Origin of the sequence: Methylobacterium sp. E-065, assembly GCF_022829605.1 — a bacterium.
In the GTDB taxonomy this organism is placed as follows: domain Bacteria; phylum Pseudomonadota; class Alphaproteobacteria; order Rhizobiales; family Beijerinckiaceae; genus Methylobacterium.
In genome coordinates this window covers 1-110780 of sequence record NZ_JAKSYD010000106.1, presented here as the reverse complement: position 1 = coordinate 110780, position 110780 = coordinate 1, and the positions used below count along the sequence as shown (strand labels likewise).

The window sequence follows — 110780 nt, the reverse complement described above, 5'->3', positions numbered from 1 at the left end:
ATAGGTGGCCGAAAATGGCTGCGCCCAGGGCCGAGGCGAGCGCAAGCCCGATCCCGGTCATCGCCGTGATGGATGCCGAGTTCGCGCCCGCCATCGCGTCATTCGCGTCCCGCCCGGCCATCTCCTCGTCATGTGCGACGAGACGCGTAAGGGTCTTTCGGGCGTCGTCGTAGAGGGCGACGACATCGGCTTTGACCAGCAGCGCCATGGCGTCTTGGGTTTGTCCGGCCGCTACGAGGCGGCGCGCATCACCATCCACCCCCTCGAACTTGCTCCAGGCCGCCGCGAAGGCGTCGTAGAACGTGCGCTCGTCGGGGGTGGTGATCAGGGACTCATAGACGTTGCGCGCCTCGCGCAGGCGCGCATGCGTGGCTGCGAGGTTAGCCTCATTCTCAGTGCGCTTATCCGGCGTGTTCGACAGCAGGATCAGGCGGTATTGCTTGATCCGCACTTCGGAAACCGCGATCTCGATCGTACTGATCTTCTCGACGGAGGGAAGCCAGTTGATCGCCAGTGCCGTCGTGGATCGGCGTACCGCGGCCGCATTACGGAGCGACAGCCCGCCCTGTCCTGTCGAGATCAGCGCGAGCACACCGAACAGGATCGTCAGAGTCGCTTTGATGGAGAGATTGAGCTGCATGGCGCGTTCGGTTCTGCCTGCTTCAGGGGTGCTGGTCGGAAGAAAAAAATGCGAAGCCCGACTTAGGCCTGCCTGCGCGAACAGCAAGCCGAGGACATCGTTGCGGCGAAGAATGAAATTCTGATAATTATGCAATATTGCATTACTATATAGTAATAAGATCAGTATTATCCGATACTGCCTGTCTCATAAGTTAGAATTAAATTGATATAGACGTTCGAGTGAGCGACTAGAATTTTCTTCAAACGATTAAAAATTTGAACCTCCCATGCCTGCGGGATAAAAGATCCAATTTTGCCCTGACATGCTATTTTTCTGCCCCGCAAAAGGCTAAGCCAGGGTATTAATATTTGCACAACCATCAGGATCTCTCCAAGTGAGAGGCGAATGTTTTTAATCTGCCCATGATAGGGCTCGACGCTGTCCCGTAGTTGCGCCTTGCGCGATCGGAGCCTTCAGGTCCGAGAGAAAAGTCGCCCTTGGACGGACAGACGCCCCAGGTCGAAGCGGCGCGCCGAGTCGCCCAGTCTTCCAAGTTGCACCCCCGCCCGGGGTCCTGCATGTCTCGGTGGACGAGGCTGAGGGGAGGGCTATGCCGATGGGCCGGGTCACCGTGGTGGATCACCCACTCGTGCAGCACAAGCTTACGTACCTGCGCGACAAGAACCGCTCGACCAAGGGCTTTCGCCAGATCCTGAATGAGATCGGCATGCTCCTCGCCTACGAAGTCACGCGCGACCTGCCGCTGGAAGCCGTGACGATCGAGACACCGTTGCAGCCGATGGAGGGCCGCCAGATCCAGGGCAAGAAGCTGGTCCTGGCGCCGATCCTGCGCGCGGGGGTCGGGTTTCTGGATGGGATGCTATCGCTGGTTCCCTCGGCCAGGGTCGCGCATGTCGGTCTCTACCGGGACCCGGATACCCTCCAGGCGGTCGAGTATTACTTCAAAGCGCCGTCGGACCTCGCCGACCGGACGGTGCTCGTCCTCGATCCGATGCTGGCAACCGCCAATTCGGCGATCGCAGCGCTGGATCTGCTGAAGGCCCGTGGCGCGTCCGATCTGCGTTTCGTCTGTCTCCTGGCCGCTCCGGAGGGGCTGGCCAAGTTCCAGGAGGCTCATCCCGACGTGCCGGTCTGGACCGCAGCGATCGACAGCCACCTGAACGATCACGGCTACATCGTTCCGGGTCTCGGCGACGCCGGCGATCGGATGTACGGCACCCGGTAACCGGTGAAGCCCCCGCGGGCCGGTCCGCGCGATCATTTCGATCACGATCGCATCCGGCCGGGTTGGGTCCCGGTCGCGGCGCATCGGGGTGACGTGAGTTTCGAGACCATCGCGGTTCAGCCTTTCGCGGGCGGCCTGCGGTTGAAGTCCGTGCGTTATCGGCGATTCTGGAGATGGTGATCATGCTGGATTGGGAGGTCGATCGGGATGCCCTCACGGCGCCCGCCGTCGCGCGCAATCGTGACGCGATCCTCGCGGTCCTGCGGCGGGTGCTTCCGGCGGATGGGTCCGTTCTCGAGATCGCCAGCGGATCCGGTGAGCACGCGATCCACATCGCTGCGGCGCTGCCCGGCCTGACCTGGCTTCCGAGCGATCCCGAGCCCGAAGCGCGGCGCAGCATCGCGGCTCATACCCGCTTGGCCGGGCTCACCAATATCCGGCCGCCGCTCGCGCTCGACGCGCATGCGAGCGCCTGGCCGACCGGCCGTGTCGACGCGGTCGTCTGCATCAACATGATCCATATCGCCCCATGGTCCGCAACGGAGGGGCTGATGGCCGGGGCCGCCCGCGTCCTGACCGGGACCGGGCTCCTGTTCCTCTACGGACCGTTCCGCGAGGACGGGCAGCACAGCGCGGAAAGCAACGCTGCCTTCGACGTGTCCTTGCGCGCCCGGGATCCGGAATGGGGTGTCCGCGATCTTGAGGCCGTGGCCGCTTTGGCGGCGCGGCATGGGTTCGTGTTGGCTGAGCGCGTGGCCATGCCGGCCAACAACACAAGCCTGATCTTCCGCCGCGCGGAAAGCTGACGCGCTCTTCGTCATGCATTCGCAAATGTGTACATTGAATTCAGGCCAATGGGTGTTGCACACTCCTGCCCCGAACCCGATGCGGCGGCAAAAGCCGCACGGGCCGCAGGAGGAAGCCCATGCCGATGGAACGCAGTGTTTCGAACCGGGCCCTGGCCCTGCTCGCAGTGGCCGGACTGGTGGGTGCGGGGCCGGCGCGGGCCGCCGACCCGATCAGAATCGGCGTGATCGCCGAGGCACAGTCGGTGGTCGGGGCCTCGATCCCGCAGGCGGTGCAACTCGCCGCCGATGAGATCAACGCCAAGGGCGGCGTCGATGGCCGCCAGATCCAGGTCGTCACCTACGACGATAAGAGTTCCGCCTCCGATGCGGTCCGCGCCTTCCAGCGAGCCGTGTCCGAGGACAAGGTCAATCTCGTTATCGCCAGCTACATCTCCGAAGTTGTGCTGGCGCTGATGCCCTGGGCGGCCCGGCTCAAGACGCCCATGATCACGCCGGGCGCGGCCTCCAACGAGATCAGCCTCGCCGTCCACAAGGATTACGCCCGCAACAAGTATACCTTCCACGGCTACCTGACCTCGGCGGCGCTGGCGCAGTCGATCTGCGACTCGACCAAGGACATGCTGATCGACCTGATGAAGGTTAAGACCGCCGCGATCATGAGCGAGGACGCGGCCTGGACCCGCCCGCTCGACGTCGCCTACGAGAAGTGCCTACCCGAGATCGGCGTGAAGGTGGTCGATCACATCCGCTTCTCGCCGGACACCGGCGATTTCACGCCGATCTACAACAAGATCGAGGCGGCAAAGCCGGATCTGATCGTCACCGGCATCTCGCATGTCGGCGTGCAGCCGACCGTGCAGTGGCAGAACCAGCAGGTGCCGCTCGCCATGACCGGCATGAACTCGCAGGCGACCTCCTCGACCTTCTGGTCGAACACCAACGGTGCGACGCAAGGGGTGATCTTCCAGAGCATCGCGGTGCCGGGTGCCGCGATCACCGGAAAGTCGCTCGCCTTCAGCGAGGCGTTCAAGAAGCGGTTCAACAGCGACCCGTCCTACGCGGGCTACATGGCCTACGATCAGGTCTACTACGCCGCCGACGCCGTGAAGCGTGCCGGTTCCACGGAGGCCGACAAGCTGGTCGACGCCCTGGAGAAGACCGATTGGGAAGGGACGGTCGGGCGCACGCAGTTCTACGGCAAGGACGATCCCTTCACGCACTCGATCAAGTACGGGCAGGGTTTCGTGACCGGGTTGATGGCGCAGTGGCAGGACGGCAAGCAGGTCGCGGTCTGGCCGAGGAGCCTGGCCCAGGATCAGATCGTGCTCCCGCCCGCCGTGAAAGCCGCGGCCCGTTAGGCAGCCGCCGCCAAAGGCCGCGCTTGCCAAGCGCGGTGGTTGCCGCAATCAAGACGGACCGCGCCCAAAAGGCGCGGCCCGGAAGCGCATGCGTTGAGGACGCCTTGATGGCCAGCACTGCCCTGCCCGACACCATGCGCCAGATCCGCTTCACGGGTGCGGGTGGCCCGGAGGTGATCGCGGTCGAGACCGTGTCGCTGCCGTCGCCAGGACCGGGTCAGGTGCTGATCGAAGTCGTCGCTGCGGGCGTGAACCGCCCCGACATGATGCAGCGGGCGGGTTTGTATCCGCCGCCGCCCGGAGCGACCGAGGTCCCGGGCCTGGAGATTGCCGGTCGGGTCGCAGAGCTCGGCGCAGGTGTCGAGACCCTGTCGGTCGGCGACGAGGTATGTGCCCTCGTGATCAGCGGCGGCTACGCCGAATTCGCGGTGGCCGAGGCCAGCCATTGCCTGCCGCGTCCGCAGGCCGTCTCGCTCGTGGATGCCGGCGGCCTGCCTGAGACGTTCTTCACCGTCTATTCGAACGTGGTCCAGCGCGGTCGGCTCGCCCCGGGTGAGAGCTTCCTCGTCCACGGCGGGTCGAGCGGCATCGGCGCCACCGCGATCCAGATCGCCAAGCATGTCGGCGCGCGGGTATTCGCCACCGCGGGCTCGGCCGAGAAGTGCCGGTTCTGTGAGGACCTCGGCGCCGAGGCGGCGATCGACTACAAGCAAGCGGATTTCGCCGAGGAGGTGAAACGCCTCACCGACAGCCGCGGGGTCGATGTCATCCTCGACATGATCGGCGCGAGCTATCTTCCCCGGAACCTGAAATCCCTGGCGCCGGATGGGCGGCTGGTGATGATCGCCCTCATGGGCGGCTACAAGGTCGATGGGCTGAACATCACGCCGATCATGCGCAACCGCCTGACCTTCACCGGCTCGACGCTACGCCCCCGCCCGAAGGCCGATAAGGCTGCGATCGCCGAGGGCCTGCGTCGGGATGTCTGGCCCGAACTCGATGCCGGCCGCATCCGCACCGTCACGCACGCGACCTTCCCGTTGGAGAAGGCCCAGGAAGCGCACGCACTGATGGAATCGAGCGCGCATCTCGGCAAGATCCTGCTGACCACCGGCCGCTGACCGACCCCGCGGCAGGAACTTGCTTCACCGGGCCCGCGTTGGCCGCCGGTAACGGGATCGTGTCGCAGACCGCGCTGCCGCGTGTTGCGTCCCGCAGGCGAGGATGTGTGCAGATGGCCGAGAGATTGAACCCGCAGGACAGCCGTCAGGGCGAGCGCGGCAAGCCCGTGCTCTGGGTTCTGGTGGCGAGCCTCGTGCTCCTGGCCATCGCGACGGTGGGGCTGCTGACGTGGAACAGTGCGAATTCGCCGAAGGATTACGCCAGCCAGAGCCAGGATGCCTCGCGGAAAGAGGTAACGGGCTCGGTCAACGGTCAGTCCGGGGCAGCGTCGTCCTCGAACAGCACCGCGGTGCCGGGCGGCAACCCGTCCTATCCGCAGCCGGCCCAGCCCGGCGCGAATGGCGCAGCGAAGTAAGGAATGACGGGGCGGCCGCGCGGCCGCCCCTCAAGCTCGATCAGCGTGTCGGGACCGGGGTCGGTCCGCGGTAATCGTAGAAGCCGCGCTTCGCCTTCCGGCCGAGCCAGCCGGCCTCGACATATTTCACGAGCAGCGGGCAGGGGCGGTACTTCGAATCCGCCAGCCCCTCGTAGAGCACCTGCATCACCGAGAGGCAGGTATCCAGGCCAATGAAGTCGGCGAGCTGGAGCGGGCCCATCGGATGGTTCGCGCCGAGCCGCATCGCCGTATCGATCGACTCAACCGAGCCGACACCCTCATAAAGCGTGTAGATCGCCTCGTTGATCATCGGCAGCAGGATGCGGTTGACGATGAACGCCGGAAAATCCTCCGACATCGTCGAAGTCTTACCCAGCTTGGCGATGAACGCCTTGGAGGTCTCGTAGGTCGCGTCCTCGGTGGCGATGCCGCGGATCAGCTCGACGAGCTGCATCACCGGCACCGGGTTCATGAAGTGGATGCCGATGAACCGCTCCGGCCGATCCGTCGCGGCGGCGAGCCGGGTGATCGAAATCGACGACGTGTTGGTGGCGACCAGCGTCTCCGGCTTGAGCGACGGGCACAGGGACGTGAAGATCTCACGCTTCGTGGCCTCGTTCTCGGTCGCAGCCTCGATCACGAGGTCGCAGGGGCCCAGCGCGTCGAAGTCCCGCGCCGGATTGATGCGCGACCGGGCCTCGCGGCTATCCTCGTCGGTGATGGTGCCCTTGGAGACGAGGCGGCCCAGGTTGCCCTCGATCAGGCTCAAGCCATTCTCCAGGCGGACCGGATCGCGGTCGTTGAGCAGGACGTCGAGACCGGCCGAAGCGCAGACCTGCGCGATGCCGCTGCCCATCTGGCCCGCGCCGATGATGCCGACCCGCTTGATCTCCATGCCCATTGACCGACCTGTGCCCCTGATGCCGTTGCCGCTGCACGGCCGCCGGACCCGACGGACTGCGCGAAGACGACGGCCTGCACTCACGCCGTCGCCGCCTTCTAGACCAATCACCGATGCCGAAGGAACCCGCGGGCGCGCGTGGGCCTGGAAATACCCGCGCGCGCGACCGGCAAGTAATCCGGCCGGTTACTGGCCCTTCGCCTTGCCGAGCTCCGATTGCAGCTCCGGAACGACCTGAAACAGGTCACCGACGAGGCCGTAATCCGCAACCTGGAAGATCGGTGCGTCCTCGTCCTTGTTGATGGCGACGATGACCTTCGAGTCCTTCATGCCGGCAAGATGCTGGATCGCGCCGGAGATGCCGACCGCCACGTAGAGATCGGGCGCCACCACCTTGCCGGTCTGGCCGACCTGCCAGTCGTTCGGCGCGTAGCCCGCGTCCACTGCCGCGCGGGAGGCGCCCACAGCGGCGCCGAGCGTATCGGCGAGCGGCTCGATCAGCTCGTGGAACTTGTCCGAGGAGCCAAGCGACCGGCCGCCAGAGACGATGATCCGTGCCGCAGCCAGTTCCGGCCGGTCGGACTTGGCGATCTCCTCGCCCTTGAAGCTCGAACCGGCGGCCTCGGGCGTGGAGGCGGAGACCGGCTCGACCGCGGCCGAGGAACCGCCCTCGCCGGCGGCCTTGAAGGCTGCGGTCCGCACGGTGATGACCCGCTTGCCGGCCGCCGTCTGGACGGTCTGGATCGCGTTGCCGGCGTAGATCGGCCGCTCGAACGTGTCGGGCGCGACGACCTTGATGATGTCGGAGACCTGCGCCACGTCGAGCAGGGCGGCGACGCGCGGCAGCACGTTCTTGCCCGTGGTCGAGGCCGAGGCGATGATCGTGTCGTAGGGCTCGGCAATCGACGCGATCAGCGCCGAGACCGGCTCGGCCAGATCATGGTCGTAGGCGGCGTCCTCGGCGACCAGCACCTTGTCGACCCCGTCGAGCTTGGCCGCCGCATCGGCGACCGACTTGGATCCGGCGCCGAGCACGAGGGCGTGGATCGGCGCCCCGATATCCTTGGCGGCGGTCAACGCCTTGAGCGTCCCGTCCTTGATCTGGCCGTTGCCGTGCTCGACGAAGAGGAGTGTCGTCATGGTCGTCTCGAATCCCCGAATGTGGTGATGCGAGGCTCGACCCCGGACGGGGAGCCTCGCCCGCAGATCAGATCACGCCGGCTTCGACCTTGAGCTTCTGGACCAGCTCGGCCGCAGAACCCACCTTCACGCCGGCCGAGCGCCCCGGAGGCTCCGCGGTCTTGAGGACCTTGAGCTTCGGGGTGACGTCGACGCCCAGAGCGTCGGGTGCCAGCTCTTCGAGCGGCTTCTTCTTGGCCTTCATGATGTTGGGCAAGCTCGCATAGCGCGGCTCGTTGAGGCGCAGGTCGGTCGTGACGATCGCCGGCAGCTGCAGCGCCACCGTCTGCAGGCCGCCATCGACCTCGCGGGTGACGTCGAGGCTGCCCTCGCCGACCTCGACCTTGAAGGCGAAGGTTCCCTGCGGCCAGCCGAGCAGCGCGCCGAGCATCTGGCCGGTCTGGTTCGAATCGTCGTCGATCGCCTGCTTGCCCAGGATGACAAGCTGCGGGCCTTCCTTGTCGACCACGGCCTTCAGGAGCTTGGCCACCGCCAGCGGCTCGCAATTGACATCGGTCTTGATCAGGATCGCCCGGTCGGCGCCCATGGCCAGCGCGGTGCGGAGCGTCTCCTGCGCCTGCTGCGGGCCGATCGAGACGGCGACGATCTCGGTGACCTTGCCCTTCTCCTTCAGCCGGATCGCCTCCTCGACGGCGATCTCGTCGAAGGGATTCATCGACATCTTGACGTTGGCGAGCTCGACCCCGGAGCCATCGGCCTTCACGCGGATCTTGACGTTGTAGTCCACAACCCGCTTGACGGGCACCAGCACCTTCATGGCGGTTACGATCCTTCCCAGGAGGATTCTTATCATCGTGCAGGCCGGTCCCGTCGGCGCCACGGAGGCGCCGTCGCGGGGGGCGTGCAGGGCGGCCGGACCGTAGCGGCCACATTTCCGCCTTGTCAACGCGGCGCAGTGGAGGCTGCGGGAAATGGGTTCGGCGACTCAGCGGTTGGCGCCGGGCACCCAGAGCACGTCGTCGGCGCCGTCGGCATTGGCTGCGCGGCCGGCCACGAACAGAAAATCCGACAGGCGGTTGAGATAACGCAGCGCCTCCGGCGAGACGATTTCGTTCTCGTCCGCAGCGAGCGCGACCGCCAGACGCTCGGCTCGGCGGCAGACCGTGCGGGCGAGGTGCAGGGCGGCAGAGGCCGGCGAGCCGCCGGGCAGCACGAAGGATTTGAGCGGCGGGATCGCGGCGTTCACGGCGTCGATGTCGCGCTCGAGCCGCTCGACCTGGCTGGCCACGATCCGCAGCGGTTCGTAGGGCAGGGGCTCCGGGCTCGGCGGTGTCGCGAGATCCGCGCCGAGATCGAACAGATCGTTCTGGATCGCGCCGAGCATCCCATCGAGCGCGCCCGTCGTGTGCAGGCGAACGAGGCCGAGACAGGCATTGGTCTCGTCGACGGTCCCGTAGGTCTCGACCCGCAGATCCGCCTTCGAGCGCCGCTGCCCGTCCGCCAGAGCGGTCGTACCGTTATCGCCGGTGCGCGTATAAATCTTGTTGAGCTTGACCACGCAGCGGGACGCCTCAGAAGGTGTAGCCGATCTTGCCGCCGAAATTGGTCAAACCGCGGTTGTTCGCACAGAGGCCCGCGTTCGACATATGCTCGACGGTGGCCATGATGCTCCAATGCTCGGTCAGACGGAAGCCCAAGGCCGCGGCTTCGCGGAACATCGGCGAGCACCCGAGGGTGTTGAAGCCGTAGGGGGTCAGCGCTTTCGGGCCGGTATAACCGTTATGGGCAACGCCACCGAAGAACCCGTCCAGGAAGACGCGACGGTTGAAGGTCTCCGGGAAGATCTCGAGGGTCCAGGTCGCGCCGAGATAAGCGTAGCTCGTCCGGCCGCCGGTGTTGTAGCTGCCGCCCACCGTGGGCCGCGGCACGAAGGCCTGCCAGAACGGATCCGCGCTGATCACCGGCTTCGCGAACAGGATATCGCCGTTGACATTCCCCTTGCTGAAACCGGGCAGCTTGCCCTCGGCGCTGCCCGGATCCTGCACCGAACCACCGATGCGGACCTCGGAGACGATGCTGAGCGGCTGGGCCGGCGGCGCGTAGTAGGTCGCCGGGGCAGGCGGCAGATCCGCAGCCGAGACGGGCAGGATCGCCGCGGCGGAGATCAGGCCCATGAGACAGGTGCGGAAAGGGGCGGTCATAGACACTCGGCCGAAGCGACGTGACGGTTCGATACTACCGAGCGTAGCACGGCCTCCTCACGCCCAGGCCGCCAATTCATCCCCCCGCGCCGCGAAAGACCACGGGTGCGGCAGGCCGGTCACACCGGCGCTGCCGGGCTCAGGCCGAGCGCCACCAGACCACGCCCATGATGATCACGATGGCGACGAACTGCAGCAGGACGCGCAGACGCATCAATTTCTGCGATAGGTTTGCGCTGCCACCGCGCATCATGTTGGCGAGGCCGAAAAACAGCACGAAGACCACGGCCAGGCAGGCGAGAAGGACGAGGGTGTTGGACGACATGGCAGCGACGATCCGGGCCTGACGGGAACCGGCGCCCGGTTCCGCATCGCGGGTTGAGAAGAGAGAGGCTTAGTTGCGGCGGAGCAGGCGCTCGAAATAGTCGAGCTCCTCGCGTGGGCGTGTCGGATCGCCGAGCTTGCGCCGCAGCTCCTCCATGATGCGCCGGGCGCGCTGGACGGCGGATTCATCGGCCGTGGGTACGCGGACGCGTCCGTCGCTCATGTCGCGACCGCGGTTGGGGCGGCCGAGCGGGTCGTCGTCACGGGCGCCGGCCTGACCCTGTTGCCCCGGCTGCTGCCCGCCCTCCTGCTGGCCCTCACCCTGGCCTTGGCCCTGGCCCTCGGCCATCTCCTGCATCTGCTGCGCCATACCCTCGGCACCGCGCTTCAGACCGTCGAGAGCGCGACCCTGCGCATCCACCGCCTCGTCGGAATCGCCCTGCTTCAGGGCGTTCTCGGCCTCGCGCATGGCATTCTCGGCATCCGCCAGGCCCTGCTCGCCGCGCATGCCGTTCTCCTTCATGCGCTGCTCGAGCTGCTCGAGCCGCTGCCGAAGCGCCTGCTGCTGCTCGCCGGCGTCACCCTGCTGCCCCTGGCCCTTCTGACCCTGGCCTTTCTGCCCTTGCTGGCTCTGGCCCTGCTGGCCTTGCTGCTTCTGTCCCTGCTGGCCGCGCTGGCCCTGCTGCGGCTGGCCGCTCTTCGGCTGGCGCTGGCCGCCTTGCTGGTCCTGCCCGTCCTTGAAGGTCTGATCGCGCAGGCCTTGCTGCTCGCGCGCCATCGCGTCGAGATCGCGCATCTGCTTCTGCATCTCGCGCGACGTCTGATCGGACTGGCCACGTTCGGCGGTCTGGAGATTCTCAAGGATGTTGCGCAACTGGTCCATCAGGCGCTGCGCCTCGGCGGTGTCGCCGCGCTTCATCGCCTCGGCCATGTCGTGGATCATCTTGTCGAGATCCTCGGGCGTGACGCTTTTCGATTGCTGGTTGTTCTGTTGGCGCTCGCCGGACTTGTTCGGATCGCGACCCTGCTTCTGCGCCATTTCGGACAGGAACTTGTCGAGCGCCTGCTTCAGGTCCTGGGTGAGGCGCTTGACCTCGTCGTCGGGCGCATTGCGCTCGATCGCTTCCTTCAGCCGGTCCTGAGCCTGACGCAGTTGCTTCTCGGCGTCCGACAGGTCGCCATCCTCGATCTTCAGGGCCATTTCCCAGAGCAGGTCGGCGACGTCAACGAGGTCGGAATCCGCGCGGGCCCGGCGCAGGCGTGTCGTGGCCGTGCGCAGGCCGAGGTAGATCGCCGGCTGCGGCGTGAACATGTCGGGGGCAACCAACAGCGCGTCGAGCGCGGACTGAACCCAGAGCCTGTCCGTATCGGGCGCGGTCACGAGCCGACGCCGTTCTTCCGCCAGCGCGCGCGCCAGCGGATCGCGGAACGGGCGGGCCGGCAGCGTGATCTCGGTCTCGGTCGTGCGACCTTCCTGCCCGGCCTCGTCCTTGACGACGATCTGGTAGCGCACGCGGGCACCTGACCACGGATTGTCGGTCAGATCGACAAGTGTCTTGGTCTCGGTGTCGCCGGAGGCGTCGCTGGGCAGCGCGAGGCTGATGTTCGGGATCGGAACGAGGGAGCGGCCGGGTTTGACCGGTGCGATCACGGCCTCAGCCGAGCTAAGCCCGTAATCGTCCTTTGCGCGGTAGGTCAAATTGAAGGTCCCGCGCCCGTTCACCTCGGGGCCGCCGATGGCCGTCACCTCCGGCGGGCGATCGGGGATCGCGTCCACGGTCAAACGTTGCCGGCCGGCCGGCGTCACGATCGTCAGTTCCGCATTGCCGGCGATCCGGTAGCGCTCCTCGCGCAGGTCCGGACGCGGCTCCTGGCCGGGCACAGTCACGAGCCCGGCATTGGCCGTCAGCGTGGTGTTGGCCGCAGCCTTCCCCTGTCCGGCAATGCGCACGATGAGTTGGGCGTTGACCGGGGCCCGCAGGTGTTGGTCGCTGCCGTCCATGGCGATCAGCAGCGGCGGCATGCGGGTGTAGAGCGGCGGATCGATCCACCCGTCGACGCGGAAGTTCGGGCCGGGGGTCGCCGGCTCGTGCCAATCGAAGGCGGCACCGATCCGGTCGCGCCATTCAGGGCCGGCCACGAACAGGCTGGCGGCGGTCGCCACGATCAGGCCGGCGCGCAGTGCGAAGGGGTCGCGCCGGACCATGCCGGGCCGCGGCAGGCCAATGCGAAGCCCCGCCACATCCCGCGCCGCACGACGCTGATGCAAATCCCAGAGGGCCCGGCTGCCCGCGTCGGCGGCGCCGACGGCGAGGGAATCCTGCGCGGTCGAAGCCGGGCCGTGGCGGAGGGACGGATCGCGCAGCGCCGCTTCCCGGTCCAGCCGGGTCAGGGCCGAGCGCCGCTCGATCCGCCTGAGATGGATGAGGGGTTGAAGGGCGACGACAAGCAGGACAGCCAGGATACTCAGGCCGACCTGCCGCCCGAGCGGCGAGAGATCGAGCCACAGACCCGACCACGACACGATCAGGAACAGCAGCGCGACGGCGAGCCCGCGCCAGAGGATCGGCCAGACCTGCTCCCACAGGTCGGCGACGCGTGCCCGGGCGACCAAACGGTCGAGCTGCGTGGACGCCGTCGCGGTTTGCGGCGTCGAACCGATCTCGCCGCCGCTTTCGGATCCGTTGTTGCCGATCACGCCGATCGTTCCGCCTTGCGCCCGTGGCGCCGGGTGTGGTCCCGGCTCCGATCGTCCAAGGCTAACATGGTGGGCCGCGGCGGTCGGCGGGTCAAATCGGCGCGACGGTTCGGTTTAGTTGTGCGCCTGGATGAAGTTGCGCACCTGCGGGTAGATCTGCGTCTCCCAGCGCCGCCCGGCGAAGACCCCGTAATGGCCGACACCCGCCTGCAGGTGGTGGGTCCGCATGTACGGGGCGAGACCGGTGCAGAGGTCGTGGGCCGCCATGGTTTGGCCCACGGCGCAGATATCGTCCCGCTCGCCCTCGACGGTCATCAGGGCCGTCCGGCGGATGGATCGCAGATCGATCGGCTCGCCGCGATAGGTGACGGCATTGCGGGCCAGGGCATGATCCTGGAACACGGTCTTGACGGTCTCGATATAGAATTCGGCCGCGAGGTCGAGGACGGCGAAGTACTCGTCGTAGAACGTCTCGATCGCTTCGGCCTTTGCCTGCTCGCCATTGGCCATATGCCAGAACAGATCGGAATGGCCCTGGACGTGGCGTTTCGCGTTCATCGACATGAAGGCGGAGACCTGCATGAAGCCCGGATAGACCCGGCGACCGGCGCCCTTGTGCCGGTTCGGAACCGTCGCGATCAGGTTCTGCTCGAACCACGTGATCGGCTTCGAGTTGGCGAGCTCGTTGACGCCCGTCGGGTTGATCCGGCAGTCCACCGGGCCGGCCATGAGGGTCATGCTGCGCGGTGCAGCCGCGTCCTTGGCCTGCGCCATCGCGGCGGCGGCCACCAACGCCTGCACCGCGGGCTGGCAGACCGCCACCATGTGGGCGCCTTCACCGATCGTCTGCAGGAAGTGGACGAGGTGAGCGACGTAGTCGTCGAAGGCGAACGGGCCTTCCGACAGCGGAACGTCGCGGGCGTTGTGCCAGTCGGTGATGTAGACGTCGTGGTCCGGCAGCATGGTGCGCACGGTTGCCCGCAGCAGCGTCGCGAAGTGGCCGGACATTGGCGCCACCATCAGCACCTTGGGCTGCTCGGTGTGGATGTCCTTCTTGAAGTGCAGCAGGGTCGCGAACGGCGTCACCACCACGGCCTCCTCGGAGACCGGGACGCTCCGGTTGCCCACGTCCACGGCTGCGATGCCGTAGGGCGGCCGCGTGAAGGTCAGTCCGGCGCGCATCATCATCCGGGCGCCCGCCGACATCCACGTGATCGGCTCGCCGAGGCCGACCCAGGGCGACCACACGTCGTTGAGGAGTTTCCCCCACGACCGCGTCTGGGCCGCGATGTCGGTCTGCAGGTCGAACGCTTCGTACAGCATCAGGCAGGCACTCGCTGAGCCCTGCCCGGCACGCGGGCTAACGGGTCGACAATGGAGGCGGATGCCAGATTAGAATTGCATCAGCTTGGCCGTGCAGAATGGTCGCCCTCCCGAGGGTCGGCAACCGTCCAGAGGTCCAGGGTCGCGAAGAAGACTACCGACGTGACTTTGGTGCATCATCCGGGTTTCTGAGACGCCCTCGACGTGGTCAACACGCGACCGTCGGAAATCCGTGCGCCGTCGATGCCGTAAAGTCCTCACCGATCCCTGCGATCAGGATGCTCGGCGGATGGCCACGTCGATCGCCGTCCGCCGGTGCTCGCAGGCGATCTTGAGATAGCGATCGCCGCCCCCGGGCAACCCGGCCTGCGCGGCCATGGTTTGCGCGTGCATCAGGCACTCCATCGGGGTGTGGGCCGGCGCGATGATGACGTCGAGCGCGGTATCGCGGGAGCAGTCCTGGGCCAGCAGCGTGCCGGCGCAGACCAGAGCAACGGAGAGCAGTTCAGACATGACGGACCTCGGTTTCGAGTGATCGAAAGGTCCGCGGGGTGCTCTGGCGTGCGAGCCGCCGCGTTGTCGTTGCCTGGGTGTTTCCTCAATGATGTTGACCTGCGGTTGCAGGTCTCATGCCAGCTATCCAACGACCTACCACCGTCGAGGGGTCAGTCGCGTGCCGGCAACCAGCGTGTCTCGGGCTCATTGGCCGGCAGGAGGGCCGCGACGGCGTCGAGGTCGACAACATAGTGATCGGTGAGCATCCGCCACACTTGATCGGGCGAGGCCGCCTTCGGCCTGAAGCCTTCAAGGGCGCGGGCGACCCGCGCCTTGTTCAGCAGCTTCGGGCGCCGCAACAATGGATCGGCATTCAGCATCTGCGATAACTCCCACCCGATGAGCCCGATCATCTGCGATCGTGGTTAACGTTCGGTTACCCCTCGATCTGACATCTTGCTCTTAACTTGCAGGAGCATTGTTACGCCTGTGAATCTCGGATTTGGCGACTCGACAGAGCGGCGCCGGAGCATGGCGCTTCGTCGGACGTGCGAGGTCTGCGCTCTGGTTCACAAGGCAACACCCATCGCTTATCAGGCAGGGGAATGAGGCCGGACCGGCGGGGTAGGGCGCCGCGACCGGCCTGCGCCGCGCTCCGCCGGTCGTGCGAACGGAACATCATGGACGCCATACCAGACGCGATCGGCTCGGCGCAGCGACCGACGGCTCGGCTCGTGCTCGCCTCGGCCTCGCCGCGCCGCCTGGCGCTGCTCCAGCAGATCGGGATCGAGCCTGACGCCCTCCTGCCTGCCGACATCGACGAGACGCCGCGCCAGGCTGAACCGCCGCGCGACCTCGCCCGCCGTCTGGCGCGCACGAAGCTCGCCGCCGCGGAGGCTGCCCTGCATCTCGGCGACAAGACCGCGCCGACGTGGCTTCTGTCGGCCGACACGGTCGTGGCCGTGGGCCGGCGCGTGCTGCCCAAGGCCGAGGTCCCGGATGAGGCGGCGGATTGCCTGCGGCTCCTGTCGGGTCGCCAGCACCGCGTCTTCACGGCCGTCTGCCTGCTTTCGCCGCGGGGCCGCCGCGAGCGGATCGTCGAGACACGGGTTCGGTTCAAGCGCCTTTCGAGCCGGGATATCCAAGGCTATGTGGCCTCCGGCGAATGGCGGGGGAAGGCGGGCGGCTACGCGATCCAGGGGCTGGCCGGCGCCTTCGTGGTCAAGCTGATCGGATCCTACAGTTCGGTGGTCGGGCTGCCGCTCTACGAGACGCAGAGCCTGCTCGACGGCGAAGGCTATCCCGTCCGCGCCGGCTGGGGTGGCCTCGCATGAGCCGCGAGCGCCGCCCGGCCTGCCCGATCTGCCGCAAGCCCGCCGAGCCGGAGTACCAGCCCTTCTGCTCGCAGCGCTGTGCCGATGTCGATCTCGGCCGATGGCTCAATGAGCGCTACGCCATCCCCGAGGAAATCGACTCGGACCGGCCGCCACCCGATCCGGATCCGGAGGCGTGAAATTTTTACGCCGTTTCGATGCCGCCGGTATGACAGCATGACTGGACAGGCCGCGACGCACTGACTATACCCCGCGGCGTCCGAGGCCGGCACGGCCACGGGCGATGCCCAGGTAGCTCAGTTGGTAGAGCATGCGACTGAAAATCGCAGTGTCGGCGGTTCGACTCCGTCCCTGGGCACCATCCTCCCGCTATATTCGGGAGCGACGTTTCTACGTAAAGTCTCGACGACAAATATACGCATGCGACGAACGCGTTGATCCGCGGACGGCGTCGAGCGTTCGTTTGAACGACGTGACGCGTCCGATCTGCTAGCCACCTTTATTTTCTTTTGGCATCAGATCGTATTGCGATCTGTCACTTAGACGCACGCGACTTGATCACGCCCACCCTATGACTGCTCGGCTTCGCATCAGCTTCGCTCGAAGCGGCTGTAATATCATTACTTATCGACAATGGCGCTAATTCAGTCTCCACAATGGCTTGATGTTGTCGAAAATCGATCTAACATGGGTTAGGGTGACGACGAGACGTTGACTGCGCTATGCCAAAACTCAAGCTTCTCGCTGGCCGAAGGCCGCGGGAAAAATCCAAACTTGTTTTGGGTGGACCGGATGCGCTTGGGTTCTGGACATGGGACGCCGAGCGCGATTGCGTATGGGCTGATACGTTCGTCGCGCTGCTGTTCGACATCGATCCCGAGGACGCCGAAGCCGGCGTGCCGCTCTCGGTTTTCGCGGCACAGATCCACCCCCCGGATCAATCGCGTGTCCTGGCCAGCTTTCGCGCGGAGGCACGCCAGGATGGGCACATGGCCCTTGAGTACCGCGTGCGAGCGTCTGGCGGGGGCCTGCGTCTGGTCCTGTCACGCGGCCGCTTCTCCTACGATCACCGCGGTCGCCCGCTATCGGGCCACGGGATCATAGTGGACATCAGCGACCTGCAGTCGCGAGATGGGGACCGGGCCCCGGCCGGGCCGTTGTCCGAAGACCCACCCGAAACATCGCTGGACCGTGCCGCGGCCGCAGCGATCGCGGCTTTCCAGGCCATCGGTCCCTTGAACGATCCGGGCCTGACAGCGCGCGCCGAAGCACTCCTGTTCGAGATCGGCCGCAGGCTCGCGACTCAGGAAGCCGAAGACGACCGCCAGCGCCTGAACTAGCGCTGGTCCTGTCCCCTCAGATGGAGGTAGGTCGGGTCGAACTCGGCTGCCGCGACCAGACCATCCCAGTCGTGCACGACCAAGTGACGGCTGCGCAGCGAGATCAATCCTGCGGCCTTCAGATCCCGGATCGTGCGATTGACGTGAACCGGCGTGATTCCGAGGGCATCGGCCAGTTCCGGTTGGGTCATGGGCAGATCGCAACTGAAGTCCGGCGCGAGTCCGACCGCGCCGAGGCGCGTGATCAATTCGCAGAACAGATGGGCCATCCGGGCGTAGGCGTCGCGCCGGCCGGTGTTGAGCGTCCATTCCCGCACGATGGCCGCGTCGATGAGCGTCGCCCGCCAGAAGACCTCGCCGAGCCGCGGCTGCGCGCGCAGTAAGGCGCGCACCGCATCGTGCTGGACGAACCCGATGCGGCAGGGGGTGACCGTCGCGATGCTGATATCGAGCGTCTGGAGATGGAGGCTCTGGAAATCCGGCACGTCGCCGGCAACGTGGTAGCTCATGACCTGCCGTTTGCCAGCCCGGGTCGACTTATAGGTGCTCGCCATGCCCGATAAGATGGCGAAGCTCCGGCCGGGGCGGTCCCCCTCGCGTACGATGTCCTGATAGGCATCGATCAGCGCAGGCTGCATCGGCATGGCTTCGATTGCGGCGCGCTCCTCGGCTGTGAGCTCGAAGAGCGCGATGCCTTCGAGCTTGCGCAGCAACGGATGCCGATCCGCGTGTTGGCTTGTTCCGCTCATCTTACCTCATTCGGCCACAGGCAGATCCGGCTGGGGACGCCTGCACCGGGTGGACACGGGGTATTCAGATGCTTCGGCACCATCAACTGACTGGGGCGAAGCGCGAGGATCGGGATCGATACATAGAGTTCGAGCGCGATCGAGCGAGCAGAGACAGAAACTCGGATTTTAGCAAGGTCAAGCTCGTTCGGATCGTATCGGAGCAGCCGAGCTGGTGCATTCACCAGGGTAGTGAGGCGCGCCGGGTTGGTGATGGGGCTGGAAATCTCCGACCCGTCCGCGCACACAGGTGGCGCGGCGGCGTCGCCGCCCAGCCTGACGGAACGCTCGGATGAACACGACCGATCTCGCCCCGCACGCGCATCAGGTCCTGGCCGAAGCGACGCTGCCCGAACTGCCGAACCATTACCGCGGCAAGGTCCGGGAGAATTACGATCTGGCGGACGGCCGCCGCATCCTGATCACCACCGACCGGATCAGCGCCTTTGATCGGGCGCTCGCCGCGATTCCGTTCAAGGGGCAGGTTCTGACGCAGACCGCCCGCTTCTGGTTCGAACGGACGGGCGATCTCTGCCCGAACCACGTCCTGGCTTATCCCGACCCGAACGTCGTCGTCGGGCAGCGGCTGGAAATTCTGCCCGTGGAAGTGGTGGTCCGCGGCTATCTCGCGGGCACGACGTCGACCTCCGTGCTGACCCGATACAGGGCCGGCGAGCGAGAGATGTACGGTCATCGCTTCCCCGACGGGATGCGCCCGAACGAGCGCCTGCCGGCGCCCATCATCACGCCGACCACGAAGGCTTTCGACGGCGGTCATGATGAGCCGCTCACCGAGGCCGAGATTCTGGGCCGCGGCCTGCTCACGAACCAGCAATGGCGCACCGTCTCGGAGGCGGCCCTGGCGTTGTTCGCCCGCGGGCAGGCTCTGGCGGCTGAGCGTGGGCTGATCCTCGCGGACACCAAGTACGAGTTCGGTACGGACCCCGAGGGCAGGATCGTCCTGGCGGACGAGATCCACACGCCGGACAGCAGCCGCTACTGGTTCGCACAGAGCTACCCGGAGCGGTTCGCCAGCGAGACGGCGCCCGAGAGCTTCGACAAGGACTTCGTGCGCAACTGGGTCGTGGCCCGCTGCGATCCCTATCGGGATCCGATCCCCGAGATCCCCGCCGACGTCATTCTCGAAACGGCCGCGGTCTACATCAAAGCCTATGAGACGATCACCGGTGCGCGATTCACGCTGCCGGATTCGGCCGAGGTGCCGCTCGACCGTGTGCGCCGCAACCTCGAATCCTATGTGGCGACGAATCCGGATCGCTGAAGGGCGGCGCGCTGCGCCGCCCCAGACCGGTCCCGGCGATGGCTCAGGCCGCCGCTGCCAGCGGGGCCGGGGCAGGGGCATCCATCGCGCGCAGGTAGACGTCGAGCAGCGTCTCGTGCTCGTCGCGCTCGTCCTTGTCCTGCTTGCGGATCTTCAGGATCTCCTTGAGGATCTTGACGTCCAGGCCCTCGCCCTTAGCCTCGGCGAACACCTCCTTCTTGGCCTCCATGAGGTCCTTGATCTCTTCCTCAAGCCGTTCCACCCGCTCGATGATCGAGCGGATCCGGTCGCCCGCAACGCCCACGGTATCGGTCAAATCGGTCATGCAATCCCTCGTCGGATGACGGGGGCATCCTCGCCGGCACAAGGTAAGCGACGGGTTAAGGCCGCGCCGGGGTCTGGGTGCTGCCTGCGATCCAGCCGATGATCGCGTCCGCCACGGCGTCGCTGTTGGCCTCCAGCATCATCATGTGGCCGTTGCCATGGATGCCGTGGTCGGCGAGCACGAGACGGTCCGGCTTGGCACCGGCCTGCGTGAGGAACGCCGCGGTGCAATCATCCATCGTGGCGCGGAACGACGCCTCGGCGGTGACGATCACGGCGGGCACCCGGGCGAGGTTCGGTAAGGTGTGCACAGGCTCGGCCTGGAGCCAGCAGCGGATCTTGTCGGGCGCCACGGCCGTCTCGGCCTGAACCACGGTGATATCGGTCGGAGCGCTCACCGGCGGCTCGAAATGGAGCGGCACCCGCGTGATGCCGTAGGGCCGGGCGCGCGCATCGCCGACGCGCTCGTACCAGTCGGCGCCGCCCTTGACGCGAATGTCGTAGAAGGTCGGCCCATTGGGTTCCACGGCGATGTGCGCCTTGACGAGGTCCGGCCGCTGGTCCGAGACCGCCCAGCCGAAGACACCCGCTTGCGAATGCGTCAGGAGGATCGCGGGGCCGATCTTCTCCAGAAGGGCGATCAGCGCCGGATCGACCAGCTCCTCGCTCTTCAGCGCGCTGGCGATGTAGGGGACCTGGGACAGGTAGAACTGGTCGAAGGCGGCGTTCCCCCGCACGCCCGGGCCATCCGGCCACTGGCTGTGAAGATTCGCCTGCGGATTCAGCGAGAACCGTTCCTGCCCGGTGAAGACCGTTTCCAGATCCTCGACCGGGAGGCGGGCATAGGGCCCATAGGTCTCCGGGTCGCCGCCCGAACGGCCACGCCCGACCTGATCCACGACATACACCGCGAAGCCCTTCGCGGCGAAGCGGTCCGCCCAGCCGGGCCGGCCGTCCGGCGTGCCGAGGAAGTTGGTCCCGGTCTGCGCGGTGCCGTGCACCATGACAACCGGGTAGGGCTGCGTGATCCGCTTCGGTGCGCGATACTCCACGAACATCTGCCCGAGCGCCGTGGTCTTGTCGCCTACACGCGTGTAGCGGCCGCCGACGAAGAAGTAGCCGCTGGTCTGCTGCGGCTTGAACGGCGCGGAGCCCGATCCCGGTTCGGCGGCGCGCGGCGCCGGTCCAGTCGCAAGGCAGAGCAGGGTCAGTACCCCTGCGGCCGTCTTCCTCAGCATGGCGTCCTCCCGCCGGGCATCTGGTGCGCCCGGAGGGCGGTATATCGGCGTGGCCACACGGCCGGGTCCAGCGGCCACGCCGATTTCAATCAGGCGTGCGCGAAGCGCGGCTTCTTGCCAAGCGCCTCCTCGACGGTGCCGGCACCGTCGAGATAGCCGTGGACCTTCGGGTTCGGCATGATCAGCGAGGCCACGAAGGCAATCGCCATCAGCACCGTGACGTACCAGAAGAACGTGCTCTCCGCGCCGGCATCCTTGAACCACAAGGCGACGAATTCGGCGGTGCCGCCGAACATGGCGTTGGCCAGCGCGTAGGACAGGCCGACGCCCAGCGCGCGCACGTTGGTGGGGAACAGCTCGGCTTTCACGATGCCGCTGATGCCGGTGTAGAACGACACGACGGACAGCCCCAGGGTGATCAGCGCGAAGGCCAGGTAAGGATCCTTGTTGGTCCCCAAGGCCGTCATCAGCGGCACCACCATCAGCGTCCCAAGGCCGCTGTAGAGCAGCATGTTGGCCTTGCGGCCGATCTTGTCGGAGAGTGCGCCGAACAGCGGCTGAATCACCATGTAGACGAACAGGACGCAGGTCATGATCTGCGAGGCCGACGTCTTGGGGAGGCCGGCGGTGTTGACCAGATATTTCTGCATGTACGTGGTGAAGGTGTAGAAGCTCAGGCTGCCGCCGGCCGTGTAGGCCAGGACGACACAGAACGCCCGCCAATGCTTGAACAGCTCGGCGAAGGTACCGGCATTCTCCTTGTCGCCGGCTTCCTTGGTCTCGGCCAGGGAGCGCCGGAGATACAGAGCCACGACCGCGAGCCCGGCGCCGATGAAGAACGGGATGCGCCAGCCCCAGGCGGTGAGCTCCGGCGCGGTCATCACGGTCTGGAGCAGAACCAGGACCAGCGAGGCCAGGAGCTGGCCGCCGATCAGCGTCACGTACTGGAACGACGCGAAGAAGCCGCGTTTTCCCTTGATCGCCACCTCGCTCATGTAGGTCGCCGAGGTGCCGTACTCGCCGCCCACCGACAGGCCCTGGAGCATGCGGGCGAGGAGCAGCAGCACCGGCGCCAGGGTGCCGACATGCTCGTAGGTCGGCAGGATGCCGATCAGCAGCGAGCCGAAGCACATCATCAGGACGGAGACGACCATCGAGGTCCGCCGCCCGACCCGGTCGGCGATGCGTCCGAACAGCCAGCCACCGACCGGGCGCATGAAGAAGCCCACCGCGAAGATGCCGGCCGTTTGAAGGAGCTGGGTGGTGGAATCACCCTTCGGAAAGAAGGCTGGCGCAAAGTAGAGCGCGAAGAAGGCGTAGCAGTAGAAGTCGTACCACTCGACCAGATTGCCCGAGGACGAGCCGACGATCGCCCAGATGCGCCGCTTCCGGTCCGCAGCGTCGTCGTGCGTGCCCGGTGCGATGCCGATCGTGTCGTTTCGCAATGCGGACATGGCGTCTCCCTCAAGCTCTTATAGGGGCGGCGATTGCCAGCCTCTTCTTCATGTGACGCGACGTTACAGGTGATGACCGTGATCGCAAGTCCGTGATGAGTCTTTCCACGGGAGGCGCCCGGCGCCTGTCACGTGCGTCGCCGCCGCAGCCAAAACCGGAACGGTTTGCCATGGGGGTCCGTTGCGGCCCGGCGCGGGCGCCGATGGCGCTCCCGAGGCGAGAGAGGCGTGGCCATGAAGCGGATTCTCAGAGACACCGTGGCGGTTGCCATCGTGATTGCGGGGGCGACAACCGCCTTCGCGCAGGGCGGACCCGGTGGGCCGGGCGGCGCGGGTCCCGGTGCAGGCGGCGGTGCTCCAGGTGCCGGCGCTGGACCAAGTGGCGGCGCGGGTCCGGGCGGTGGTCCCGGCGGTGCAGGCGGCGGCATGCGGAGCGGAGCCGAGGGTGGCGCCATGCGCGGTCCCGGTGGCGAAGGTGGCCCGCGTGGTGCCGAGCCGGGCGGACCCGGGGGCCGCGGTGCCGAAGGGCCCGGCCGCGCCGGCGGTGCCAACGAGCGCGGTGGACCGGCCGAGCGGGGCGCGCCGGGCGCGAATCCCGGTCCCGGCGAGCGCGGTCCCAAGGAGCGCGGTGCGCGGGAGCCCGGCCCGGGTGGCGAGCGGGGCAACCGTGATGCGGCTGGGCCCAACCAGGGTGGTCGTGGCTCAGCCGGCGATCGCGAACGCGGCCCCGGGGGTGAGCGTGGCGGCCGTGCAGGCGCCCGTGATGGCGGTTCGGTCCGCGGTGCGGTCGGCCGTCTCGACACGCGGCAGCGCACCGAGTTCCGGTCATCGATCACCCGCCTGGGCGTCTCGCCGCTCCGGGATGTCGCCTTCGGTCTGGCCGTCGGCACGGCGATCCCGCGTTCGGTGTCCCTGCACCGGCTGCCGCCGGCCATCGTCGAGATCGTGCCGGAATACGAGGGCTACGACTTCGTCTTGGTGCGCGACGACATCGTGATCATCGATCCCGACACCTACGAGATCGTGGATGTGATCCCGGGCTGACCCGCTCTGCCGTCGTGCAGCACGCCCGGCAGGGCGAATTTTTGACGCGTTTGGCCAACTTTTGCGAAGAAAGCGAAAGAAAAATCTCGTACAGATGCGACTGCGTGGATCCGGAGACACCCGGATCCACGCAAGAAAGACGCCGCTGAAAATATAAATCTCCATTCTGTTGAATGATACGTCTGAAAATACAATAATACTAAGCGCCACGGACCGTGAATTTCAGATACGAGATAGGGCTGTTCACGCGTCGTCTCCGTTTGGAAAGTGGTATGTCGATTGATAATTCTGGTTCGCGAGTATCCGTGCGGGCCACGCGCCTGCGCCTCGGGATAGCGGGTCGGGCAACGCTCCTGACCCTGGCGATCGCGTTCACCGCCTTCCTCACGTGCTCGGTTTACATCCACACATCGCAGACGGCGCTGCTGCGCAAGGACATCAACGCCAGCATGTCCAGCCTGAGTGGTGCCGCCGCGCGGAGCATCGGTAATTGGCTGCGCGGAAAGCTCGATCTCATGCAATTGGTGGCCGAGGAAATTGCAGGCACCGGGATCGGTCCGGAGGCTGACCGCGTGCTCGACGCATCGATCGTCCGCCAGGGATTCTACGTCGGCTACTTCGGGCGCATCGACGGCTTCTACACGAAGATGCCCAAGGCGCCGATCCCGCCGGGCTACGATCCGCGGCAGCGGCCGTGGTTCAAGGAGGTCGCGGCGACGAAGGGCGCGATTCTGACCGAACCCTACACATCCGCCAGCCGGGGCAGCATGGTTTTGACGGCGGCCGCACCGGTCGAGGACGCGCAGCATAAGCTCTCCGGCGTGGCCGCCGGCGATTTCGATGTCGGGACCCTGGCCCGAATGATCGCCGACGTTGTGCCGGGCGGCGCCGGCTACGCCTATCTCGTCTCCGGCGCCGGCAAGATCCTGATCCATCCCAAAGGTGATCTCGTCGGGAAACCTCTCTCGGACCTGATCGGCGATGCGAAGCTGGACAGCGCCGCGGGCCGCGAGATCGAGACCAGCGAAGCCGATCGCGCAACCCTCACGGTGTTCGCCCGCGTCCCGGATCTACCGTCGACCCTCGACTGGTACGTGGCGCTGTCCTTCGACCGCTCAGCGGCCGTCGCGCCAATCGACCACCTCACGCGGGACATGGCGGTCGCAACCGTCATCATGCTTTTGGCGCTGGCGGTCGCGGTCAGCCAGACCATGGTGACTACGGTCGCGCGGCCCCTCAATCGACTCGTCGGCGTCCTTCAGCGGATGAACCAGGGCGAGTTGGATACCGAGATCGCGGAGGCCCGCCGACGGGACGAGATCGGCATGGTCGGCCGGGCCGTCGAGGGCATCACGGCCCTCGTGGCGGACAAGGCGCGCGAGCAGGCCGAGGTGCGCCGCCAGGCCGACGCGGCCGCCGCAGCCGAGCGCAGCCGTACGATGACCGAACTGGCCGATGGGTTCGAGCGGGTCGTCGGCACGATCGTGGGTTCGGTGTCGTCCGCGGCCGCGGACCTTCACACCACCGCGGAGACGCTGACGGTCGCGGCCACGCAGGCGGCGGCGCAGTCCAGCGGCGTAGCGGCTGCCGCCGAAGAGGCATCCGCCAATGTCCGCACTGTCGCGGCGGCGGCCGAGCAACTCGGCGCGAGCGTGCAGGAGGTGGCCGGGCAGGTCGCTGCCTCGTCGCGGCTCGCCCAAACGGCGGTCGATGAGGCCGACGAGACCGGGCGCCGGGTGGAGGACCTCTCCGAGGCCGTATCGAAGATCGGCGCCGCCGCCGGGCTGATCTCCTCGATCGCGGCACAGACGAATCTCCTCGCGCTGAATGCCACGATCGAGGCGGCGCGTGCGGGCGAGGCGGGGCGTGGTTTCGCCGTCGTGGCCGCCGAGGTGAAGGAGCTGGCCGCCCAGACCGCCCGGGCGACTGAGGAGATCACGGACCATATCGCGCGCGTCCAGGGCTCGACCGGCGCGGCCGCCCGGGCGCTCGACGGGATCGTGGCACGCGTCCGCGACATCAACGACGTGGCGAGTGCGGTCGCCGCCTCGGTGAGCCAGCAGGAATCTGCTACGCAGGAGATCGCGCGCAACGTCAGTCAGGCCTCGGCCGGGACCGCCGAGGTCACGACGAACATTGCCGGCGTGGCCGGAGCCGCGGCGCAGACCGGCCAGGCCGCGCATAAGGTTCTAGATTCCGCGACGGAGCTGTCCCGACAATCCGACCATCTGGGTGTCGAGGTCGCGCGTTTCCTGGAGTCGGTCAGAGCCGCCTGACGATGCAATCCCGTGCCGAGGCGATCAGCGATGCGCCTCGGCCGCCATGCGGATCGCGAGCGCCGCCAGCACCGTCCCCATCAGCCACCGCTGAACGGCGCTCCAGAGCGGTCGCCGGGTGAAAAAGCCGGCGATCGTAGCAGCTAAGACGATGGAGACAAAAATCGTCATCACGTTGACGACAAGCAGCGTAACGCAAAAACAGCGCTTGCCACGGCACACTTCTACATTCCGGTTCGGTGAACCGAGGAAGCCGCGACAGGTACACGACCGCTCTTTTCAGATTGAGCAAATTGATCGGCAGTCCCATCACGAAAAGCTTGCGCAGGCGCTCATGCGCCAGCTCGCGGACTTGTAATGGCGATCGCCCGTTCGGCCGTATCATCGACCCGTGAGTTTAACCGACTCACCCGCGAGGGCATACGTAATCGGCGGTGGCCGGGAGTTCAGAGGATGGTCGTTTCTCTGGCATGATCCGGAGAAGCGAATGGCGAGTGAAGAGTCACGCTGCACCTCGCAATTCCGCTCCGAATTCGGCAATACCGGAAACGGTGAATGCCAGTGAACGGCGGAATGCCGACGCACATCTCACTCCCGAAATGAAGCTCCGTGCTTGGTGCTGCAACGACTGTATCACCGCCCACCATCCAACAGCTTCGAGACCACCCGGGCGGTGTAGTCGACCATTGGCACGATGCGGGCATAATTCAGGCGCGTCGGCCCGATCACCCCGACCACGCCGACGATCTTCTGGGCTCCGTCGCGGAACGGCGCGGCGATCAGCGATGAGCCGGAGAGCGAAAACAGCTTGTTCTCCGAGCCGATGAAGATCCGCACTCCGTCGCCGCCTTCGGCCCGGGCGAGCAGGTCGATCACGTCCTTCTGGCTCTCCAGATCGTTGAACAGCAGGCGGATGCGCTCCAGATCCTCGACGGCCTTCAGATCGTCGAGCAGGTTGGCCTGACCGCGCACGATCAGCTGGCGCGCTTCGGATGGGCCGACCGGCGTCGCGAGCCCGGCATCCACGAGGCGCTCGGTCAGGGCGTCGAGTTCCCGCTTCATCGCCTGGCGGCTGGCCTCGATCTCGGCCCGCAGGGAGCCCAGGGTCCGGCCCCGAAGCCGGGCGTTCAGGAAGTTCGTGGCTTCCTGCAGTGCGCCGGTGGGCAGGCCTGGCGGCAGATCGACCAGGCGGTTTTCCACCGAGCCGTCGTCCGAGACCAGCACGACGAGCGCCCGGGCCGGGTCGAGGCGCACGAACTCGATATGCTTCAAGTTCACGTTCGCCTTGGTGGTTAGAACCACGCCGGCGCCGCGCGAGACACCCGACAGCATGGTCGAGGCCTCGGCCAACGCCGAGTCGAAGGTGTGGCCCGAGGCCGCGGCTCGCATCTGCGCCTCGATCCGGGCCTGCTCGTCCTGGCTGACGTCGCCGAGTTCCAGCATGGCGTCGACGAAAAAGCGCAGGCCGAGCTCGGTCGGGAGCCGGCCCGCCGATGTATGCGGCGCAAAGATCAGGCCGGAATGCTCCAGATCCGCCATGACGTTGCGGATCGAGGCCGGCGACAGGGCCATCGGGAGAATCCGCGCAAGATTGCGCGATCCGACCGGTTCGCCGGTGGTGAGGTAGCTCTCGACGATCTGCCGGAAGATCTCCCGGGCGCGTTCGTTGAGCGCGGCAAGCGCCTGCATCGATGGGCCGTCGAGAAATCGTGGGTTCGGGTCTGTCACGCGCTGATCCTGTGGGCCGATCATGTCCAACCGTCCAGTCTGGATCAATCCGTACATTGCGGCTTCGCTGCGCCGCTTGCCCGCGCCGACATGGCGGCCTAAGAGCCCGGCCCTCGACTTTCCTCACAGAAGGGGTCCGCAATGCGGCCTTCCAAGCGTGCCGCCGACGAATTGCGGCCCGTGAGCCTGGAGCGCGCGGTTTCGCGCTATGCCGAGGGTTCGTGCCTCGTCAGCTTCGGCAACACCCGGGTGCTCTGCACGGCTTCGCTGGAGGAGCGCGGCCCGCCGTGGCTGCGCGGTTCGGGCAAGGGCTGGGTGACGGCCGAGTACGCGATGCTGCCGCGTGCGACCCACGAACGCACCCGCCGCGAAGTCGGTTCCGGCAAGCCCTCGGGGCGGACGCAGGAGATCCAGCGGCTGATCGGGCGCTCGCTGCGGGCGGTGACCAACCTGCCGGCGCTCGGCGAACGGCAGGTGACGGTCGATTGCGACGTGATCCAGGCCGATGGCGGCACCCGCACCGCCGCCATCACGGGCGCCTGGGTGGCGCTGCACGATTGCTTCGCCTGGATGCGGACGCGATCGATCATCTCGGTCGATCCGCTGCGCGACCACGTCGCTGCCGTCTCCTGCGGCCTCTACAAGGGCACACCGGTGCTGGACCTCGACTACGCCGAGGATTCAGCCGCCGAGACCGATGCCAACTTCGTACTCACCGGCCGGGGCGGGATCGTAGAGGTTCAGGGCACGGCCGAGATGGAGCCGTTCTCGCAGGATCAGCTGCTCGAATTGCTGCGCCTCGCGCGCGCAGGCACCGAGCGGCTGGTCGCGCTTCAGAAGGAGGCAATCGCGTGAGCCGGCGCCTGACGGGCAGGGTGGTCATCGCCACCCACAATGCCGGCAAGCTCACCGAGATGCGCGAATTGCTCGCGCCCTTCGGGATCGAAGCGGTGTCGGCCGGCGAACTCGGCCTTCTCGAGCCGGAGGAGACCGGTACGATGTTCGCCGAGAACGCGGCGATCAAGGCCCTGGCCGCCACGCAAGCCACGGGCTTGCCCGCCTTCGCGGACGATTCGGGCCTGTGCGTCGATGCCCTCGACGGGGCGCCAGGCATTTTCTCCGCACGCTGGGCCGGCCCGACCAAGGACTTCGCCAGCGCCATGGCGCGGATCGCCTCGGAGATGGACAGGCGCGGCGCTCAGGATCGCCGGGCACATTTCGTCTCTGCGCTGGTGCTGGCATGGCCGGACGGCCATACCGAGCTGTTTGAGGGCCGGGTATTCGGCGACCTCGTGGAGCCCCGCGGCTCGGCCGGGTTCGGCTATGATCCGATCTTCCGGCCGGACGGCCACGACCGGACCTTCGGCGAGATGACCGCCGAGGAGAAGCACGGAGTCGATTGGCAGCGAGGGCAGGGGCTCTCGCACCGCGCCCGGGCCTTCGTGGATCTCAGCCGAGCTTGCCTCGCACCCAGCGCGTGATTGCCAAACCGGGCCGCGCCGCTCACATCCCCACCATCATGCAAGCGACCGGCCCGGACCACCCGACCCGCGATGCGGGCTTCGGCATCTACCTGCACTGGCCCTTCTGCGCCGCGAAGTGTCCCTATTGCGACTTCAACAGCCACGTGCGCCATGCCGGCGTGGACGAGCCGCGCTTCCTCGACGCGTTCCGGGCCGAAATCGACCACGCTGCCGAGCGGACGCCCGGCCGGACCGTCACCAGCATCTTTCTGGGCGGTGGCACCCCGTCGCTGATGCAGCCCGCCACGGTCGCCGGATTGCTCGACGCCGTCGCTTCGCGCTGGCCCGTCGCGCCGGATGTCGAGATCACGTTGGAGGCCAACCCGTCGAGCGTCGAGGCGGCCCGTTTCCAAGGCTACCGCGCCGCCGGGGTCAACCGCGTGTCGCTCGGCGTACAAGCGCTGAACGACGCATCGTTGCGTACCCTCGGCCGGCTGCACGATGTGGCACAGGCGCTCGACGCGATCCGCGTCGCGCAGGCCACCTTCGCGCGCACCTCATTCGATCTGATCTATGCCCGACCAGGCCAGACGCCGACGATGTGGCGGGACGAGCTTGCCGAGGCCCTGAAACGGGCCGGCGAGCATCTCTCCCTCTACCAGCTGACCATCGAGCCCGGCACGCCCTTCTACGGCCTCGCCAGCACGGGCAAGCTGGTCGTGCCGGACGACGATACGGGGCGCGCCCTCTACGACGTGACGCAGGATCTCTGCGCGGGCGCCGGTCTTCCCGCCTACGAGATCTCGAACCACGCCCGGCCCGGCGCGGAATCCCGCCACAACCTGCTCTACTGGCGTTACGGCGAGTATGCCGGGATCGGCCCCGGGGCGCATGGACGCCTTGTCACCGAGGCGGGCCGGATCGGCACCGTGACCGAGCGTGCGCCCGAGGCGTGGCTCGCTCGGGTGGAGCGCGACGGTCAGGGGATCGTCGAGACGGAAACCCTCACTCCCGCCGACCAGGCCGACGAGTTCCTGGTGATGGGCCTGCGGCTGCGCGAAGGAATCGATCCGGAGCGCTACGCCGCCCTCAAGGGCCGCCCCCTGAACGGCAACCGGATCGGTATGCTGGTCGGTGACGGCCTGCTGGAGCGGCGGTCCGGAGGTCGCATCGCCGCAACCGCACGTGGCGCACCGGTCCTCAACGCGATCGTCGCCGAACTCGCCGGCTGATCAGATGCCAGGCTTTGCCAGGACCCTGGGGGCCGGGCTCACCGGCGTCGCGGCGTTGTTGCGGATCTCGTAGACCGCCAGCGCCCGCTCGCTCTGCCCGTCCGGACGGAAACGGAACGTGCCGTCCACCCCGGCGAAACCCGCGCCATTGGTCAATGTCGGCTCGGCGAAGCGCTGCGAGCCGTACTGGCGCGCCAGCGCCGCCGCGAGCGTCACGGCGTCGTAGGCGAGGGATGTCACGCGCGGCGGCGCGGCGCCGAACCGCGCCTGATAGCGCCCACTGAAAGCCGAGAACCCGCCGCGATCCGGTGCGGCGAAGTGGCCGCCCTGGAGGGCTGGGAGAGCGAAGAGCGCCGGCTCGTTCCACAAAGCCGTTCCGACCGGCCGGACACGCGCCGGCGCGAAGCCGGCCTTGCTCAGCGCCGCCGCGACGGCCGGCATGGCCTCCGCCGTTTCCGGAATGAACAGCGCGTCGGCCGTCGCGCCGGGGCCTATGATGACGCGGGCCAGACGCGCCACCGCGGGCCCCGGATTGCCCTCCGGATAGCGCTCCACGGCCGCGACCCGCGCGCCGCGGCGCCCCACGGCCTCGCGGAAGGCCGCTTCGACGGCATTGCCGTAGGCCGTCTCGGGGATCAGCGCCGCAAAGGAGCGTTTGCCGCCGGCAACCGATTCCTCGACCACCCGGTCGACCTCCGGCTGCGGCAGGAAACTCAGGAGATAGACGTTCGGCGCCGCCACGGTGACGTCGGTGGAGAAGCCGATGACCGGCTTGCCGGCTGCCTTCGCCACGGCGGCGGCGGACTGGACGCTGCCGGCGAAGAGCGGCCCGAGCACGATTTCGGCGCCCTGCCGGAGGGCGTCCTGGGTCGCCTCCCGCGCGCCCTCGGGTGTGCCGCGGTCGTCTTCCACGAGGAGCGTCAGGTCCGGCTGCTGTGCCTCTTCGAAGGCGAGCTGCGCCGCGTTGCGCATGGCGTTTCCGACGGTCGATCCTTGTCCGGTAAGGGGCAGGATCAGGCCAACCTTGATCGAGCCCGCGCCGATCCGCGGCCCTGCAGACGCCATTGGGGTGACAGGCCCCGGACCTGCAGGCGCCGGGGCCGCCTGCGACGCGTCCGACTGTGGGATCTCGACAGGTGGCGTGAGGGCAGCTTGGGGCGCCGATCTGCGACGGGCGATATCGCCGCCAAGACACCCACCGAGGGGCAGGAGCGCCGCGCAGAGGACGGCGCTGAGGGCAAGGACGCGCACGCGATGAACCGGCGCGCCGATCAGGCGCGCCATGGCGCAATCTCCTTCGGGCAGGCCGGGGAAGCGTGATCGCGGGATCCAGAAATGTAAACGCAGCGCGCACGACTGCCCCCCGCCAAGACGGCCGACGCGCGACGAGAGCCGGTCAGTGTGGCAAGATCGCCAACGATGACCCGCAGATTCGACGCTCCCACGACAGCCCCGCCCCGGAAACCGGGACAGGATCGGCCACGGGCCACCACCTTCACGGCCTTCGGGCTGGCGAGCGAGACCGAACCGCTGTCGCCCGGCCTGCACATCGTGGCGACGCCGATCGGCAACCTGCGCGACATTACCATTCGCGCGCTCGCCACCCTCGCGGCAGCCGATGCCGTGCTGGCCGAGGATACGCGGGTCACGCGGACGCTGCTCGCCCATTACGGCATCACCACACCGCTGCTCGCCTATCACGAGCATTCCAATGACGCGGTGCGCGAGCGGATGGTCGGCCGGCTGCGGGCCGGGGAGGCGCTGGCCCTCGTCTCGGATGCAGGCACACCGCTGGTCTCCGACCCGGGCTACAAGCTGGTCCAGGCGGTCATCGAGGCCGGCATTCCGATCACGCCGGTTCCCGGCCCCTCTGCGGTGATGACTGCTCTGGTGGCGGCAGGGTTGCCCACGGACCGGTTCTTCTTCGAAGGCTTCCTGCCCCAGAAGGCCGGTGCCCGCCGCAACCGCCTGGAGGCACTGATCCAGGTGCCGGGCACGCTGGTCCTGTTCGAATCGCCCCATCGGCTGCCGGAGATGCTCGCCGACGCGGCCGCCGTTCTCGGGCCTGACCGCCCGGCCGCGGTGACCCGGGAGTTGACGAAGCTCTACGAGACGATCCGCCGCGACACGTTGGGCGGCCTCAGCGAACGCTTCGCCGAGGACGGGCCGCCGAAGGGCGAGATCGTCGTCATCATCGGCGCCGCCACGGCCGTGGAGCGGAATGCGGAGGGTGACGAAGCCCTCGATGCCCTGCTCCGTACGGCGCTGGAGCGGCATTCGATCAAGGATGCCGCCAGCCTCGTGGCCGACGAGACCGGGCAGCCGCGGCGCCTCGTCTACACCCGGGCCCTCGCCCTGGCGCGGAGCGACGCGTGACCGGGGCACGGCCCAAACAGGATGTCCGGCGCCGCGCCGCCTACCTGAGAGGCCATCGCGCCGAATGGCTGGCGCTGGCGGCCTTGATGCTCAAGGGCTACTGGCCGATCGGCCGACGCGTGAGTTTCGCGGGCGGCGAGATCGACCTCATCGTTCAGCGCGGGAAAACCATCGCGTTCGTGGAGGTGAAAGCGCGGCCCCGGCGGGACGACGCCCGCGAGGCGATCGACGCGGCCAAACGGAGCCGCTTCTCCCGCGCCGTCCGCGCCTGGATCGGACACTACGCGTGGTCCGCGGGCATGACGTTCCGGGCGGACGCCGTGTTCGTCGGCGCCCGGGGCTGGCCGGCCCATGTCGCCGACGCTTTCACGATCGAGGGCATGTGACGCAGCCGCTCTTGCGGCCGTTCTCGTCTTAGGCGCGCGCGGCCCGAATGGCGCCAATCAGCGTGCGCTTCAGTTCGGCCTGGCTGAACGGCTTCTGCACGACCGGCCGGTCGCGGAACGGTTCGCGGATGCCAGCGCCGCCGTAGCCGGTCGAGAACACCAGGGGCAGATCCCGCTTGGCGATAGCTTCCGCGACCGGGTAGATCGGTTCACCCGCCACGTTCACGTCGAGGATCGCGACCTCGAACGTCTCCTGAGCGGCCATCTCGAGCGCCGAGGACAACCGGGCAGCCGGTCCGACAACGGCGCAGCCGAAATCGAGCAGCATGTCCTCCAGCAGCATCGAGATCGCGGCCTCGTCCTCGACGACGAGTACGCGGACGCCGTTGAGCACATCATCGTTGGAGTCAGCAGTCACGCCGGGCCGTCTTCCCTTCCAGCGCCCCCGAACCGGGGACCGTGCCGTCCGTCAAGATACACCCAGGAACCGTGTGTTCGGCGTCCGAAGCGCGCAGCGCCGCTACGACGACCGGTTCACGAGGTGGTCCTTGGCGTCGCCCGTAACGCGCAACGTGTCAAGCGTTCGCGCGCTGTTCCCCGGCTATCCGCGCGCAGAATGTTAACCGCCGATACATTTTCGTTGCCGGCTGCGGGAGGCTGCGGCTTTGGCGTCTCAATCGTCCTTGAAGGTGACCTTCGCACCGCGCGCCACGTGGGCTGCGAGATCGCGGGCATTCCAGTTGGTCAGACGGATGCAGCCGTGTGACTCGGTCTTTCCGACCTTCTCGGGTTCCGGCGTGCCGTGAATGCCGTAGCTCGGGATCGCCAGATCGATCCAGACGAGGCCGACCGGATTGTTCGGGCCGGACTGGATGGTGAACTTGTGCTGCGCTTTGACACCCTTAAACGCGTATTTCGGGTTGTAGGTGTAGTCGGGGTCGAACGCGACGCCCTTCACCTTGGTCTCGCCGCTCGGCGCCGGCTTCTCGGAACTGCCGATTGAGGCCGGGTAGTAGGCGAGCAGCTTGTCGTCGGCTCCGTAGGCACGCACATCGCGGCTCGTTTTGTCCACCTCGATCCGTTCGACCTTCGGCTCCTGCGGCAGCTCCTTCGCCTTCGGCTTGTCGGTCCCCATCGGGTCGACGGCCGCGACCGTGATGGTGGTTCCGGCCTTGTCGAGCGGCTTGTCGGGGTTGAGGGCCGTCACGAGGGCGCGGCTCATGTGGAAGCGCTCGGCCAGCATCTCGCGTGGATTCGTGTAGCTCAACGCCTTCAGATCGGCCTGTTGCTCCATCTTGGGCGGGATCTTGTCGAGGAAGGGTCCCGAGGCATCGGCCTCCGTGATCGGATAATCGGTCACCACCGGCTTATCGCTCGTGGCCTGGAGCTTGCCCCACACCTCCGGCGTCAGTGCCTGCGTGGCCGGAAGGCCTTGCGCGACGGCAAATGCCGAAAGCGCACGCCGGTAATTGTCGCCGGTCAGACCATCGATGGCGCCGGGAAAGAAGCGGGCGCGATCGAGCAGCACCTGAGCTTTGACGATCAACGGATCGGGTTTCTCGTCGTTCTTCTTTCCGGTCTGGCGCTTGGCGGGCGCCTTCTCGCCGGCTTGCGGCGACAGGGTCGCGGTATTGATGGCGTCCGCGGTCAGGGCGGGGGCTGGAGCCACTTGATCGGCGGTCTTCGGCTTTGGGCGCGCCTCCGCGACCTGCGTGGCGAGGCTGGTCGCCAGGAGCGCCGCAAGGACCGGCCGCCAGGATTTCGGGCTCATCGCGATCGCCGTCTCCAGAAGCGTGGGCGCTTCGCACGCAGAAATGCTGCGCCTGACGGAACGTTCCACGTCCTACTCACAGAGGCGGTGACCAGCGGTCCGCTCGCGCTCGTCGAGGTGGAAGTGGTTGGCATGGGCCGCGTTCGAGCCTGGCCCCAGAACCGTCCGGAAGAAGCCGCAGGCCTTTCCGCGGACAGCGCTCAGGAACCGCGCCTCGTCGGAGCCGTCCGGCATCGCCTTCACCGGTATGCTGGCGCGGCCCGCGAAGGTGAAAGCCATGATGTCGGCGGCGTTGGCGAAGGCATGCTCGCTCAGCTTGGCATCGACATCGTGGTTCTGGCCGCGGCAGACGTACGAGCCGCCGAGTTCCAGTCCGGTCAGCCCGTGCTTCAGCGACCGTTCGGCCTCGACCTGGACCTCCGTCACCCAGCGTGCCAGCGCCTCGGCCGTCCGGCACGTCAGCGTCGCTCCCTGCGGCAGTGCCACGCCGTCGGGGAGCCGCACGATCTTCAGCGGCAGAGGCGCCGTGCATTGGCCCTCGATGATCGGTGGCAGCGGCTCGAATTCGACGCCGAGCCGCTTGAGACGGGTTCGGCACGCGGTGTCGTCCGGGGGCGTGACCTTGAGCGCCAGAGCCGCCTCGCCGGAGAGTTCCGGTGGTCGCCCGGGCGGAGTCGGCGGCGGATTGGGAATTTCGGGCTTGCCGATCTCTGGAGGCTTTGCCTGAGCTGGTGCGTCGGCGGTCTCCTTCGGTGGCGAAGCTGGTGGCGTCAGCTCGGCCGGACGGGCTGGCGGCGTTGGCGGTGGCGCCTCCAGAGCGGGCGGCGTCTTCAGGGTCTCGGGCCGCTCAGGCGGAAGGGGCGGAGGCATCGGGACGGTAGCCGCCGGTGCCTCGGCGGCGTGGCTTGCGACGGCCGACACGGCCAGGGCAAGGGCGCCGAATGCCAGGACCATGGGCAGTCGGCGGATCGGCTGATGTCGTCCCGGCATGGAGGCTCGAAGCGTGGGCGTTGGCTGTCAGAAACGAGCGAGCGGCCATTCGGATCAATCACACGGTTGACGGATCGCCCGAACAGGATTCTGTCTGGCGGATCGTATGCGCGACCGACACGCCGAACCGCCCCGACGACGGCCCGCGCCACCTGGATCGACACTGAGGACTTAATGCCGGACGCCGTTGAAGCCGGGCTCCCGAGCCTGCCGCAGGACAATCCCTTCCGCGAGGCACGCTGGAGCACGCCGTACGGAATCCCGCCCTTCGAGCTGATCCGGCCGGAGCACTATCGCCCGGCCTTCGAGGCGGCGCTTGCCGCCCATGCCGACGAGATCGCGGCGATCGCTGGGGAGGCGGCCCCGGCGACGTTCGCCAACACCGTGGAGGCTATGGAGCGCGCAGGGCAGGCGCTCGATCGAGTTGCGGGTGTCTTTTACAACCTGACCGGCAGCCATACTAACCCTGAGCTGCAGGCCATCGAGCGCGAGATCGGGCCGAAGCTCGCCCGCCATGGCAGCGCGATCTACCTGAACCCGCAGCTCTGGGCGCGGATCTCGGCCGTCGATCCAGAATCCGAGGGACTGGGTCCCGAGGAGCGGCGCGTCCTCGACCGCTACCGCATCCGCTTCCGCCGGTCCGGCGCGACCCTTGCGCCCGACGCCAAGGCTCGCATCGCCGAGATTGCGGCTCGGATGTCGGAGCTTGGCACGAAGTTCAGCCAGAACCTCCTGGCCGACGAGAGCAGCTTCACGCTTCCGCTGCAGACCGAGGACGATCTCGCCGGGCTGCCGCCGTTCCTGCGCGCCGCGGCCGGGAGCGCCGCGGAGGAACGCGGCCTGGATGGCCATGTCATCACCCTGTCCCGTTCGCTGATCGATCCGTTCCTCGTGTTCTCGACCCGACGCGACCTGCGCGAGCGGGCTCATGCGGCCTGGACGCGGCGCGGTGAGAACGGCGGTGAGACCGACAACCGCGCGATCGCCGCGGAGATCATCCAGGTGCGCGCCGAGCGGGCGCGGCTCCTGGGCTTCGACAGCTTCGCGCATTTCGCCCTCGACGACACGATGGCGGCGAGCCCCGATGCGGCCACCGGCCTTCTGCGCGACGTCTGGACCCCGGCCCGGGCGCGGGCGAGCGACGAGCGCGACCGGCTCCAGGCGGCGATTCAGGATGAGGGTCACAATTTCACCCTTCAGGCGCATGATTGGCGCCACTACGCCGAGAAGGTGCGGCGCGATGAGCACGATCTCGATGAAAGCGAGATCAAGGCCTACCTGCCCCTGGAGGGGATGATCCAGGCGGCCTTCGACACGGCCTCCCGACTGTTCGGCCTGACCTTCGAGGAGCTGTCCGATGTTCCGCGCTATCACCCGGATGTCCGGGTCTGGCGGGTCGGCAACCCGGACGGGTCCGAGGTCGGGCTGTTCCTGGGCGATTACTTCGCGCGGGCGACCAAGCGCTCTGGCGCCTGGATGAGCGCCTTCCGCTCGCAGGAGCGGCTGAACGGGCCGATCACGCCGATCATCGTCAACGTGATGAATTTCGCCAAGGCGCCGGAGGGTGAGAGCACGCTCCTGTCGTTCGACGATGCCCGCACCCTGTTCCACGAATTCGGCCATGCCCTGCACGGCCTTCTGTCGGACGTGACCTATCCGTTGCTCTCCGGCACCGCCGTGGCCCGCGACTTCGTGGAACTGCCTTCGCAGCTCTACGAACATTGGCTGGAGCAGCCGGAAGTCCTGCGGACCCATGCGCGCCACCACCAGACCGGGGCGCCGATGCCGGATGCGCTGCTCCAAAAGCTCCTGGCCGCCCGCACATTCAACCAGGGTTTCGCCACGGTGGAGTACACCGCCTCGGCGATCGTCGACATGACACTCCACCTCTCGGCCGAGGGCGAGTCCGGGCTGGACGTGCCCGCCTTCGAGACCGAGGCATTGAGGCGGATCAGCATGCCGTCCGAGATCGGCATGCGGCATCGGACACCGCACTTCGCCCACATCTTCTCGGGCGACGGCTACGCAGCCGGCTACTACAGCTATCTCTGGTCAGAGGTACTGGATGCCGACGCGTTCGACGCCTTCCGCGAGGCCGGCGACATCTTCGATCCAGAGACCGCCAAGCGCCTGCGCACCTTCGTGTACGGCGCCGGCAACCTGCGCGACCCGCGCGAGGCCTACACGGCATTCCGCGGTCGGATGCCGAGCATCGAGCCTCTGCTGAAGAAGCGCGGGCTTGCGGCGTGACCGAGAGCGCTCTCCGCCGACGTGATTCCCGGTTCGGCGCAGGAGCGCGCGATTATACTAGACTTTGGAGCCACTCTCGAGCGCGTTGCGATCGGCAGTGGCTCTTCATGGCCGGTAAGGGTTTCGTAAACAAACGTCCTTAACGAAGGCTTGCAGTGACGTCCTGCACCGGAGTTGGGGGCGATGACCAAGACCGAGACCAAGCCGGCCGTTTCGCCGGACGAGCTGCTCAAAGCCATTGTGACCGGCCAGGCCGAAACGGCCCCGGAGGCCGCCAAGTCTTCGGAGACCGCCAAGTCGCCGAAAGCCCCCGCGCCGACGCTGGCGATGCTGCGTTCTCTGCCGCGGATCGATCGGCGGGCCCTCGCGATCCCGGGCGTCTGCGTCGCGTTCGGCGCCCTGCTGGGCGGTGGCGTCATCGCGATGACCCGATCGTCTGGCCTGTCGAGCGACGCTGTCGCGGCGCTCAGCACGACGCTGGATGCCGGCCGGACCGAGACAGCGCGTCTCAGCAGCGATATCGCGCAGCTCCATCGTATTCTTGCCGACCTGCGCGCCTCGACCGACACCGCCCGCAAGGAGGCCACAGGCCGCAGCGGCGCGCTCGGCGAGCGCTTCGCGCAGCTCGACAAGAACCTGACCGCCAAGAACGCGGCCCTTGGCGAGCGGCTCGAGCAGGTCGAGCGCGAGCAGAACGCGCGGATCGCAAGCCTTGCCGCGCAGATCGACCGGCGGTCCGCTGCGGTCACGAAGGCCGAGCCGACGCAGACCGGGAGCCTTGCCGAGACGCGCAGTCTTGAGCCGAAGACCGTCGAGCCCAAGGTTGTGGAGGCCAAGGTCACGGACGTAAAGGCTGTCGAGACGAAGCTCGCCGATGCCAAGCTGGCCGACGTGAAACCGAAGGCCTCGGGCAGCGAAAAGCCCCCGGTGATCGACGCCTGGGCGGTCCGCGAGGTCTATGATGGGATGGCGATTCTGGAAAATCGCCGCCACCGGCTCCTGGAAATCGGACCGGGGGAGGTCCTGCCAGGCTTTGGCCGGGTCGAGGGCGTCGAGCGCCGTGGGCGGGACTGGGTGGTCGTAACCCGGCAGGGGATCGTTACCCCGCAGGCTTGGTAGCTGCCCGAGACTTCAGCGGGACGGGTAGGGCGTCGCGACCAACCCGTCCGCCGTGACCGGGAAACGCGGCTCCAGGGTCAGCGGATCGGCCATGGCGGCCGAGCGCTCGGCGCGACGGCGGCCGTGACGGAGCGCGCGGGAATGCGCCGCCCGTGTTGGATGCAGGATCGCGGCGAGGAGGGCTTGGCCCTCGAACGAACTGTCCAAATTCTTCGCTTCGAAGACGGGCATGGCCGGCCTGTTGGATTGCGGTCGCGAACGTCGCAGAAGGCGACGATTCCGACCGCTCCCCAATAACGGGGATCGTGGTGACAGGTTCCGTCAAGCTTTCGCCCGGAAACTGTTTTTTCACGATCGTCCTGGCCGAGCCCGAATGCTGTGCGGCTGCGCACTCGCAGCGTTAGATCAGACGAACTGGTTGAGACCTGGGATTGAGCCGAGGATCGGCCCCATCGCGTCTTCGCCGACCTTCTCGCGGCCGAACGCGAACAGCTCCTGACCGAGCGGCTGCATCTGGCCCATCGGCACGCCGGCCGACATCAGCTTCTGGCCGAGCGCCATGACGCCGCCGCCGCCCATCATACCGCCGAGCATGCCCATCAGACCGCCGCCGCTGGTCTCGCCGGCGTTGGATTCGGCGACCAGCGATTCGGACCCCGGTAGCGCCGCCAAGAGCTGGTTCACCTCGGTCTCGGGCCCTTCCTTCTGCAGGAAGGCCAGGATGTGGCCGATCGCGGTTTGGGCCGTCGCGGCATCGAGCCCGGTACGGGCGGTCACGCGGGCGAGCAGTTCTTCCATGGGGATGATCTCTTCGGAACGTTTCGAGACGTCCTTCGACTCTGGGGCGCTGGAAATCAAGCGCAGGGGCCGCGTTGCCCTGGAAAGTCCCCCGGGGCGTGCTCGGGGTGCGTCGCCTGGGGTGACTTCCGGGGCACGGGTCCCACTTTCCAGCCCAAGGTCAAACCCGGAGCCGGATCATGCGCATCAGCAACGTCGCGGACGTCGTCGCCGAGACCCTTCAGGAAGCGGGTGTCGCGCGTGTCTATGGGGTGGTCGGCGACAGCCTGAACGGGATCACGGAGGCGCTGCGCGCGCGTGGGCGGATCGCCTGGATCCACACCCGCCACGAGGAGGCTGCCGCCTTCGCGGCGGCCGGCGAGGCGCAGGTGACCGGACAACTCGCCGTCTGCGCCGGCTCCTGCGGGCCCGGCAACCTGCACCTGATCAACGGGCTCTATGATGCCCATCGCAGCCGGACACCGGTGCTGGCGATCGCCGCCCACATCCCGTCGCCCGAGATCGGCTCGGGCTATTTCCAAGAGACCAAGCCCACCGAGCTGTTCCGCGACTGCAGCCACTATTGCGAGATGGTCTCCGACCCGGCCCAGATGCCCTTCGTGCTGGAGAACGCGATCCGCGCCGCGGTCGGGGAGGGCGGCGTCGCCATCATCGTGATCCCGGGCGATGTCGCGCTCCGCGACGCGCCCAAGCGCGCGCTGGCGCCGCGGGCCGGGCTGATCCCCGCCAAGCCGGTGGTGCGGCCGGCGGATCCGGAACTCGACGCGCTGGCCGCCCTGCTCAACGCCGGCAAGCGCGTCACGCTGCTGTGCGGGCGCGGCTGCGCAGGCGCCCATGCCGAACTGCTTCAGCTCGCCGAGGCGCTCAAGAGCCCGATCGTCCACGCGCTCGGCGGCAAGGAGTTCGTGGAGTTCGACAACCCCTACGATGTCGGCATGACCGGACTGATCGGCTACGCATCGGGCTACGCCGCCATGATGGCGTGCGACACGCTGCTGATGCTCGGCACGGGCTTCCCCTACAAGCAGTTCTACCCCCAGGAGGCGAAGGTCGCGCAGATCGACCTGCGCCCCACCGAGCTCGGCCGTCGCTGTCGCATCGAGCTGGGTCTTGTCGGTGACGTGGGCGCGACGCTCCGGGCGCTGCTGCCGCGGCTGAGGTCCAAAACCGACCGATCCTTCCTGGAGGCCAGCCTGAAGCACTACGCCAAGGCGCGCACCGGGCTCGATGAGCTGGCCACCGGCAAGCGCGGTGGTCCGCTGCACCCGCAATACCTCGCCCGCACGATCAGCGAGGCGGCGTCCGACGACGCGATCTTCACCGCCGATGTCGGCACACCGACGATTTGGGCAGCGCGCTATCTCGCCATGAACGGGCGGCGCCGGCTCCTCGGCTCCTGGGTCCACGGCTCCATGGCCAATGCGCTGTCGCAGGGCATCGGCGCGCAGGCGTGCCAGCCCGACCGGCAGGTGATCGCACTGTGCGGCGACGGCGGCTTCGCCATGCTGATGGGCGACTTTTTGACGTTGCGGCAGCACCGGCTGCCGCTGAAGGTCGTGGTGTTCAACAACGGCACGCTGGGCTTCGTCGAGCTGGAGATGAAGGCGGCCGGCTACCTCGAGACCGGCGTCGCCCTCGACAATCCGGATTTTGCAGCAATGTCGCGGGCGGCCGGCATCTTCGCCCTGCGGGTCGAGGATCCCGCCGAGTTGCCCGGCGCCATGCGCGAGTTCCTGGCCTTCGACGGCCCCTCGCTCCTCGACGTACGCACGGCCCGCAACGAATTGTCGATGCCGCCCAAGATCGACGGGCAGCAGGTGAAAGGATTTAGCCTTTATGTCCTGCGGGCCGTGATGGATGGACGCGGTGACGCGGTTCTCGATCTCGCCAAGACCAACCTCATCCGATAGACCCTGACGATCAGTCTCGAACCGTTCCAGGTCGACGGAGCGGCGATCCAGGGGGGTGCCGGACCATGCGGGTCGGCCTGTTCGTGCCGTGCTACGTCGATGCCTTCGAGCCGGAGGTTGGGATCGCCACCCTGGAGCTGCTGGAGCGGCTCGGCTGCACGGTTGAGTATCCGTTCGACCAGACCTGCTGCGGCCAGCCGATGACCAACACCGGCTGCCACGCGGAAGCCGCCGCCACCGAGGCCCTGTTCGTCAAGAATTTTTCGGGCTTCGATTACGTGGTGGCGCCGTCGGGCTCCTGCGTTCATCAGGTGCGTGAGCACCTGACCGCGATCCCGCAGACCGACGAGGTCCGCCACGTCCGCGCCAGCACCTACGAGCTGGTCGAGTTCATGCACGACGTGCTGAAGGTCGAGGCACTGCCCTGGGCGAACTTCCCGCACAAGGTCGCCTACCACACCAACTGCAACGCCCTGCGCGGCATCCACCACGCCCGGCCCAGCGAGCTGGTGAAGCCCTATTATTCGAAGCCCCTCGACCTGCTGCGCCTCGTGAACGGCGTCGAGCTGGTGGACCTCGCCCGGCCGGACGAGTGCTGCGGCTTCGGCGGGACCTTCTCGGTGTTCGAACCGGCGGTCTCGGCCAAGATGGGCTACGACAAGGTTGCCGATCAGAACCGGGCCGGGGCCGAATACGTCGTCTCCGCCGACTCCTCCTGCCTGATGCACCAGAAGGGCTGCGCCGAACGCCTGGGGTTGCCGCTCAAATACATCCACATCGCGCAGGTGATGAACGGAGCCGCCGCATGAGCGTCGAGGATCTCAATCCCCGCGAGCGCGAGGGCGTCATTCACCCGGAAGTTCGGGCCCGTGACGACGAGAGCGAGCGCGCGCAGGACGGCACCCGGCTTCAGCACGCCGAGGCCGCCTCGAAGCCGATCCGCGCCCCGCAGGTGCGCGAGCCGCAGCCCCGTGGCGCCAAAATCCGCGGCAACCGGCCGATCGATCAAGCCGAGGCAGCCGAGCGCTTCCTCGCCGCCCCCCTTCACCAGGCCGCCCATGACGAGCGCCTCTGGGACCTGCGCAAGAAGCGCGATACCTCCGCGCACGGCATCCCCGAATGGGAGGAGCTGCGCGAACTCGCCTCGCAGATCAAGACGCACACGCTAAGCCACCTCGACCAGTATCTCGAGCAGTTCGAGGCAGCCGCGAAGGCAAACGGCGTCCACGTTCACTGGGCCAAGGACGGGGCGGACCACAACCGGATCGTCCTGGAAATTCTGAAGAGCCACGGCGCCAAGACGCTGGTGAAGTCGAAGTCGATGCTCACCGAGGAGTGCGGCTTCCGCCATCACATGGACGCCAACGGCATCGAGGTGATCGAGACCGATCTTGGCGAGCGTATCCAGCAGCTCGACAACGAGGAGCCGAGCCACGTCGTCGCCCCGGCGGTCCACAAGACCCGGATGGATGTGGCCGAAGTCTTCGCCAAGACCCTCGGCACCGATCCGGACAACGACGACGCCCATTACCTCGCCGAGAGCCAGCGCGAGACGACCCGGCCCTACATCCTGCAGGCCGATGCCGGCATGACCGGCTGCAACTTCGCCATCGCGGAGACCGGCTCGGTCGTCACCTGCACCAACGAGGGCAATGCCGACCTGTCGGGCAATGTGCCGCCGCTGCAGATCCACTCGATCGGCATCGAGAAGATCATCCCGAAGGTCGAGCATCTCGGCGTGTTCATCCGCCTGCTGTCGCGCTCGGCTCTGGGTTCGCCGATCACCCAGTACACCTCGCATTTCCGCGCGCCCCGCAAGGGCACAGAGATGCACATGGTGCTGGTCGATAACGGCCGCTCTGAGCGCCTCGGCCTGGAGGAGTTCTGGACCTCCCTGAAATGCATCCGCTGCGGCGCCTGCATGAACACCTGCCCGGTCTACCGGCGCTCGGGTGGGCTTTCCTACGGGGCGACCTATTCCGGGCCGATCGGGCTGATCATCGACCCGACCTTCAACAAGCGGAAATACTCGACGCTGCCGTTCTCCTCGACGATGAACGGCTCCTGCACCAACGTCTGCCCGGTGAAGATCAACATCCACGAGCAGATCTTCGCGTGGCGCAAGGTGCTGGTCGAGGAGCACCAGATCCCGGCGCTCAAGCAGGGCATGATGAAGGCGGCGGGTGCAGTCCTGTCGCGTCCAGCCGCCTATCGGGCCGCAATCGGCGCAGCCGATTCAGCGCTCAAGGTGCTGCCGCGTTTCGCGGTCTACAATCCGCTCAACACCTGGGGGAAGAAGCGCGAGATGCCCGAGGCGCCGCGCCAGACCTTCCACGCGTGGTACAAGCAGAACCGCATGAAGGACACGGGTCGATGAGCGCCCGCGACGCGATCCTGGCCGAGATCCGCCGGAACCGGCCGTCCGGCGATTTCCCGCTGCCCGAGCTGCCGCTATTCGCGCCGCTGGTCGGTGACGATCTGGTGGCCGAGTTCGGAGAGCGGCTGAAGCGCATGGGCGGCCGGGTGGCCGAGCCCCAGGCCGGTGACATCTTCGCGGGCGTGCGGGAGCGGCTCGACGGCGCGAAGGTCATCGCCTCGGCAGTCCCGGAGCTGACCGGCAACCGCGACCTGCGCAGCATACGCTACCCGCAGGAGGTCGAGGATGTCGACGTGGCGGTGGTCCGCGCGGTGTTCGGTATCGCCGAGACGGGCTCGGTGCTGTTCACGGAAGACCAGCTGATCGTCAACGCCGTGGCTTACCTCGCCCAACACCTCGTGGTGCTACTCGACCCGGCCGACATCCTGCCCAACGTCCAGGCGGCCTATCGTCGGCGGGAGTTCGGCCATTCGGCCTACGCGGTTCTGCACACCGGCCCGTCGGCGACCGCTGACATCGAGGGCGTACTCATCCACGGGGCGCAGGGTGTGCGCTCGCTCACCGTGGTGATGCAGCCGAAAACGGCCTGAGCCGGAACCGGCAATCGGGCGCGCCCCTTGCTTGGACGGCGAAAAGGGCGTCGCCCGGCAAGGAAATCCGATGCGCTACACGCTTGGTTGCAGCCTATCCTACAACATCCTCTCGGATACGACCTTCATCTTCAATCTGGAGGTGGCCAAGTTGAAGAGCGTCGAGATCCTGAGCGAGAGCCTGGTCCTGACGCCCAACTTGAAGCGCGACATCTACACGACGCCCGACATGCTGAACCGCTACCTGGCGGTGAATGTCCCCACCGGCCAGTTCGCGCTGGAATACAACGCTGAAGTCGATCTCACGGTGCACCGGGCCGATCCCGCCACCATCAAAGAGACGCCGATCGGGCAGTTGCCCCTCGACATCCTGCCCTTTCTGCTGCCGAGCCGCTTCGTCTCCTCGGACCGGCTGACGCCCTATGCCCTGGCCGAGTTCGGCGCCCTGCCGAAGGGGCATTCTCGTGTGAACCAGATCTGCAACTGGATTCACGATCACATCACCTATCAGCCCGGCACCAGCGACGGGGAAACCACGGCGGATGAGTCGCTGCTCAAGCGCGCCGGCGTGTGCCGCGATTTCGCGCATATCGGCACTGCCTTCTGCCGGGCGTTGGGCATTCCCGCCCGATTCGTAAGCTGCTATGCCCACGGCCTCGTGCCGAGCGATTTCCACGCGGTGTTCGAGGCCTATCTCGACGGCCGCTGGTGGCTGTTCGACGCCACCCGGCAGGCCGACCTAGACGGGCTGGTGCGGATCGGCGTCGGTCGTGATGCCGCCGAGATCGCGTTCTCAACGCCGTTCGGTAACATGCAGCCGGTGAACCAGCAGGTTCGGATCCAGCGCACGGACGGGCAGGGTAGCCCGATGCCCCGCACCGTGGAGGCGATCTCGACCGAGATCCCGGCGCCGCATGCCGGAGCGGCCTGACGGCCTGAAAACCACGGAACGTCTGACGGTCTCGGACTCCGCCGCCTCTGCGATCGGGGAGTCCGAAGCCCTTTCGGGCATGCTGCGTACGGCGAAGGCCGGAACCGTCTTCACTACCGGCGGTTCGCCGAGCGCGCCTCCGCCGCGCCCAAACTCAACCTATCTCTCCGCAGATTTGTGCAAGCAATCCACCACGAATCATTATATTATCGAGATCATCAAATATTAAGAAAATAATTATTCAGTACAAACAGTTTGGTATAGCGCAAGATTTTCTAGATTTATGCTTTGATGAACGATGATACAGCACCCCGACGGGCGCTATCATTCAGAGCGCTGCGGCAATCTATTTGCCGAATGGGTTGAATCTTCAACCTATCACCGGTCCGCGGAAAGCGCCGAAGCGTGGCTGTGGCGGGGTCGCAACACCGTAAAACGATCCCGGATCCGCCCCGAGACCTGCCCGTAAACGCCGCGATCCCGCCATAGTCCGGGCCCACCTCAACATCTGCGGTAAACGGCAATTTCGACAACGCTTTACCGTTAACGAACGAGGTTTTCCGAGCACGCGGATGACGGTTCCGGCGCATCGCAGATGGCGACGTGCCGCGGTCCTTCGCACCCGCTCGGGATCGGTGGTGCGAAGGCTTTGTCCGGGTTCATGGTGACGCGTTTGAACGACAAGTCGAAGCTGCCGAGCCGCCACGTGACCGAGGGGCCGGACCGCGCTCCCCACCGCTCGTATCTCTACGCCATGGGGCTGACCCGCGAGCAGATCCATCAGCCGCTGGTCGGTGTCGCCTCCTGCTGGAACGAGGCCGCGCCCTGCAACATTTCGCTGATGCGCCAGGCGCAGGCGGTGAAGAAGGGTGTCGCCGCCGCGCACGGGACGCCGCGCGAGTTCTGCACCATCACGGTGACCGACGGCATCGCCATGGGCCATGGCGGCATGCGCGCTTCGCTGCCGTCCCGCGAGGTCATCGCCGATTCGGTCGAGCTGACCATGCGCGGCCACGCCTACGACGCGCTGGTCGGCTTGGCCGGCTGCGACAAGTCGCTGCCCGGCATGATGATGGCGATGGTGCGCCTCAACGTGCCGTCGATCTTCATCTATGGCGGCTCGATCCTGCCCGGCTCGTTCCGCGGTAAGCCCGTCACCGTCCAAGACCTGTTCGAGGCGGTCGGTAAGGTCGCGGTCGGCGACATGAGCCTGGAGGATCTCGACGAGTTGGAGCAGGTCGCCTGCCCCTCGGCCGGCGCCTGCGGCGCGCAGTTCACCGCCAACACCATGGCGACCGTTTCCGAGGCGATCGGCCTCGCGCTGCCCTACTCGGCCGGCGCGCCGGCGCCCTACGAGATCCGCGACAAGTTCTGCGCCACGGCCGGCGAGAAGGTGATGGAGTTGCTCGCCAAGCAGATCCGCCCCCGCGACATCGTCACCCGCAAGGCCCTGGAGAACGCCGCCACCGTGGTCGCCGCCTCCGGCGGTTCGACCAATGCGGCCCTGCATCTGCCGGCAATCGCGCACGAATGCGGCATCGAGTTCACGCTGTTCGACGTGGCGGAAATTTTCCGGCGCACGCCGTACATCGCGGATCTGAAGCCGGGCGGGCGCTACGTCGCCAAGGACATGTTCGAGGTCGGCGGCATTCCGCTCCTGATGAAGACGCTGCTCGATCACGGCTTCATGCACGGCGACTGCCTCACGGTGACCGGCCGCACCATTGCGGAGAACATGGACCGGGTGACCTGGAACCCGGATCAGGACGTGGTCTATCCGGCCAACCGTCCGATCACCCCCACCGGCGGCGTCGTCGGCCTTAAGGGCAACCTCGCTCCCGAGGGCGCAATCGTGAAGGTCGCCGGCATGGCGGCCGAGAAGCAGGTTTTCACCGGTCCGGCCCGGGTGTTCGACGGCGAGGAGGCCTGCTTCGAGGCCGTCCAGTCCCGCACCTACAAGGAAGGCGAGGTTCTGGTCATCCGCTACGAGGGCCCGCGTGGTGGCCCCGGCATGCGCGAGATGCTGTCAACCACCGCGGCCCTCTACGGCCAGGGCATGGGCGACAAGGTCGCGCTGATCACGGACGGTCGTTTCTCGGGCGCGACCCGCGGTTTCTGCGTCGGCCATGTCGGGCCGGAAGCCGCCGTGGGTGGCCCGATCGGGCTGATCCGGGACGGCGACATCATCACCCTCGACGCGATCCAGGGCACGCTCGACGTCGCCCTGTCGGACGAGGAGTTGGCCGAACGGCGCAAGGTTTGGACGCCCCGGGGCAACACCGCGACCTCCGGCTATCTCTGGAAATACGCGCAGGGCGTCGGCCCGGCGCTCTACGGCGCCGTCACGCACCCAGGGGGTGCCAAGGAGACGCAGAGCTATGCGGACGTCTAGGACTGACCTCAGCCGGCGCAGGACGCCGGCCGGGGCCGATCCCAGTCGGTTCCGGATTGTCGGAAAAGCTGCGCTTGCCGGCTGGGCCCTGGTTCTGCTGGCCATGCCGACCGATGCGCCGCGCGCCCTCGACGCCAACATCCGGACACCCATCCCGGTGCCGGTGGCCGACAAGGCCTATCGCTCGGCCAAGGACGCGCTCCGCGCCGGGATGCGCGAGTACAATGCCGGCGACAAGCAGGGTGCCGCCCGGGCGCTCGAATATGCCGCCGGTCAGGGTCACGCTTTGGCCCTGTGGAAGCTCGGCCGGATGTACGCCGACGGTGACGGCGTGCCCCACGACGACCTGAAGGCGTTCGAGTTCTTTTCCCGGATCGCCGATGCCAGCACCGATGACGGGCCCGATCCGCAGAACTCCGCGGTGCTCGGCAGCGCGTTCACGGCGCTCGGCACCTACTTCCTGGAGGGGATCAAGGGCACCTACGTGCGCCCCAATCCCGAGCGCGCCTACGACATGTTCAACTACGCGGCGTCCTACTACGGCGACCCCAACGCGCAGTACAATCTGGCCCGGCTCTACCTCGACGGCACCGGCGTCGAGTCGGATCCCCGGCAGGCAGCGCGCTGGTTCAACCTCGCCGCCGAGAAGGGGCATCATCCCGCCCAGGCACTGCTCGGCGACATGTTGATCAACGGTCTCGGCGGGGTGCCGATCCAACGCGTGAAGGGGCTGATGTGGCTGTCTTTGGCCCGGGAGGGGGCGGAGGGCCGCAAGGACGACTGGATCGTCGCGCTCTTCGACAAGAATTGGGCCGCCGCTGCCGAGGACGACCGCGCCGAGGCGCAGACCCAGCTCCAGACCGTGGGTTCGATCCGCCGGCGGCGCTAAAGGCCGCCGGCTTCGTCTTAGACCTCAGCCCTTCCGCGCCTCCATGGCGACCTGGAACGAGGGCCGCGCCAGCGTGGCTTCGACATAGGCCGCGAGTTTTGGCCAACGGCTCGAATCGACCCGCGCCTGAGCCAGGTGGAAGTTGTAAAACCCGGTCGCGATCGAGATGTCGGCGATGCTGAAAGCATCCCCGGCCAGATACGGTCCGGAAATCTCACCCTCCAGATAGTCGAAGAGCGGCGGCAGATCCGTGTCGAGCGCCTTGGTGACCGCGGCCTCGTCGGTGGGCTGCTTCTTCATGTTGGGCTTGAGCACCCGCTCGACGAACGGCACGATCAGCTTGCCGAACAGTTCGGTGTCACCGAACTTGTCGAACCAGACAGCGCGGCCAAGCGCTTTCGGATCGGTCGGGACCAGAGCCGGGCTGGGGTGCTTGCGCTCCAGATACCAGAGGATGGCCGAGGAATCGGCGAGTTGGAATCCGTCATCCTCGATGGCTGGTATCTTCCCGAGGGGGCTGCATGCCTGAAAGCCCTGATCGGGGTCGTGAAACATCAAGGGCTTGTGCTCGTACGTCACACCTTTCTCGACCAGCGAGACCAAAACCTTGCGGACGTAGGGCGAATAACCGGTACCGTAGACGATCAAGAGTTACTCCCATGCTGGTGAACGCAGCCGCTCCAGCGCCGCGACCCACCGCTTACATAGGGCGTCGTGTCAGCCTGCCGACAATTCGGCTGTGACCGGTACATGGTCCGACGGCTTGTCGAGCCCGCGCAGGTGCTTCTGCACCGAGGCCGAGACCAAGCGATCGGCGGCCTGGGGCGAGAGCAGTAGGTGGTCGATCCGGATGCCGGCGTTCCGCTGCCAGCATCCGGCCTGATAGTCCCAGAACGTGTAGAGCCCGGCGCGCGGGTCGCAGGCCCGGAGGCCGTCGGTGTAGCCCTCGGCGAGAAGCGCCCGGAACGCCATGCGGCTCTGCGGCAGGAACAGCGCATCCGAACGCCACGCCTCCGGATCGGCGGCGTCGGCGGTATCGGGGATGACGTTGTAGTCGCCCGCCAGCACCACTGCATTCTCGTCCTGCATCAGCGCGCGTGCATGAAGCCGCAAGCGCTCCAGGAAGGCGAGCTTGTAGGGGTATTTCGCGCTGTCCACCGGATTGCCATTCGGCAGATAGATCGAGGCGACGCGGACGGGCCGCGTGTCGGCCCCGGAGATCAACGTCTCGATATAACGGGCCTGCTCGTCCTCGGTATCGCCGGGGAGACCGCGCCGGATCTCGCTCATCGCCAGCGGCGCGCGGACCAGCAGGGCGACGCCGTTATAGGCTTTCTGGCCCAGCGTCTCGACCGCGTAGCCGGCGCCCTCGACCTCGGCGCGGGGAAACGCGTCGTCCTGGCACTTCAGCTCCTGCAGGCAGACCACGTCGGGCTTGGCCTCGTCGAGGAACGCCAGCAGGTGGGGCAGCCGCTGCTTGATCGAATTGACGTTCCAGGTCGTGATCCGCATCGCCTCGCATCCGATCGCCGCATGGCCGTCATCCGCGCTTCGCGGCGCGCTGGCAAGGCCGGCTCGGTGCCAGATTCGCAATCCGTACCCGCCGCGGTGCTGGTCTCTTGGCAAACCGAGCATTCCGAGGTTGCCGGATGGATTGGTTCGAACCCGTACGGGCCTATTGCGAGCGGACCGGCGGCGAGTTCTGGGCCGAGCCGGTCAACGCCCTGTCGAACGCGGCCTTCCTGATTGCCGCCGCAGCAGGAGCACGCCGCGCGGCACGAACCGCCCCGCCGGATCGCGCCGGACTGGCCCTGTCCGGCCTCGTTGCGATTGTCGGAATTGGCTCGTTCCTGTTCCACACGCTGGCGGTCTTTTGGTCGATGCTCGCCGACGTGATTCCGATCGCTCTGTTCATCTACGCGTATCTCGCGCTCGCCCTCCTGCGGTACCTGCGGGTTCCCCCGATTGCGGTCGCTGGCATGACCGCGGCGTTCGCCCTGATCGGCCTCAGCCTGACGCCCGTCCTCAATAGTCTGACCGGACGCGACGTGGCGGTTATGAGCAATGGCTCGATCGATTACCTGCCCGCTCTGCTGGCGCTGTTCGGGATGGCTGCCGCGACCATCGGACGGCCGGAGGAGCGCATCACCGGCACCGGACGGCGACTCGCCGGGATCGGCGTGCTGTTCCTGGTCTCGCTCACCGCGCGGACCCTCGACCGATCCGCCTGCACGTTCCTACCGATCGGAACCCACGCGCTGTGGCATCTGCTGAATGCCGCCGTGCTGTACGCCCTGGTGGCGACGGCCATCCGGCATCGCCAGACCGTCGGTTGAACTGCGCCCGCCATGCAGGCGGTTTCCTTGCGGCGCGGCCGGATTTCTTGCAGAAGTGCGCCGCATCGGGCGCCCGGTTCCTCGCGGGGGTCCGGGCACGGAAGGGGTCATGCCAGTGAGTTTTCGCCTCGGGATCGCCGGGCTCGGCACCGTCGGTGCGTCCGTGGTCCGGATGGTGGAACGCCGCCGGACGACCTTGGCCGCGGCGGGGCTCGACCTGCGGGTCACCGCGGTCTCATCGCGCGACAGGAGCCGTGACCGCGGCCTCGATCTGGCCGGCATCGAGTGGTTCGACGATCCCGTCGCCCTGGCAAAGTCCGGCAACGTGGACGTCGTCGTCGAGCTGATCGGCGGGGCCGAGGGCGCCGCCAAGGCCGTCGTGGAAGCGGCCCTCGAATCCGGCAAGCCGGTGGTGACCGCCAACAAGGCGCTGCTCGCCCGTCACGGTGCGGCGCTCGCGGCTCTGGCCGAGGGGCGTGGCGTCGCCCTGGCCTACGAGGCGGCGGTCGCCGGGGGCATCCCGGTGATCAAGACGCTGCGCGAGGGTCTGCCCGGCAATGCGGTGTCGCGCGTCTACGGGATCCTCAATGGCACCTGCAACTACATTCTCAGCCGGATGGAGCGCGAGGGCCTGACCTTCGAGGCCTGCCTCAAGGATGCGCAGGCGCTGGGCTACGCGGAGGCGGATCCGACCTTCGACGTCGAAGGCTTCGACACCGCCCACAAGCTCGCGATCCTGACGAGCCTCACCTTCGGCACCGCCATCGACGCGGAGGGCGTGTCGGTGGAGGGGATTTCCCGCGTGCAGCCCCTCGACCTGCGCATGGCCGACGAGCTCGGCTACCGGATCAAGCTGCTCGGCGTCGCGCAAGCGACCGAGGCCGGAATCGAGCAGCGCGTACATCCCACCATGGTGCCGAAATCCTCGGCCATCGCCCAGGTCATGGGCGTCACCAACGCGGTCACCGTCGATGCCGATGCGGTCGGCGAACTCACCCTGATTGGGCCGGGCGCCGGCGGCGAGGCGACGGCTTCGGCGGTCTTGGCCGACATCGCCGATGTGGCGCGCGGCATCGTGCGGCCGACCTTCGGCATTCCCGCCGCCGCGATGCGCGCGAGCGAGCGCGTCGAGATGCAGCGTCACGAGGGTGGTTACTACATCCGGCTCACGGTCCACGACCGGCCGGGCGTCGCGGCCGGCGTCGCGCAGCGGATGGCCGAGCGCGAGATCTCGCTGGAGAGCATCCTGCAGCGCCGCACCGAGGGTGGCGGTTCCGATCCGCGTGGCCGCTCGGGACGGCCGGTTCCGCTGGTGTTGATCACCTACGCGGCCACGGAAGGCAGCATCCGCGCCGCGCTGGAGGCCATCGACGCGGACGGGCTGCTGGCCGAGCCGCCACAGGTGATCCGGATCGAGCGCGAGTAACGGACCGGCGCACCGTTACGATCGTCGCCCCCGCGAGGCTGATGGCCTATCGATAAAGATCGGCAAGACCTGCAAAACGATCCGATGCGCGAATGCGCCGACGTAATGTAGTTTATGGGCCCGCCCGAAACGCAGCTTAGGCTGAACGTCGCTCGCCCGACGGCGTTTAGATCGGGATCCGACACAGATCGGACCCGGACAAAGGCAGGAAACGATGGCCGACACTCAGATGCCCGCGTCCCGCGGGGTGCCGCGCATGCTCGCCCTGGAACTCGCCCGGGTGACCGAGCGCGCCGCCATCGCGGCGGCGCGCCTGCGCGGAAAGGGTGACGAGAAAGCCGCCGATCAGGCGGCGGTCGATGCCATGCGCGACGAACTCAACAGTCTTCCCGTCCGGGGCACCGTGGTGATCGGGGAGGGCGAGCGCGATCAGGCGCCGATGCTGTTCATCGGCGAGCAACTCGGCCGCGGGGAGGGGCCCGAGGTGGACATCGCCGTCGATCCCCTCGAAGGCACGACGCTCTGCGCCAAGGATATGCCCGGGGCGATCGCCGTCATGGCGATGGCGGAACGCGGCTCCCTGCTGGCGGCCCCCGATGTCTACATGCAGAAGATCGCCATCGGTTCGGGTTATCCGGCCGGCCTGGTCGATCTCGATGCCAGCCCCACCGACAATGTCCGTGCGCTCGCGCGTGCCAAGGGGGTCGATCCCCGGCAGATCACCGCGCTGATCCTGGACCGGCCCCGTCACGCGGCGCTCGTGGCTGAGGTGCGGGAAGCCGGAGCCGCTGTCCGCCTGATCTCGGATGGCGATATCGCCGGCATCATCTTCACGGCGAGCTCAGAAGAGACCGGCATCGATCTCTATCTCGGGATCGGCGCGGCGCCCGAGGGCGTGCTGGCCGCCGCGGCGATGCGCTGCATCGGTGGCCAGATGCAGGGACGGCTGATCCTAGACACGGCCGAACGGCGCCGCCGGGCCGCCGAGATGGGAATTTCGGATCTCGATCGGAAATACGATCTGACCGATCTGGCGAGCGGCGACGTGATCGTGGCGGCCACCGGCGTCACCGATGGCGCGTTGCTACGGGGCGTCCGCTTCCGGCCGGACCGGATCCAGACCGAGACCGTCGTCTACCGCTCCGAGGCCGGCACCGTCCGCCGGATCCTCGGCGAGCATCGGCGCGGCCTGTTCTGAGGCGCCGATCATCGCCGCCCAGAATCACAGCGGGATCAGTTCAGCACCACCACTTTGCTGCCGACCGTGACGCGGCTGAACAGGTCGATCGCGTCCTGATTGATCATCCGGATGCAGCCCGACGACACGCTCTTTCCGATCGAGAACGGCTCGAGAGTGCCGTGGATGCGGAACAGCGTGTCCTTGTTGCCCTGCCAAAGGTACATGGCGCGGGCCCCGAGCGGGTTGCGCAGGCCGCCGGCGACGCCGAGGCCGCTCTGAAGCTTGTCGACTTCGCTCGCCAGCTTGGGGCTGCGGGCGATCATCTCCTTCGGCGGGTACCAGTCCGGCCAAGCCTGCTTGGAGTTGACCGTCGCGTTGCCGGACCACGAGAAGCCCTGCTTGCCGACGCCGACGCCGTAGCGGCGCGCCCGGCCATTCTCCTGGACCAGGGTCAGCTGGTGCGCCCGCGGATCGACGATGATCGTCCCGGGCTCGTACGGGCCGTTATAGGCGATCTCCTGGCGCAGGAACGCCGGGTTCATCTTCTTGTAGTTGAAAGCCTGAACCGGGAACACGTCGTCCGTGACCGGCCCGTAAGCCTTCGCGTAATCGATCGGCTCGTTGTCCGGGGCTCGCAGAACGGCCTTGGCCTTCGCGGCTTCGAGGGGCGAAAGCCCCGGAGCACCCGCGGCGCTGCCGGGCCGGGCCGGCTGGGTCGGGTCTGCCTCAAGACCGGCCGCCGGGGGCGGTGCGGCCGGAGCCGTTGGCGCCGGGCGAACGATGTCCGTGCGTCCGGTATACGGCAGGTAACGGCCGCCGCGCCGCACATAGAGCGCGCCGTTCTGATCCTGATAGAGTTGCCCGTCATCGCCGAAGCCGTCGATGCCGGATTCGGCGACTGGGCCGCGACCCTGGGCATGAGCGGTCGCGGTCAACGCGAGGGCGGCAAGGCCGGCCAGACAAAGGCGGCGGATCGGGGCGGACATGCAACGATTTCCTTAGATGGCGACACCGCGAGGCGTGGCGGCGCGCGATCGAGCGGGCTGGCACGAATACGTGGCCCAGCTCAGTCCGGGACTTAGCAAATATCCGGTGTCGCCGCCAAGTTGCGTAGCCGGTGTCGGGCAGTCCGCAATGCTCTTCTCCGGGGCGGTGTTGCCGTTGTGCCGCTACGGTGATCGCGTTCTGAGCTGACGGACCCAAGACCGGCGATCAGGGAAGCCTGCGCAAGATCCGGCATGGTCGGTCCACGATCGTGGTACGGCGCCCGTTTACTCGGCAGCTCTGCCTTCGCGAGCGGCACCGGCACGCTCGGATAGCGATCGGCATGCAGACGTCCTGCCTCCCGAGGTCGCAACTGCCGCAACGTGCGATCTGGCACACTTGCTGCATTGCCGAGGAAGCCGCGCCTGTTGCGGCCGCGGAGCAACGACGCTCCAAATAGCGGACGGTGTGAGTCCGGATCCCCCGGCATGAGCGACCGCGTTGCGGTTTGCCCACTATAGACGAGCACCCCTATGGCCAGCTTCAAGACGGTGATGAAGTCGGGGCACCCCCCAACTCTGTTCGCGGCGTTCCTCTACTTCGATTTCTGCTTCGCGATCTGGGTCCTGAACGGCGCCATGGGCCCGTTCATCACCGAGACCTACAAGCTGACCCCGGCGCAGACCGGCTTCATGATCTCGCTGCCGATCCTCGCGGGTGCTCTGATGCGCTTCCCCCTCGGGATCCTGGCCCAGTATATCGGCCGCAAGAACGCCGCGATCACTGAGATGAGCGTGATCATGCTGGCGATGGCTTACGGCTATCTCTTCGTGTCCTCCTACAACGACGTTCTGGCGATGGGCGTGCTGCTCGGCATCGCCGGTGCGTCCTTCGGCGTGGCCCTGTCGTTGGGCTCGGGCTGGTTCCCGCCGGAGCACAAGGGCCTTGCCATGGGCATTGCGGGCGCCGGCAATTCCGGGACCGTGCTGGCCGTGCTGTTCGCCCCGCCGCTGGCGCAGGCCTATGGATGGCAGACGACCTACGCCTTCGCGGGCCTCGTCATGCTGCTGCCGCTGGTCGTCATGATCGTGCTCGCCAAGGAGCCGCCGGATACCGAGCACCAGTCGTTCAAGGAGCATATCTCCTGCCTGTTCACCAAGGACGGTTGGGCGTTCTCGCTGATTTACGTGATCACCTTCGGTGGCTTCGTCGGCCTGTCGAACTTTCTGCCGACCTTCTTCTACGAGCAGTTCGCCGTGACGAAGGTCGAGGCTGGGCGGCTGACCATGCTGGCCGCCTTCATGGGCTCGGGGATTCGGATCGTCGGCGGTTACTTCGCCGACCGGATGGGCGGGATTGCGGTCCTGTCGGTGGTGCTGCTCGCAGCCATCGCGACCTTCCTGTCGCTCACCGCGACGCCGTCTCTCGTGCTCACGACGATCCTGTTCATGCTGTGCTTCGCCGCGCTCGGCGCCGGCAACGGCGCGCTGTTCCAGCTTGTGCCCCTGCGCTGGCCCAACAACACCGCGGTCGCCGGTTCGATGATCGGCGAGGTCGGGGCGCTGGGCGGCGCGATCCTGCCGAACGTCATGGGCCTCTCGAAGCAATATACCGGGTCGTTCTCATACGGCTTCATCGGCTACGCAGCGTTCACGGCGATCGTGCTGGGATGCCTTGCCCTCTGGCAGCGCAAATGGGTCGGCCGCTGGGTCGGGCCGCGCGGAAAGGCGCTCGGTATGGCGCCTGCCGAAGCATCCGGACCGCTGCAGCCCGCCACCGCCTGAGCCGGCCGCCACGATCGACCAACCTGGAACGGGGGCCCTTGCGGCCCCCGTTTCCATTGAAGCACCCATCGTCAATTCCCGGACAAGGCGTAATTCCCGGTTGCCATTCGCCTCTCGAAGCGTTTGAATAATGCATTACGAGAGAGCGCCCAACCGCAGGTTGAGGCGCCAGGCGGCCGGAAGCGGCAGCGCCCCGATGGGAAGGAACGGTCGATGGCGAAGCGCGTAAGCGCCACGAATGGCGTGCTCGGCCTGCTCTGTGTGATGTATTTCATCACCTATCTGGATCGGGTGAACATCGCCACGGCAGGCGCCGAGATCATCCGCGATTTCGGCATGTCGAAGACCGATTTTGGCCTGATCCTGTCGGCCTTCGCCTACCCCTACGCGATCTTCCAGGTGATCGGCGGGTCGGTCGGCGACAAGTTCGGCGCCCGGCGGACGCTGCTGGTCTGCGGCTTGATCTGGGCCATGGCCACGATCCTGACCGGGATGGTCGGGGGATTGGTGAGCCTGTTCCTCGCCCGGGTCCTGCTCGGCTTCGGCGAGGGCGCGACCTTCCCAACTGCGACGCGGGCGATGCAGAACTGGACGGCCCCGGGCCGGCGCGGCTTCGCGCAGGGCATCACCCACGCCTTCGCGCGGCTCGGCAACGCGGTCGCGCCCCCGATTGTCGCCTTCCTGATCTACCATTTCGGCTGGCGCACCAGCTTCGTGATCCTGGGCGGTGTGAGCTTCATCTGGGTCGCGATCTGGTACCTGTATTTCCGCGACGACCCGTCCGAACACTCGGCGATCACGCAGGCGGAGCTCGACACGCTGCCCGCACCGCGCAAGGTCGGCGCGAAGCAGAATGTGCCGTGGGGCGCGCTGACCCGGCGCATGCTGCCGGTGAGCATCACGTATTTCTGCTACGGCTGGACCCTGTGGATGTTCCTCGGCTGGCTGCCGAGCTTCTTCAAGGAAAATTACAGTCTCGATCTCAAGAACTCGGCGTTGTTCGCCTCGGGCGTGTTCTTCGCCGGCGTGGTCGGCGATACGGTCGGCGGCGTGCTCAGCGACGCGATCCTGCACCGGACCGGCAACGTGAAACTTGCCCGGCTATCGCTGATCGTCGTCGGGTTCCTGGGGGCGGCTGCGAGTCTGGCGGGCGTGCTGCTCACCCGCGACCTGACCCTGGTGGCGCTGCTCCTGTCCTCCGGCTTCTTCTTCGCCGAGCTCGTGATCGGGCCGATCTGGTCGGTGCCGATGGATATCGCGCCCAAATATGCCGGCACTGCCAGTGGGCTGATGAATACCGGATCGGCGATCGCCGCGATCGTCTCGCCGATCGTCTTCGGTGTGGTGGTGGACTTGACGGGCAGTTGGACGCTGCCCTTCATCGGGTCGGTCGGGCTCTGCCTGCTCGGCGCCGGGCTCGCCTTCACGATGCATCCCGAGCACGAATTCGTGGAGCCGGACGCGCGGCCGGTCCGGCCGAGTGCTATCGTCCCGGCCGGAGAATAGACCCACGATGGCGGAACAGACCGGACGGTTCGGCCCGCTCGCCGGGATGCGGGTGATCGAACTCGCGCACATCATGGCCGGGCCGGTCTGCGGGCTGATGCTCGCCGACATGGGCGCGGAGGTGATCAAGGTCGAGAAGATGGACGGCGACGATACCCGCCGCACCGTCCCGCCCGCCCTCGAGGGCGAGAGCGCCGCCTACATGATGATGAACCGCGGCAAGCGCGGGATCAGCCTCAACTTGAAGGACCCGGATGGCATCGCGGTGCTGCGCCGCCTGCTTAAGGGTGCGGACGCGCTGATCGAGAACTACCGCGGCGGCACGATGGAGCGTCTCGGCATCGGCTACGAGACCCTGCGGGAGGAGTTCCCGGAGCTGGTCTACTGCTCGCTCTCCGGTTTCGGCCGTACCGGCCCGTATGCCGACCGCGCCGGGTTCGACCTCGTGGCCCAGGGCATGAGCGGGCTCATGTCGGTGACCGGGGAGGGGCCCGGCCGGCCGCCGATGAAGTGCGGGCCGCCGGTGACCGACATCACCGCCGGCATCCTCGCCGCGATGGGCGTGCTGGCGGCCTATTCCAATCGGCTGCGGACGGGCCGGGGCCAGGCGGTCGATACCTCGCTGTTCGAGGCCGGCATCACCCACACCTACTGGCAATCGGCCATCGCGATGGCGACGGGGGTCGCGCCCGGCCCGATGGGCTCGGCCCATCCGCTGAACGCGCCCTACGAGGCGTTCGAGACGGCCGATGGCTGGATCACCATCGGGGCGGCCAACCAGACCAACTGGCTGCGTCTTCTGAAGGCAATCGGCGCCGACGCGTTGGCCGAGGATCCGCGTTTTACCCTCAACCGCGACCGGATGGCCAACCGCAAGGAACTCGCTGCGACGCTGGCTCCGATCTTCCAGGCCCATTCGTCCGCAGAGTGGCTCGCACGGCTCGAAGCTGACGGCGTCCCGGCTGGCCCGGTCCTCGACGTCAACGCGATGCATCGCGATCCGCAGACGCGGGCGCGTGAGATGGTGGTTGAGGTCGATCACCCGCGGGTCGGTCCTATGAAAACGCTGGGCCTTCCCGTCAAATTCTCGGATACGCCCGGCCGCGTCCACGGGCCGGCCCCGTTGCTCGGCGAGCATTCCCGGGCGATCCTGGCCGAGGCCGGCTATACGGCCGACGAGATCGACAGCCTGATCACGCGGGGCGTGGTCCGCGAGACCGTCGCCTGACCCGACGCCCGGAGAGCCTTCCGATGAGTGCCACGCCCGCCACCGACGAACTGCTGTTCACGACCGATGAGGCCGGAATCGCCCGGATCGTGCTTAACCGGCCGCAGGCCCGCAATGCGCTGACCTTCGCGATGTACCAGGGCCTGATCATCTGCTGCGAGGCGATCGTCGCGAACCCGGCCGTGAAGGCGCTGATCATCACGGGCGCCGGCGAGAAGGCGTTCGCGGCCGGAACGGACATCGCGCAGTTCCGCGACTTCAAGACCGCCGAGGATGCGCTGGGCTACGAGCGCTTCATGGACCGGGTTCTCGGGTCGCTGGAGCGCCTGCGGGTGCCGACCATCGCGGCCATCGCGGGCGCCTGCACGGGCGGCGGGGCCGCGATCGCGGCGGCCTGCGACCTGCGCATCGCCACGCGCGACGCCCGCTTCGGCTTCCCGATCGCCCGGACCCTCGGCAATTGTCTCAGCCAGGGCAATCTCAAGCGCCTCTCGGGGTTGATCGGGCCGGCCCGGGTCAAGGACATCATCTTCACCGCGCGCCTCGTCGGGGCCGAAGAGGCCCTGGCGATCGGGCTCGTTGGCGAGGTCGTGGAGGATCGCGCCGCCCTGACCGAGCGGGTCGATGCTCTCGCTCAGCTTCTGGCCGGTCACGCGCCCCTGACCATGCAGGCCACCAAGGAAGGGCTGCGCCGCCTCGCCGAGGAGGAGGCCACCGCCGAGGGCGAGGCGCATCCGGGCGATGACCTGATCCTCATGTGCTACATGAGCCGGGACTTCCGAGAGGGCATGGAAGCGTTCCTTGGCAAGCGCACGCCGGACTGGACCGGGTGCTAAGCTAACGCGCTCAGCCCGGTTCCTGGCAGACATCGACCCAGGTCGCTCCGGTCAGCTCGGCCATCCGGCATAGTGCGATCCGCACGGCGCTGTGCGTGCTCCCGGCGGCCGGGATGACCTCTTCGAAGGCTTGGAGCGTCACGTCGCAATAGATTGGCAACGGCGCGCTCAGCCCGAACGGGCAGACCCCGCCGACCGGGTGACCGGTGGCCGCCTCGACCTCGGACAGATCCAGCATCCGGACCTTGCCGCCGAACACCGCCTTGGCCTTCTTGTTGTCGAGCCGGGCATCGCCGCGGGTCACGACCAGGATGACCTGATCGCCGACCCGGATCGACAGCGTCTTGGCGATCTGCGCCGGGGCGACGCCATGGGCGGCTGCGGCCTCCGCGACAGTCGCGGTGCGAGTCCCCAGTTCGAGAACGGCGATATCGGGCGCCTTCTCAGCGAAGAACGCCCGGACGGAGTCGAGGCTCATCGGTGTCTCTCATGCAGGTGCAGTCGCGCCCGTGATCAGCCGAGCCTGATCGCGAGCAGGCATGATCGTATCAAGCGCTTAAGTGAGTCGCTGCCAAGCCGCTATGGGGAGGCCGAACGCCGGCTCAATCCTTCAGCGGTCGTGCCTGCAGGATCGCCGCCCGGACGAAGGGGCGCTTCAGCGACGTGCCGACATTCGCCCGCCCGACGAATTCCTGCGCCCCGGGGTGGCTGCGCACTGCCTTGATGAGGTTCAGCCGGTGGCCGCTCCGGAACCGGTAGGGTTCCGCCACCACGCCCTGCAAGAACGCCTCGACGCTCGCGTCGATCTCGTCCTCGGCGATGACGTTGGCCGCGTGCAGCATCTGGATGGTCCGGAGGTCGGTCATCTCGTGATGATAGCGCGGCGCGGCCGGCGACGCGACTGACGTCGCCGGACGTGACCGCCTAGCGCGTCGTGGCGAGCAGCAGGTCCGGCAGCCACATCGCAATGCCCGGCACGAGGCACAGGATCAGGATCGCCACCGCCATCAGCAGCACGAAGGGCAGGGTGCCCCAGATGATGTCCGAGAGCGGGATATCCGGCGCGATGTTCTTGATGACGAAGATGTTGAGCCCCACCGGCGGGTGGATCAGGCCCATCTCCATGGTGATGGTCATCACCACGCCGAACCACACCAGATCGAAGCCGGCGGCCTTCAGCGGCGGCAGGATGATCGGCGCCGTCATCAGGATGATCGAGACCGGCGGCAGGAAGAAGCCCAGCACGATCACGAGCGCCAGGATTGTCACCAGCAGGACCCAGGGCGAGAGCTGCATCGCCACGATCGCGGCGGCCGCCGATTGCGAGATGTGCAGGTAGCTCATCACGTAGGCGTAGAGCAGCGACATGCCGATGATCAGCATCAGCATGGTGGATTCGCGCAGAGTCGCGGTCAGGATCGGGCTGACGTCCCGGAACCGCCACACGCCGTAGATCGCTGCGATCAGCGCCAGCGCCATCAGGCCGCCGAGACCCGCGGTCTCCGAAGGCGTGGAGTAGCCGCCGTAGAGCGCCACCATCACGCCGGTGAGCAGGACCACGAAGGGCAGCACCCGCGGCAGCGTCGAGAACCGCTGCGCCATGCTGTACTGCTCGTCCGCCAGGATCGGCGAGGCCGGGCCGCCGCGCTCCAGGACCGCCTTCGCGGTCGCGTATTCCGAGCGGAACCGGATCACCGACCACGTAGCGAACAGGCCGACCAACAGCAGCCCCGGTCCGATCCCGGCGAGGAACAGGCGCCCGAGCGATTGCTCGGCGGCCACGGCGTACAGGATCATGGTGATGGAGGGCGGCAGCAGGATGCCCAGCGTGCCGCCGGCCGCGATGATCCCGGCCGCGAAGCCCGGCGAGTAGCCGCGCTTGCGCATTTCCGGGATACCGGCGGAGCCGATCGCCGAGCAGGTCGCCGGGCTCGAACCCGCCATGGCGGCGAACAGCGCGCAGGCGAAGACGTTGGCGATGCCCAGGCCCCCGGGGATGCGGTGCATCCAGGCATGCATGGCCGAGTAGAGGTCCTGGCCCGCCTTGGACCGTCCGATCGCCGCACCCTTCAGGATGAAGAGCGGGATCGACAGCAGGGTGATGGAGGCCATCTCCTCGTAGACGTTTTGCGCCACCGTATCGAGGGAGGCGGCCGGCATGAACGCCACCATGAAGGCCAAAGCCACGAAGCCCAGCGCGAACGCGATGGGGATGCCGGAGAGCATCGCTCCGAGGGTGGCGCCCGCGTACAGGAAGCCGATCGCGGCGGTGCTCATCGTTGACCCTTGGCGGGGACCGTTCGGCCCATCGGATCCGGCCCCTCGGGCGCGGTCGTCGTATTGAGATCGGCGCCGAGGCCGATCTTCGGCTTCGCCCAGCCGGCCGCGCGGGGGCCATAAGCCAGCGCCTCGGCGGTCTGCAGGGCGAATTGCAGGCACAGCAGGCTCATGCCGACCGCCATCAGCGTGTAGGGAATCCAGAGCGGCGGGCCCCAGGTCGATTGCGAGACCTGACCGTCGGTCCAGGCCTCGTGATCGAGGGACCAGCTCTTCCACGCGAAGAACAGGCAGAAGGCCAGGCTGATCACGTCCGCCAACAGCAGCCGGACCCGGTTTGCGGCCGGCGACAACAGGCCAGTGAGCGCCTCGATCGCTACGTGGCCGCGCTTGGCCTGGACGCCGGCAGCCGACAGAAAGGTGGCCCCGATGATCAGGAACACCGCCATCTCATCCTGCCACTCGGTCGGCTCCTTCAGCAGGTAGCGGACGACGACGCTGTGGGTCAGCACGAGGCAGGCCGCGACGAGGCAGAGACCGCCGATCCCCAGGATCACGCGGTTCAGGAGACGCATCGCCCGATCGAGGCTGCCCAGCAATCCGGGCAACCGTGGCTCGTCGCCCCGGGCCTCGGGGGGAGCTGTCGCGGCGTCGAAGCCGTGGCTCACGCGACCTGCTCCGCGAGCTTGAGCAGCTCCGCGCAGTTCGCGTTCTTGCCTGCATAGTCCTTCCAGGCGGTGCCGCGGGCGAGGTCACGCCACTGCCCGAGCGACTTCTCGTCGAGCTGCGAGACCTTCGCGCCGGCCTTGCCAAAAATCTCCTCGACGCGGGTGTCGTCTTCCTTGGCGCCAGCCTGCCCGAAGGCCTCGAGCTCGCCGCCCACCGCCATGATCAGGTCCTGCTGGTCCTTCGGCAGGCCGGAGAACACGGTCTTGGACATCATGATCGGCTCGAGCATGAACCAGTAGGACCGCTCCCGCCCCGAGGTCAGAGCCTTGGCCAACTCTTCCAGGCGGAACGAGATGAGGCTGGTGGATGAGGTGATGACCGCGTCGCATGCCCCGGTCTGCATCGCCGCGTAGGATTCGTTCGATGGAATGGACAGGGTGGCGGCGCCCGCCTCCTTCATCATCATGTCCATCTCGCGCGACCCGCCGCGGACCTTCATGCCCTTGGCGTCCGCCGGGCTGACGAGGGGCCGCTCGCGGCTGGCGACGCCGCCCGCCTGCCAGACCCAGGAGACGAGAATGATACCCTTGGAATCCAGAATCTCGGTCAGCTTGCGGCCGACCGGCGCGTTCTTCCAGGCGACCGCCTGCGCGTAGGACGTCACCAGCGCCGGCATCAGCCCGATATTCATCTCGGGCACCTCGCCGCCCGCGTAGGGGCTCGGGTAGAGCGACATATCGAGCGCGCCTTTGCGCATCGCGCCGAACTGGGCGTTCGTCTTCATCAGAGAGGAGCCCGGATAGACCTGGACCTCCAGCGCGCCCTTGGAGCGTTCGGCCACGGTCTTGGCGAACTTCCGGCACATCCGGTCGCGGAAATCGCCTTCGTCGATCGTTCCGCCGGGAAACTGGTGGGACAGCTTCAAGGTCGTGGCGGCTTGCGCGGCCCCAACGCCGAACCTGAGCAGGGCAGGGGCTGCAAGTGTTGCAGCGATCAACGAGCGACGAGTTGGCGTCATGTTGCTCTCCCGCACCGCAAACAACGCGGCTGACTTGTTGTGCAGTGCATTCTTTGCACCGTCGCTATGTATGCATGAATGACCGGCTTGTATATTTTGTCAATCCAGAAGCATAATGCGCTTCGGTACAAAACGGGCATTTGCCGCTCGGAAACGCGCTTCGATTGGTCGACCGTACGGTCCGCGACAAGACCAAGCACTGACGTGGGAGAACGGCGTTTCAATCCGTTCCGCCGCCAACGTTCTGCGTCAGTGTTGCTAAGTCCGTATCGACGACCTCGTTCGAGCGCCGCCGTGCGGTCGTTTCGGGTGACGGGAAGAGCAGGGGCGCTGAAGAGGCGGTCGCAAAATAGGGATCGGGGGATGAGCCACGCGCAGCGTCTGAAGCAGCGGATCGAGGACGAGATCGTCGCCGGCGAACTCGCCCTCGGATCGCGGCTCGACGAGAACCAGCTCGCGCTCCGATTCGGCGTTTCGCGGACGCCGATCCGGGAGGCATTGCTGCAACTGGCTGCCACCGGTCTGATCCAGACGAAACCCCGGCGGGGCGCGATCGTCAGCGCGCCGGAGCCGCACCTGCTTCTGGCAATGTTCGAAACCATGGCGGAGATCGAGGCGGCCTGCGGGCGGCTCGCGGCCCGGCGGCTCGTGCCCGCGGATGCCGCTGCCCTGCAGGCGGCGCTCGCGGGCTGCCGCGTCGCCATGGTGGCCGAGGATGCCGAAGCCTACTACGCCGAGAACTACGTCTTTCACTCCGTCGTGTACCGGGCGAGCCACAACGACTTCCTGGCCGATCAGGCGCTTACGCTGCATCGCCGGCTGGCGCCGTATCGCCGGCTGCAGTTGCGCGTTCGCCAGCGTGTGCCGCAGTCGCTCGCCGAGCACGAGGCGATCGTGGCAGCCATCCTGGCCGGCGATGCGGCGCAGGCGGCCGACGCGCTGCGCGGCCATGTCATCGTGCAGGGTGACCGTTTCACCGATCTCGTCGCCGGCTTGCGGGCGCAGAATGCCGCCTGAGCGCAGCCGCAGGATGGTGCTTTAGACCGCCTCGGCAGCCCCGTAATTCGCGGCGATCACCGATTTCTTGCCACGGATGTGCTCACGCATGAGAACGGCGAGCGACGCGCCGTCGCGGGCGCGCAGGAACGTGATCATGCGCTCGTGTTCGGAGATCGCACGGGCCCACTGGTCCGGCGTCTGATGTGCGGAGTAGCGCGAGCGCTGAATCCGACCCGACAGGCTCTCGTAGATGTTCGCCAGAACCGTATTCCGGCTGGCCGCCATGATGGCCTCGTGGATGCGCCGATTGTGGCTGAAGTAGCCGGCCTCGTCGCCCGCCTTCCAGGCCGCCACCATCGCGTCGTGGTCCGTGACGATGGAGTCGATTTCCGCGTCACCGATCGTGCGGCACGCGAGGTCGCCGGCCGTGGCCTCCAGACCCGCGATCACTTCCATCATCTCCTCGAGCTCGGCATCCGAGATGCTGGCGACGCGCGCACCCCGGTTCGGCAGGAGCTCCAGGAGACCCTCGGTCGCCAGGATCTTGATCGCCTCGCGCAGCGGCGTCCGCGAGATGCCGAAACGCTCCGTCAGCTCACCCTCATTGATCCGCGCCTTCGGCTCCATGTCGCCGGATCGGATCAATTCGCGAATCCGGTCGGCCACCTCATCATGAAGATAACGGCGGTGGATGCCGATACCGGACTCGATCTTATTCATGGTCCCCCGACGCATGGCAGGGCCGCTTGCCTGTCTTCCCTGTCTATGTGTCCGGCAATTCAGTGTCGAGGCACGAGAGCCCGATCGAGCACGCGAGCCACATGTTCCGCGTGTATGCCCAGGCCGTCGTGGATCTGATGGCGGCAGCTCGTCCCGTCGGCGACCACGAGATCGTCGGGGCCCGCAGCCCGGAGCGCCGGGAACAGGGATAGCTCGGCCATCGCAAAGGAGGTCTCGATCGATTCCGGCCTGTAGCCGAAGGCCCCGGCCATACCGCAGCAGCTCGACTCGATCACCCGAAGGTCGAGCCCCGGGACCGACCGCAGCACCGTCTCCACCGAGCCCATCAGGCCGAAGGACTTCTGGTGGCAATGCCCGTGCAGATGGGCCACGCGGCCGCGTTGATCCACCAGCGGCAGTTCGATCCGCCCCGTCGCGAGATCGGCGGCCAGCAGCTCCTCGAACAGCATCGATTGCTTCGCCAGTAGGGCGGTGTCCGCGCCCGGGAGGAGGGATGCGAACTCGTCGCGGAAGGTCAACAGGCAGGACGGCTCCAAGCCGACCACCCGGGCGCCGGCCCGGACGAAGGGCAGGAGCGCGTCGAGGGTCCGCCGCGCCTCCTGACGCGCCCGGTCGGTCTGGCCCGAGGCGAGCCAGGTCCGGCCGCAGCAGAGGGGGCGCAACCCGCGGCTCGGATAGACCCGGTGCAGGCGATAGCCGGCGGCCCGCAGCACCCGCTCGGCCGCTTCCAGATTCTCGCGTTCGAAGGCGCGGTTGAAGGTGTCGCCGAACAGGATGATATCGCGGGCATCGCCCGTGATGTCGTCCGGATGGGCGGCCTCACCCTGTTCGCGCCAAGGCCGACGCCAGCGCGGCAGGGAACGCTTCGCCGAAAGCCCGGCGAACGTCTCGGAGAGCCGCGCCAGCCCCGGGTGCCGGTCGCGCAGGTTGAGGAACGGCGCCAGCCGGGCCGCCGCCCCGGCATAGAGCGGCATCAGGGCGATCAGACGCTCGCGCAGCGGCAGCCCGTGCCGGGCGTGATAATGGTACAGGAACTCGATCTTCATCTTCGCCATGTCGACGCCGGTCGGGCATTCCCGCCGGCAGGCCTTGCAGGAGACGCAGAGATCGAGGGTCCGCTTCATCTCCGGGCTGGTGAAGGCGTCCTGGCCCAGCTGCCCCGACATGGCGAGCCGCAGCGAATTGGCCCGGCCTCGTGTCAGGTGCTGCTCGTCGCGGGTCGCCCGGTAGGACGGGCACATGGCCCCGCCAACAAGCTTCCGGCAGGTGCCGTTGTTGTTGCACATCTCCACGGCTGCGCCGAAGCCGCCCCAGTCCGACCAGTCGAGGGCCGTCTCGATCGGCTGCGTCACCGCGTAGTCGGGCTTGAACCGGAACAGCGACCGGTCATCCATCGCGAGCGGGCGAATGATCTTGCCGGGGTTGAGCCGGTTGTCCGGATCGAAGGCGTCCTTCACGACTTCGAAGCACTTCGCCAACGTGTCACCGAAGAGGGGCGCGATGAACTCGGAGCGGGAGATACCGTCGCCGTGCTCGCCGGAGTAGGAGCCCTTGTACCGGCGCACCAGCTCGGCGGTCTCCTCCGCGATCGCGCGCATCTTCGCGACGTCGCCCCCCAGCTTCATGTCGAGGATCGGGCGCACATGCAGGCAGCCGACCGAGGCGTGGGCATACCAAGTCCCGCGGGTGCCGTGCTTGGTGAACACCTCGGTCACTGCGTCGGTGTAATCGGCGAGGTGCTCCAGCGGCACCGCGCAATCCTCGATGAATGAGACCGGTTTGGCGTCGCCCTTCATCGACATCATGATGTTGAGGCAGGCTTCGCGCACCTCCCAGACGGATTTCTGCCGGGCCGGCTCCACGATCTCGACCACCGCATCCGGATAGCCGTGATCGGCCATGCAGGCTTCGAGGCGCTTCAGATCGCGCTTCAGGGCGGCGAGGTCGTCCCCGGCGAATTCTGTGAGCAGCAGGCAGTTCGGCTTGCCGCGGGTGATGTCGGCCAGGGTGGTGCGGAACAGCGGGATGTCGGCGCCGAGCACGAGGACGTTGTTGTCCACCAGCTCAACCGCCACCGGATCGAGGGCCACGATATGCCGCGTCGTCTCCATCGCGGCCCGGAACGACGGAAAATGGCAGACGCCCATGACGCGATGAGTCGGCAGGCGCGACAGCTTCAGCGTCACCGCCGTGGTGGCGGCAAGCGTGCCTTCAGAGCCGACCAGCAGGTGCGCGAGGTTCGGCCGCGGCTCGATCAGCGCGTCGAGGTTGTATCCGCCAACGCGCCTCTGCACCTTCGGGTAGCGGAGCGCGATCTCGTCCCGGTGCTCGTCCGCCAGGGTGCGCACCTGTTCGGCGAGAGCTTCGGCGCGGGCTGAACCGGTCACGCCCGATACCGTGTTGCCGGTCAGGCCGAACGTGAAGGCCTCACCGTCATGCAACAGCGCGTCGAGGGAGAGGACGTTGTCGCTCATCTTGCCGTAGCGCAGGGAGCGGGCGCCACAGGAATTGTTGCCCGCCATGCCGCCGATGGTGCAGCGGGTCGCCGTGGACGGCTCCACGGGGAAGAACCAGCCGTCGGCCTTCACCCGGGCATTCAGCCGCTCCAGCACCATGCCGGGCTCGACCGTGATGGTGCCGGCCTCCGGATCGTAGGCCAGTACGCCGTTGAAGTGGCGCGAGCAGTCGACCACCAGGCCGGACCCGATCGGCTGCCCGTTCTGCGAGGTGCCAGCGCCGCGCAGGATCACCGGCGCACCATGCTCGGCGGCGATCCGCAACGTCGCGGCGATGTCGGCGGCGGAACGCGGCAGCACCACGCCAGACGGCATGATCTGGTAGATCGAGGCGTCGGTGCTGTACCGGCCGCGCGTGAAGGCATCGAAGCGTGCCTCGCCCTGCAGTTGCTCGGCCAGCCTGCGCGCCAGCCCGGCATCCCGGCGCGCCGCCGCGCGCGGCGCTGTCGCGATCTGCGCCTTCGTTCCCGTCACGTCCGCATCCTCCCCGGTGACTCGGAGCCACCTTGCCGGGATTGTATTCAAAATTCAGCCATTCGGAAGTCGCCCCGGGCAACCTGCGCGCTTCCGGCGCGGTACGGTCTCCGGCGGCGTGCTCGTCCGGAGGCTTTACACTATCGAGATCTGATTTCAGGACAGCATCCGCGTGTCCCCATCGATCGAGATGGCTTGGCCGGATATCGTTCGTCCGCGCTCCGAGCAGAGCAGCAGGATCTGATCGGCGAGTTGGCGGCCAGTGACGTACTCCTTGACCGACACGAACGAGAAGGCGCGCGCCTCCATCTCGGCGAAGCTCGTACCCTGTTGCTGGGCCTTGGCTTCCAGCACCCGGCGCTGGCGGTCCCCGGCGACCAGCCCGGGCAGGATCGCGTTGACCCGGATGCCATCGCCGCCGAGCTCGATGGCAAGCGATTTGGTAAAGCCGATGACGCCCCATTTCGCCGCCGCGTAGGGGCTGCGCAGGGCGAAGCCGAACTTGCCGGCCGCCGAGGACAGGTTGACGATCGAGGCGTTGGCGCTCTGGCGCAGATACGGCACGGCGAGGCGCGCACAGTTGAACTGGCTGGTCAGGCAGACGGTCAGGCACTGATCCCAGGCCTCGGGGGCGATCTCGTCGACCCGGCCCGTCGGTCCGGCGATGCCGGCATTGTTCACGAGCACGTCGAGCCCGCCGAGATGATCGATCGCGGCGTCCATCAGCGCCGCCACGGCGGCCCGGTCGGCGACGTCGGTGCGGCTGCGCCCGACATTGGCCGGCAGGGCGTCCAGGGCCTCCGGATCGATGTCGCAGGCGAAGACCCGGGCGCCTTCCTCCTGGAAGGCATCCACGATTGCCCGCCCGATTCCTGCGGCGCCCGCCGTGACGAGGACGCGCAGGCCTGCCAATCCGAGTTCCATGATCAGTCCTCCCCGCGTTCCGCCCGCAGAGTGCCCCGGGACAGGATGAAATCGGCCGCGTCGCGGATGTCGGCTGCGACGGAAGCGGAGGCAGCCGAGCCGTCACGCGCCTCGATCGCCGAGAGGGCTTCGGCGTGCCGCCGGAGCGCGAAACCCTGATGCAGCCGCTCGGGGCAGGCGCGCAGATCCAAGTTGATGACTGGGCCAGCCTTCAGCCACAGGCGTCCGATGATCTCTTTGAGAGGAGCCAACCGGCAGGCGCCGTAGATCGCGAAGTGCAGGTCGCGGTTGAGCTGAACGGCCTTGACCCGATCGGGCTCACGGCACTCCGCTTCTGCCCGAAACGCCGCCTCGGCAATGCGGATTGCGTCGAGTTCAGACTCTGTCCGACACTCCGCGGCCCGCGCGGCCGCAATGCCCTCGACGGCGATGCGCGTCTCGGCGAGGGCCCGGAACGCGTCCGCGCTTAGGATCGGCACGCGGATGATCCGCGACGGGGCAACCTCCAGCACACCCTCTGCGACGAGGCGGCTCACGGCTTCTCGTACCGGCATCACCGAGACACCGAAGGCAGCCGCGCTTCGGCGCAGGGAGAGCCGGTCGCCCGGGGCCAGCCGCCCCGAGGCCAAGAGGTCCGACAACGCTGCGTAGGCGGTGTCGGTCAGGGTTCGTCGGTCCAGTTGCGGAAGGTCGGCCAGGGCCGCCACGGATTCCATGGCCCAGACTAGACGGAACCGGATCGGCCCCGCTAGTGATCTGTGATCACAGCGTCGACGCATGCTGCGTCCGAGCGTATCCCGGGAGGGCTGTCATGACCGGCGGCGTCGCGATCGTGGGGGTCGGCCTGATCGGCCGGGCCTGGGCCATGATCTTCGCCCGTGCCGGCTGGGATGTACGATTGTTCGACACCGCCCCTGGCGTCGCCGAGGCAGCGATCCCGGTCTGTGCCGATGGGCTGCATGTCCTGGCCGGCAATGGGCTTTGCGCCGAGCCGGAGGTGGCCGGACACCGGATCCGGGCCTTCGCGACCCTCGCTTCGTGCCTCGACGGCGTCAGCTTCGTGCAGGAGAATGGTCCGGAGACGCTGATCGCCAAGCAGTCCCTCTTTACCGAACTCGACGCGCATGCGCCCGCAAACGCCATCCTGGCCTCGTCCTCCTCGGCGATCCGCTGCTCCCTGTTCACCGAGGACCTCCCGGGCCGGGCGCGTTGCCTGATCGGCCATCCGGTCAACCCGCCCCACCTGATTCCGCTGGTGGAGATCAGCGGCGCACCGTGGACGGCCCCGGAGGCGTTGGCCCGGGCCAGGGCTGTCTACGAGCAGATCGGACAGGTGCCGATTACCGTTCTCAAGGAGATCGAGGGCTTCATCCTGAACCGGCTGCAAGGCGCGCTGCTGGCAGAGGCGTTCCGCCTCGCCGCGGAGGGCTATGTGAGCCCGCAGGATCTCGACCGGACCGTCGCGGACGGGCTTGGCTTGCGCTGGAGCTTCATGGGGCCGTTCGAGACGATCGCGCTCAACGCACCGGGCGGCATCGCCGATTACTGCGCGCGCTACACGGGCTTCTATCAACGCCTCGCCGCCGATCCGGCGCCACCCTCGGTCTACGCGGCGCCGGCGACCGACGCGATCCTGGCGCAATGGCCGCACGAACCCGATCTGCCAGCCCGCATGCGTCGCCGCGACGCGCGGCTGGCGGCGCTCCGGGCGCACAAAGCTTCACAGGAGGATTGAGCATGGCCGCACAGCGGAAAGTTATCATCACCTGCGCGGTGACTGGCGCGATCCACACACCCAGCATGTCGCCGCACCTGCCTGTGACGCCCGAAGAGATCGCGGACGCTGCCATTGGAGCCGCCGAGGCGGGCGCCGCCATCGTCCACTTGCACGCCCGCAACCCGGAGACCGGCCAGCCGGACCAGTCTCCCGAGGCGTTTGCCAAGTTCCTGCCCGTGATCAAGCAGCGCTCCTCCTGCGTGGTGAACATCACCACCGGCGGCGCGCCGACCATGTCGATCGAGGAGCGGGTCCGCCCGGCCGCGACCTACAAGCCCGAGGTCGCCTCCCTGAACCTCGGTTCGATGAATTTCGGGCTGTTCGGCATGCTCGACCGGTTCAAGGACCTCAAACACCAGTGGGAGCGGGATTACCTCGGCAACAAGGATATCATCTTCCGGAATACCTTCGGCCAGATCGAGCACATTCTGACGACCTGCGGACCGAACGGCACGAAGTTCGAGTTCGAGTGCTATGACACCGCTCACCTCTACAATCTGAAATACTTTTTCGATCGCGGCCTCGTGCAGGCGCCGCTGTTCATCCAGACGGTGTTCGGGCTTCAGGGCGGCATCGGCGCGCATCCGGACGACGTGATGCACATGAAGCGAACCGCCGACCGGCTGTTCGGCGATCAATACCAGTGGTCGGTGCTCGGGGCGGGCCGCAACCAGATGAACATCGCCGCCATGGCGGCCGCGATGGGCGGGAACGTCCGTGTCGGTCTGGAGGACAGCCTCTGGGACGGGCCGGGCAAGCTCGCCGAGACCAATGCCGCGCAGGTCCGGCGCGTTCGGTCGATCATCGAGGGGCTGGGGCTGGCGGTGGCCTCGCCCGATGAGGCGCGCGAGATGCTGGCGCTGAAGGGGGGCGACAAGGTCGCGTTCTAAGGGTGGCGCGGCCCACTGGCTTGTCACGATCACGGCGCAAGCATATGGTTTGGCATATGCCGACGGGGGTGGCCATGGAGCGCGTCGCGAGGGTCTTCCGGAACAACCGGAGCCAGGCCATTCGGATTCCGAAAGAATTCGAATTGCCCGGCGATGAGGTGACGATTGCGCGACAGGCGGACGGCAGCCTTTTGATCCGTCCTAGACTGCGATTTTGCGAACTCGTGCGCACGTTGGAACCCCTCGATCCCGAGGATGCGCTGGATGAGATCCCGGAACTCAATATCGAGGATGTCGTTCTTTGAGCGACGACGCGGGTTTTCTGCTCGACACCAACATCCTGTCCGATTTGATCAGGTACGGCCGGGAAGGGCGCGTCGCGTCCGCTCTTGCAGAGCGTGACGCCGAGATCGCAACGAGCATCGTCGTTGCGGCCGAGATTCGGTATGGGGTAGCACGGAAGAACTCCGAGCGGTTGGCGGAACGCGCCGAAGTCGTACTCGCGGCGATCACCATCCTGCCTTTCGGCACGCCGGCCGATCGCCACTATGGCGAAATCCGAGCCCTTCTCGAACGTGCAGGGACGCCGATCGGCCCGAACGACCTCATGATCGCCGCTCAATGCCGGGCACTCGGCTTGACTTTGGTCAGTGCGAATCTTGACGAGTTCCGTCGCGTCCCGGGTCTTCGCGTCGAAAACTGGCTCGCCGCGTGATCGGCGCTGGAACGCGGCTAACGCCTTGAAAGTGCAGATGAGGGCAGGAAACTCTGGTTTGGCGAGTGCCGCCTCGGATAGACGGCGGGCTTACGGCGACACCGCCGCTGTCTTGGAGCGGTCCGTTCAATCGACGTGACCGAACACCCGTTCCAGATCCGCCTGTGGGATCCCGTCGATCTCCAAAATCTTCAACCGACTCTGGTCGCCAGCCGCGATCCGCACCGAGCCCAGGCTCACCTTGAGAGCCTTGGCGATCAACTTCTCCAGCGCCGCGTTGGCGGCGCCTTCCACCGGTGGGGCGGCGACGCGGGCCTTCAGGTAGGGCTGGCCCTTCTCGTCCCGGCCCCAGCCCTCGGTGGCGTCCCGCCCGCCGCGAGGTGTCAGCCGCACCGCCAGCCGAACCGTCATCGCGCGGGTCTCAGAAGATCTTGCCAGGGTTCAGCCGGTTGTCCGGATCGAGCGCTCGCTTCACGAGGCGCATGGCGGCGATCTCTTCAGGCGAGCGTGACAGCATCAGCTTGCCCCGCTTTTCAAGCCCGATCCCGTGTTCCGCCGAAACCGAGCCATTCAGCCCGGCCAGCGGCTCGTAGATCGCCGCGTCGATCGCCGCGTTGCCGGCGGTGTCGAGACGACTCGTGTTCCAGTGCAGGTTGTTGTCGCCGATATGGCCGTAGACCACCGCCCGGCATGCCGGGATCGCGGCGAGCCGTTCGAGCGCACCGCGCACGTAGCCGTCCATCTTCGCCAATGGCACGCTGACGTCGAAGGCGCGGTCGATCCCGTCGGCGTTCAGGTGCTCCACCCGGTCGCGGATCCGCCACATCCCGCGCCTCTGCTCTTCAGAGGAGGCGATTGCGGCATCGAGGATCGTGCCCTCGCCCATCAGGCGCTCCAGCAGGCCAAGGAACCGGTCGGATTCCTCCGGGACGCACTCGACCTCGATGATCGCGTAGAACGGGTAGTCGTGACCCAGCGGCGGGGTGGCTCGGCCGGGAGCTGTCATCACCCGGTAGAAATCCGGCCACAGGCCTTCGAAGGACGAGACGCGACCCTGGAACGCGCTCTGCGCCGAGCGCAGGACCCTGGCGCCGTCATCGACGCCGGGACAGGCGATCAGCGCGGTCGCGTAACCGGCCGGCTCCGGGCGCAGCCGCAGCACCGCCCGCGTGACGATGCCGAGCGTGCCCTCGGTGCCGATGAAGAGCTGCTTCAGGTCGAGCCCGGTGTTGTTCTTGATCAGCGGGCGCATCGACGACACCACCGTGCCGTCGGCCAGCACCGCTTCGAGCCCGAGGACCATCTCGCGCATCATGCCGTAGCGCAGCACTCGCAGGCCGCCGGCATTTGTGGAGATCGCGCCGCCGACCGTGGCCGAGCCCCGGGCGCCGAGATCGAGCGGGAAGAACAGGCCGCTCTCGGTCGATGCGTTCTGCACGCTTTCGAGGGTAGCGCCGGTGCCGACCACGACGGTCATGCCGAGTGGATCCACTGGCTCGATCTGCGTCATCCGCTCGGTTGAGAGCGTAATCTCGTCGGGCGCGCACAGCGTCCCGTCCACGAGCCCGGTTGCGCCGCCGCGGGGCACCATCGCGACGCCTGCTTCGTGGCAGGCCGCCATCACGGTGCTGGTCTCGGCAGTGCTGCGCGGTCGGACCAGCGCGAAGGCCGCGCAGGGTTCGGTCGGTCGCGTCCAGTTGGCCGAGCGCTGGCGCAGCTCATCACCGGTGACGAGGCCGGACGGTCCGACGATCGCGGCGAGGCGGTCGAGGAGGGCGGCGTTCGTCATCGGCAAGATCTCGGCGGGCAATGTCGGTGCTGGAGCCGGAGGCTGTGTCATAGAAAGCCGCGCGCCGCGAGGTTGCGCATCAGAGCGCGAGCCCCGAAGGTCCAGGGCTCGCAGGCGTCGCACCGGCGCATGCGGTTGACGAGGCTACCGAGTTCCGGGCTCGCCACAACGACCCGGTCGCCCTCGACATGGGTGAAGCCGAGGCCGGGCCCGTGCCGGTCCTGGATCGGCGCGAACATCGTGCCGAGCAGCAGCAAGGCGCCGTCCGGGTAGTTGTGCGTGTGCCCCATCAGGGCTGCGACCAACTCGTCGGGGTCGCGGCTGATCTCGGCCAGCGGCGAGGTGCCCTCCATGCGAAACCCCTCCGCGCCGGTCACCTCCAATGTCACGGTGGTGCGCCGGATCGTGTCGAGATCGAAGGTCTCGTCGAACAGGCGCAGGAACGGCCCGATGGCGCAGGAGGCGTTGTTGTCCTTGGCCTTGCCGAGGAGCAGCGCCGAACGGCCCTCGAAATCGCGCAGATTGACGTCGTTGGCGAGCGTCGCGCCGACGATCCGCTGATCCGACGCGACCGCGAGCGCCACCTCGGGCTCCGGGTTGTTCCAGTGCGAGTCCGGGTGGAGACCCGCATCCGCGCCGCAGCCCACTGCCGAGAGCGGCTGCGCCTTGGTGAAGATCTCGGCATCCGGGCCGATGCCGACTTCGAGATACTGGCTCCAGGCGCCCTGCGCGACCAGCACGGCCTTGAGCGCCATCGCCTCGGCCGAACCGGGCTTGAGCCGCCGCAGGTCCTGGCCCACGAGGCGCTCGACCTCGGCACGGATCGCCGCCGCGGCCGCGAGGTCGCCCCGGGCGCGCTCCTCGATGACCCGCTCCAGCATGGAGGTCGCGAAGGTGACGCCCGCGGCCTTCAGGGCCTGGAGATCGACCGGAGCAAGAAGCCACGGCCGGTTCGGATCGCGGGACTCCGGCGGCGTGTTCGCGAGGATCGTATCGAGGCTGCCGAGATCCTCACCCTGGGCGTCCCGAAGGGCGGCGGCGGGATCGGCCTGCTCGCACAGGTCGCTCACCGTCGGCAGGCGAGGCGTGACATCGATCACCCGCGCCTCGCCAGACGCACCGGCGCGGATCGCCACGACGCTCGGACCCTGCGCGTCCGGTCGCCAGACCCGACCCACGAGCGAACCGCGGCATCCGTCGACGGGTAGGATCGCATGCGCATTCAGACCCGATAGCGGCATGGTGCTCCCCTTTCCCCAGATGGCTGGTCCCGCAGCCTGCTTCCGGGCTGGGGCGGCGCAGCCTTAGCATCCTGAACGCGGGCTGTGGCTTGCGCGCCGTTTCACCCCGACCGCCCCGTAACCCACCCGTTCGAGGACGAATGACAGAACCGGGATATTCTGCAGGATGATGAAGGTGACGCCTTGCTTTCCCGCTCACGCTCCCGTGTACTGTATTCACAGAGCTGCCGACAGAGCGGCCTAGAACGGGAGGAAGCATGGCCTCGGTGGGAATCCGCGAGGTACGCAAGGCTTTCGGATCGACGAACATCCTTCACGGTGTCTCGGTCGACATCCGGGATGGTGAATTTGTCATCCTGGTCGGCCCGTCGGGCTGCGGAAAATCAACGCTTCTGCGGATGATTGCCGGGCTGGAGAACATCTCCGGCGGCGAGATCCGCATCGGCGAGCGGGTGGTAAACGATGTACCGCCCAAGGAGCGGGACATCGCGATGGTGTTCCAGAACTACGCGCTATATCCGCATCTCACGGTGCGCGAGAACATGGCGTTCTCGATGCGGATCCGGAAGGCAGCCACGTCCGAGATCGACCTGCGGGTCAATCGGGCCGCGCAGATCCTCGGCCTCACACACCTCCTCGATCGCTATCCGCGACAGCTCTCCGGCGGCCAGCGCCAGCGCGTCGCCATGGGACGGGCGATCGTGCGTGATCCGCAGGTGTTCCTGTTCGACGAGCCGCTCTCGAACCTCGACGCGAAGCTGCGCGTCGCCATGCGCACCGAGATCAAGGAACTGCATCAGCGCCTTAAGACGACGACGATCTACGTCACCCACGACCAGATCGAGGCCATGACGATGGCCGACCGGATCGTGGTGATGCACGATGGCGTCGTGGAGCAGATCGGACCGCCGCTCGACCTCTACGACCGGCCCGACAACTTGTTCGTCGCCGGTTTCATAGGGTCGCCGGCGATGAATTTCCTGTCCGGCAAGATCCGGGCGAACGGCAGTCTGACCTTCGTCACCGATACCGGCCTGACCATTCCGCTGACCGATGTACCGGCCGGGGTCGAGGGGAAGCCCCTCGTCCTCGGGATCCGGCCCGAGCATTTCGATCTCACCCCGGACGGGATCGCCGCAGAGGTGGTGGTCGTGGAGCCCACCGGCTCGGAGACCATGCTGGCCGTGCGTGCGGTCGGCCAGGATCTCACCTGCGTCCTGCGCGAACGCGTGACCGAACGGCCGGGTGAGACCGTCTTCCTGCGCCCGAACCGCGTGCACCTGTTCGACGCCGAGACCGGACGTCGTCTGCCGACCTGAACGGCTGTCGAGCTCTCAGACGGCGGGACGGCAAACCGGTCCGCCTAAGCAACACACCCAGGGAGAAGCCACCTATGCAAGGTCTCGATCGCCGCTCCCTCCTTGCCGGCGCTGCCGCAGCCGGCCTCGCCGCCGGCGGCGACCTACTCGGCTTCGCCAAGGCCTGGGCGCAGAGTTCCGAGTGGAAGCCCGAGCCGGGGGCCAGCCTGTCGCTCCTGCGCTGGAAGCGCTTCATCCCGAGCGAGGACGAGGCCTTCCTCAAGATGGTCGATGCCTTCACGCAGGCGACCGGCGTCAAGATCACGGTCAGCAACGAATCCTACGACGACATCCAGCCCAAGGCTTCGGTGGCGGCCAATACGGGACAGGGGCCCGACATGGTCTGGGGTCTGTTCTCGTTCCCGGCGCTCTTCCCGGACAAGTGCCTGCCCCTGGAGGATGTCGCCGACTCCCTCGCCAAGAAGTATGGCCCGTGGTTTCCGTCCGCGGAGGCCTACGGCAAGGTCAAGGGCAAGTGGATCGCGATCCCCGTGGCGTTCAACGGCGGATACCCGAACTACCGCATCTCGGCGATGAAGAAGGCGGGGTTCGACAAGTTTCCCACCGACACCGCCGGCTTCCTCGAACTCTGCCGCGGTCTGAAGAAGAACAATACGCCTGCCGGCTTCGCGCTCGGCCACGCCACCGGCGACGGCAACACGTGGTGCCACTGGGCGCTCTGGTCCCATGGCGGAAACCTGGTCGACGCCAACGAGAAGATCGTCATCAATTCGCCGGAGACCGCCAAGGCGCTTGAATACGTCAAATCGCTCTACGAGACCTTTGTGCCCGGCACCGTCTCGTGGAACGACAGTTCAAACAACAAGGCGTTCCTGGCCGGCGACCTGTATCTCACCAACAACGGCATCTCGATCTACGCCGCGGCCAAGAAGGACAACCCGAATCTCGCCGAGGACATGGACCACGCGGTCTGGCCGATCGGCCCGGTCGGCAAGCCGACCGAGTTCCAGCTCGCATTCCCGATCCTGGCGTTCAAGTATTCGAAGGCGCCTAATGCCTGTAAGGCGTTCATCGCCTTCATGATGGAGGCATCAAACTACAATCCGTGGCTGGAGCAAGCACAGGGCTACCTGTGCCAGCCACTGTCGAACTATCCCAAGAATCCGATCTGGACGGCCGATCCGAAGAACGCGGTCTTCGCCGAGGCCGGGCGGCGCTCCCTGGCGGCGGGCGGGCTCGCGCCGGTGAGCGAGCGCATCGCAGCGGTGCTGGCGGACTTCGTGGTGGTGGACATGTTCGCCAGCCACTGCACCGGCCGCGAGGACGTGAAGGGCGCGATCAAGAACGCCGAGCGCGCCGCCCAGCGCATCTTCCGCAACACCTGATCCCCGGCGCGAGAGGCGACAGCATGGCGCATACGGCCCTGACGCAGCCCGCCCCGGTCGCGGTTCCGATCCGCTCAAGCTGGCAGCGTTTGCGCACGAGCCGCGGCTGGGCGGGCTTCTGGTTCATGCTGCCCACCGCGCTGATCCTCGGCCTGTTCCTGGCCTATCCGCTGCTGAAGGGCATCTGGCTGTCTTTCACCAATACGCGGATCGGCCGGGACGGGGTATTCATCGGCCTGGAGAACTACGAATGGCTCTGGGACGACGACGTGTTCTGGCTCTCGGTGTTCAACACCTGCCTGTACACGGCGGTCGCGTCGGCGGTGAAGTTCGCTGTGGGGCTCTACCTCGCCCTGCTGCTCAACAAGAACATGCCGTTCAAGGCGATCGTCCGGTCGATCGTGCTGATTCCGTTCGTGGTCCCGACCGTGCTCTCGGCCATCGCGTTCTGGTGGATCTTCGACAGCCAATTCTCGATCATCTCGTGGTCGCTGCGCCATCTCGGGGTGATCGATGGCAACATCGACTTCCTGGGCGAGCCCGCCATGGCGCGCGCCTGCGTGATCTTCGCCAATATCTGGCGCGGCGTGCCGTTCATCGCGATTACATTGCTCGCCGGGCTCCAGACGGTCTCGCCCTCGCTCTACGAGGCCGCGACGCTCGACGGCGCCTCGAACTGGCAGATCTTCTGGCGGATCACTCTACCGCTGCTGACGCCGATCATCGCCGTGGTGATGACCTTCTCGGTGTTGTTCACCTTCACGGACTTCCAGCTGATCTGGGCCATGACCCGCGGCGGACCGGTCAACGCCACGCACCTGATGGCGACCCTGTCGTATCAGCGCGGCATCCTGTCGGGGACGCTGGGGGAGGGGGCCGCCATCGCCACCGCCATGGTGCCGTTCCTGCTCGCCGCCATCGGAATCTCGTGGTTCGGCTTACAGCGCCGCGCCTGGCAGGCCGGGGAGTCCGACCGTTGAGCGCACCCGCACCGCCCGCCCATGCCGATCCGCATCTCAATCCGGTACTGGCCGCACAGCCGGCCGGCCTCACCGACAATTCGGAGGGCATGGCCTATCTGGAGCGTCTGCCACGAAGGCTGGTGACCACGTACCTGCCGCTCGCGCTCATCCTCGTGGTGCTGTTGTTCCCGTTCTACTGGATGGCGCTGACTGCCATCAAACCGGACGAGCAGCTGATCGACATGGAGCACTACAACCCATTCTGGGTGGTGCAGCCAACGTTCAAGCATATCCACAAGCTGCTGTTCGAGACGCAATATCCGCGCTGGCTCTGGAACACGATGTACGTGTCGGTAGCCGCCACCGCGCTGTCGCTGTTCGCGAGCGTGCTCGCCGCCTATGCCTGCGTGCGCGTGCGCTATCGAGGCGCCGGCTGGGTCGGGGCAGCGATCTTCCTCGCCTACCTCGTGCCGCCCTCGATCCTATTCATCCCGCTTGCCACGATCATTCAGGCCTACGGGTTGTTCGACTCACCGATCGCCCTGATTCTCGCCTATCCGACGATTCTGATCCCGTTCTCGACGTGGCTCCTGATGGGCTATTTCAAGACCATTCCCTACGAGTTGGAGGAATGCGCCCTGATGGACGGTGCGAGCCGCTGGCAGATCCTCACCAAGATCATCCTGCCGCTTGCCTTCCCGGGCCTGATCTCGGCCGGGATCTTCTCCCTGACGCTCTGCTGGAACGAGTTCATCTACGCGCTGACCTTCCTGTCCTCGACGCAGAACAAGACTGTGCCGATTGCGGTGGTGAGCGAGTTCGTCGACGGCGACGTCTATAAGTGGGGCTCGCTGATGGCCGGCGCGTTGCTCGGCTCGCTGCCGCTGGTGATTTTGTACTCGTTCTTTGTGGAATATTACGTCTCGGCGCTTACCGGGGCCGTGAAGGAGTGAGGCCAAATCGGACTCGATTTTACCGGTCGTCCGAAACACAAACCTCACACTGAGGTGCCGCAGCGTCGCGAAGGCCTCGAAGGAACCCCTCTGGCGCGCCGCACGATCCCTGGAGCTCTCCTTCAAGGCCCGCCGATGCGGTCACGGCAGGATAAGGCTTCAGGTTGCAGAGGCGGGCGCTGCCCGAGCGCTCCGTTCGCAACGCCCGTGGCGGTTGCCCCAACGGCCGGATTGCGCAGACAATACGCGCTGCCGCCGACAGAGAATCGCGGACCGAACCACCGAAGGTCACGCCATGGCCCATTTCATTGACGCCCGCGCTACCGTGGTCAACGACGCCCTCGACGGTCTCTCGCCGCGAGCGGCGGACGCCTCGCCCGGCTCGACGGCGATCCCGGCATCCGCGTCGTGCTGCGCGCCGAGCTGGATTCCAGCAAGGTTGCGGTGGTGTCCGGCGGCGGTTCCGGTCACGAGCCGGCCCATGCTGGCTTCGTCGGGCCGGGGATGCTGAGCGCCGCCGTGTGCGGTGATGTCTTCGCCTCGCCGAGCGTCGATGCGGTGCTGGCCGGGATCCTTGCCGTGAAGGGGTCCACCGGATGTCTGCTCGTCGTCAAGAACTATGCGGGCGACCGGCTGAACTTCGGACTCGCTGCTGAGCGAGCGCGGGCCCTGGGCCATCGCGTCGAGACCGTGATCGTGTCGGACGACATCGCCCTTCCGGACGCCAAGCAGCCCCGCGGCGTCGCCGGAACCCTGTTCGTCCACAAGATCGCGGGGCACGCCGCCGAGGCGGGCGCTCCGCTGGAGGATGTGGCGGCTCTCGCCCGCCGGGCAGCGGCGGCGGCCAAATCGCTCGGCATCGCGGTCTCGACCTGCACGATCCCCGGCTCGACGCGCAGCGAGCGTCTAGAGGAGGGGCAGGCCGAGCTCGGTCTCGGCATCCATGGCGAGCCCGGTGTGGAACGCATCGCGTTGCCCCCGGCCGGCGCGCTTGCCCGCATGATGGCCGGTCGCCTGTCTGGTACTGTGGCAGGCGACCGGCTGGCGCTGCTCGTGAACAATCTCGGCTCGGCCTCCGCGCTGGAGATGCAGATCTTAACCCGGGCGGTACTCGCTACCGATCTCGGCAAGCGCGTCCGCCTGCTGATCGGGCCCGCGCCGCTGATGACGGCGCTCGACATGCACGGGGCTTCACTCTCGGTCCTGCCGCTGGATGATGCGCTCGAAGCCGCCCTGGTCGCGCCGGTGCCGCTGCCGGCTTGGCCCGGCGCGGTGCGGATCGCCCCACCGATCCTCCGCCTGATACCGGAGGGGCTGGCCGGCGAAACCTTCGCACCGTCGCTGGATCCAGTCACGAACGCGCGGATTTCCGCGGTCGCGCAGGCCCTGATCGCCGCCGAGGCGAAGCTCAACGCCTTGGACGCGAAGGTCGGCGACGGCGATGCCGGCACGACCTTCGCGGGCGCGGCGCGCGCCGTGCTGGACGATCTCGAAGGGTTGCCGCAGGCCGATCCCGCCGCCCTGTGCCGGGCCCTGGCCGAGCGGATCGGCCGGGCGGTTGGCGGTTCGAGCGGCGTGCTCGGCTCGATCTTCTTCGCCGCGGCCGCTGCTGCATTCGCCGACGGTGCCGCTTGGCCGGGTGCTTTGGCGCAAGGTGTGGCCCGGGTGCAGGCCTATGGCGGCGCCAAGCCGGGCGACCGCACGCTCCTCGATGCGCTGATCCCCGCGGTCGAAGCTTTGAGAGGTGGAGACCTCAGCGCGGTGGCCGAAGCGGCTCGCGCGGGTGCCGAGGCCACGGCCTGGATGGATCGAGCCGGGGCCGGTCGCTCCAGCTACCTCGCCGCGGGGGATCTCGCCGGGGTGCAGGATCCCGGAGCCGCCGGCGTCGCGGAGGCGTTCGCGGTGCTGGCCAGCGTGTAGCGCGCCGCGATTGACCGACGGTCAGACGCGGCCTACGCCATCGTCATGCGGACCTGCCTGATCCTCGACGATTACCAGCAGGTGACCCTGGCGCTGGCTGACTGGACGCGCCTCTCCGACCGGGTCGCCGTCTCCGCGATCGCGGAGCCTATCCCGGATCGTGAGGCTTTGGTCGCGCGGATCGATCAAGCCGAGATCTTGGTGATCATGCGGGAGCGCACGCCGTTCCCGGCTGCTTTGCTGGAACGGCTGCCGCGGCTCGAACTGCTGGTCACGAGCGGTCTGCGCAACCTCGCCATCGATGTCGCAGCAGCCAAGGCGCGGGGCATCACGGTCTGCGGAACGGATTCGAGCCCGACGCCGCCCACGGAACTGACCTGGGCGCTGATCCTGGGCCTTGCCCGACACATCCCGCAGGAGAACCAAGCGCTGCGCACCGGTGGCCCCTGGCAGAGCACCCTGGGGACCGATCTCGCGGGGGCGACGCTCGGCCTCCTCGGGCTTGGCAAGATCGGCACGCGGGTCGCCGCGATCGGGCGCGCCTTCGGCATGCGGGTGATCGCCTGGAGCCCGAACCTCGACGAAGGCCGGGCAGCCGCGGCCGGCGTCGAGCGCGCGGCCTCGAAGGAAGCCCTGCTGGAGGCGAGCGATGTCGTGTCGATCCACCTTGTGCTGGGCGAGCGGACGCGCGGCCTCCTTGGTGAAGCCGAGCTGCGCCGGATGCGAAAGAGCGCCTATCTGGTGAACACGTCGCGGGCCCCGATCGTCGATCAGGCGGTTTTGCGCCGGGCACTGGAGGAGGGCTGGATCGCCGGCGCCGGCCTCGATGTGTTCGAGATCGAGCCGCTGCCCGCCGACGACCCATTCCGCCGGCTGCCGAACGTCCTGGCGCTGCCGCATCTCGGCTATGTCACGCGGGACAATTACCGGACGTACTTCACCCAGGCGGTGGACGACATCGAGGCGTGGCTCGCCGGCTCCCCGATCCGGATTCTGACCTGAACCCCTACCCGGCCTGCGGATCCAGGGCGTCGGCGAGGCCGTCGCCGAACAGGTTGAGCGCTACCAGGGTAGCGATCAGGAACAGGGCCGGGGCGGCCAGCATGTGGGGCGCCGCCTCGATCGAACGCGCGCCATCAGCGACCAAGACTCCCCAACTCGTCTGCGGCTCCTGCACGCCGAGGCCGAGGAACGACAGGAAGCTTTCCAGCAGGATCACCTGAGGGACCAGCAGGGTCGCGGTCACCGCGACCGGACCGAGGGTGTTGGGCACGATGTGGCGCGTGATGATGCCCGGCGCCCCGACACCGAGCGCTTGAGCGGCGCGAACGAAGTCGCGCTCGCGCAGCGACAGCGTCTGGGCGCGGACCACGCGGGCCATGTCGAGCCATTCCACGGCTGCGATCGCCACCAGCATCAGCGTGAGGCTCGGGCGGAAGAACACCAGCAGCAGGATGACGAAGAACACGAAGGGCAGGGCGTACAGCACGTCCACGAACCGCATCATCGCGGCGTCGATCACCCCACCCAGGAAACCCGCCGTTGCGCCGTAGGCGACTCCGACCAGCAGGGCCACGAGGCTGGCCGCGAGGCCGATCGCCAGGGACACCCGTCCGGCCGTGAGGCAGCGGGTGAGCAGATCGCGGCCCTGCACGTCGGTGCCGAGCAGGAAATGCAGGCTCCGGATCGGCACCGTCACCACGAGGCTGCGGCCGCCGTCGCGCTCCTCCGTGATCGCGGGGGTGCCGAATAGCCCGGAGCGCGGGAGGTAGACGAGACTGCGCCGGTCTACACCCGCATCGGAGCCGAGGGTGAGACGCAGGGTGTCGCCGTCGCGCACCACCGCCTCGAGCCGGACCCGCATCCGGAAGGCAAGGCGCTCCAGCGCCGGGCCGAGATGGGCCGCATCCGGCTGCGCCGCCAGACCGGCCGGCAATTGGCGCAGGTCCGGATAGGCGCGGTCGGCATCGTGGCCGGTCAGGCCGGGGCCGACGAGGCACGCCAGCGCGATCAGGATCAGCACGGCAAGAGCTGCCAACGCACTGCGCATCCGAACAAGGCGGGTAAAGATCCCGCGCGCCGGGCGCGGCGCTGCCATCACGTTGCGACCCGCAGGCGCGGATCGAGCCAAGCGCAGGCGAGGTCGGCCAAGAGATTGAGGGCGATCACCAGCCCGGCAACCAACAGCACCGTGCCCATGACGAGGGTGTAGTCGCGGTTCAGCGCGCCCTCGACGAAGTAGCGGCCAATTCCGGGCAGGCCGAAGATCGTCTCGACGACCACGGATCCGGTGAGCAAAGATGCAGCCAGCGGCCCGAGATAGGCGACCACGGGCAGAAGCGCCCCCCGCAGCGCGTGCCGCGTGACGCGCATCGGCGGCAGGCCGAGGCTGCGCATGGTCCGCACCGGCTGCGTCCGCAATACCTCCCCGAGCGAAGCCCGGGTCAGCCGCGCCAGGGCGCCGACCTGCGGCAGGGCCAGGGTGACCACCGGCAGGACGAGATGGCTCGGTGCGCCGTCGCCCCAGCCGCTCAGAGGCAGCCAGCGTAAGCTGAGCCCGAAGGCGATCTGGAGGAGCGGCGCGACCACGAAGCTCGGCAGCGACACGGTCAGCGCCGCGCCGATGCCGAGGAGGCGGTCGATCGCGCCGCCGCGCTGGAGCGCCGCCGCGACGCCGAGCCCGACGCCGAGCCCCGCCGCGAGCAGGAGTGCCAGTCCCCCAAGCGTCGCCGAGACCGGTAGGCCCCGGGCGATCAGGTCGAGCACGCGCATGTCCCGGAACGAGAAGGACGGCCCGAGATCGCCGTGCGCAAGTGACGCGAGATAGCTGCCGAACTGCACGATCAGCGGCCGGTCGAGTCCGTAGACCCGCCTCAGATTCTCCATCGCGGCCGGTGCCAGGGGCCGTTCGAGGTCGAACGGGCCGCCCGGCGCGAGCCGCATCAGGAAGAAGCTGACGGTGATGACCGCGAGCAGTGTCGGTATCGATTGGGCGATGCGGCGGACGATGAAGCGGATCACGCCTCGAGCCTCAGGAAGCGCGTCGGCGCCGCGTTGCGGACATTCGGGTGATAGCCGTGCAACCGCGGCGCGATCAGCGCCTTCGAGCGGTAATGCATCAGCGGGATCCAGGGCAGTTCGCGCAGTGCGATCACCTCCGCTTCGTAAAGCAGGCTGGCCCGGCGGGCGAGGTCGCGCTCGGCGGCGGCCCGCGCCAGGAGCGCATCGTAGGCCGGATCCGACCAGTGGCCGGCATTGAAACCGTCGTTCCCGGTCTGGAGCAGGAACAGGAAGTTCTGCGGATCGGCATAGTCGGCGATCCAGCTCATGCGCGCCACGTCGAAGTCGCCGCCGTCGCGCAGGTAGGCGAAATGGGTCTTGGCGTCGGTGTAGACGAAGCGAGTTACGATCCCGAGGTCGCGCCACATCTCACCGATCGCCACCGCGACGGTGCGGTTGTTGTCGCTGACGTTGAACCGGTACTCCACCGTGAGGGGCCGGTCCGGTCCGAAGCCGGCCTCGCCCAGCAGCCGTCGGGCCTGTTCCTCATGGTCGATCGGGAGCCCTGAGCGCCCCGCAGTCTCGGGCGGGGTCCGGTAATTGTCGAAGCCGGGCGGGCAGAGGGAATAGGCCGGGCTCATGGTTCCGCCATTCAGCCCATCGGCCAGATACTCCCGGTCGATCACGAGCGACAGCGCCTGACGGACCCGCCGGTCCGAGAACGGCGCCTTGCGGGTGTTCACCGCCAGGGCCGCGAGTGCGAGAGAAGGTCCGAGCACCACCTGGGTGCCGAACCGCCGGCGCAGGTCGCCGATCTGATCGGCAGGCAGATCGGCGAGGGAGTCGAGTTCTCGAGCAGCGTAGCGGCGCACGGCAGCCGCCAGGTCGGAGGTGGGCACGAAGTCGACCCGCCGGATCGCGATGGAGGCCGCGTCGGGATGATGCGGATTGGCTTCCAGCCGGACCGCACCGCCCGGCACGTTCTCCGTGAGCCGATAGGCCCCGTTGGTGACGAGGTTGCCCGGCCGGGTAAAAGCCTCGCCGTAGTGCTCCACCGAGGCCCGATACACCGGCACGGCGGTCTGATGGGTGAGGAGTTCGAGAATATAGGGTGTCGGCTGTTCGAGGGTGATCGTAAGCTCATGCGGGCCTTCCATGGTGACGCCGAGGGCGTCCACCGGCTTTTCGCCGCGATTGACCGAAGCGGCGTTTCGGATGGGGAACAGGATCTCGGCGTATTTCGCCCCCGTGGCCGGGTCGAGGATGCGGTGCAGCGAGAACACGAAATCCGCTGCGGTGACCGGTTCGCCGTTCGACCAGCGTCCGTCAGGATTGAGGTCGAACCTGAGGGTCAGGCCGTCCTCTGAGACGCTCCAAGCCCGCGCGGCCCCCGGAATGATCGCGCCCAGATTGTCGTAGGTGAGGAGCCCATCGCAAAGGTCGCGCAGGATATGCGCTTCCGCCACCGTGGAGGAACGGTGTGGATCCAGGGTTTCGGGATCGGCATCGTTGCCGCGGCGGTAGATCGGTTCCGCTGCCGCGGCCGGGCGCATGCTTGCGAGCGCGGCGGCGCCCGCAAGCCAGTCGCGCCGGCGCGGATGCATGATCAGGCGCCGGTCTCCGACACGAGGCCGGCCGCCTCGATGCCTGCGACCGCGCAGATCTCGTCATTGTCTGAGGTATCGCCCGAGATGCCGACCGCGCCCAATAGACGGCCCTCGCCAGAACGGATGAGGACGCCGCCGGGCACCGGCACCAGGGCGGCGGGGCCGGCCAGATGGGTCACGGCCGCCACGAAGTAGGGCTGCGCCTCCGCGCGGGCATGGATCGCGCGGGAGCCGAGGCCCAATGCCAGCGCGCCGTTGGCCTTGCCGCAGGCGATCTCAGCCCGGCGCAGGGATGTACCATCCTCGACCGAGACGCATTTCAGCGCCCCGCGGGCGTCATAGACGACGACGGCCAGCGGTTTCAGGCTGCGTTTCCTCGCCTCCCGAAGCGCCGTATCGACGATGGTGCGGGCGGCTTCGAGGGTCAGATCGATCATCGGTGTCCAGAACTTGCGTCTTTTTGAGCGGTGATCGCGACCTTATGGGTGGTGTTGCGGCGGGTCCACCGCCGGGGAGCACCGTATACGACCGCGTGTGCCAACAGGTCCGGTAAACGTGACGCGCACCGTCGTGTGCCGTCTGGCCGGATCACGCTGCGCGATCTGCCGGACCGCCCGTGATGCTCGCGAGGAACGCCTCGTAGGCGGCCGTGACGGCGCCAGGCCGCTCAAAATGCGGAAACGCCCCGGTCGGCAAAGTGTCGATCCGCCAGTTCGGACGACCAGCGATGCGCGTCTCGTGCCGATAGTCGACGAAGTCGCCGCGCTCGCCGTGGACCATCCAGACCGGCAGGCGCAGCCGCTCGTAGAGGCGCGTCGTGTCGGTGGGGAAGAGGTGGCCCGACACGAAGCAGAACGGTGCGTGCTCCGCCCCGGGCTGGTGCGCCGAGGCGTGGTCGTAAGCGAGAAGGGGTTCGTCGATCTCCTTAGAGCCGAAGGTCTTTTGCAGGAAGAAGCGCATACTCGGCCGCGTCACCAGCGCATCGAACAACGGCCGGCCGAAAGGCGGCCGATCGAGAAGATTGAGCACCCAGTCGCGCCCGCGGTGACCATCCGGCGGTCCATCGCCGGAGAGCCGCCCGTCGAAGCCCGTGGGGCTGATGAGAGCGATGCTGCGATAGGCGTCGGACCGTTCCAGGCTCGCCCGCGCCAGGAAGGAGGCGGACAGGGACAACGCCATGGCGTCAACCGGGATGCCCCCGTGGCGATGTCGGATCTCCGCCACGATGGCGTGGATCGCCTCCACCATGAGCCGCGGCGTGTAGCGGCGGCGCGACCGTTCGGAGAAACCGAAGCCGGGGAGGTCGAGGGCGTAGACCGGCCGCGTCGTCCGGAAATGCAGGTAGAGCGGCCGGACTTCGTACGCGTTCGCGGCGGCGTTGATCGAGTGGATCAGCAGGAGTGGCACGCCCTCGGCGTCCGTCGACGCGTAGAACGAGAGATCCCCGGCGCGCCGGGTCGCGATCGTTTCGCGATGGCCCGGCAGCGCCGGCGGAAGAGGCATCCGATGATCGACGCTGAGCCGGCTCCACGCGAACAGGCCAGTAGCCGACCCGGCAAGCGTCAGGGCAGCCACAGCCGCGGAGCGGCCGGTGCGTCGCCGGGGCTGAAGGCTCATCGGGCACCTCATATCGGGCACGCCGGGTCGGGCGTCGGGCGACAACGCCGCTGGACGCAGGAAGTGCCGGGCCGAAGCTTCGCGATCGCCCGTGCCGTGATGCCCTACGAGGCGTGTCCGGCGAAGCTACCGGATCCACCGGCGCTGACCGAGGGTACCCGCGCCGCCGGCCGGGTCGGGGCATCGCCGCGGCCTGCCGCCTCGCGCAGGAAGTCGACGGTCGGCGCATCGTTGCGCCAGCCTTGGACACGCTGGGACACCAAGAGATCGCGCTCGCGCCGATCATAATTGGCGTAGGCGGCTGCCACGAACGCGGCGCGGCTCATCGTGCGGGCCGGCCCGGAACGCCGGGTCTCTGCTTTGAAGAACATGGCGCTGCCGGGAATACCGTAATGCTGCGCGATCTCTGGGTAGACCGGCCAGCTCCCCTGGCCGCCCAGATCGTCGGGCAGGAACGCATCGAGATCGCATTCCTCGAACGGGATGCCGGCCTTGGTCAGCAAGCCCCGGGCAAGATCGGACACGACGAACAGTTTCGTGTGGTTGATCGAGTGCATGAAGCACCCGCGCCGCGCCCAGCGGGTCAAATGGGTGTCGAGGTCGTAATCCGCCTGCCGGCCCAGACTCCGCAGGTAGGCCACCGATTCATCCCAGAGATCGAAGTAGCCGAGGCGCTCGAACACCGGCTCGGCGAACAGACGCAAGGCCTGCGCCTGCGAGAAGCCGGCGAGGTACGCGTAGAGCGTGATCGCCGAATGCGAATGCCCCATCGGGCCGGAGATCAGGCCGTTCAGCGTGACGGAATCCTGCACGCCGACATGGACCAGGTCCGGGTGGTAGGCGCCGAAGACGATCGTCGGGATCAGCCGCACCTTCGGATGGGTCCGCAGGGTGTCGATTGTGCCACCGCCCTTGAAGCGCGGCAGGTAGATGCTGGAAAAGACGTGGTCGTATCCATCAGCATGCGCCATCAGGTCGGCGAGCCGCGGAAAACGCCGTGCCGCCGTGAAGGCCGACACGAAATCGACCTGCGCATCGGGCAGCAGATAGCGCATCGCCTTCGCGATCGCGCCGGCTTGGCACACGCCGATGACGAGGATTCTCGGCGATCCGGTCCGTTTCTTCCCGAATTGCGCGAGGCGGTGCCGCGCGCGCCAGAGGCTATCGACGGTCAACATGCCGCTTCTCTCGCATGTCCGTACGCCGCGGGCAAACCGCAGCCCTTGGTTGAGATGCCTTGGCGAAGCCTCGGCGTTCTAATCCTTCGGCGGGCGCCGCGAAATGGCAGACCCGCGGCGCTGTTGAGGTCCACTGCTGGCCTGCATGGCGTGGCTCGCTCAAGCCGGACCATGACGCAAGGAGAACAGGCATGGCCCCGACGCAACCTTCGGATGCGATCCCGGAAATCGAGCGCGCAACGCTGCGCTGCGTGACCTGTTGCATCCTGCCATTCCTGATGCTCGCCTATTTCGTGGAGCTCGTGGACCGGGTGAATGCCGGCTTCGCGGCCTTGCAGATGAACCACGATCTCGGGCTCTCGGCCGAACAGTTCGGGCTGGGCGCTAGCCTGTTCTACGTGTCGTACGTGTTGTGCGAGGTTCCGAGCAACCTCGCCATGGAACGGTTCGGCGCCTGGATCATGATCACATGGGGATTGGTTTCGGCCCTCATGGCTCTCGCGGTGCGGCCGGCATCGCGCACATCGATGCCATAGGGAATATCGGTGGTTTCATCGGGACCGAGTTGCTCGGTTTCATCGAGGACGGGACCGGCAGCTATCCGCTGGGGCTGCTCCACCTGGTCGACCTTTCGGAGATGGAGTGCCTCCTCGTGCTCGGTCTCGGCTGCGGGCGGAAGCAGCCGGTCTAGGTCATTCGGGCATGATCGGATGTGCTGCATCCGTCAAGGGAACACAGGCGGAAATGGAATATCGAACGACCGCACTTAATAGCGCATCGAAAAAGGACCCGGTGAGGAACGTACTCATTGGAGCCGTTAGGCTCGCCGTTAAGTCGTGAGAAAGAGAAAATTCTGATCACTGCTGCTGAAAATCTTGTTCAGGCAGTGTCTTTAGGACGCATCACATCGTTGACATGCATGTGATCAGGCGTAAAAATTCGAACTTGGAGCATGAAGCTCTAGGATGTGGTGCCCGCGGACATGATGGCCGCTGGGTTGCAGATGGTCGAGGCATCAATGCTCGTCTGCCCAATAGTCCTGCAACGATAGCGGCATCGCTCCGGTTAAGCCATCGGCTGGCCGCTTGCCGTGAAGCCAAACAAGTATCGACGCCTTTAAAAGGAGGCGAGCTCGTGTTCGGCGCGCGGATGCGAAAACGAAATCTTTCGTTTTGCAAGACCGAGGGTGAAAATCCCTCTTACACGGATAAATTTCCAGCTCTGTGACCCAGCGACAAGCAACAAATTAGTTTCATGCGGGGAGGTTGCAGGTTTCCAATCAGCTCTGCGGGTGGGAGAATAAAACATGGATTACGTTTCGTCGATGGCCGCGGTCGCAGCAGCCATGCAGAAAGCTCAGCAGGACGATGCGGCCGCGCTGGCAAAATCGAAAGCCGTTGCGCAGGTTCAGCCCGCGGCGCTCGATCCGCGGCCGACCTACACGCTGGCGCCGGGTACCGCCGACGCGATGCTGTCGCTGGCAAACGTGAAGACGCAAGCGATCAGCACAGCTGAGTTCGAGAGCCGATACATGCACGCATCCCAGATCACGGAGGCGGCGGCGGCCGTCGTGACGGCTCCTGTCGTTGCGCCAGAACCCGTCAAGGCGGTCAGTGCGTCGAACCGGAACTGGATCGAGGATGTTCGCCTCGAACACATTCCAACCAGAAAGGTCGGGGCCGACACGATCGTGCAATACGATAATCCGCGGGTTATGGCGGCGTGGAATGCGGCTTTTCCGGATGTGCCAGACCGGAAGTTTCGCGGCCTCACGATGGCGGACACGAACGTCAAGCCCGACAAGACAAGAGCATCAAATGAAATAGGTCCGGCGATCGCAGAAAAGAATATCTATCTGCTTTGCGACACGGAAAATTACAAAGCCTTCACCGAGACTCACCCGGAGGCACACATCAATTGGATTCCCGTGAAGAATGAGGAGATCGTGCTGTTTTGGCCGAACGATCGCGTCCGGGACGAGGGGAACGCATCGAGTGTCCCGTCTCACCGCTCGTCGGAGGCTGAAGAGGATTGATCGACGCGGCCTCAAAGTGCCGGAAGGATTTCTCGGACGTGTCGGGCGAACGCGCGGGCCAGCGGCGAGGCATGACGCTCCTCGATCCGGATCGTTATGCCGATCCGCGTGAGCGGCGGTAAACCGCTGGCGGCTGTCAGGATTCGCAAATCGGCCGCGACGGCGGAACGAGTCAGGACCGCGACAGCTTGGCCGGAGCGTACCACGGCTAGAAGTCCGGAAAGGCTGCCGCTCGCGTAGGCGATGCGGTAGCAGCGTCCGGCGCGGTCGAGAGCGGCGACGGCGGCCCGGTGGTCGAGGGTATCGAGATCGCCCAGTGCCAACGGGATGGGATCGGTCCAGAGACCTGATTGGTCGCGCGGCACCACCCAGACGAGGTCCTCTCGTCTCAGGATTGCTCGGTCGGCTGCGAGCGGGACCGACACGAGGGCGAGGTCGAGGCCGCCGCGATCGAACTGCGCCTGGAGCCGGGGCGTCGATCCGCAGATCACCTCGATCGCCGCCGCCGGGTGGTGTTGTGCGAAGCCGCGCAGCAGGGTCGACAGGAAGGCCTGCGCGTAATCGTCTGGGCAGCCGAAGCGCAGAGTCCCGCTCAAGCTCCCGTTGGAGAATTCGGCCAGGGCCCCGTTATGCGAGGACAGGATGCGACGGGCGTGGATCAGAAAGCGCTCGCCCTGCACGGTCGGCACGACGCCGCGGCCGGTCCGCGTCAGAAGCGAGTGACCGACGAGATCCTCCAGCCGCTTCATCTGCATGCTGAGCGCGGCCTGGCTCCGGCCGATTTGGCTCGCCGCTCGGCTGAGCGCGCCCGTCTTGGCCACGCTGGCGAAGCTGCGAAGGAGGTCCATGTCGAGGCTGCGTACCATCAGCGCCGCTGAATGCTCCCGTCAAAATTAGAAGCTGCCCGGCAATCCACGACTCCCCTAACATGGCCGGCAACGAGAAGGAGCGGCCATGACGCGGAACGACGATCCGGATTTCTGGGCACGGGCGCGCCGGCACCTGATCCGCTACGGCGGAGCCTTCGCGCCGCTGATTATCGAGCGCGCGGAGGGCAGCTTCGTCTACGACGCCGACGGGCGGAAGATCCTCGATTTTACCTCCGGCAAGATGAGCGCGATCCTGGGTCATGGCCATCCCGAGATCGCCGCCGTGGTGGCGGACCACGTCGGCCGGCTCGACCATCTGTTCAGCGGGATGCTGACCCGGCCGGTGGTCGACCTCGCCACCGAATTGGCCCGGATCGCGCCCGGTGAACTCGAACGGGCCCTGTTGCTGACCACCGGGGCCGAGGCCAACGAGGCCGCCCTCCGCATGGCCAAGCTTGCCACGGGCGGCTGGGAGGTGGTGAGCTTTGCCCAGTCCTGGCACGGGATGACCGCGGGGGCGGCCTCGGCGACCTACAGCGCCGGTCGGAAAGGCTACGGGCCGGCCCCGACCGGCTCGTTCGCGATCCCGGCGCCGAACGCCTATCGCCCCGCCTTCGAGAAGGACGGCGCGCCCGACTGGCGGGCTGAGCTGGATTACGCGTTCGCGCTGATCGATCGGCAATCGACCGGTAATCTCGCAGCCTTTCTCGCAGAGCCGATCCTGAGTTCAGGCGGCATCATCGACCTGCCGCCGGGCTACCTCGCCGCGCTGAAGGGCAAATGCACCGAGCGCGGCATGCTGCTGATCCTTGACGAGGCCCAGACGGGGATCGGTCGTACGGGCCTGATGTTCGCCTGCGAACGCGACCGTGTTGTGCCCGATATCCTGACGCTTTCGAAGACCCTGGGCGCCGGCCTGCCGCTCGCGGCCGTCCTGACCAAGCCGGCGATCGAGGATCTCTGTCACGCGCGCGGGTTCCTGTTCTACACCACGCACGTTTCCGACCCGCTGCCGGCGGCGGTCGGCCTGAAGGTGCTGGAGATCGTCGCACGCGACGGACTGGTTGGGCGGGCCGAAGAGGCTGGCGCCCGGCTCGCCACGCGGTTGCGCGCCCTCCAGCAACGCTTCGTCTGCATCGGCGACGTGCGCGGTCGCGGATTGCTTCAGGGCGTCGAGATCGTTGCCGACCGGGCGACGAAGGTTCCGGCATCGGAACTCGGTGACGCCATCACCCGGCGCTGCCTGGAATTCGGTCTCAGCATGAATATCGTTCAATTGCCGGGCATGGGCGGCGTGTTCCGCATCGCGCCGCCGCTTACCGCCACAGACGCGGAGATCGACCTGGGCGTCGACATTCTCGAGCGCGCGCTGGAATCCTGCACGTAGCCAGCGCTCACGCCGCCTCGATCTCGCTGCTGACCACCAGCCATTCCTCCTCGGCGGCGGCCAGTGCGCTGGCCGCGTCCGCGCGCATCTTGGCGATCTCGCCGGCCTTCGCGGCATTCTCCCGGAAGGCGGAACCATCCTCCAGGGCCGCATCGATCTTCTGAATGGCGGCGGTCAACTTCGCCATGCGCGCCTCGATGGCCTCGAGTCGCTTGCGCAGCGGTGCCAGTGCGGCGCGGCGCTCGACCCCCGCCCGGCGCGCTTCGGCCTTCTGACCGCCGGCGGGCTCCGCCTCCCGCTCGTCGTCCCGGTCCGGACCGGCCAGAACGAGGCGGCGGTAATCATCCATGTCGCCATCGAAGGTCTTCACGGTGCCGTCGGCCACCAGCCACAGCCGGTCGGCGCAGGCCTCCACGAGGAAGCGGTCGTGCGAGACCAGGATGACGGCCCCCTCGTAGTCGTTGATGGCCTCCACCAGCGCCTGCCGGCTCTCGATATCGAGGTGATTGGTGGGCTCGTCGAGGATCAGCAGATGCGGTCCGTGGAAGGCCGCCAACCCCATCAGCAGCCGCGCCTTCTCGCCACCCGAAAGCTTCTCGACCGGCGTGTCGGCTTTGTTGGCGCCGAAGCCGAGCCGGGCGGTGGCGGAGCGAACCTTCGCCTCGGGTACGTCGGGCATCAGGGTCCGGACATGCGCATAGGCGCTCTCGGAGGGGCGCAGCTCGTCGAGCTGGTGCTGGGCGAAGTAGGCGACCTCCATCTTGGAGGAGCGCTTCACCTCGCCGGCGACCGGCCCGAGACGTCCACCGATCAGCTTGCAGAATGTCGATTTGCCGTTGCCGTTGGCACCGAGCAGCGCAACCCGGTCGTCCGGGGCGAGGCTGAGATCGAGGCCCGTCAGCACGATCCGGTCGCCGTAGCCAGCCTTCACCCGCTCCATCGCAACGATCGGCGGCGACAGCGGCTTCTCGGGGCTCGGCAGGTGGATCACCGGGACGTCGTCGTCGAGCAGAGCCGCGATCGGCTCCATCTTGGCGAGGCGCTTCATCCGCGACTGCGCTTGGCGCGCCTTCGTGGCTTTGGCCTTGAACCGGTCGATGAAGCTCTGCAGATGCGCCCGCTCGACATCCTGCTTGGCCTTCGCCTTGGCCTGGAGCACGCGCTTCTCGGAGAGCTGCTTGGCGAAGCTCGTATAGCCGCCGCGGTAGATCGTCAGTTTACCCCGGTCGAGATGCAGGATGTGGTCGACGCTGGTGTCGAGCAGATCCCTGTCGTGGCTGATGATGATTGCGGTGCGCGGGTAGCGCTCGAGGTAGTCGTAGAGCCACAGCGTGCCCTCGATATCGAGGTAGTTGGTCGGCTCGTCGAGGAGGAGCAGGTCCGGCTCGGAGAACAGCACGGCGGCCAGCGCCACCCGCATCCGCCAGCCGCCCGAGAAATCCGAGCAGGGCCGGGCCTGCGCGGCGGCATCGAACCCGAGGCCATGCAGGATCGCGGCGGCGCGGGCCGGCGCCGAGTGGGCGCCGATATCGACGAGCCGCGTCTCGATCTCGGCGCGGCGGAGACCATCGGCCGTTTCGGCCTCTGCCATCAGCCGGGCGCGCTCAGTGTCGGCGGCGAGCACCACTGCGTGCAACGTCTCCGGGCCGGCTGGGGCCTCCTGGGCGACCGCACCGATCCGCATGCCCCTGGGTAACGAGACCGACTTCGCGTCCACCGGCAGCTCGCCCAAGATTGCCTTGAACAGCGTGGTCTTGCCAGCGCCATTGCGCCCGACGAGGCCGACGCGCGCGCCCTCCGGGATCGTGAAGCTCGCGGAATCGAGGATCAGGCGGTCGCCGAAGCGGTATGTGAGGTCGTTGACGCGCAGCATGGCGGCGTTCTGGCTGTCCGGAGGCGGAGAGGCAAGCTCCCGCCACCAGCCGATCCGGGCGCCGCGCCGCAGACGGTCTGGAAAATGACCCGATCGCTGAAAGCTGGTTCGCGGGGCAGCCCTTTAACGGAATCGCATCATTCCCGAAGCAAGGTCTTTCATTGAGCCGGTTTTACAATTCAGAGCCTGTCGCAGGTATGGTGTCGGACATAGCAGCAGACCGCAGCGCCATCGCATGCTTTGGTTGGTCCTGCCCTGATCTGACCGATTCGGGCTTGGCCCGGGATTGAAAGGAATCAAGTCTTGCGTCGGACTCTGATCCTGACCGACGATTTGGGCCGCGGCGAACGACTGGCGCGCAATCTCGGCGCCGATGCGGGCGTTTCGCTGCATGACCTGTACGGCGATGACGCACCGCCTGCGGGATCGGGTCTGATCATCAGCGACGTCAGCGCGCTGACCTCCGAGTCCGTTCGTCGCCTGCGCCAAGCCCTCGCGGTCGCGCGCAGCCCCGATGCGCCGTTCCTGGCGCTTATCCACGGCAATCTCGGTCGCGGCGAGATCCAGGCTACCGCTTTGGGTGCCACCCGGGTTCTGCCGGCCTCCGCGGCGCATGCCCTGCTGCTGAACACCGTCGCCGGCCTTACGCTTGGCGGCGCGGCGCAAACGCCGAAGCGTAGCGATCTGATTGATCAGGCCGCGGCAGCCCGGGAGGTCTTCGCCAGCATCTTCCGCGCCGACGGACCGCCGAGCGCGGCGACGGTCGAATCCGGCGCCGCTCTGGTCAATCAGGCAATCCGCGAGACCAAGATCCGGGACTGGCTCGCGGTGGTCGCGAGCTTCGACGACAACACGCATCGGCATTGCCTGAGTGTGGCCGGACTGGCTGCGGAATTCGCGCGGACGCTGGGCCTCAACGAATCCGATTCGCGCCATCTGGTCAAAGGCGCGCTGCTCCACGACATCGGTAAGGCAAAGATCCCGCGCGCCATCCTGAACAAGCCGGCGCCGCTGACGCCGGAGGAGCGGCGGGAAATGGATCGCCACCCCGCCATCGGCCACGCGATGCTGGTGAACGGGCATTACGATCCCCTGACCCTGGCGGTCGTCCGCTCGCATCACGAGTACCTCGACGGTTCGGGTTACCCGGATGGCCTGCGCGGCGAGGAGATCCCGGACCTCGTGCGTCTGATCACGATCGCCGACATCTTCGCGGCGCTGATCGAGGCGCGGCCCTATAAGGCTCCGAAACCGGCCCGGGAGGCCTATGCGATCCTCAAGTCCATGGGGGCGAAGCTCGACGGCGACCTCGTGCGCGCCTTCGCGGCCGTCGCCAGCGCATGCGACGTGCCGCAGCGCGCCTCGGCCTGACCGCCGAAGGCACGACAGCGCGCGGCCTCAGGCCAGCTCCCAGGCTGCCCGGTCCCGCATCAGCGCCGCCACGAGGGCGTGATTCAGCTCATGCCCGGTGTGGAAGGCGGTGACCTTTCCCTCGACCCAATGGCCGGTCAGAGCGAGGTCGCCGACGAGGTCGAGCACGCGATGGCGCACGGGTTCGTCCGGGACGCGTAAGCCGCCGAGCACCCGATCGCGTATCAGGAGCGCGGCGGAGCCGGTCGAAACGCCCTGCAGGAAATCCCGGCCCGTGACGTAGCCGAAGGCCCGCCCAGCCATGGCGCGCACATATCGACCGAAACTCCGCGACGGTACGATCTCCCGCTCGAACGTCTCAGGCGTGATCGCGCCGGACCAGTCGAGGGGCCCGATATGCGCCAGCTCGATATGTCCCGTGACGTGGAGGCCGGTACCGGGTTCGATCCGGATATGCCGCCGCCCATTCCTGACCGACACGGCGCGCAGCACCCGAATGGGACGGCAGCCCTGTGGCTGCTCTCTTCGCCCCGCCGCACGGATCGCTTCGCACCAAGGCGTGGCGCTGCCGTCGAAGATCGGCAACTCGTCGGCGTCGATCTCAACCAGCGCATTGTCGATCTGGAGGGCACTCAGCGACGCCAGGAGGTGCTCGATCGTCCGGACAAGAATCCCCTCGCGCCGGAGGGCCGAGGACAGGGGCTGCGATTCGCGGTACTGCCAGAGGGCCGGCACGTCGATGGCGCGGCCATCGTTCAGCCGGCGACGGAAGACGATGCCGTGACCTGCCGGAGCCGGACAAACCCGGACCGTGGCGTGTCGACCGGAATGGAGGCTCCGCCCGGATCGCTCGAACGGTAGCGCCAGTGTGGCTTGAAACCGGGTCGCCTGGTTGTGCGGGGCGGACGAAGTCGCGCCAGGATTGAGACGTGTGATCGACAAGGCACGAGCATCGGTACCGCCCGCTGCGGCGGCTTCGGCATGTAGCTCAGTTAACCTGATCCACGCTAATAAACTCCTGTTCACCCGAGGTTGGCTTGACCGGCCAGCCCGTGACGGTCACGATCACCTCGGCCCGAGGGCTGAACGCCGTTGCGGCGGTGCCCGGGCTGCCTTCGTCCCCAGATCTGCGGCCGGCACCCGTTCGGGCAGGAATGAAGGCCGGACTGGCGTTGAGGGAACCGGATTGATGGCGCGGCTGGGGACGATACCCTTCTTCAAGGATCCGGGAATCGAGCTCAGCGCGTATGAGTCCCGCTGCCACTGGCGCCGCTTCGACGAGAACGAAGTGCTGGTCGACTTCGACGACATCTCGACCGACGTCTATTTCATCGCCTCCGGCGAGGTCCGGATCCTCAATCGGACCCAATCCGGAAAAGAGGTGATCCTCGGCGAGATGCGGGGCGGCGCGTTCTTCGGCGAGTTGGCCGCCATCGACGGGATCGGCCGTTCCGCCAACGTGACGGCGCTGACCCGCGGAGAGGTCTGCGTGGTGCCGGCTTCGGTGTTCCGGCAGATGGTGTTCGCTTCGGAGGCCATCGCCGACCGTCTCTTCCGTCTCCTGGCCAAGCGCGTGCGCGAACTCAACACCCGGCTCATGGAACACGCGCTGCTCGACCTGAAGCATCGCCTCTACGCCGAACTGCTGCGCCTTTCGGTGCCCCGGTCGGGCACCTCGGGCGAGCGGGTCGTCTCGCCACCGCCCTACCATCATGTGCTCGCGGCGCGGATCGGCTGCCGGCGTGAGCAGGTCACCCGGGAATTCACCGCGATGGCCGCCGAGGGCTTGGTCGACAGGACCCGCGGCGCGCTCGTCCTGCGCAGGCCCGATCTGCTGGAAGCGCGCGTGGCCGAGGCGCTGCGCGAGGATTCCTGATCTCTTGTCGAGCCCAGCGCCGCGATTGATCCTGGACGGCCTGACCAAGAATTTCGGCACCTACCGGGCAGTCGATGACGTAACGCTCGCGCTGAAACCCGGGGAATTCTTTTGCCTGCTCGGGCCATCCGGCTGCGGCAAGAGCACCCTCCTGCGCCTCATCGCGGGTTTCGAGCGGCCGAGTGCCGGCCGGATCCAGCTGGGCGACCAAGATCTCTCCGGGCTGCCACCGCATCGGCGCCCGGTGAACATGATGTTCCAGTCCTACGCGCTGTTCCCGCATATGAGCGTGGCGGACAATATTGCCTACGGCCTCAAGGGAATCGGTAAGGCCGCCATCGCCGCGCAGGTGGCGGATCTTCTGCGCCTCGTGCGCCTCGAAGGCCTCGGCGGACGCCGTCCCGAGACGCTCTCGGGCGGCCAACGGCAGCGTGTTGCCCTGGCTCGGGCGCTCGCGAGAGAACCGAAGCTGCTGCTCCTCGACGAGCCCCTCGGCGCCCTCGATCGGGGCCTGCGCGAGGAAACGCAAGGCGAGTTGCGCGCCGTGCAGCGCCGTCTCGGGACCGCCTTCGTGGTCGTGACCCACGATCCCGAAGAGGCGATGATGCTGGCTGATCGGATCGGCGTCATGGAGGCCGGACGACTGGTCCAGATCGGGCCGCCGACCGAGCTCTATAGGAGGCCGGCCAACCGCTACGTCGCAGGCCTCCTGGGCGATGTGAATCTGATACCGGGGCGCCTCGGCCCGCACGAACCCGGGGAGGGCCGGACCGTCGAGACCGCGCAAGGTCCAGTCCGGGGGATCGTCGCACCATCGCTGGCCGAGGGTGCCGCGGTGGTGGTGGCGGTGCGCCCGGAGGATCTCGTGCTCAGTGTTGAGGGCTTGCCGGTCACGGTCACGGATACGACCTTCCTGGGCGATCGCCTGCGCTCCACCTTGCGCCTGCCGGACGGATCGACCCTACGGGCAAGTACGCGCCCGACCGACGCAGCTATACCGTCAGGGGCGGAAACCCGCGTCGGCTTCGCAGCCAAGGCGGCGGTGATTCTGCCGGCATGAGCGGATTGCGGCGCCCTGTGTTCGATCGGCTGCTCCGCCTGCCGCCCTTCCTGTGGCTGACCGTCTTCTTCTTTCTGCCCTTCGCGATCACGCTCAAGATCAGCCTCTCGGAGCCGGCGACCGCCATACCGCCCTACCTACCAGTCCTTGACTGGCACGGGGGCCTCGACGGCTGGTCGAGCTTCCTCGAAGCCCTGAACCTCGACAATTATGCCACCCTCTACGCCGACCCGTTCTACCGCGACGCCGCCCTCGGCTCTCTGGGCTATGCGGCGCTCGCAAGCGCCATCCTCGTGGCGACCGGCACGCCGCTGGCCTACGCGTTGGCGCGGGCGCCGTCGCGGTGGCAGCCCTTGCTGGTCGCACTCGTGGTCGTCCCGTTCTGGACGAGCTTCCTGATCCGCGTCTACGCCTGGATCGCGATCCTGAAGCCCGAGGGGCTTCTCAACCTCGTCCTGCTCCGGCTCGGACTGATCGGCACGCCCCTGACAATCCTGAACACCGACGCGGCGGTGATCATCGGCCTCGTCTACGCCTATCTGCCCTTTATGGTGCTGCCGCTCTACGCGGTGATGAACCGCCTCGATCCCACCCTGCGGGATGCCGCCGCGGATCTCGGCGCCTCGCCGGCGCGGGTCTTCTGGAGCGTGACGCTGCCACTCAGCCTGCCGGGTATCGTGGCCGGTGCCGGCCTGTGCTTCATCCCCATGGTGGGCGAGTTCATCATCCCGGATCTGCTCGGCAGTTCGGAGACCCTGATGCTCGGCCGTGTGCTGTGGACCGAGTTCTTTTCGAATCGGGATTGGCCGCTGGCCTCCGCGGTCGCCGTCCTGATCCTCGCCATCTTGATCGTCCCGGTCGTGCTTTTTCGCGACAGCCTGCAGGCAGGCGAGGAGGGTCCGTGACCTGGGTGACGCGCACCGCCTTGGTGGCCGGGCTCATCTTCCTCTACGCGCCGATCCTGGTGTTGATTGGCTATTCATTCAACGCCTCGCCGCTGGTCACCGTGTGGGGCGGATTCTCGACCCGCTGGTACGCTGAACTGCTGTCCGACGCGCCGCTGCTCGCCTCGGCCTGGGTCTCGCTGAAGGTCGCGCTTCTGGCGAGCTTGATCGCGACGCTGCTCGGAACGCTGGCCGCGCTGGTGCTGGAAAGGCAGCGCCGTTTCCGGGGCAGGGCTCTCTTCACCGGCCTCGTCCTCGGTCCGATCGTGATGCCGGAGGTGATGATCGGCCTGTCGCTCCTGCTTATGTACATCGGCATCGGGCTCGACCGCAGCCTGCTCACCATCGTGATCGCGCACGCCACCTTCTGCACCGGGTTCGTGGCCGTGGTGGTGGCGGCGCGGTTGCGCGGCCTCGACCGATCGCTGGAGGAGGCCGCCGCCGACCTCGGCGCTGGGCCGATGCGTGTGCTGATGACCATCACCCTGCCGCTGCTCGCACCGGCCCTGGCGGCCGGAGCGCTCCTCGCCTTCACCCTGTCGCTCGACGATCTAGTCATCGCGAGCTTCGTCTCGGGTCCAGGTTCGACGACGCTGCCGATGCGCCTCTACAGCCGCGTCCGGCTCGGCGTGAACCCGGAGATCAACGCGGCCTCGACGATGCTCGTTGGCCTTGTGAGCGCGGCGGTTCTGATCGCGTCTTGGCTGACGGCGCGACAGGAAAACCGCTGACGCCGCGCTTCCACACGATCCATGGCTCCAGGCCCACTCACGACCGGGGCGTGTGTAGAGGCTGATCGCCACCGCAACGCCGACCGCGACGATGATGAGCGCGATGCTCATCGCTGATGTCCGGGTTTGCGATTCCCGATGCCTGCCTAATCGATCAGCGCCATAACCGCCGAGGTGGCGGGAACGCACAAGATCAGCCGAACGCGAGGCGGCGGGAGCCGAAAGACGAATGCTCGAGCCGGCTCAGACAAAAAGGGGCGATGAAGGTACCAATAAATGGCAGATCGGCGCGTCGACGCAGACTTTGTATCTGCGTCACAATCCGAAAAGTGCCCCATACTCCGGGATCGAGCAGTGTTCGTTAGCTGTCAGTCACAGCGCGCTGGCAGCATCAATTACCAAATTGTGCGCTGACGCACACGGCTACGGTTCGGCCGAGCTTATGGATATAAGATCCGTTTCAGACACGGAAGATGGTGAGGCACTTCACCCATGGCCCGCACGTTGACCCTGCTTACCCTGATTGCTTGTCTCGTCGCCCCGGTCGCCGAAGCCCGGCCGGCACGGGGACCGGCCAAGCCTCCGCTCAACGCCGCCCTTAAAACGCGCGACACTGCGCTCCGCGACTTCGACGCCCGCATGAGCCGGCTGGATGGGTTGATGGGCGTGCCAATGACTCATGCGGTTCGGTCGCGCTCCGCTGAGGCGGGCCGTTAGCGACTCGCTCCCAACCCGCCCGCCTCCTCGATGAACCGCGCCACAAAGTCGGCACCGGCCCCTTCGCGGAGGGACGCGAACACGTAGGGCCGCGTACCGCGCATCCGCTGCGTGTCGGCCTCCATGACCGACAGGTCCGCTCCGACCAATGGCGCCAGGTCGGTCTTGTTGACGATCAGCAGGTCCGACCGCGTGATGCCGGGACCGCCCTTGCGCGGGATCTTCTCGCCGCCGGCGACGTCGATCACATAGAGGGTGATATCGGCGAGTTCCGGCGAGAAGGTTGCGGCAAGGTTGTCGCCGCCGGATTCGATCAGGACCAGATCGAGCTTCGGAAAGCGTCGGCTCATCTCGGCCACTGCGGCGAGATTGATGGAGGCGTCCTCGCGGATCGCCGTGTGCGGACAACCGCCGGTCTCGACGCCGAGGATGCGTTCCTCCGGTAGCGCGCCCGCTACGGTGAGGATCCGCGCATCCTCCTTGGTATAGATGTCATTGGTGATCGCGCAGATCTCGTAGCGGTCTCGGAAGCGCTTGCAGAGCTGCTCCATCAAGGCGGTTTTACCGGATCCGACAGGACCGCCGATTCCGACGCGAAGTGGTCCGTTCGATGGGGTCATGCTGCGCGCTCAGGATCGGAAGATACGAGAATACTGGGTCTCGTGGCGGAAGGAGCCGAGATCGAGGCGGATCGTCGCCGCGCCGAGGGCATCGAGATCCGCGTCCTTGGCCTCGGTCGCCAATGCGGCAAGACGTGGAGCAAGGGCTGCGATGATTCGTGTGCCAGCCGTCTGACCGACCGGTGCCGCCCGTAGAGCCGCCGAGACGAGGTTCTGCATGAAGGCGAGCCCATAGGCGGCGAGCGTCGGCTCGGGTGCCAAGCCGTGCGCTCCAGCGGAAGCGCCGACCGTTACGGGATAGGCGACCGGGCCCGACAGATGAGAGGCCACGGCCCACAGGGATGGGCAGGGCCACGCCGCGACGGTCGCGTCCAGGAAGCTGCGGCCCTGCTGACTCGTCTCCAGATGCAATTCACGTGACGGGGCCAAAGCCAAGGCGAGATCGTTGAGCGCGGCCAGTGCGGCACCATCCTCAGCCTGCGCGGCCCGATGGGCATGGTGGGCCAGGATGAGGTCGTTGCGCAGCGACCCGTACGCGGAGACATCCAACAGCCAGTCCAAGAGGCTCGCCTCGTCGCGGATGTCACCGGCTTCGGCGGCCCACTCCAGGCCGTGCGAGTATGCATAGGCGCCGACCGGATAGCCCGGTGACAGCCAAGCCATCAATCGGAGCGCGTCCGGGATCTCAGCCGGCGGCATGGGGATGGTCGTGGTGGCCATGCTCGTGACTGCTCGCGTAGGCGCCGCCTTCGGGTTGAAACGGCCGCTCCACGTGGGCCGCTGTGCCGCCGAGCCCCCTAACCATCGTGGCGAGAACGTGATCGTCAGCGATCCAGATTGCGTCCGTGCCGATCTCAGCCGGAATGTGCCGGTTGCCGATGTGCCAGATGAGGCGCTTGAGGGCCAGATCGTTCGGCGCCCGAATCTCGAGAAGGCGCTCCGCGGCCGCTTCGACCCAGACCAAGCGGCCATCGTCGAGGACGAGGGCGTCGCCGTCTTCCAGCACGGCGGGTGCGGGCAAATCGAGCAGGAAGCCGAGGCCGCCGATGCCCCGCATGGCAATACGCCTCCGATGGCGGTCGCCATGGTCGAGGACGACCCGGTCGATGATCTCGCCGCCCGAGAGGGTATCGCGGCGGAGAATGCGGGTGGCGCGGATCATCGCGCCAGGGAACTCAGCGCACGCGGAATGAAATCCAAGGTTAGCACCTCATCGGTCAGGTTCGGCACATCGCGTTCGTCGAATGAATTTTCACGCAGCCACTGAACCTGTTCCTCAACCCAGCCGCTCAGGTCGGCCTTAATCATTCCGGGCCTCCAGTTACTTTGCCCGTTGGGACTTCAAAACAGGAAGTAGCGCTGCGCCATCGGCAATACCTCGGCGGGCTCGCAGACCAGCAATTCTCCGTCGGCACGAACATCGTAGGTCTCGGGATCGACCTCGATCACCGGTGTGGCATCGTTCAGCACCATGCTGGCCTTGGAGATGCCGCCCCGGACGTTCTCGACCGCGACCAGCTCCTTCTGGACGCCAAGGCGCTCCCGCAGACCGTCCGCGATGGCGGCGCCGGACACGAAGGTGAGGGCGGTGGCGAAGGGCGCCCGGCCATAGGCCCCGAACATTGGGCGGTAATGCACCGGCTGGGGGGTCGGAATCGAGGCGTTGGGATCGCCCATCGGCGCCGCCGCGATGCTGCCGCCCTTGAGGATGAGATCGGGCTTCACCCCGAAGAACGCCGGGGTCCACAGGACCAGATCGGCGAGCTTACCCGGTTCGACTGAGCCGATGTGCTTGGAGATCCCGTGCGCGATGGCGGGATTGATCGTGTACTTCGCGATGTAGCGGCGGGCGCGCAGGTTGTCGGTCCCCGAGCTGTCGCCGGCGAGGGCGCCTCGCTGCCGTTTCATCTTGTCGGCGGTCTGCCATGTGCGAATGATGACCTCGCCGACCCGGCCCATGGCCTGGCTGTCCGAAGACATCATCGAGAGGGCGCCGAGATCGTGCAGGATGTCCTCGGCAGCGATGGTCTCGCGCCGGATCCGGCTCTCCGCGAACGCAAGGTCTTCGGGGATCGATGGGTCGAGGTGGTGGCACACCATCAGCATATCGAGATGCTCGTCGATGGTGTTGCGCGTGTAGGGCCGTGTCGGGTTGGTCGAGGAAGGCAGCACGTTGGGCAGCCCGGCCACCTTGATGATGTCGGGTGCGTGGCCGCCGCCCGCGCCCTCGGTGTGGAAGGCATGGATGGTCCGGCCCTTGAAGGCCGCGATCGTGTCCTCGACGAAGCCCGACTCGTTGAGCGTGTCGGTGTGAATCATGACCTGGATGTCGTGTGCATCGGCCACCGACAGGCAGGTGTCGATCGCGGCCGGCGTCGTCCCCCAATCCTCGTGGAGCTTCAGCGCACAGGCGCCGGCCCGGACCATCTCGACGAGGCTCTCCGGCCGGGCGGCGTTGCCCTTCCCGGCGAAGGCGAGGTTCATCGGGAAGGCGTCGGCCGCCTCGATCATCCGGGCGATGTGCCAGGGGCCGGGCGTGCAGGTGGTGGCGAAGGTGCCGTGCGCCGGCCCGGTGCCGCCGCCGAGCATCGTCGTAACGCCAGAGCACAAAGCCTCCTCGATCTGCTGCGGGCAGATGAAGTGGATGTGACTGTCGAAGCCGCCGGCAGTGAGGATCTTGCCCTCACCGGCGATGACCTCGGTGCCGGGGCCGACCACGATGTCGACGCCCGGCTGCACGTCCGGATTCCCGGCCTTGCCGAGCCGGAAGATCCGGCCGCGCACGATCCCGACATCGCATTTCACGATGCCCCAATGATCGAGCACGACGGCATTGGTGATCACCGTGTCGACGGCGCCGCCGGCATTCGTCACCTGGCTCTGGCCCATGCCGTCGCGAATGACCTTGCCGCCGCCGAACTTCACCTCCTCGCCATAGGTGGTGAAATCGCGCTCGACCGTGATCTCCAGGCTTGTGTCGGCGAGGCGGATGCGGTCGCCGACCGTGGGCCCAAACATGTCGGCATAGGCGGCACGGGGGAGACTGGCGGGCTTCGGGGTGTTGGCCATGCTCACAGCTTGCCCATCACGTCACCACGGAAACCGTAGACAGTGCGTCCGCCCGAGAGCGGCACCAGCGCAACCTCCCGGGTCGAGCCGGGCTCGAAACGGACGGCGGTTCCGGGGGCGATGTCGAGGCGTTTGCCGCGGGCCTGCTCGCGCGCGAAGACGAGTCCCGGGTTGACTTCGAAGAAGTGGTAATGGGACCCGACTTGGATCGGCCGGTCGCCCGTGTTGGCGACCTCGATCACGGTGCGTTCGGCGCCGGCGTTGAAGACGATCTCGCCGGGCAGCGTCGTCACCGCACCGGGCACGTCGGACGAGGCCGCGCCGCGAATCGGATGATGAACGGTGACCAGCTTGGTTCCGTCCGGGAACGTTGCTTCGACCTGGATGTCGGAGATCATCTCGGACACGCCCTCCATCACCTGATCGACGGTCAGCACGCTGGCGCCCGCCTGCATCAGTTCGGCGACGGTTCGACCGTCCCTGGCGCCCTCCACGACATAGTCGCTGATCAGCGCCACGGCTTCCGGATGGTTGAGCTTTACGCCACGTGCCAGGCGGTTGCGCGCCACCTGGGCCGCCATGGCGATCAGCAGCTTGTCCTTCTCGCGGGGTGTCAGCAGCACGGGCAACCTCGTCGTCGCGACGGCCGGAGCAAGGATCATGCGCGCGGCGCGGTCAAGGGTGTCGAAGCAGGCTTGGCTCAGGGCGTCATGCCGGTAAAGCCGGCGAACAGATCGGGCAGGGGCGCGCCCTTGATCGCGCTCGGCAGGTCCCGAGGGTGGATGAACGCGTCCTGGAACCAGGGATAGCGCTTGGGATCGAAGGCGGCGCGGACCCAGTCGATGGTCCGGCGTACCCGCTCGATCCGTTCGACATCGGGATGGTAAGTCAGCCAGATATCGAGGCTGTACCGGCCGAGGTTGTCCACCGGGACGACCCGAGCCCCGATCGCGCTCGCGTAAGTCGGTAGCAGGCCGATCCCCGCTCCCTTGGCGATGGCCCAATAATACGCGCTGCTGACATTGATCTTCAGAGCGATGGGGATCGAGGCGGGGAAACCGGGAATGTCCCGATTGTAATCCTCAAGGCGGATCGTCTGGCTGCTCGCCTGAACCACGATCCTGTGGCGCGCGAGATCCTCTGGAGCCGCGGGAAGACCGTAGGTCTCCTCGTACTCCCTGGCCGCGTAGGGCATCAGATGGATCCGCCCGAGCTTGACGATCCGTAGATCCGGGCTGGTCGGACGCGTCAGCTGGATCGCGATGTCGGCTTCCAGCCGCAGGACATCGGCGGATTCCATCGCGCAGCGCAGATCGACGGTGAGGCGCGGGTTCGCCCGCTGGAACTCGACCAGCCGCGGCGCGAGCCAGAAGGCGCCCAGCCCCTCGGTGACCGCGATCCGCACCTCCCCGGCTTCTGAGAACGGCGCCGACTCGCCCGCCCGAACCAGCCCGAACGCCGCGTCCTCCATGCGGCTCGCGGCCTCCAGGATCGCGCGACCCTCGGCGGTCAGGCGGATGCCGTCCACGTGGCGGGTGAGCAGGGGCGCGCCGATCAGGGCTTCGAGATCGCCGACCCTCCGGCGGACCGAGTTGACCGACACGCCGAGTTGGGCGGCCGCCGACCGGAAGCTCCCGGCGCGTTCGAGGATCAGGAACACCCGGATGCTCTGCCAGTCGGGCATGGCGCCCAGGGCCGCCGCAACCTGTTCCATCTACGGAACACCCCTGTTCCAATTTTTGCACATACAGCGCGAGCGCTAGATGCGAAGTGCTGAACCGTCAATCCGCAAGCGAATGTTAGGTCATCCGATGACGGTGCACATCGATCGATCCCTATTCGTTGCCGGAGACCCGGCACGACTTGATCCGTCCCAGATCTCTGCGCGGCAGCGCCACGAACTTGGCGCCATCCGGATCGATCGGCTGGCACGCCATCTGGTGATCTTCATGCCGGCGCCGGGCGACCTCGAACGGCTCATCGCGGCCGCTCGGACCGATCTGCCGGATCTTGCGCCGCTCCGGACCGTGCAGCGGGTGATGTCGCACAATCCGGATAGCGTCTTGGCGATCGCGCAGCGGCACAAGTTCGACGCCGCGGCACCGCAGGGCGAGGGCTTTGTCGCTTGCCTGATGTTGAACGCGGCAGGGCTCGCCGCCCTCAAGGTGGGCACGTTCGACGCGGCCGATCCGCCGGTGGCGATGCTTGCGGGTCAGCACGAACGTCCGGCGGGCATCTATGTCTGGGCCGTCTATGCGCGCCGCCGCCTGGCCGGCGGGGTCGGCTTGGTCTTCGATCGCCTGTCCAGCCCGAACTATCAGGGCGTCGATTTCTACGCCCGCGCCGCGACCCCGGAAGGTGCCGGGCTCCTGACGACGCTGGGCTTTGCTCCGCCGAGCGCTACGCAGGGCGGGCTCTACCACTTCGCCCGCGGATCGAAGCCCGAAGCCGCGCCGAGCTACGACAGCCACCGCCCCGGCGGCCATGGAACCAGCGTCGCCGTGGCGCGGAGCATGGAGGATCTCGCCCGCGTCATCGCCCTGCGCTCCGCCGTCTACATGGCCGAGCAGGCCTGCCCGTACGAGGAGGAATTCGACGGCAACGACCTCTCGGCCACCCACCTGATCGGCTACGTCGGCGACGAGCCCGCCGGATGCCTGCGCATCCGCTTCTTCGCGGATTTCGCCAAGATCGAACGGTTGGCGGTGCGCGCCGAATATCGCAACACCCGCATGGCCTTCGCCCTGGTCCGCGCCGGCATCGAACTTGCCCGGGTCAAGGGCTACCGCCGCCTCTACGGTCACGCGCAGAAGCGCCTCGTCGGCTTCTGGAGCCGCTTCGGCTTCCGGGTGTTCGAGGGCGCTCAAGAATTGGTCTTTTCTGACTTCGACTACGTGGAGATGCTGCTCGAAGCCGAACGCCACCCTCAGGCCATCGGCATCGGCGTCGATCCCTACGTCATCATCCGGCCGGAGGGGCGCTGGCACCGGGCGGGTGCGCTCGACCGCTCGCGAACACGCGCCGTGACCCGGCCCTCTGTCGACAGGGCGGTTGCCCAATGACGCGCCAGATCAATCCGGCGCTCTACCGGCGGCCGCGCAGCGTTCCAGTGCTGGTGCTGGTCGACATGCAGCAGGAATACGAGGTCGCAGGCCGGCCGCTGGCGCTTCCGAGCATCGGCCCGGCGCTCTCGAACTGCCGGCTCGCCCTCGACCATGCCCGCGAAAGCGGCATCCAGGTCGCCTACGTCCGCTGGATCGGGGCACCGCTGTTCCAGGCGGGCACCCGCTTCGCCCGCTGGATCGAGGGCTTCGAGCCGCAGGGCTGCGACATGATCTTCGATCGGGACCGGCCCTCCTGCTACGCCAGCCCGGCCTTCGCCGACGTCATGGAGCGGGGCTCTCCGCCGCTGGTCATCGCGGGCTTCGCCGGCGAGGCCGCGTGCCTCGCCACCGCGATCGACGGTTTCCACCGCGGCCAGGACATCACCTTCCTGAGCGACGCCTCAGCGAGCCACGGCCTCGATGGGATCACCCCCGCCGATATCCACCGCTCGGTCAGCGCGGTCCTGCGTGCCTTCGGGGATGTCATGAGCACGCAAAGCTGGATCGCCGCTTCGTCACCCTTCAGCCCGACTGCGTTCGCCCCCAACTCGACCCATGCCAATGATTGATCAAATTCAGAACGACGGTGCCGGCGGTGCAGCTTTGCGCGCGGGCGATACCGAGATCGACCTCCGCCTTGGACATCACGCAATCGAGCTCCTCCAGGCGGCCAGAGAAGCCGGTGATCCCGCGCTGATCGCCCATGCCGAGGCCATGGCCATGGCTGTGGGGTTCGCGCTGGCGTCCCGTGTCGAGGAAGGTGTTCCGCACGAGGGGTAATACCAATCGACGGTGAGGCTGACTCACGGGGTATCGTTGCGGCTCTGGATCTGATTCGATGAGGTGAACCGGAGGGTTTGCCATGTCATCTGCGGTGCGGCTGCGTGAGGACTTCACGGCCGACGATCTGCGGCGG

At 67.2% G+C, this 110780-nt stretch carries 107 protein-coding genes, 1 tRNA gene and 2 pseudogenes (1 of these 110 running past the window's edge); 55 read left to right on the top strand and 55 right to left on the bottom strand.

All coding sequences use genetic code 11. The annotated features are described in order from the left end of the window. Positions 1 to 640, bottom strand: partial view of a methyl-accepting chemotaxis protein gene (locus MKK84_RS12460; protein ID WP_243920128.1) — the 5' end (the start) only. 1052 nt of this gene lie to the left of the window's left edge; only the first 640 of its 1692 coding nucleotides appear in the window; its start codon is at positions 638 to 640; its stop codon lies off the left edge, out of view. Positions 641 to 1232: 592 nt separating this feature from the next. Here MKK84_RS12460 and upp point away from each other — a divergent pair. From upp to MKK84_RS12435, 5 genes are all read left to right on the top strand, one after another. Continuing rightward, positions 1233 to 1868: a uracil phosphoribosyltransferase gene (gene upp, locus MKK84_RS12455; RefSeq protein ID WP_243920127.1), complete on the top strand. Its 636-nt coding sequence runs from the start codon at positions 1233 to 1235 to the stop codon at positions 1866 to 1868. 182 nt (positions 1869 to 2050) lie between these two features. Then, complete coding sequence (locus MKK84_RS12450) at positions 2051 to 2674, top strand: DUF938 domain-containing protein (RefSeq protein ID WP_243920126.1); 624 nt, start codon at positions 2051 to 2053, stop codon at positions 2672 to 2674. Positions 2675 to 2793: 119 nt separating this feature from the next. Next, complete coding sequence (locus tag MKK84_RS12445) at positions 2794 to 4035, top strand: ABC transporter substrate-binding protein (RefSeq protein ID WP_243920125.1); 1242 nt, start codon at positions 2794 to 2796, stop codon at positions 4033 to 4035. Between the two features lie 107 nt (positions 4036 to 4142). After that, positions 4143 to 5156, top strand: coding sequence for an NAD(P)H-quinone oxidoreductase (locus MKK84_RS12440; RefSeq protein ID WP_243920124.1), 1014 nt, complete (start codon positions 4143 to 4145; stop codon positions 5154 to 5156). Positions 5157 to 5269: 113 nt separating this feature from the next. Further along, the gene (locus tag MKK84_RS12435; RefSeq protein ID WP_243920122.1) at positions 5270 to 5572 is read left to right on the top strand and encodes a hypothetical protein; all 303 of its coding nucleotides are present in this window, start codon (positions 5270 to 5272) and stop codon (positions 5570 to 5572) included. 40 nt (positions 5573 to 5612) lie between these two features. On the opposite strand, the gene MKK84_RS12430 is transcribed toward MKK84_RS12435, so the two are convergent. The 10 genes from MKK84_RS12430 to MKK84_RS12385 form a co-directional block, all read right to left on the bottom strand. After that, positions 5613 to 6494 carry a 3-hydroxybutyryl-CoA dehydrogenase gene (locus MKK84_RS12430; protein ID WP_243920120.1) on the bottom strand — a complete coding sequence of 294 codons (882 nt, stop codon included), beginning with the start codon at positions 6492 to 6494 and terminating at the stop codon, positions 5613 to 5615. Between the two features lie 186 nt (positions 6495 to 6680). Continuing rightward, entirely contained in the window at positions 6681 to 7634 is a 954-nt protein-coding gene (locus tag MKK84_RS12425) for an electron transfer flavoprotein subunit alpha/FixB family protein (protein WP_243920119.1), read from the bottom strand. A 67-nt stretch (positions 7635 to 7701) separates the two neighbouring features. Next, on the bottom strand, positions 7702 to 8451 hold the full coding sequence (locus tag MKK84_RS12420) for an electron transfer flavoprotein subunit beta/FixA family protein (protein ID WP_243920118.1): 750 nt from the start codon (positions 8449 to 8451) through the stop codon (positions 7702 to 7704). Positions 8452 to 8619: 168 nt separating this feature from the next. After that, positions 8620 to 9192 carry a cob(I)yrinic acid a,c-diamide adenosyltransferase gene (locus MKK84_RS12415; RefSeq protein ID WP_243920117.1) on the bottom strand — a complete coding sequence of 191 codons (573 nt, stop codon included), beginning with the start codon at positions 9190 to 9192 and terminating at the stop codon, positions 8620 to 8622. 13 nt (positions 9193 to 9205) lie between these two features. Further along, entirely contained in the window at positions 9206 to 9835 is a 630-nt protein-coding gene (locus tag MKK84_RS12410) for an acyloxyacyl hydrolase (RefSeq protein ID WP_243920116.1), read from the bottom strand. Positions 9836 to 9974: 139 nt separating this feature from the next. After that, the gene (locus MKK84_RS12405) at positions 9975 to 10160 is read right to left on the bottom strand and encodes a twin transmembrane helix small protein (RefSeq protein WP_243920115.1); all 186 of its coding nucleotides are present in this window, start codon (positions 10158 to 10160) and stop codon (positions 9975 to 9977) included. Between the two features lie 69 nt (positions 10161 to 10229). Next, the gene (locus tag MKK84_RS12400) at positions 10230 to 12857 is read right to left on the bottom strand and encodes a TIGR02302 family protein (protein WP_243920114.1); all 2628 of its coding nucleotides are present in this window, start codon (positions 12855 to 12857) and stop codon (positions 10230 to 10232) included. Positions 12858 to 12971: 114 nt separating this feature from the next. Beyond that, a complete protein-coding gene (locus MKK84_RS12395) occupies positions 12972 to 14180 on the bottom strand; it encodes a polyhydroxyalkanoate depolymerase (protein ID WP_243920113.1) in 1209 nt (402 codons plus the stop codon). Positions 14181 to 14453: 273 nt separating this feature from the next. Then, positions 14454 to 14693: a hypothetical protein gene (locus MKK84_RS12390; protein ID WP_243920112.1), complete on the bottom strand. Its 240-nt coding sequence runs from the start codon at positions 14691 to 14693 to the stop codon at positions 14454 to 14456. Positions 14694 to 14845: 152 nt separating this feature from the next. Further along, positions 14846 to 15055: a hypothetical protein gene (locus tag MKK84_RS12385; RefSeq protein WP_243920167.1), complete on the bottom strand. Its 210-nt coding sequence runs from the start codon at positions 15053 to 15055 to the stop codon at positions 14846 to 14848. Positions 15056 to 15355: 300 nt separating this feature from the next. On the opposite strand from MKK84_RS12385, the gene MKK84_RS12380 reads away from it, so the two are divergent. From MKK84_RS12380 to MKK84_RS12365, 4 genes are all read left to right on the top strand, one after another. Next, positions 15356 to 16009 carry a Maf-like protein gene (locus MKK84_RS12380; protein ID WP_243920111.1) on the top strand — a complete coding sequence of 218 codons (654 nt, stop codon included), beginning with the start codon at positions 15356 to 15358 and terminating at the stop codon, positions 16007 to 16009. Beyond that, complete coding sequence (locus tag MKK84_RS12375) at positions 16006 to 16188, top strand: DNA gyrase inhibitor YacG (protein WP_243920110.1); 183 nt, start codon at positions 16006 to 16008, stop codon at positions 16186 to 16188. The genes MKK84_RS12380 and MKK84_RS12375 overlap by 4 nt, the downstream gene beginning before the upstream one ends. 106 nt (positions 16189 to 16294) lie before the next feature. Beyond that, positions 16295 to 16370, top strand: a tRNA-Phe gene (locus MKK84_RS12370). Positions 16371 to 16731: 361 nt separating this feature from the next. Continuing rightward, positions 16732 to 17349, top strand: coding sequence for a PAS domain-containing protein (locus MKK84_RS12365; RefSeq protein WP_243920109.1), 618 nt, complete (start codon positions 16732 to 16734; stop codon positions 17347 to 17349). Here the strand turns inward: MKK84_RS12365 and MKK84_RS12360 are convergent. Then, positions 17346 to 18098, bottom strand: coding sequence for a Crp/Fnr family transcriptional regulator (locus MKK84_RS12360; RefSeq protein ID WP_243920108.1), 753 nt, complete (start codon positions 18096 to 18098; stop codon positions 17346 to 17348). The genes MKK84_RS12365 and MKK84_RS12360 overlap by 4 nt on opposite strands. Positions 18099 to 18429: 331 nt before the next feature. Here MKK84_RS12360 and MKK84_RS12355 point away from each other — a divergent pair, with 331 nt between their 5' ends. Beyond that, entirely contained in the window at positions 18430 to 19419 is a 990-nt protein-coding gene (locus MKK84_RS12355) for a phosphoribosylaminoimidazolesuccinocarboxamide synthase (RefSeq protein WP_243920106.1), read from the top strand. Between the two features lie 43 nt (positions 19420 to 19462). On the opposite strand, the gene MKK84_RS12350 is transcribed toward MKK84_RS12355, so the two are convergent. The 3 genes from MKK84_RS12350 to MKK84_RS12340 form a co-directional block, all read right to left on the bottom strand. Then, entirely contained in the window at positions 19463 to 19744 is a 282-nt protein-coding gene (locus MKK84_RS12350; RefSeq protein WP_243920104.1) for a DUF2312 domain-containing protein, read from the bottom strand. Between the two features lie 55 nt (positions 19745 to 19799). Next, positions 19800 to 20981: an alpha/beta hydrolase gene (locus tag MKK84_RS12345; RefSeq protein ID WP_243920102.1), complete on the bottom strand. Its 1182-nt coding sequence runs from the start codon at positions 20979 to 20981 to the stop codon at positions 19800 to 19802. A gap of 89 nt (positions 20982 to 21070) precedes the next feature. Next, on the bottom strand, positions 21071 to 22435 hold the full coding sequence (locus MKK84_RS12340; RefSeq protein WP_243920100.1) for an MFS family transporter: 1365 nt from the start codon (positions 22433 to 22435) through the stop codon (positions 21071 to 21073). A 234-nt stretch (positions 22436 to 22669) separates the two neighbouring features. Here MKK84_RS12340 and MKK84_RS12335 point away from each other — a divergent pair, with 234 nt between their 5' ends. Continuing rightward, complete coding sequence (locus MKK84_RS12335) at positions 22670 to 23479, top strand: DUF1236 domain-containing protein (protein ID WP_243920098.1); 810 nt, start codon at positions 22670 to 22672, stop codon at positions 23477 to 23479. A gap of 272 nt (positions 23480 to 23751) precedes the next feature. Further along, complete coding sequence (locus MKK84_RS12330) at positions 23752 to 25755, top strand: methyl-accepting chemotaxis protein (protein WP_243920096.1); 2004 nt, start codon at positions 23752 to 23754, stop codon at positions 25753 to 25755. 24 nt (positions 25756 to 25779) lie between these two features. Here MKK84_RS12330 and MKK84_RS12325 read toward each other — a convergent pair whose 3' ends face one another. Together MKK84_RS12325 and hrcA are read right to left on the bottom strand one after the other, a co-directional pair. Next, a complete protein-coding gene (locus tag MKK84_RS12325; RefSeq protein WP_243920094.1) occupies positions 25780 to 25977 on the bottom strand; it encodes a hypothetical protein in 198 nt (65 codons plus the stop codon). A gap of 411 nt (positions 25978 to 26388) precedes the next feature. Then, positions 26389 to 27444 (bottom strand): heat-inducible transcriptional repressor HrcA, encoded by a 1056-nt coding sequence (hrcA, locus tag MKK84_RS12320; protein WP_243920165.1) that lies wholly within the window; start codon positions 27442 to 27444, stop codon positions 26389 to 26391. Positions 27445 to 27624: 180 nt separating this feature from the next. Between hrcA and rph the strand changes: the two genes are divergently transcribed. The 3 genes from rph to hemW are packed head-to-tail and all read left to right on the top strand — an operon-like array spanning position 27625 to position 30178. Further along, entirely contained in the window at positions 27625 to 28338 is a 714-nt protein-coding gene (rph, locus tag MKK84_RS12315; RefSeq protein ID WP_243920092.1) for a ribonuclease PH, read from the top strand. Further along, entirely contained in the window at positions 28335 to 28964 is a 630-nt protein-coding gene (gene rdgB / locus MKK84_RS12310) for an RdgB/HAM1 family non-canonical purine NTP pyrophosphatase (RefSeq protein WP_243920091.1), read from the top strand. Before rph ends, rdgB begins: the two co-directional genes overlap by 4 nt. Before the next feature lie 38 nt (positions 28965 to 29002). Further along, entirely contained in the window at positions 29003 to 30178 is a 1176-nt protein-coding gene (hemW, locus tag MKK84_RS12305; protein ID WP_243920164.1) for a radical SAM family heme chaperone HemW, read from the top strand. Here hemW and MKK84_RS12300 read toward each other — a convergent pair whose 3' ends face one another. Further along, positions 30179 to 31462 (bottom strand): penicillin-binding protein activator, encoded by a 1284-nt coding sequence (locus tag MKK84_RS12300; protein WP_243920090.1) that lies wholly within the window; start codon positions 31460 to 31462, stop codon positions 30179 to 30181. It lies immediately after the preceding gene. Between the two features lie 135 nt (positions 31463 to 31597). Between MKK84_RS12300 and rsmI the strand changes: the two genes are divergently transcribed. Then, complete coding sequence (gene rsmI, locus MKK84_RS12295) at positions 31598 to 32554, top strand: 16S rRNA (cytidine(1402)-2'-O)-methyltransferase (protein WP_243920089.1); 957 nt, start codon at positions 31598 to 31600, stop codon at positions 32552 to 32554. Continuing rightward, entirely contained in the window at positions 32551 to 32940 is a 390-nt protein-coding gene (locus tag MKK84_RS12290; RefSeq protein ID WP_243920088.1) for a YraN family protein, read from the top strand. The genes rsmI and MKK84_RS12290 overlap by 4 nt, the downstream gene beginning before the upstream one ends. A 28-nt stretch (positions 32941 to 32968) precedes the next feature. Here the strand turns inward: MKK84_RS12290 and MKK84_RS12285 are convergent, their stop codons facing one another. The 3 genes from MKK84_RS12285 to MKK84_RS12275 all read right to left on the bottom strand — a co-directional run bounded on the left by MKK84_RS12285 (position 32969) and on the right by MKK84_RS12275 (position 35665). After that, positions 32969 to 33358 carry a response regulator gene (locus tag MKK84_RS12285; protein ID WP_243920087.1) on the bottom strand — a complete coding sequence of 130 codons (390 nt, stop codon included), beginning with the start codon at positions 33356 to 33358 and terminating at the stop codon, positions 32969 to 32971. Positions 33359 to 33613: 255 nt separating this feature from the next. Continuing rightward, positions 33614 to 34711, bottom strand: a complete 1098-nt coding sequence (locus MKK84_RS12280) for a L,D-transpeptidase (RefSeq protein ID WP_243920086.1) — start codon at positions 34709 to 34711, stop codon at positions 33614 to 33616. Positions 34712 to 34783: 72 nt separating this feature from the next. After that, positions 34784 to 35665 carry an extensin family protein gene (locus tag MKK84_RS12275; RefSeq protein ID WP_243920085.1) on the bottom strand — a complete coding sequence of 294 codons (882 nt, stop codon included), beginning with the start codon at positions 35663 to 35665 and terminating at the stop codon, positions 34784 to 34786. 210 nt (positions 35666 to 35875) lie between these two features. Between MKK84_RS12275 and MKK84_RS12270 the strand changes: the two genes are divergently transcribed. After that, positions 35876 to 37951 (top strand): M3 family metallopeptidase, encoded by a 2076-nt coding sequence (locus tag MKK84_RS12270; RefSeq protein ID WP_243920083.1) that lies wholly within the window; start codon positions 35876 to 35878, stop codon positions 37949 to 37951. A gap of 183 nt (positions 37952 to 38134) precedes the next feature. Then, a complete protein-coding gene (locus MKK84_RS12265) occupies positions 38135 to 39070 on the top strand; it encodes a hypothetical protein (protein ID WP_243920082.1) in 936 nt (311 codons plus the stop codon). Positions 39071 to 39082: 12 nt separating this feature from the next. Here the strand turns inward: MKK84_RS12265 and MKK84_RS12260 are convergent, their stop codons facing one another. After that, a complete protein-coding gene (locus tag MKK84_RS12260) occupies positions 39083 to 39301 on the bottom strand; it encodes a hypothetical protein (protein ID WP_243920081.1) in 219 nt (72 codons plus the stop codon). A gap of 174 nt (positions 39302 to 39475) precedes the next feature. After that, entirely contained in the window at positions 39476 to 39868 is a 393-nt protein-coding gene (locus MKK84_RS12255; RefSeq protein WP_243920080.1) for a DUF2267 domain-containing protein, read from the bottom strand. Positions 39869 to 40047: 179 nt separating this feature from the next. Between MKK84_RS12255 and poxB the strand changes: the two genes are divergently transcribed. The 7 genes from poxB to MKK84_RS12220 all read left to right on the top strand — a co-directional run bounded on the left by poxB (position 40048) and on the right by MKK84_RS12220 (position 48957). Continuing rightward, positions 40048 to 41778, top strand: coding sequence for a ubiquinone-dependent pyruvate dehydrogenase (gene poxB, locus MKK84_RS12250; RefSeq protein WP_243920079.1), 1731 nt, complete (start codon positions 40048 to 40050; stop codon positions 41776 to 41778). 65 nt (positions 41779 to 41843) lie between these two features. Then, positions 41844 to 42587 (top strand): (Fe-S)-binding protein, encoded by a 744-nt coding sequence (locus tag MKK84_RS12245; RefSeq protein ID WP_243920078.1) that lies wholly within the window; start codon positions 41844 to 41846, stop codon positions 42585 to 42587. After that, complete coding sequence (locus tag MKK84_RS12240) at positions 42584 to 44155, top strand: lactate utilization protein B (RefSeq protein ID WP_243920077.1); 1572 nt, start codon at positions 42584 to 42586, stop codon at positions 44153 to 44155. The genes MKK84_RS12245 and MKK84_RS12240 overlap by 4 nt, the downstream gene beginning before the upstream one ends. Further along, positions 44152 to 44745 carry a lactate utilization protein C gene (locus MKK84_RS12235; RefSeq protein WP_243920076.1) on the top strand — a complete coding sequence of 198 codons (594 nt, stop codon included), beginning with the start codon at positions 44152 to 44154 and terminating at the stop codon, positions 44743 to 44745. The genes MKK84_RS12240 and MKK84_RS12235 overlap by 4 nt, the downstream gene beginning before the upstream one ends. Before the next feature lie 70 nt (positions 44746 to 44815). Next, a complete protein-coding gene (locus MKK84_RS12230) occupies positions 44816 to 45676 on the top strand; it encodes a transglutaminase-like domain-containing protein (protein ID WP_243920075.1) in 861 nt (286 codons plus the stop codon). 661 nt (positions 45677 to 46337) lie between these two features. Further along, the gene (gene ilvD, locus MKK84_RS12225) at positions 46338 to 48068 is read left to right on the top strand and encodes a dihydroxy-acid dehydratase (RefSeq protein ID WP_243920073.1); all 1731 of its coding nucleotides are present in this window, start codon (positions 46338 to 46340) and stop codon (positions 48066 to 48068) included. Next, positions 48055 to 48957, top strand: coding sequence for a tetratricopeptide repeat protein (locus MKK84_RS12220; RefSeq protein ID WP_243920072.1), 903 nt, complete (start codon positions 48055 to 48057; stop codon positions 48955 to 48957). The genes ilvD and MKK84_RS12220 overlap by 14 nt, the downstream gene beginning before the upstream one ends. 24 nt (positions 48958 to 48981) lie before the next feature. Here MKK84_RS12220 and MKK84_RS12215 read toward each other — a convergent pair whose 3' ends face one another. Both MKK84_RS12215 and xth read right to left on the bottom strand, forming a co-directional pair. Next, positions 48982 to 49605: a glutathione S-transferase family protein gene (locus MKK84_RS12215; RefSeq protein WP_243920071.1), complete on the bottom strand. Its 624-nt coding sequence runs from the start codon at positions 49603 to 49605 to the stop codon at positions 48982 to 48984. Positions 49606 to 49674: 69 nt separating this feature from the next. Then, positions 49675 to 50469 carry an exodeoxyribonuclease III gene (gene xth / locus MKK84_RS12210; RefSeq protein ID WP_243920070.1) on the bottom strand — a complete coding sequence of 265 codons (795 nt, stop codon included), beginning with the start codon at positions 50467 to 50469 and terminating at the stop codon, positions 49675 to 49677. Between the two features lie 137 nt (positions 50470 to 50606). Here xth and MKK84_RS12205 point away from each other — a divergent pair, with 137 nt between their 5' ends. From MKK84_RS12205 to glpX, 3 genes are all read left to right on the top strand, one after another. Continuing rightward, entirely contained in the window at positions 50607 to 51293 is a 687-nt protein-coding gene (locus MKK84_RS12205) for a ceramidase domain-containing protein (protein WP_243920069.1), read from the top strand. A 109-nt stretch (positions 51294 to 51402) separates the two neighbouring features. Continuing rightward, positions 51403 to 52719, top strand: coding sequence for a homoserine dehydrogenase (locus MKK84_RS12200; protein WP_243920068.1), 1317 nt, complete (start codon positions 51403 to 51405; stop codon positions 52717 to 52719). Positions 52720 to 52933: 214 nt separating this feature from the next. Continuing rightward, positions 52934 to 53917 carry a class II fructose-bisphosphatase gene (gene glpX, locus MKK84_RS12195; protein ID WP_243920067.1) on the top strand — a complete coding sequence of 328 codons (984 nt, stop codon included), beginning with the start codon at positions 52934 to 52936 and terminating at the stop codon, positions 53915 to 53917. 35 nt (positions 53918 to 53952) lie between these two features. Here glpX and MKK84_RS12190 read toward each other — a convergent pair whose 3' ends face one another. After that, positions 53953 to 54885, bottom strand: a complete 933-nt coding sequence (locus MKK84_RS12190; protein WP_243920066.1) for a L,D-transpeptidase — start codon at positions 54883 to 54885, stop codon at positions 53953 to 53955. 531 nt (positions 54886 to 55416) lie between these two features. Between MKK84_RS12190 and MKK84_RS12185 the strand changes: the two genes are divergently transcribed. The 4 genes from MKK84_RS12185 (at position 55417) to MKK84_RS12170 (ending at position 60237) form a co-directional block, all read left to right on the top strand. Then, on the top strand, positions 55417 to 56667 hold the full coding sequence (locus tag MKK84_RS12185) for a nitrate/nitrite transporter (protein WP_243920064.1): 1251 nt from the start codon (positions 55417 to 55419) through the stop codon (positions 56665 to 56667). Between the two features lie 213 nt (positions 56668 to 56880). Then, positions 56881 to 58173, top strand: a complete 1293-nt coding sequence (locus tag MKK84_RS12180) for an MFS transporter (protein ID WP_243920062.1) — start codon at positions 56881 to 56883, stop codon at positions 58171 to 58173. A gap of 7 nt (positions 58174 to 58180) precedes the next feature. Then, on the top strand, positions 58181 to 59401 hold the full coding sequence (locus MKK84_RS12175) for a CaiB/BaiF CoA transferase family protein (protein WP_243920060.1): 1221 nt from the start codon (positions 58181 to 58183) through the stop codon (positions 59399 to 59401). Between the two features lie 23 nt (positions 59402 to 59424). Further along, positions 59425 to 60237, top strand: coding sequence for an enoyl-CoA hydratase/isomerase family protein (locus MKK84_RS12170; RefSeq protein ID WP_243920058.1), 813 nt, complete (start codon positions 59425 to 59427; stop codon positions 60235 to 60237). A gap of 10 nt (positions 60238 to 60247) precedes the next feature. Here the strand turns inward: MKK84_RS12170 and MKK84_RS12165 are convergent, their stop codons facing one another. The 5 genes from MKK84_RS12165 to dctP form a co-directional block, all read right to left on the bottom strand. Beyond that, positions 60248 to 60715, bottom strand: a complete 468-nt coding sequence (locus MKK84_RS12165; protein ID WP_243920056.1) for a YbaK/EbsC family protein — start codon at positions 60713 to 60715, stop codon at positions 60248 to 60250. Between the two features lie 124 nt (positions 60716 to 60839). Continuing rightward, entirely contained in the window at positions 60840 to 61103 is a 264-nt protein-coding gene (locus tag MKK84_RS12160) for a hypothetical protein (protein ID WP_243920055.1), read from the bottom strand. A 58-nt stretch (positions 61104 to 61161) separates the two neighbouring features. After that, positions 61162 to 62514 (bottom strand): TRAP transporter large permease, encoded by a 1353-nt coding sequence (locus tag MKK84_RS12155; protein WP_243920054.1) that lies wholly within the window; start codon positions 62512 to 62514, stop codon positions 61162 to 61164. Continuing rightward, positions 62511 to 63182: a TRAP transporter small permease gene (locus MKK84_RS12150; RefSeq protein ID WP_243920053.1), complete on the bottom strand. Its 672-nt coding sequence runs from the start codon at positions 63180 to 63182 to the stop codon at positions 62511 to 62513. The genes MKK84_RS12155 and MKK84_RS12150 overlap by 4 nt, the downstream gene beginning before the upstream one ends. Continuing rightward, positions 63179 to 64201: a TRAP transporter substrate-binding protein DctP gene (gene dctP / locus MKK84_RS12145; protein ID WP_243920052.1), complete on the bottom strand. Its 1023-nt coding sequence runs from the start codon at positions 64199 to 64201 to the stop codon at positions 63179 to 63181. The genes MKK84_RS12150 and dctP overlap by 4 nt, the downstream gene beginning before the upstream one ends. A gap of 363 nt (positions 64202 to 64564) precedes the next feature. On the opposite strand from dctP, the gene MKK84_RS12140 reads away from it, so the two are divergent. After that, positions 64565 to 65218: a GntR family transcriptional regulator gene (locus MKK84_RS12140; protein ID WP_243920051.1), complete on the top strand. Its 654-nt coding sequence runs from the start codon at positions 64565 to 64567 to the stop codon at positions 65216 to 65218. 21 nt (positions 65219 to 65239) lie between these two features. On the opposite strand, the gene MKK84_RS12135 is transcribed toward MKK84_RS12140, so the two are convergent. From MKK84_RS12135 to MKK84_RS12120, 4 genes are all read right to left on the bottom strand, one after another. Continuing rightward, the gene (locus tag MKK84_RS12135) at positions 65240 to 65920 is read right to left on the bottom strand and encodes a GntR family transcriptional regulator (RefSeq protein ID WP_243920050.1); all 681 of its coding nucleotides are present in this window, start codon (positions 65918 to 65920) and stop codon (positions 65240 to 65242) included. A gap of 59 nt (positions 65921 to 65979) precedes the next feature. Beyond that, positions 65980 to 68931 (bottom strand): FAD-binding and (Fe-S)-binding domain-containing protein, encoded by a 2952-nt coding sequence (locus MKK84_RS12130; RefSeq protein ID WP_243920048.1) that lies wholly within the window; start codon positions 68929 to 68931, stop codon positions 65980 to 65982. A 156-nt stretch (positions 68932 to 69087) separates the two neighbouring features. Continuing rightward, positions 69088 to 69855 carry an SDR family oxidoreductase gene (locus MKK84_RS12125; RefSeq protein WP_243920046.1) on the bottom strand — a complete coding sequence of 256 codons (768 nt, stop codon included), beginning with the start codon at positions 69853 to 69855 and terminating at the stop codon, positions 69088 to 69090. Between the two features lie 2 nt (positions 69856 to 69857). Beyond that, positions 69858 to 70571, bottom strand: a complete 714-nt coding sequence (locus tag MKK84_RS12120) for a GntR family transcriptional regulator (protein WP_243920044.1) — start codon at positions 70569 to 70571, stop codon at positions 69858 to 69860. 95 nt (positions 70572 to 70666) lie between these two features. Between MKK84_RS12120 and MKK84_RS12115 the strand changes: the two genes are divergently transcribed. The 4 genes from MKK84_RS12115 to MKK84_RS12100 all read left to right on the top strand — a co-directional run bounded on the left by MKK84_RS12115 (position 70667) and on the right by MKK84_RS12100 (position 73237). After that, positions 70667 to 71590, top strand: a complete 924-nt coding sequence (locus tag MKK84_RS12115; protein ID WP_243920042.1) for a 3-hydroxyacyl-CoA dehydrogenase — start codon at positions 70667 to 70669, stop codon at positions 71588 to 71590. 2 nt (positions 71591 to 71592) lie between these two features. Further along, positions 71593 to 72522, top strand: a complete 930-nt coding sequence (locus tag MKK84_RS12110) for a 3-keto-5-aminohexanoate cleavage protein (RefSeq protein ID WP_243920040.1) — start codon at positions 71593 to 71595, stop codon at positions 72520 to 72522. Between the two features lie 74 nt (positions 72523 to 72596). After that, positions 72597 to 72827 (top strand): antitoxin, encoded by a 231-nt coding sequence (locus tag MKK84_RS12105; RefSeq protein ID WP_243920038.1) that lies wholly within the window; start codon positions 72597 to 72599, stop codon positions 72825 to 72827. Further along, a complete protein-coding gene (locus tag MKK84_RS12100; RefSeq protein ID WP_243920036.1) occupies positions 72824 to 73237 on the top strand; it encodes a type II toxin-antitoxin system VapC family toxin in 414 nt (137 codons plus the stop codon). The genes MKK84_RS12105 and MKK84_RS12100 overlap by 4 nt, the downstream gene beginning before the upstream one ends. A 126-nt stretch (positions 73238 to 73363) precedes the next feature. Here MKK84_RS12100 and MKK84_RS12095 read toward each other — a convergent pair whose 3' ends face one another. Genes MKK84_RS12095 through MKK84_RS12085 form a run of 3 tightly spaced genes read right to left on the bottom strand, consistent with a single transcriptional unit; the run spans position 73364 to position 76267 of the window. Further along, on the bottom strand, positions 73364 to 73648 hold the full coding sequence (locus tag MKK84_RS12095) for a DUF167 family protein (protein WP_243920035.1): 285 nt from the start codon (positions 73646 to 73648) through the stop codon (positions 73364 to 73366). Between the two features lie 10 nt (positions 73649 to 73658). After that, a complete protein-coding gene (locus tag MKK84_RS12090) occupies positions 73659 to 75026 on the bottom strand; it encodes an FAD-binding oxidoreductase (protein WP_243920034.1) in 1368 nt (455 codons plus the stop codon). 47 nt (positions 75027 to 75073) lie between these two features. Then, positions 75074 to 76267 (bottom strand): fumarylacetoacetate hydrolase family protein, encoded by a 1194-nt coding sequence (locus tag MKK84_RS12085; protein ID WP_243920033.1) that lies wholly within the window; start codon positions 76265 to 76267, stop codon positions 75074 to 75076. A 257-nt stretch (positions 76268 to 76524) separates the two neighbouring features. Here MKK84_RS12085 and MKK84_RS12080 point away from each other — a divergent pair, with 257 nt between their 5' ends. From MKK84_RS12080 to MKK84_RS12055, 6 genes and pseudogenes are all read left to right on the top strand, one after another. Further along, entirely contained in the window at positions 76525 to 77586 is a 1062-nt protein-coding gene (locus MKK84_RS12080; RefSeq protein ID WP_243920032.1) for an ABC transporter ATP-binding protein, read from the top strand. A 74-nt stretch (positions 77587 to 77660) separates the two neighbouring features. Then, positions 77661 to 78971: an ABC transporter substrate-binding protein gene (locus MKK84_RS12075; protein ID WP_243920031.1), complete on the top strand. Its 1311-nt coding sequence runs from the start codon at positions 77661 to 77663 to the stop codon at positions 78969 to 78971. Between the two features lie 23 nt (positions 78972 to 78994). Next, the gene (locus MKK84_RS12070) at positions 78995 to 79951 is read left to right on the top strand and encodes a carbohydrate ABC transporter permease (RefSeq protein WP_243920030.1); all 957 of its coding nucleotides are present in this window, start codon (positions 78995 to 78997) and stop codon (positions 79949 to 79951) included. Between the two features lie 89 nt (positions 79952 to 80040). Next, complete coding sequence (locus MKK84_RS12065) at positions 80041 to 80886, top strand: carbohydrate ABC transporter permease (RefSeq protein ID WP_243920162.1); 846 nt, start codon at positions 80041 to 80043, stop codon at positions 80884 to 80886. A gap of 295 nt (positions 80887 to 81181) precedes the next feature. Beyond that, positions 81182 to 82806: pseudogene (locus MKK84_RS12060) on the top strand (dihydroxyacetone kinase subunit DhaK). A 45-nt stretch (positions 82807 to 82851) separates the two neighbouring features. Then, complete coding sequence (locus MKK84_RS12055) at positions 82852 to 83808, top strand: D-2-hydroxyacid dehydrogenase family protein (protein ID WP_243920029.1); 957 nt, start codon at positions 82852 to 82854, stop codon at positions 83806 to 83808. A gap of 4 nt (positions 83809 to 83812) precedes the next feature. On the opposite strand, the gene MKK84_RS12050 is transcribed toward MKK84_RS12055, so the two are convergent. The 6 genes from MKK84_RS12050 to MKK84_RS12025 all read right to left on the bottom strand — a co-directional run bounded on the left by MKK84_RS12050 (position 83813) and on the right by MKK84_RS12025 (position 90208). After that, complete coding sequence (locus tag MKK84_RS12050) at positions 83813 to 84904, bottom strand: ABC transporter permease (protein WP_243920027.1); 1092 nt, start codon at positions 84902 to 84904, stop codon at positions 83813 to 83815. Beyond that, positions 84904 to 85827 carry an ABC transporter permease gene (locus tag MKK84_RS12045; protein WP_243920026.1) on the bottom strand — a complete coding sequence of 308 codons (924 nt, stop codon included), beginning with the start codon at positions 85825 to 85827 and terminating at the stop codon, positions 84904 to 84906. The genes MKK84_RS12050 and MKK84_RS12045 overlap by 1 nt, the downstream gene beginning before the upstream one ends. Further along, entirely contained in the window at positions 85824 to 87410 is a 1587-nt protein-coding gene (locus MKK84_RS12040; RefSeq protein ID WP_243920025.1) for a peptide ABC transporter substrate-binding protein, read from the bottom strand. The genes MKK84_RS12045 and MKK84_RS12040 overlap by 4 nt, the downstream gene beginning before the upstream one ends. Positions 87411 to 87412: 2 nt before the next feature. Continuing rightward, on the bottom strand, positions 87413 to 87850 hold the full coding sequence (locus MKK84_RS12035; protein WP_243920024.1) for a GlcG/HbpS family heme-binding protein: 438 nt from the start codon (positions 87848 to 87850) through the stop codon (positions 87413 to 87415). A gap of 151 nt (positions 87851 to 88001) precedes the next feature. Then, positions 88002 to 89030, bottom strand: a complete 1029-nt coding sequence (locus MKK84_RS12030; RefSeq protein ID WP_243920023.1) for an alpha/beta fold hydrolase — start codon at positions 89028 to 89030, stop codon at positions 88002 to 88004. Between the two features lie 104 nt (positions 89031 to 89134). After that, complete coding sequence (locus MKK84_RS12025) at positions 89135 to 90208, bottom strand: WcbI family polysaccharide biosynthesis putative acetyltransferase (RefSeq protein WP_243920022.1); 1074 nt, start codon at positions 90206 to 90208, stop codon at positions 89135 to 89137. A 191-nt stretch (positions 90209 to 90399) separates the two neighbouring features. On the opposite strand from MKK84_RS12025, the pseudogene MKK84_RS12020 reads away from it, so the two are divergent. From MKK84_RS12020 to MKK84_RS12015, 3 genes and pseudogenes are all read left to right on the top strand, one after another. Next, positions 90400 to 90726, top strand: a pseudogene (locus tag MKK84_RS12020) (MFS transporter); the annotation flags it as partial. A gap of 47 nt (positions 90727 to 90773) precedes the next feature. Continuing rightward, positions 90774 to 90899, top strand: a complete 126-nt coding sequence (locus MKK84_RS35450; RefSeq protein ID WP_279599496.1) for a hypothetical protein — start codon at positions 90774 to 90776, stop codon at positions 90897 to 90899. A 615-nt stretch (positions 90900 to 91514) separates the two neighbouring features. Then, positions 91515 to 92243: a hypothetical protein gene (locus MKK84_RS12015; protein WP_243920021.1), complete on the top strand. Its 729-nt coding sequence runs from the start codon at positions 91515 to 91517 to the stop codon at positions 92241 to 92243. Between the two features lie 11 nt (positions 92244 to 92254). On the opposite strand, the gene MKK84_RS12010 is transcribed toward MKK84_RS12015, so the two are convergent. Next, positions 92255 to 93109: a LysR family transcriptional regulator gene (locus MKK84_RS12010; protein ID WP_243920020.1), complete on the bottom strand. Its 855-nt coding sequence runs from the start codon at positions 93107 to 93109 to the stop codon at positions 92255 to 92257. An 88-nt stretch (positions 93110 to 93197) separates the two neighbouring features. Between MKK84_RS12010 and MKK84_RS12005 the strand changes: the two genes are divergently transcribed. Then, positions 93198 to 94499, top strand: a complete 1302-nt coding sequence (locus MKK84_RS12005) for an aspartate aminotransferase family protein (protein ID WP_243920018.1) — start codon at positions 93198 to 93200, stop codon at positions 94497 to 94499. A gap of 7 nt (positions 94500 to 94506) precedes the next feature. Here MKK84_RS12005 and MKK84_RS12000 read toward each other — a convergent pair whose 3' ends face one another. Beyond that, entirely contained in the window at positions 94507 to 96372 is a 1866-nt protein-coding gene (locus MKK84_RS12000; RefSeq protein ID WP_243920016.1) for an ABC-F family ATP-binding cassette domain-containing protein, read from the bottom strand. Between the two features lie 303 nt (positions 96373 to 96675). Between MKK84_RS12000 and MKK84_RS11995 the strand changes: the two genes are divergently transcribed. Continuing rightward, positions 96676 to 97743: an HD-GYP domain-containing protein gene (locus MKK84_RS11995; RefSeq protein WP_243920015.1), complete on the top strand. Its 1068-nt coding sequence runs from the start codon at positions 96676 to 96678 to the stop codon at positions 97741 to 97743. A 27-nt stretch (positions 97744 to 97770) separates the two neighbouring features. Here MKK84_RS11995 and MKK84_RS11990 read toward each other — a convergent pair whose 3' ends face one another. Next, on the bottom strand, positions 97771 to 98685 hold the full coding sequence (locus MKK84_RS11990; RefSeq protein ID WP_243920014.1) for a UDP-3-O-acyl-N-acetylglucosamine deacetylase: 915 nt from the start codon (positions 98683 to 98685) through the stop codon (positions 97771 to 97773). Positions 98686 to 98932: 247 nt separating this feature from the next. Between MKK84_RS11990 and MKK84_RS11985 the strand changes: the two genes are divergently transcribed. Genes MKK84_RS11985 through MKK84_RS11970 form a run of 4 tightly spaced genes read left to right on the top strand, consistent with a single transcriptional unit; the run spans position 98933 to position 102354 of the window. Further along, positions 98933 to 99619 (top strand): Crp/Fnr family transcriptional regulator, encoded by a 687-nt coding sequence (locus tag MKK84_RS11985; RefSeq protein ID WP_243920013.1) that lies wholly within the window; start codon positions 98933 to 98935, stop codon positions 99617 to 99619. 4 nt (positions 99620 to 99623) lie between these two features. Then, complete coding sequence (locus MKK84_RS11980; RefSeq protein WP_243920012.1) at positions 99624 to 100679, top strand: ABC transporter ATP-binding protein; 1056 nt, start codon at positions 99624 to 99626, stop codon at positions 100677 to 100679. Continuing rightward, positions 100676 to 101584: an ABC transporter permease subunit gene (locus MKK84_RS11975; protein ID WP_243920011.1), complete on the top strand. Its 909-nt coding sequence runs from the start codon at positions 100676 to 100678 to the stop codon at positions 101582 to 101584. Before MKK84_RS11980 ends, MKK84_RS11975 begins: the two co-directional genes overlap by 4 nt. Then, complete coding sequence (locus tag MKK84_RS11970; RefSeq protein ID WP_243920010.1) at positions 101581 to 102354, top strand: ABC transporter permease; 774 nt, start codon at positions 101581 to 101583, stop codon at positions 102352 to 102354. The genes MKK84_RS11975 and MKK84_RS11970 overlap by 4 nt, the downstream gene beginning before the upstream one ends. 713 nt (positions 102355 to 103067) lie before the next feature. Here the strand turns inward: MKK84_RS11970 and ureG are convergent. From ureG to MKK84_RS11935, 7 genes are all read right to left on the bottom strand, one after another. Beyond that, positions 103068 to 103691 (bottom strand): urease accessory protein UreG, encoded by a 624-nt coding sequence (gene ureG / locus MKK84_RS11965; RefSeq protein WP_243920009.1) that lies wholly within the window; start codon positions 103689 to 103691, stop codon positions 103068 to 103070. Positions 103692 to 103700: 9 nt separating this feature from the next. Further along, complete coding sequence (locus tag MKK84_RS11960; protein WP_243920007.1) at positions 103701 to 104411, bottom strand: urease accessory protein UreF; 711 nt, start codon at positions 104409 to 104411, stop codon at positions 103701 to 103703. Further along, a complete protein-coding gene (locus MKK84_RS11955) occupies positions 104377 to 104853 on the bottom strand; it encodes an urease accessory protein UreE (protein WP_243920005.1) in 477 nt (158 codons plus the stop codon). Before MKK84_RS11955 ends, MKK84_RS11960 begins: the two co-directional genes overlap by 35 nt. Further along, positions 104850 to 104999, bottom strand: a complete 150-nt coding sequence (locus MKK84_RS11950; protein WP_243920003.1) for a DUF29 family protein — start codon at positions 104997 to 104999, stop codon at positions 104850 to 104852. The genes MKK84_RS11955 and MKK84_RS11950 overlap by 4 nt, the downstream gene beginning before the upstream one ends. Before the next feature lie 33 nt (positions 105000 to 105032). Then, positions 105033 to 106760: an urease subunit alpha gene (gene ureC / locus MKK84_RS11945; RefSeq protein ID WP_243920001.1), complete on the bottom strand. Its 1728-nt coding sequence runs from the start codon at positions 106758 to 106760 to the stop codon at positions 105033 to 105035. Positions 106761 to 106762: 2 nt separating this feature from the next. Beyond that, complete coding sequence (locus tag MKK84_RS11940) at positions 106763 to 107383, bottom strand: urease subunit gamma (protein ID WP_243919999.1); 621 nt, start codon at positions 107381 to 107383, stop codon at positions 106763 to 106765. Between the two features lie 77 nt (positions 107384 to 107460). After that, on the bottom strand, positions 107461 to 108474 hold the full coding sequence (locus tag MKK84_RS11935) for a LysR family transcriptional regulator (protein WP_243919997.1): 1014 nt from the start codon (positions 108472 to 108474) through the stop codon (positions 107461 to 107463). Positions 108475 to 108571: 97 nt separating this feature from the next. On the opposite strand from MKK84_RS11935, the gene MKK84_RS35445 reads away from it, so the two are divergent. Beyond that, positions 108572 to 109822, top strand: a complete 1251-nt coding sequence (locus MKK84_RS35445; protein WP_279599494.1) for a GNAT family N-acetyltransferase — start codon at positions 108572 to 108574, stop codon at positions 109820 to 109822. After that, positions 109819 to 110433: a cysteine hydrolase family protein gene (locus MKK84_RS11925; protein WP_243919995.1), complete on the top strand. Its 615-nt coding sequence runs from the start codon at positions 109819 to 109821 to the stop codon at positions 110431 to 110433. Before MKK84_RS35445 ends, MKK84_RS11925 begins: the two co-directional genes overlap by 4 nt. On the opposite strand, the gene MKK84_RS11920 is transcribed toward MKK84_RS11925, so the two are convergent. Beyond that, a partial coding sequence (locus tag MKK84_RS11920) for a hypothetical protein (protein WP_243919993.1) occupies positions 110387 to 110780 on the bottom strand: 394 nt, incomplete at its 5' end. The two genes, MKK84_RS11925 and MKK84_RS11920, sit on opposite strands and share 47 nt — an antisense overlap.

What these genes read in the sequence shown, in the direction of transcription:
- MKK84_RS12335 (WP_243920098.1), top strand. Translation starts at nt 22,670, where the DNA reads ATGAAGCGGATTCTCAGAGACACCGTGGCGGTTGCCATCGTGATTGCG.
- MKK84_RS12425 (WP_243920119.1), bottom strand. Translation starts at nt 7,634, where the DNA reads ATGACGACACTCCTCTTCGTCGAGCACGGCAACGGCCAGATCAAGGAC.
- MKK84_RS12300 (WP_243920090.1), bottom strand. Translation starts at nt 31,462, where the DNA reads ATGGCGCGCCTGATCGGCGCGCCGGTTCATCGCGTGCGCGTCCTTGCC.
- MKK84_RS12405 (WP_243920115.1), bottom strand. Translation starts at nt 10,160, where the DNA reads ATGTCGTCCAACACCCTCGTCCTTCTCGCCTGCCTGGCCGTGGTCTTC.
- MKK84_RS11935 (WP_243919997.1), bottom strand. Translation starts at nt 108,474, where the DNA reads ATGGAACAGGTTGCGGCGGCCCTGGGCGCCATGCCCGACTGGCAGAGC.
- MKK84_RS12390 (WP_243920112.1), bottom strand. Translation starts at nt 14,693, where the DNA reads ATGTCTGAACTGCTCTCCGTTGCTCTGGTCTGCGCCGGCACGCTGCTG.
- MKK84_RS12345 (WP_243920102.1), bottom strand. Translation starts at nt 20,981, where the DNA reads ATGCTGAGGAAGACGGCCGCAGGGGTACTGACCCTGCTCTGCCTTGCG.
- MKK84_RS12015 (WP_243920021.1), top strand. Translation starts at nt 91,515, where the DNA reads ATGGATTACGTTTCGTCGATGGCCGCGGTCGCAGCAGCCATGCAGAAA.
- MKK84_RS12175 (WP_243920060.1), top strand. Translation starts at nt 58,181, where the DNA reads ATGGCGGAACAGACCGGACGGTTCGGCCCGCTCGCCGGGATGCGGGTG.
- MKK84_RS12095 (WP_243920035.1), bottom strand. Translation starts at nt 73,648, where the DNA reads ATGACGGTTCGGCTGGCGGTGCGGCTGACACCTCGCGGCGGGCGGGAC.
- rsmI (WP_243920089.1), top strand. Translation starts at nt 31,598, where the DNA reads ATGACCCGCAGATTCGACGCTCCCACGACAGCCCCGCCCCGGAAACCG.
- MKK84_RS12240 (WP_243920077.1), top strand. Translation starts at nt 42,584, where the DNA reads ATGAGCGTCGAGGATCTCAATCCCCGCGAGCGCGAGGGCGTCATTCAC.
- MKK84_RS12125 (WP_243920046.1), bottom strand. Translation starts at nt 69,855, where the DNA reads ATGGAACTCGGATTGGCAGGCCTGCGCGTCCTCGTCACGGCGGGCGCC.
- MKK84_RS12450 (WP_243920126.1), top strand. Translation starts at nt 2,051, where the DNA reads ATGCTGGATTGGGAGGTCGATCGGGATGCCCTCACGGCGCCCGCCGTC.
- MKK84_RS12055 (WP_243920029.1), top strand. Translation starts at nt 82,852, where the DNA reads ATGCGGACCTGCCTGATCCTCGACGATTACCAGCAGGTGACCCTGGCG.
- MKK84_RS12025 (WP_243920022.1), bottom strand. Translation starts at nt 90,208, where the DNA reads ATGTTGACCGTCGATAGCCTCTGGCGCGCGCGGCACCGCCTCGCGCAA.
- MKK84_RS12085 (WP_243920033.1), bottom strand. Translation starts at nt 76,267, where the DNA reads ATGCCGCTATCGGGTCTGAATGCGCATGCGATCCTACCCGTCGACGGA.
- MKK84_RS12260 (WP_243920081.1), bottom strand. Translation starts at nt 39,301, where the DNA reads ATGCCCGTCTTCGAAGCGAAGAATTTGGACAGTTCGTTCGAGGGCCAA.
- MKK84_RS12380 (WP_243920111.1), top strand. Translation starts at nt 15,356, where the DNA reads ATGGACGCCATACCAGACGCGATCGGCTCGGCGCAGCGACCGACGGCT.
- MKK84_RS12005 (WP_243920018.1), top strand. Translation starts at nt 93,198, where the DNA reads ATGACGCGGAACGACGATCCGGATTTCTGGGCACGGGCGCGCCGGCAC.
- MKK84_RS12265 (WP_243920082.1), top strand. Translation starts at nt 38,135, where the DNA reads ATGACCAAGACCGAGACCAAGCCGGCCGTTTCGCCGGACGAGCTGCTC.
- xth (WP_243920070.1), bottom strand. Translation starts at nt 50,469, where the DNA reads ATGCGGATCACGACCTGGAACGTCAATTCGATCAAGCAGCGGCTGCCC.
- MKK84_RS12205 (WP_243920069.1), top strand. Translation starts at nt 50,607, where the DNA reads ATGGATTGGTTCGAACCCGTACGGGCCTATTGCGAGCGGACCGGCGGC.
- MKK84_RS12200 (WP_243920068.1), top strand. Translation starts at nt 51,403, where the DNA reads ATGCCAGTGAGTTTTCGCCTCGGGATCGCCGGGCTCGGCACCGTCGGT.
- MKK84_RS12030 (WP_243920023.1), bottom strand. Translation starts at nt 89,030, where the DNA reads ATGAGCCTTCAGCCCCGGCGACGCACCGGCCGCTCCGCGGCTGTGGCT.
- MKK84_RS12365 (WP_243920109.1), top strand. Translation starts at nt 16,732, where the DNA reads ATGCCAAAACTCAAGCTTCTCGCTGGCCGAAGGCCGCGGGAAAAATCC.
- MKK84_RS12270 (WP_243920083.1), top strand. Translation starts at nt 35,876, where the DNA reads ATGCCGGACGCCGTTGAAGCCGGGCTCCCGAGCCTGCCGCAGGACAAT.
- MKK84_RS12340 (WP_243920100.1), bottom strand. Translation starts at nt 22,435, where the DNA reads ATGTCCGCATTGCGAAACGACACGATCGGCATCGCACCGGGCACGCAC.
- MKK84_RS12440 (WP_243920124.1), top strand. Translation starts at nt 4,143, where the DNA reads ATGGCCAGCACTGCCCTGCCCGACACCATGCGCCAGATCCGCTTCACG.
- MKK84_RS12165 (WP_243920056.1), bottom strand. Translation starts at nt 60,715, where the DNA reads ATGAGCCTCGACTCCGTCCGGGCGTTCTTCGCTGAGAAGGCGCCCGAT.
- glpX (WP_243920067.1), top strand. Translation starts at nt 52,934, where the DNA reads ATGGCCGACACTCAGATGCCCGCGTCCCGCGGGGTGCCGCGCATGCTC.
- MKK84_RS12170 (WP_243920058.1), top strand. Translation starts at nt 59,425, where the DNA reads ATGAGTGCCACGCCCGCCACCGACGAACTGCTGTTCACGACCGATGAG.
- upp (WP_243920127.1), top strand. Translation starts at nt 1,233, where the DNA reads ATGCCGATGGGCCGGGTCACCGTGGTGGATCACCCACTCGTGCAGCAC.
- MKK84_RS35445 (WP_279599494.1), top strand. Translation starts at nt 108,572, where the DNA reads ATGACGGTGCACATCGATCGATCCCTATTCGTTGCCGGAGACCCGGCA.
- MKK84_RS12155 (WP_243920054.1), bottom strand. Translation starts at nt 62,514, where the DNA reads ATGAGCACCGCCGCGATCGGCTTCCTGTACGCGGGCGCCACCCTCGGA.
- MKK84_RS12420 (WP_243920118.1), bottom strand. Translation starts at nt 8,451, where the DNA reads ATGAAGGTGCTGGTGCCCGTCAAGCGGGTTGTGGACTACAACGTCAAG.
- hrcA (WP_243920165.1), bottom strand. Translation starts at nt 27,444, where the DNA reads ATGCAGGCGCTTGCCGCGCTCAACGAACGCGCCCGGGAGATCTTCCGG.
- MKK84_RS12035 (WP_243920024.1), bottom strand. Translation starts at nt 87,850, where the DNA reads ATGATCGATCTGACCCTCGAAGCCGCCCGCACCATCGTCGATACGGCG.
- MKK84_RS12000 (WP_243920016.1), bottom strand. Translation starts at nt 96,372, where the DNA reads ATGCTGCGCGTCAACGACCTCACATACCGCTTCGGCGACCGCCTGATC.
- MKK84_RS12010 (WP_243920020.1), bottom strand. Translation starts at nt 93,109, where the DNA reads ATGGTACGCAGCCTCGACATGGACCTCCTTCGCAGCTTCGCCAGCGTG.
- MKK84_RS11955 (WP_243920005.1), bottom strand. Translation starts at nt 104,853, where the DNA reads ATGATCCGCGCCACCCGCATTCTCCGCCGCGATACCCTCTCGGGCGGC.
- dctP (WP_243920052.1), bottom strand. Translation starts at nt 64,201, where the DNA reads ATGACGCCAACTCGTCGCTCGTTGATCGCTGCAACACTTGCAGCCCCT.
- MKK84_RS12120 (WP_243920044.1), bottom strand. Translation starts at nt 70,571, where the DNA reads ATGGAATCCGTGGCGGCCCTGGCCGACCTTCCGCAACTGGACCGACGA.
- ilvD (WP_243920073.1), top strand. Translation starts at nt 46,338, where the DNA reads ATGGTGACGCGTTTGAACGACAAGTCGAAGCTGCCGAGCCGCCACGTG.
- MKK84_RS12430 (WP_243920120.1), bottom strand. Translation starts at nt 6,494, where the DNA reads ATGGGCATGGAGATCAAGCGGGTCGGCATCATCGGCGCGGGCCAGATG.
- MKK84_RS11925 (WP_243919995.1), top strand. Translation starts at nt 109,819, where the DNA reads ATGACGCGCCAGATCAATCCGGCGCTCTACCGGCGGCCGCGCAGCGTT.
- MKK84_RS12275 (WP_243920085.1), bottom strand. Translation starts at nt 35,665, where the DNA reads ATGGTCCTGGCATTCGGCGCCCTTGCCCTGGCCGTGTCGGCCGTCGCA.
- MKK84_RS12110 (WP_243920040.1), top strand. Translation starts at nt 71,593, where the DNA reads ATGGCCGCACAGCGGAAAGTTATCATCACCTGCGCGGTGACTGGCGCG.
- MKK84_RS12410 (WP_243920116.1), bottom strand. Translation starts at nt 9,835, where the DNA reads ATGACCGCCCCTTTCCGCACCTGTCTCATGGGCCTGATCTCCGCCGCG.
- MKK84_RS12375 (WP_243920110.1), top strand. Translation starts at nt 16,006, where the DNA reads ATGAGCCGCGAGCGCCGCCCGGCCTGCCCGATCTGCCGCAAGCCCGCC.
- ureG (WP_243920009.1), bottom strand. Translation starts at nt 103,691, where the DNA reads ATGACCCCATCGAACGGACCACTTCGCGTCGGAATCGGCGGTCCTGTC.
- MKK84_RS12395 (WP_243920113.1), bottom strand. Translation starts at nt 14,180, where the DNA reads ATGCTGTACGAAGCGTTCGACCTGCAGACCGACATCGCGGCCCAGACG.
- MKK84_RS12280 (WP_243920086.1), bottom strand. Translation starts at nt 34,711, where the DNA reads ATGAGCCCGAAATCCTGGCGGCCGGTCCTTGCGGCGCTCCTGGCGACC.
- MKK84_RS12445 (WP_243920125.1), top strand. Translation starts at nt 2,794, where the DNA reads ATGCCGATGGAACGCAGTGTTTCGAACCGGGCCCTGGCCCTGCTCGCA.
- MKK84_RS12075 (WP_243920031.1), top strand. Translation starts at nt 77,661, where the DNA reads ATGCAAGGTCTCGATCGCCGCTCCCTCCTTGCCGGCGCTGCCGCAGCC.
- MKK84_RS12185 (WP_243920064.1), top strand. Translation starts at nt 55,417, where the DNA reads ATGGCCAGCTTCAAGACGGTGATGAAGTCGGGGCACCCCCCAACTCTG.
- hemW (WP_243920164.1), top strand. Translation starts at nt 29,003, where the DNA reads ATGCAAGCGACCGGCCCGGACCACCCGACCCGCGATGCGGGCTTCGGC.
- MKK84_RS12355 (WP_243920106.1), top strand. Translation starts at nt 18,430, where the DNA reads ATGAACACGACCGATCTCGCCCCGCACGCGCATCAGGTCCTGGCCGAA.
- MKK84_RS12350 (WP_243920104.1), bottom strand. Translation starts at nt 19,744, where the DNA reads ATGACCGATTTGACCGATACCGTGGGCGTTGCGGGCGACCGGATCCGC.
- ureC (WP_243920001.1), bottom strand. Translation starts at nt 106,760, where the DNA reads ATGGCCAACACCCCGAAGCCCGCCAGTCTCCCCCGTGCCGCCTATGCC.
- MKK84_RS12180 (WP_243920062.1), top strand. Translation starts at nt 56,881, where the DNA reads ATGGCGAAGCGCGTAAGCGCCACGAATGGCGTGCTCGGCCTGCTCTGT.
- MKK84_RS12435 (WP_243920122.1), top strand. Translation starts at nt 5,270, where the DNA reads ATGGCCGAGAGATTGAACCCGCAGGACAGCCGTCAGGGCGAGCGCGGC.
- MKK84_RS12360 (WP_243920108.1), bottom strand. Translation starts at nt 18,098, where the DNA reads ATGAGCGGAACAAGCCAACACGCGGATCGGCATCCGTTGCTGCGCAAG.
- MKK84_RS12255 (WP_243920080.1), bottom strand. Translation starts at nt 39,868, where the DNA reads ATGGAAGAACTGCTCGCCCGCGTGACCGCCCGTACCGGGCTCGATGCC.
- MKK84_RS12115 (WP_243920042.1), top strand. Translation starts at nt 70,667, where the DNA reads ATGACCGGCGGCGTCGCGATCGTGGGGGTCGGCCTGATCGGCCGGGCC.
- MKK84_RS12235 (WP_243920076.1), top strand. Translation starts at nt 44,152, where the DNA reads ATGAGCGCCCGCGACGCGATCCTGGCCGAGATCCGCCGGAACCGGCCG.
- MKK84_RS11975 (WP_243920011.1), top strand. Translation starts at nt 100,676, where the DNA reads ATGAGCGGATTGCGGCGCCCTGTGTTCGATCGGCTGCTCCGCCTGCCG.
- MKK84_RS11950 (WP_243920003.1), bottom strand. Translation starts at nt 104,999, where the DNA reads ATGATTAAGGCCGACCTGAGCGGCTGGGTTGAGGAACAGGTTCAGTGG.
- MKK84_RS11960 (WP_243920007.1), bottom strand. Translation starts at nt 104,411, where the DNA reads ATGGCCACCACGACCATCCCCATGCCGCCGGCTGAGATCCCGGACGCG.
- MKK84_RS12330 (WP_243920096.1), top strand. Translation starts at nt 23,752, where the DNA reads ATGTCGATTGATAATTCTGGTTCGCGAGTATCCGTGCGGGCCACGCGC.
- MKK84_RS12090 (WP_243920034.1), bottom strand. Translation starts at nt 75,026, where the DNA reads ATGACGAACGCCGCCCTCCTCGACCGCCTCGCCGCGATCGTCGGACCG.
- MKK84_RS12105 (WP_243920038.1), top strand. Translation starts at nt 72,597, where the DNA reads ATGGAGCGCGTCGCGAGGGTCTTCCGGAACAACCGGAGCCAGGCCATT.
- poxB (WP_243920079.1), top strand. Translation starts at nt 40,048, where the DNA reads ATGCGCATCAGCAACGTCGCGGACGTCGTCGCCGAGACCCTTCAGGAA.
- MKK84_RS12065 (WP_243920162.1), top strand. Translation starts at nt 80,041, where the DNA reads ATGGCCTATCTGGAGCGTCTGCCACGAAGGCTGGTGACCACGTACCTG.
- MKK84_RS12190 (WP_243920066.1), bottom strand. Translation starts at nt 54,885, where the DNA reads ATGTCCGCCCCGATCCGCCGCCTTTGTCTGGCCGGCCTTGCCGCCCTC.
- MKK84_RS12385 (WP_243920167.1), bottom strand. Translation starts at nt 15,055, where the DNA reads ATGCTGAATGCCGATCCATTGTTGCGGCGCCCGAAGCTGCTGAACAAG.
- MKK84_RS12140 (WP_243920051.1), top strand. Translation starts at nt 64,565, where the DNA reads ATGAGCCACGCGCAGCGTCTGAAGCAGCGGATCGAGGACGAGATCGTC.
- MKK84_RS12070 (WP_243920030.1), top strand. Translation starts at nt 78,995, where the DNA reads ATGGCGCATACGGCCCTGACGCAGCCCGCCCCGGTCGCGGTTCCGATC.
- MKK84_RS12040 (WP_243920025.1), bottom strand. Translation starts at nt 87,410, where the DNA reads ATGCATCCGCGCCGGCGCGACTGGCTTGCGGGCGCCGCCGCGCTCGCA.
- MKK84_RS12230 (WP_243920075.1), top strand. Translation starts at nt 44,816, where the DNA reads ATGCGCTACACGCTTGGTTGCAGCCTATCCTACAACATCCTCTCGGAT.
- MKK84_RS12050 (WP_243920027.1), bottom strand. Translation starts at nt 84,904, where the DNA reads ATGGCAGCGCCGCGCCCGGCGCGCGGGATCTTTACCCGCCTTGTTCGG.
- MKK84_RS12245 (WP_243920078.1), top strand. Translation starts at nt 41,844, where the DNA reads ATGCGGGTCGGCCTGTTCGTGCCGTGCTACGTCGATGCCTTCGAGCCG.
- MKK84_RS12135 (WP_243920050.1), bottom strand. Translation starts at nt 65,920, where the DNA reads ATGAATAAGATCGAGTCCGGTATCGGCATCCACCGCCGTTATCTTCAT.
- MKK84_RS12160 (WP_243920055.1), bottom strand. Translation starts at nt 61,103, where the DNA reads ATGACCGACCTCCGGACCATCCAGATGCTGCACGCGGCCAACGTCATC.
- MKK84_RS12080 (WP_243920032.1), top strand. Translation starts at nt 76,525, where the DNA reads ATGGCCTCGGTGGGAATCCGCGAGGTACGCAAGGCTTTCGGATCGACG.
- rph (WP_243920092.1), top strand. Translation starts at nt 27,625, where the DNA reads ATGCGGCCTTCCAAGCGTGCCGCCGACGAATTGCGGCCCGTGAGCCTG.
- MKK84_RS11985 (WP_243920013.1), top strand. Translation starts at nt 98,933, where the DNA reads ATGGCGCGGCTGGGGACGATACCCTTCTTCAAGGATCCGGGAATCGAG.
- MKK84_RS12220 (WP_243920072.1), top strand. Translation starts at nt 48,055, where the DNA reads ATGCGGACGTCTAGGACTGACCTCAGCCGGCGCAGGACGCCGGCCGGG.